Below are 115,343 nucleotides of genomic sequence, written 5' to 3' on the forward strand. Positions count from 1 at the left end.
GTGCCAGCCCGAACCCGAAGGATGGTGCTGGGCGCTTCCGCGCATAGAGCACGTTCTTCAAGGCCCACTGCGCAAGGAACTCGCCAGTGAACTCGTCCAGGGCTCTGATGGGACGTGGCGCCCTTCCCTGCATCCTGTCCTGCCACCGCCCGAGCCAGTCCCCCGCCTGTCCTATCCGGTTGACGCGCTCATGCATAGCGCCGGCCAGGTCCCGCGTCACCGAGTTGGTCGCTGGGACTAGATCCCGCTGCGCGTATTCAGCCCGGACCGGCAATTGCCCGGGGATATAGGCGAGTGGCGTGCCGCTACGACTGTCCACAGGTATCCCCGGTACGGCTTCTTGCTCCTGCGCCCCGTCGCAATTCGGACTGATCCCGTTGGGCGACACAGCACGCCATCGCAGCAGCGGCATCTGCCACCTCCCCCGAGGAACCGCTCGTGAAGCCCTCACCCTGTGGCACGGAGCACTAGCTTCACCGGGAAACGCTTGCCTATGGCCGATTAGCGCCCTCCCATCGGCTGACACGTTGCGAATCAGGTTGGCCTTGAGCGTTCTGCCGAAACCTCCGCGCCCTCGGGCGTCAGGCTGCGAGGCTGCTTGGCACGCTTCGGAATGTGCTGCCCTGTACCGGGGAAGGTCCAAGCCATGAACGGAGCACTGTCAAAGTGGGCGCGTCAGGTGGCCGAAGCTGAGCTGAGTGATCCGCTTCCTCGTCGATGGGCGCACTCGCAAGGCGTCGGCCGGCGCGCGGCCGAACTGGCGGGGGTCCTGGGCGATGACGCGGACCTGCTGGTTTCTGCCGCTGTGCTGCACGATGTGGGCTACGCTCCGCGGCTGGCCGTGACCGGGTTTCATCCGCTGGATGGGGCCCGGTTCCTTCGTGACGTCCATGGTGCGGATGAGCGGTTGGTGCGGTTGGTGGCGAACCACTCGTTGGCGTTGCTGGAGGCTGAGGAGCGCGGGTTGCGGAGCGCGCTGGAGGCCGAGTTTCCGTTGCTCGACGATCACCGGCTCGTGGATGCCTTGGTGTACTGCGACATGACGACGACGCCCGATGGAGAACGCACGTCCGCCGAGGCCCGGCTGACGGAGATCACGGACCGTTACGGCGTGGACAGCGTGGTGGGGCGGTTCATTCGTCGGGCATCGCCGGAGATCCTTGCCGCTGTGGAGCGGGTGGAGACGGCGCTGGCGGCTCAGCCCAGGTAGGGGTACGTGCCGGCGAGGTAGTCGCCGATCTGTTGACGCATGCTGGGGTGGATGTCGTACTGGTCGAGGTCGGTCGGCTGGATGAAGCGGACTCCGTCGGCCTCGTCGTTGATGGTGGGCTCGCCTCCGACGGGGCGGCCGATGTAGGTGTTCTCGTACTGCTGGCGGATTTCGCCGTCGGTGTAGGCGACGATGTGGTTCGGGTTGGTGTAGACGCCCAGGAAACCGGTGATCTCGGCGACGATGCCGGTCTCCTCCAGGCATTCCCGTACCGCGCACTGTCCCGCCGTCTCACCGATGTCCTGAGCGCCACCCGGCAGGGCCCACTGGCCCGTATCGCGGCGCGGGAGTGTCTTTTTCTTTGTGTATGCCCTGGTGTTGACGCTTGTTCTGAGCTGTAGCTGTTGCTACTGGTTCTCGGTGACGCGGTCCCCGTAGAAGCCGGCGAGGGTGTTGATGGCTTCCTTCCAGTTGCGGGTGCGGCCGGTGACGTTGGGGCGGTTGGGCTGGCGGTCGCGGATGACGAGGTAGAGGACTTTGAGGGCGGAGTCGTCGTCGGGGAAGTGTCCGCGTCGGCGGGTGGCCTGGCGGAAGCGGGCGTTGAGGGACTCGATCATTGGTGGTGTAGACGATCTTGCGGATCTCGGGCGGGAAGCGCAGGAACATGACGAAGTGTTCCCAGTTGCGGCGCCAGACTCCGATCAGCGCGGGGTAGCGGTCGCCCCATTCGGCCTCGAATTCGGCGAAGCGGGTTTCGGCTGCATCCGCGTTGGCGGCGGTGTAGACGTGGCGGAGTTCCTTGGCGATCTGCGCCCAGTACTTGGTGGAGGCGTACTTGAGGCTGGCGCGGACCATGTGGACCACGCACAGCTGCACATCGGCCTGCGGCCAGGTGTTCTGGATCGAGTCCGGCAGCCCTTTCAGCCCGTCGCAGCAGGCGATCAGGACGTCTTCGACGCCGCGGTTGCGGAGCTCGGCCAGCCAGGTCTTGGCGCCTTCGCCGCCCTTGCCGACCCACATGCCCAGCACATCCCGCTCGCCTTCGAGGTTGATCCCGACCGCGCGTATACGGGCCGGTTGGCGACCGCGCCGTCTCTGATCTTCACGACGATGGCGTCGATCATGACGACGGCGTAGACGCGGTCCAGCGGCCGGTTGCGCCAAGCCTCCAGTTCCGTACTGACCTGGTGGGTGGCCCGGGAGATGAGGTCGCGGGAGACCTCCATGTCGTAGATCTCGGACAGATGGGCCTGGATCTCCCCGGTCGTGAGCCCCTTGGCGTACAGAGACAGGATCGCCGCGTCGAAGCCCTGGACCCGGCGGGTGTGTTTGGGCACGATCTGCGGCGTGAAGTCGCCGGCCCGGTCCCGTGGCACCTCCAGCTCTACCGGCCCGACGTCGGTGAGGACCGTCTTGCGGGAGGTCCCGTTACGGGAGTTACCCGACCCTGCACCGGCCGAATCTCCCTTCTCGTAGCCGAGATGCTCGCTCATCTCGGCCTCCAGCGCCCCCTCCAGGACCAGCTTCACCAGCCCCTTGAGCAGCCCGTTCTCGCCGACCAGGTTCAGGCCCTCGCTGCGAGCCCGGGCTACCAACTGCGCGGCCAGTTCCCGGTCCAGCTCGGTCAGTCGTGCCAACTCGGCCCCCGTGCGTACGATGTTCGCGCTGTCGCGCGGGCGCTCGTCTTTGATGCCCATCAGTGATCCTTCCCGGCAGAGGCCACACCTCATGCCAGACGGGTCACACCTGGGCATACGCAATCTTTAGGACAGTCCCCGCTGTGGGCGCAAGCCCGGCTTCTGCCCTCAGAAGGTCAATACCCGCCGCGAGACCAAGAACGTGAAGTCACGCGCCGGTCAGCGGCCCATCGGTGTCCCGGGTGAGTTGATGGAGCTACTCCGTTTGCACAAGGAGGAACAGGATCGCGAGCGGAAGCGCGCACGCGATCTGTGGACGGAGAAGGGGTACGTCTTCACCTCGCCGACCGGCGAGCCCCTGAACCCGAACACGGACTTCCATAAGTGGAAGGACCTGCTGAAAGCGGCAGAAGTCCGCGACGGCCGCCTCCACGACGCCCGCCACACCGCGGCGACCGTCCTACTGATCCTCGGCGTCTCTGACGCGGTCGTGGACGGAATCATGGGCTGGGAACCGGGCAAGTCGGCCCGGATGCGCCGCCGCTACCAGCACCTGACCAGCCGCGTCCTCAAGGACACCGCCGACAAGATCGGCGGGCTGCTTTGGCCCCGGGCTGGTGATCCCCCCGCCGCCTGACCCCACTGCTGCAGGTGGGCCATGCGGGCTCCGATCGCCAGCGGTCGGAGCCCGCACTCGGCAAGGTCCGGTGCCCTTGGGCTTGAGCCTCCTATGCCTCTACGGTGAATGCCGCTTCGTATCCGTCACCGATCTTGATGTCCTCGTACACCACGGTCTGACACAGCCGGTTCCATCGGTTGCCCAGTAGAACAGCAAGTCCCATCGGGCAGGCGAGGAAGAGGTGCATGCGCTGAACTCGGCGAGTGGAGCGGCGGAGATGATCGCGGATGCCCACTGCCAAGGCGTTGGCGGCGGTGCTGCCATGGACGGAGCCGTCATTCGCCTTACCGCTCGGCGGGGCGAAGACGATGAGCTTACCGACCGGGAGGTTCTGCTCGAGCAGGTACTCCAGGACGTCGCTGGTGATCTCCGTCGCGACCGCGATGGCGACAGCGATCTCGTCGCCTTGGCCAATCTCGTACTCAGCGACTTCCGGGGCCAAGGGGGTCTCGAACGGGTCGTTGGTGGACCAGAGCTCGCTGCCGGCCCTCCCCCGCTGCAGCGCTGCCAGGTCGGTCCCTGTGACCATGCGGAAGGTGGTACCAACCAGGAAGGCTGGCGCTAGACGGATGCTGCCCGTGACGGAGACGGCGGTCGTACCGGCGGGGAGGCGCCCGGGCGCGGCCTCAATGTCCGCCTGCAGCTGGGCCCAGGTATTCGGCGACAAGGGTCGACGCTTTGTGTACTCGGATTCGCTTTCGAAGCGGTCAACCCAATCAATGGCGTGGTCGGCGTCCGGGGCCATCGGGTCTGGCTTAAGAGTGGCGATCGACAGGACGGCCCGAGCGGGGCCGACCTCCAGGCCCAACTCGGTGACGGCACTCTCGACCATGGCCAGCGTGAGCTCGCGCTGGCCATCGCGGACCATCTTGGCGACCCATCCGGCTCCCGCCTCCAACGCCCGCTGGTCGTTGTGTAGACCCGCGACGGCCATCAACAGCTGCAGATATTCCTGGTACTTGACCATGTTCACTGACAGGTCGAAGTGCAGAACCGACAGCAGGTCGAGGAGCTCGGCCTCGGTTAGAGCTGCTTCCTCGGCCCACCGGGCACGGGCCTTGGCGCGATCCGACTTGTCTCCGCCGACGCCTGCCTTTGGCATCAGAAGCCCGGTGCGGGCATCGCAGACCTTCACCAGATCATCAGCAGGATCGGCCGCCCGGTTGGTGACCAAGTGCAGTTCGACGCTGCCGCCGTCTGCGGTCAACTGCTTCCACGTCCTGGCGATCTTCTTGAGAATCGACGGGCCACCGCTGTTGCTGGGCTTGGTCAGGTATTCCACGTTGACCGGTGTGGCGCTGTCGACCGCGTACTTGACCTGCTTGTAAGTGCTCGGAGGAACATCGCGCAGCATGACGACGTCGTCGAGATTGCCGACGCCGTCAAGCTCGACGCCGACGGCGCGCACAGGGTTATGCGAACGGGCGGCGTTCTCTCGGAGGAGGGTCAGGCATGCCTCCCAGGCGACTAGCCATTGGTAATAGTCACCGGTGGTGCGGACGCTGGTGGGGCCGGGGGCGGGGAGGTGGGCCATCAGCGCTCCTCGGTGAAGATGGGGGTGGGCTCCATCTCCTCGGCAAGGGCGAGGAGGTCCTCGTCCATGACGGGCCGCTCGGGGAAGGCACGGAAGACAGCTGCCGGGACCAGGCGCTGGGTGAGGTCGGAGAAGGTATAGCCGGGGCGGCCCTCAGTAGGGCCGGTGAGCACGACTACCTTGCGGACGGTCTCCGGTCGGATGCCGAGTCCGTCGAGAGCCTGAGTGAGGACTGCGTGGCGTTGCTCGTCGCTGGGGCGGGTGAAGGTGAATGTGGCCGCGGCGCGGCGCATGACGGCCGGGTCGAGGGCGCCGACCCGGTTGGTGCACAGCACGATGACGACCGGGAGCGCGGCGCCGGTCAAGCCGTCGATGCCGGCCAGGAACGCGTCGACGCCGGCGCGATCCTCATGGTGCATCTGTTGGGCCTCGCGGGACTGCACCAGGGCGTCCGCCTCGTCGACGACAAGAAGCTGCACTGCGCGTGCTCCCCCAGAGCCCGACGCCCGCTTGCCCACTGTGTGCATGTGGGTAAAGGCGTCTCCAATGAGCGAGGTCATCTCGCCGACCAAGCCGCTGCCGCGGGTAGCGAGCTTGAGCCGGTATAGGTACACCGGCAGATCGAGCCAGTCGGCGAGGTCGCAGCCGAAGGATTCGGCCAGCGCGGACTTGCCGGAGCCGACGTCGCCTGCGAAAACGAACAGCGGCGCCCGGTCTGCGAACAGAGCGAGAGCGGCGACGTCGCCACCGTGGTACTGCGCGGCCCAAGACCGAAGCCGGCGCGGATCCGCGAGGAGCGCGGCTTCCTTGCGCAGGCGCAGCTTCGTCTCGTCCAGGCCGATCAAGCGGTCGTAGCGGGCGCGTCGGGTGGGCTCGGGCAACTCGATGACGGGGTGGAACAGGTCGTCCTGGCTGGTCACGTGCTCGTTCCTCCTGCTCAAAGGCTTCGGACTAGTAAGCGACGTAGACGTCGCGTGAGACTCCAGTGCCGTTGCGGGCGTAGCCGTGCCCCGTGGTGCCGGTGCCCGCGACGGCACTCGGGGCGGTGCCGGTCGTCCGGGAGATCGGCAGGGCCTCCTTGACCCCGGCCTTCTGGCTGCTGGTCAGGAGCCAGAAGGCAGAGCTGTAGTCCAGGAAGCTATGAAAGGTGTAGCCGGTGAGGTCGACCGCGTCAGGGAAGCTGCCTGGCCGGGAGTCGATGAGCTGGCCGCCGGCCGTGGCCTTATAGCGCAGGCGGAACTTCCAGGCGTTGGTTGCCGTGTCGCGGAAGCCGTAGTCGACGGTGTCGAGATAGCCGTCGCGCAGGAGCAGGGCGACCTCCTCGGCGAACTTCTCGATTCTCTCGAGGGAGGGCTCGCCGTAGAGGTTGTACAGCAGGCGCAGGTCCGCGGCGACTCTGCCTCCGACGTAGCGGGCATCGGTGATCGTGAACGAGCCGGAAGCGGATCTGGAGTACGAGCCGGTCATGGTCACTCTCCCGGGAAGGTGGGGCCGAACAGCTCGCGCCAAAGGTCGAGCGCCTCACTCTTCGTGGTCGCGTAGGCGGCCGTCGTGAGCGTGTCGAGGGTCGTCTTGGCGTGGTTGACCAACCGCTGGCGGTCGAACTCGGTGTAGCCGCGAGCGACGTTATTTTCCGGATTGACCGGGTCCCAGACCTGGATAGGGTCTGTCGTCGCGCTCACCTCGTCGGCCGTGTAGTAGTCGGTGAAGGCGATCGGTGTCTTCAGGCCGGTGCGGACGATGTAGGAGAGGACCTGCTCGATCGCCTGCGGATAGTCGTCAACCTGCAGCGGCTGTCCGTTCCAGCCGACGTCCCAGAGGTGCGCGACCAAGAGTTCAATCAGGAAGGACTTGCAGCGCAGCTGCGGATCGCCCTCCTTGCTCTCCCGGACCCATCCCTTCAGCAGGCGGATAAGCTCCCGGTAGCCGTCGCCGGCCTCCCCCTTGCGCTTTTCGATGAAGCGCAGGTGCAGCGTGACCGAGGTGAGTACCTTGATGCCGCCACTGGTGACCAGGTAGCCCTGGTCGTCCGGCTCGCCGGTGTAGAGCACCGGCACCACGTCGATCTTCAAGCCGGAGCCCCGCATCGTGATACCGACAGCGTGGTCGGAGAGCTTGAAGTCCTCCGCAACCTTCGTCTTGCCATAGACCTCTTTGCAACGCTTCTCCAGCCAGGCTAGTGCCGTCGAGACGTCGATGGCGGGATCGCCGACGCGCAGGTACGCGGCGACATCCGCGTCAGACCCTGTGCCGCGCCTGCGACGGATCGCTGTGTGCTTGGCCGTGCTGCCGGATGCGCGGAGCTTCACGAGGTCGAAGTCTGGGTGGGCTGCGATGTAGTCCTCCAGCCGCTCCCGCAGGTAGTTCACCTGGCGGCGGCGTTCCTTCGCCTCCTCCTTCGGCACGTTCACCTTGTTCTTCGCGTACGCCTTGAGGACCTCGTGGTCGACGTAGCTCTCCCCCGCCATGGCTGTCCGCCCCTTCACCCGAGAAGCCGATCGGTAGGAGAACAGACTTACCACTCACCACCGACAAAGCCGGTCGAAGTTGCGAGGGATGCCTAGGCGCCGGTAGTGGACCGTCTGGCGGGTCCAGGCTGGGCCGCCACACGAACTGCAACCAAAACTGCAACCACCAACGTCGAAGGGCCCCGCAGCAAGCTGCGGGGCCCTTCGACGTATTGCCCGGTGAGAGCAATGGCGGAGGATACGAGATTCGAACTCGTGAGGGGTTGCCCCCAACACGCTTTCCAAGCGTGCGCCCTAGGCCACTAGGCGAATCCTCCGGGGCAAACAATACAAGACGTTGAGGAGTGCTCGCGAACCCGTTCCCCCGGAGACCCTCGGAGATCCATCCGGGGGGTCCCCGAGGATCCGGACAGGTGGACTTCGGGGGGCAGGGATCGGCTAAGGTGGGCGTCAGCCCCTCACGTGGCGCTATCTGACTGAACTCCCCCAGGGCCGGAAGGCAGCAAGGGTAGGTTGGCTCTGGCGGGTGCGTGGGGGGCCCTTGCGTTTCCGGGGGCTTGCCGGGCCGGTGGTGTGCCCGGTGCGGGGCCGGTTGTCAGTCCGCCCCGATAACCTCGTAGGTGTGTCGTCCCTTGCGCTGTACCGCCGCTATCGCCCCGAGTCGTTCGCCGAGGTCATCGGTCAGGAGCATGTCACTGACCCTCTCCAGCAGGCCCTGCGGAACAACCGGGTCAATCACGCGTACCTGTTCAGTGGGCCGCGCGGCTGTGGAAAGACGACCAGCGCACGCATCCTCGCCCGCTGTCTGAACTGCGAGCAGGGGCCGACGCCGACGCCGTGCGGGGAGTGCCAGTCCTGCCAGGACCTGGCGCGCAACGGGCCGGGTTCGATCGATGTGATCGAGATCGACGCCGCATCGCACGGAGGCGTGGACGACGCCCGTGACCTGCGGGAAAAGGCGTTCTTCGGGCCCGCGTCGAGTCGTTACAAGATCTACATCATCGATGAGGCGCACATGGTCACCCCGGCAGGGTTCAACGCCCTGCTGAAGGTGGTCGAGGAGCCGCCGGAGCATCTCAAGTTCATCTTCGCGACCACCGAGCCCGAGAAGGTCATCGGCACGATCCGGTCGCGTACGCACCACTATCCGTTCCGGCTGGTCCCCCCGGGGACGCTGCGCGGATATCTCGCCGAGGTGTGCGGCAAGGAGAACAGCTACGTCGAGGACGGCGTGCTGCCCCTGGTCGTCCGGGCCGGTGCGGGCTCCGTGCGTGACTCGATGTCGGTCATGGACCAGTTGCTGGCCGGAGCCGGCGACGAGGGTGTGACATACGCCATGGCGACCTCGCTCCTCGGATACACGGACGGGTCCCTGCTGGACTCCGTCGTGGACGCCTTCGCGGCAGGGGACGGAGCCGCGGCCTTCGAGGTCGTGGACCGCGTGATCGAGGGAGGGAACGATCCGCGACGCTTCGTCGCCGACCTCCTGGAGCGGCTGCGCGACCTGGTGATCCTGGCCGCCGTGCCGGACGCGGGTGACAAGGGACTCATCGACGCCCCCGCCGATGTGGTCGAGCGGATGCAGGCCCAGGCTTCGGTCTTCGGTGCCGCTGAGCTGAGCCGCGCCGCCGACCTGGTCAACGAGGGGCTCACGGAGATGCGCGGGGCGACCTCCCCCCGGCTCCAGGTGGAGCTGATCTGCGCCCGGGTCCTGCTGCCCGCCGCCTTCGACGACGAGCGTTCGCTCCAGGCCAGGCTGGACCGGCTGGAGCGCGGTGCCTCCTTCGCGACCGCCGGGTCCGGCCCCGCCATGGGGTACGTGCCGGGGCCGGAGGCCCACGCCATGACTCAGGTCGCGCCGCCCGCCGCCGTACAGCCCGCCGGACACCCCGAGGGCGGTCCCGCTGCCGCGCGTGCGGCGGTACGGGGCGAGGCCCCCGCCGCGCCGCCCGTCGCCGCTCCGGCTCCGCAGCCCGCCGCGGCCCAGGCCCAGTCCGCTCCCGCGGCCCCCGTGGCTCCCGAAGCCCCCGCTCAGCAGCCCCCGGCCGAGCCGCCCGCAGGGCAGCGGCCCGGAGCGTGGCCCGGCGCGGGCGGAGCCGATGCGGGACGCCGTCCCGGCGGCTGGCCGACCGCGTCCGTCCCCGGCCGGACCCCGCCCGCGCAGGCCGCGCCCCCGGCCCCGGTCCAGGCCGCGCCCGTGGCAGCCGCGCCCGCGGCTCCCGAGCCGGGCCAGGGCATGGTGCAGGGCGCCGCCCAGGTGCGGAACATGTGGCCGGACATCCTTGAGGCCGTGAAGAACCGTCGCCGGTTCACCTGGATCCTGCTCAGCCAGAACGCCCAGGTCACCGGTTTCGACGGGACCACCCTGCAGATCGGTTTCCTCAACGCGGGTGCCCGCGACAACTTCGCGACCAGCGGCAGCGAGGAGGTGCTGAAGCAGGCACTCGCCGAGCGGTTCAACGCCCAGTGGAAGGTCGAAGCGGTCGTCGACCCCTCGGGCGGCACCGGCCAGCCGCCGCAGTCGGGCGGCGGACGCCCGCCGGGCGGAGGTCCCGCAGTGGCCCCCTACCAGCCCGCGCCCGCGCCGCAGTCGTACGAACCCCCGGCCCCGCAGCAGGGGCACCAGGGGCAGCAGGCGAACCAGCAGGGACAGCAGCCGACGCAGTCCCCGCCCTCCGGCTATGCGCCGCAGTCCCACGGTTCCGGTGGTCCGGGCGCGGAGTCGGCGCCGCAGCCCCAGTACGCTCCCGAGCCGCCGCGTTCCGTGGCGCCGGAGGACGACACTCCGGAGGCCGACGATCCGGATCTCGTCGACTCGGCACTCTCCGGTCACGACCTGATCGTCCGCGAACTGGGCGCCACGGTCGTGGAGGAGTTCATCAACGAGCAGTGAGCCCGCACCGGCCGCGCTGACAGACGAGCCGTGGGCCCGCACCGGCCGCGCTGACACACGAGCCGTGGGCCCGCACGGATCCCGAGCCCGCACGGGCCGCGCGTACGAGGCATGGTTTCGGGCTCCGCGTACGAGGCGTGGGCACCGGCCCCGACCCACGAGCAGCCGTGCGCACGGGCACGTGGCCCCGGGGCTCGGGCGTCGTCCCCCGGGCCTCACCCCGTCCGGCGTACCGGCCCTCAGCCGTGTCCACGGGGCGGAGCCCGTCAAGCCCCCCTGCCCCCGGCGGCTAGGCTGCACCCCGTGAAGGTCCTCGTCATCGGCGGCGGCGCCCGCGAACACGCCCTGTGCCGCTCTCTCTCCCTCGACTCCGACGTCACCGCTCTGTACTGCGCTCCCGGCAACGCCGGCATCGCAGAGGTGGCCGAACTGCACCCGGTCGACGCGCTCGACGGCGATGCCGTCGCGCGCCTCGCCACCGAACTGGGCGCCGAGTTGGTGGTCGTCGGCCCGGAGGCACCGCTTGTCGCCGGAGTCGCCGACTCCGTGCGCGCCGCCGGCATCCCCTGCTTCGGCCCCTCGCGCGAGGCGGCCGAACTGGAGGGGTCCAAGGCGTTCGCCAAGGACGTCATGGCCGGCGCCAACGTCCCGACCGCCCGCAGCTACGTCTGCACCACCCCCGCCGAGATCGACGCGGCCCTCGACGCCTTCGGCGCCCCGTACGTCGTCAAGGACGACGGTCTGGCGGCCGGCAAGGGTGTCGTCGTCACCGACGACGTCGAAGAGGCACGCACCCACGCACTCGCCTGCGAGCGCGTGGTCATCGAGGAGTTCCTCGACGGCCCCGAGGTCAGCCTCTTCGCGATCACCGACGGCACCACCGTGGTGCCGCTCCAGCCCGCCCAGGACTTCAAGCGCGCCCTCGACAACGACGAGGGCCCGAACACCGGCGGCATGGGCGCGTACTCGCCCCTTCCCTGGGCCGACCCGAAGCTGGTCGACGAGGTCATGCAGAGCGTCCTCCAGCCGACCGTGGACGAGCTCCGCCGCCGCGGCACCCCGTTCTCCGGGCTGCTGTACGCGGGCCTCGCGATCACCTCGCGCGGCGTCCGGGTCATCGAGTTCAACGCCCGCTTCGGCGACCCCGAGACCCAGGTCGTCCTGGCCCGGCTGAAGACCCCGCTGGCCGGTGTCCTCCTCGCGTCCGCGAACGGCACCCTGGACCTCGTACCGCCGCTGAAATGGCGCGACGACGCCGCCGTCACCGTGGTCATCGCCTCGCACAACTACCCCGGGACGCCCCGCACCGGCGACCCGATCGACGGTCTCGCGGACGTCGCGGCGCAGGATGCCCCGCACGCGTTCGTCCTGCACGCCGGGACCAGGCAGGACGGCGACACGGTCGTCAGCGCCGGGGGCCGCGTGCTCTCGGTGACCGCGACCGGCAAGGACCTGTCCCAGGCCCGGGACCGTGCCTACACGGCCCTCGGCCGTATCCGCCTGGACGGCTCGCAGCACCGTACGGACATCGCCCTGAAGGCCGCCGGGGCCTGAACCGCCCCGCCCGCGCCACACGGCCGCACCGTGCCCGGCACCTCCACGGAGGTGCCGGGCACGGCTGTGTCCGGATCTCTGCCGTCGTACGCCTCCTGTGCGCCGGGGTGTGCGGCGCGCGTGCCGCCGCATGCAACGGAGAACAGCGAACTCATGAGAACCGGCGCGTCAGCAGCTTTAGCCAAAGCCATTCCATCGGGTGACGACTCCGCCATCCGGATGACGCCACCCGAGGTCCCAACTAGGGTGCGGCGCAAGCGTTCCGGCACTTGGCCCACCGGCATTGCGATGTCAGTGACGGGTGCCACAGTGGGGGAGTGAGCAACACCGTCGCGGGGGCAGAGGGGGTGACATCCGGCCGTGTCCGGTACCGGGTTGGGTGAGGAGCTGGGCGTGCTGGCTGCGCGTGCCCGAGCTCTCGCACTGCTGCGCATCCGCAGCAGAGCGGTGGCCGTGGCGATCCTGCCGGCGGCCGTGGCCGTCGTGCTGCTGGCCGCGGCGCTCCAGGGCCGTATCAGCGGCAGCGTCTGGGACACCGTGCGCTGGACGGTGACGGCCTGCGCGCTCGTCGTGCTCCTGGTCGCCGCCGCCGTCGCCTTCGCGGTCGCCAGGGCGAGGCCGGCGGTCAGTCCCACCGTGGCCGTCACGGAGGAGTCCGCCCCCGACCTCTATCGCCTGGTCAGGGATCTGGCCGAGCGGCTCGACGTGCCGGCTCCGTCCGCCATAGCGCTGACCCCGGACTGCGACAGCTGGCTGGAGGACCGTACGCACCCCTCCGCACAGCAGGCCGCCGCGTCCGCGGCCAAGGGTCTCGTGACCGGCCGGCCGCGCCGGCGGGTGCAGGCCGCCCCTGTCCTCGTCATCGGCTCCCCCTTCCTCTGGTGGATGCGCGTCGCCGAGCTGCGGGCCGTCCTCGCGCCGGTCGTCGCCGGCACGGGCTCCTCCGCGCAGCCGGACATAGCCGCCGCCCGCCGTTTCGTCCGCGGGCTCGACGCCGCCGTCGCCGACGCCGCCGCGCCCGGACAGGGCGCGATACGCGGACTGCCGCTCGCGTTCGTCGGCTGGGTCGCCCGGATCCTGCTGCGCAGCTGCCGTGAGCACGCCGCCGAGATGGAGCGGTGCGTCGCCTCCGCCGCGTCGATGCGGGCCCAGGGCGTGGATTACGGTCTGCGGATCGTCGCCCAGGAACAGGTCGGTCTCGCCTACGCGGGCTGGGACCGGCTGCTGACCCGGGTCGCGCTGCCCGCCTGGCAGATGGGCCGCTGGCCGTCGCGGCTCGACGCGGGCGTCGTCTCCGCCCTGACCGAGCTGTCCCGTAGGGACCGGCTGGCGGACGGCTTCACCTCCCGGCTCGGCGAACGGCCCGCCTGCGACCTTCTCGAAGAGCCCGGCGCGGCCGATGAGGCGGCCTCGCTGCTGGCCGCCCGGCTCTTCCACGGCGGGCCCGCGGAGAACGGCCCCGACTGGTCCCCGGTCGACTGGCAGCAGTATCCGGAAGAGGTCGTCGACCGGAAGTGGCGCGCCGAGGCCGCCCGTCTCCACCGGGTCCTCGACTCCATGGGTGTGCCGCCCACGGCCACGATCGACGCCGCCGACCCGGCGGTCCCCACGCTGGCCCGCGTCATCGGCCACCTCACCGCTTCGCCCGCCGGCGGCGAGGAGCTCGCGGCGGCGATCGGCGCGGCGGTGGCCCGCGAGGAGGCACGGACCCCGCGGCCGACGACCGGCAAGGACTCCGCGAAGAGCGGCACGGGCACCGACCCCGTCGACTTCTGGGGCTCCGACCCGCTCCCGCTCTTCCCGCTCCAGCCGCCCCGCACGGGTACGGAGCTGCTCGCCGACCATGTGGTGGCCATGGTCTGCTGCGCCGCCGTCGACACGGCGGGCGCGGCCCCCGGGCTCGACTGGCTCGACGGACCCGTCCTGCTCGTCGACGGGGAGCGCCGGGCCGACCTGGGCGGCCCCGTCCTCGGCCTGGTCGAGGACGGCGACCCGGAGCCGCTGCGCAGGTGGCTCTCCGAGGTGGGAGTCCGCACGGACAAGCCCGTCCGTCTCGTGTGACCGGCGCCGGGGCGGGGGCCGACTCGACCCCGACCCGGCCGCGCCCACCGCCCGCACGCCGACCGTGACCGCCACTCCCTCACCGGCACTCCCGTCCGCCGTATACGGCAGCGGTCCGCGCCCGCCCCGGAGCGGCCGGGTACGGCGGGGCTCCACGGTCCCAATACCCGGAAGGTCAGGTTCCGTTCACGTCAATTCGCGACGAACGGTGACGGACTGCATGCGTTATGTGATGTGCTGGGGATCGGCGCTGACATCCGGCGCGCCAGAGTTGTCCGGGGGACTCGAGGGAGGGGAGCGGTATGGGAGCGGAGCAGATCCGGCGATGGGAGTCGGGTGCACTCGCGCATGCCGTGAGCGATCCCTTCGGGCAGGGCCCCCTGCCCTGGCTGCGCGGCAGTGAGAACTACTTCGACGACACCGGCCAGGTCGTCCCCTGGTACGCGGACCCCGAACTCGGCCGCGGCGGCACCGGTGGCGGTACGCGTACCGCCGACGACGTGCACCGGCAGATCAAGGGCTTCGTCTCGCCCGGTGCCGCGGCTCCCGGCGAGGCGATCGACTTCCACATCACCGTGGACCCGCCGCAGCAGTTCTCCGTCGACGTCTACCGGATCGGTCATTACGGAGGCGACGGCGCCGCCAAGATCACCACGAGCCCCCGGCTCTCCGGCATCGTCCAGCCCGCCCCGCTGGCCGCGGACCGCACGGTCTCCTGCCACCACTGGTGGCTCTCCTGGCGGCTGCAGATTCCCACGTACTGGTCCGTCGGCGCGTACGTGGCCGTCCTCACGACCGCCGACGGCTACCGCTCCCACATCCCCTTCACGGTCCGCGACGACCACCCGGCCGATCTGCTCCTCCTGCTCCCGGACATCACGTGGCAGGCGTACAACCTCTATCCGGAGGACGGCCGCACCGGCGCCAGCCTCTACCACGCCTGGGACGAACAGGGACGGCTGCTCGGCGAGGAGGACGCCGCCGCCACCATCTCCTTCGACCGTCCGTACGCGGGCGCGGGACTGCCCCTCCACGTCGGGCACGCCTACGACTTCATCCGCTGGGCCGAGCGGTACGGCTACGACCTGGCCTACGCCGACGCCCGCGATCTGCACGCGGGCCGCGTCGACCCCAGCCGCTACCGGGGCCTGGTCTTCCCCGGCCACGACGAGTACTGGTCGGTGCCGATGCGCCGTACCGCCGAGCGCGCCCGCGACACCGGCACCTCGCTCGTCTTCCTCTCCGCCAACACCATGTATTGGCAGGTCGGGCTCTCCCCGTCCGCCTCCGGTGTCCCGGACCGTCTGCTCACCTGCCGCAAGCGCAGGGGGCCGGGAAAGCCGGCCCTGTGGCGCGAGGTCGACCGCGCCGAACAGCAGCTCCTCGGCATCCAGTACGCGGGACGGGTCCCCGAACCCCACCCGCTGGTCGTGCGGAACGCGGAGCACTGGCTCTGGGACGCGAGCGGCGCCACCGACGGCGACGAGATCGACGGGCTGGTGGCGGGCGAGGCCGACCGCTACTTCCCGCGCACCACGCTCCCCGAGCACGAGAACCGCATCCTGCTCGCCCACTCGCCGTACCGGGACAGCGACGGGGTCACGCGTCACCAGGAAACGTCCCTGTACCGCGCGCCGTCCGGCGCCCTCGTCTTCGCCTCCGGCACCTTCGCCTGGTCCCCGGCCCTGGACCGCCCCGGCCATGTGGACGCCCGCATCCAGCGCGCCACGGCCAACCTCCTCGACCGCATCTGCAAGCGCGACTGAACCCGTAAGCCCCGCCGCGCCGCCCTGGCACAGGCCCTCGCCGACTTCCGCAGCGCCCCGCACCGACTCCCGCGCAGGCCCCCGGACGCGCTGGGAGGCCCCGCTCCCCGCGCCCCCGCCCCCATACGGGACAATCGGACAACTCCTGGATCAACCTACGCGGAGGCAGCGTGTCCGGTTTCGTAGAAAAGCCCGAGCCCGTGCAGGTTCCGGGTCTCACCCACCTGCACACCGGCAAGGTGCGCGACCTGTACCGGAACGAGGCGGGCGACCTCGTCATGGTCGCCAGCGACCGTATGTCCGCGTACGACTGGGTCCTGCCCACCGAGATCCCGGACAAGGGCCGTGTCCTCACCCAGCTGTCGCTGTGGTGGTTCGACCAGCTCGCCGATCTCGTACCGAACCACGTCCTGTCCACGGAGCTCCCCGCCGGAGCCCCCGCGGACTGGGTCGGCCGGACGCTGATCTGCAGGTCCCTGAAGATGGCGCCCGTCGAGTGCGTCGCACGCGGCTATCTGACCGGCTCGGGACTCGTCGAGTACGAGGCGTCCCGCACGGTCTGCGGCATCAGCCTCCCCGAGGGCCTCGTCGACGGTTCCGAGCTCCCGGGCCCGATCTTCACGCCCGCCACCAAGGCGGCCGTCGGGGACCACGACGAGAACGTGAGTTACGAGGAAGTGGTCCGGGAGGTCGGCGCGCAGACGGCCGCCCAGCTGCGGAGCACGACCCTCGACGTGTACGGCCGGGCCCGCGACATCGCGCGTGAGCGCGGGATCATCCTCGCCGACACGAAGTTCGAGTTCGGCTTCGCCGCCAACAGCGAGGGCGAGGACGAGCTGATCATCGGGGACGAGGTGCTGACCCCCGACTCCTCGCGCTTCTGGCCCGCCGCGACGTGGCAGCCCGGCAGGGCCCAGCCCTCGTACGACAAGCAGTTCGTGCGCGACTGGCTGACCTCGCCGGCCTCCGGCTGGGACCGCAAGAGCGAGCAGCCGCCTCCGGCCCTGCCCCAGCAGATCGTTGACGCCACCCGCGCCAAGTACATCGACGCCTACGAGCTGCTGACCGGCACCAACTGGTCCTAAGCCGTGTCCGCGAAGTCCCGTCCGGCGACGGGACTTCGCGGACACTCCCTGGCGTCACGTCAGATACGAAGAAGGCCCCGGTCACGAGGACCGGGGCCTTCTTGCGTGGAGCGAACGACGAGGTTCGAACTCGCGACCTCAACCTTGGCAAGGTTGCGCTCTACCAGCTGAGCTACGTTCGCATTGCGCCGAAGCGCGATGCCTACTATACCCACTCCCGATGCCCGGTGAGACGCACGGCCGAATGACGAGGCACCGCCTCCCCGCGGGGCCGCCGCAGCCCTTCCTCGCCCCGCTCCGGACGCGATCTTCGTGACCGGCCCCCCGTCCGCCTGCCGTTGGCGTTCCTCCCGCGTCGCGGCTCCTCGCGGCGAGCTCCTCCGAAGATCCGGAGCAGTGCCCAACTCTTCGTTCGAGGGAGGGAGTTGCCGGTCAGGCGCGTGGAGGGCCGGGTCCGCCCGCCGGATGCCCGCCGCCTCGCGGAGTCGATCACCCCATCTGCTCCCCTCGCGGCGAAGTGATCCGGGCGACCGGCCCGGCCGGGTGCTCAGGGCCGCCGTCGCTGTGGCGACCCTCACACCCCGGCGCATCCGGCCCGGCAGAGCGGCCACCGCCGCGAGCGAAGGACGGCAAGGGAAGGAGAGAGAGGGGGTACGGCGAGGGGGAACAGGCGAGAGAAGAAAGGCAGCGAAGGGAATGGCAGGGAAAGGCCGAGGTGGGGATACGACAAAGGCCCTGATCGATATCGATCAGGGCCTTTGATCAAGAGCGGACGACCAGGTTCGAACTGGCGACCTCAACCTTGGCAAGGTTGCGCTCTACCAACTGAGCTACGTCCGCATTGCTACCACTCGGCTTTCACCGGTGGAGCGCTCACCACTCTACCTGATCCACTAAGTGGTCAGACAGTGTGATGCAGAGCGGGTGACAGGAATTGCACACTGCGCCTTCCCCCTGGAAGGGGGATGTTCTACTACTGAACTACACCCGCACGCGGCTCGGGATCCGGCCTTTCGGCCTCGCCCCTCGGCGTGCTCCAGACTCTAGCCGACCTGCAGGGGTGTCGCGCAAGTCGGCTCCCCGTCGGTGTCGCGAGGAGAGTCCGGAGCGGGTGCCGTGAGAGGGCTTCCGCGGCGGCGTCTCTCAACTGGCGGCGTGGAACGCCTCGTAGACCTTCTTGGGGATGCGGCCCCGGGCCGGCACCTCCATCCGGTGCGACCGGGCCCAGGCGCGGACCGCCGCCGGATCGGGGGCGAGCGACGTGTGGTGGTACGAGACGGGAGCCTTGCCGTGCTTGCCGGCATTTGTCTGCTTCCGCCCCGCTGCCATGTACGGCGCCAGCGTCTTGCGCAGTTTCTTTGCGTTGGCGGGATTGAGGTCGATCTCGTACGACTTCCCGTCCAGGGCGAAGGTGACCGTTTCCGCCGCTGTTCCCCCGTCGATGTCGTCGGAGAGCGTAACCACTACGCGCTGAGCCACGGATATCGGTCCTTTCCTACGGCATCGCCGCGTCTGACATGCGGTGATGCCGGCCTTCCGGCCGTTAGGCGGATGCGGATCGACTGGTGTCGACTGTTCCGGGGGTGATGCCACTTTCCCCTGGTAATCATTTGTACAGCGACGGGCACCGCATTGTGAAGCCCAGGCAATTGCTTCAGCGTGTCCGCATGCAATCCGGTGAGGATTATTTTTCCAGGACTTTCCCCGCATGTTGTCGTGGTCGATATCTCGGCGTGATCTGCGCCGTCCGATATCTACCCGCGTAGAATTTCTGGCCAGGTACGCTGAGTGGACCCGCGGGGGTCTGGGGAACCCCCCGGAGACACAGCCGCACCACACCACCGGGAGTGCCAGTGGCACGCGTCGTAGTCGACGTCATGCTCAAGCCGGAGATCCTCGACCCGCAGGGACAGGCTGTGCAGCGCGCACTGCCCCGTCTCGGCTTCGAAGGAATCGCGGACGTACGTCAGGGAAAGCGTTTCGAGCTCGAGGTCGAGGGGCCGGTCGACGCCGCAGCCCTCGCCCGCATTAACGAGATGGCCGAGACCTTCCTCGCCAACACCGTCATCGAGGACTTCGTCGTGAAGGTGGAGGAGGAGAAGTGACCGCTCGTATCGGCGTCGTCACTTTTCCCGGCACCCTCGACGACCGGGACAGCCTGCGGGCCGTCCGGATCGCGGGCGCCGAACCCGTATCCCTCTGGCACCGCGACAAGGACCTGCATCAGGTCGACGCCGTGGTCCTGGCGGGGGGTTTCTCCTACGGCGACTATCTGCGGGCCGGAGCCATCTCCCGTTTCTCGCCGGTGATGGAGACCATCATCGAGCAGGCGAAGGCGGGGATGCCGGTCCTCGGTATCTGCAACGGCTTCCAGATCCTCACCGAGGCGCATCTGCTGCCCGGCGCCATGCTGCGCAACAACCACCTCCACTTCATCTGCCGTGACCAGAAGCTGAAGGTGGAGAACGCGGAGACCGCGTGGACCGCGGACTACTCCGCGGGCCAGGAGATCTCCGTACCTCTGAAGAACGTGGACGGCCGGTACACCGCCGACGAGCGCACGCTCGACGAGCTGGAGGCCGAGGGCCGCGTCGCGTTCCGCTATCTGGACGTGAACCCGAACGGTTCGCTGCGCGACATCGCCGGCATCACCAATGCCGCGGGCAACGTCGTCGGTCTGATGCCGCACCCGGAGCACGCCGTTGAGCCGCTGATCGGAACCGGTCGCACCGACGGTCTCGGATTCTTCACCTCGATCATCAAGAAGCTGGTCAACGCATGAGCCTGGATACGGTCAAGCACGCGGCCGAGACCCCGGACGCCGAACAGCCCTGGAAGGAGCTCGGCCTCAAGGAGGACGAGTACGCCCGGATCCGCGAGATCCTGGACCGCCGTCCCACCGGTGCCGAGCTCGCCATGTACTCCGTGATGTGGTCCGAGCACTGCTCCTACAAGAGCAGCAAGGTCCACCTCAAGCAGTTCGGCGAGAAGGTCCCCGAGAACGACGCGATGCTCGTCGGCATCGGCGAGAACGCCGGTGTGGTCGACGTCGGCCAGGGGTACGCGGTCACCTTCAAGGTCGAGTCGCACAACCACCCCTCGTACATCGAGCCCTACCAGGGCGCGGCCACCGGCGTCGGCGGCATCGTCCGCGACATCCTCGCCATGGGTGCCCGCCCGGTCGCGGTCGTCGACCCGCTGCGCTTCGGTGCGGCCGACCACCCCGACACCCGGCGGGTCCTGCCGGGCATCGTCGCGGGCATCGGCGGCTACGGGAACTGTCTGGGCCTGCCGAACATCGGCGGCGAGGTCGTCTTCGACGCCTGCTACCAGGGCAACCCGCTCGTCAACGCCGGCTGCATCGGCGTGATGAAGCACGAGGACATCCACCTCGCCCAGGCTTCCGGGCCCGGCAACAAGGTGATCCTGTACGGCGCCCGCACCGGCGGCGACGGCATCGGCGGCGTCTCCGTGCTGGCTTCGGAGACCTTCGACGACACCAAGCCCACCAAGCGCCCCGCCGTCCAGGTCGGCGACCCGTTCCAGGAGAAGCTCCTCATCGAGTGCACCCTGGAGATCTTCAAGGAGAAGCTCGTCGCGGGCATCCAGGACCTCGGCGGCGCCGGGCTCTCCTGCGCCACGAGCGAGCTGGCCTCCGCGGGCTCCGGCGGTATGCGCGTCGAGCTGGACACGGTTCCGCTGCGCGACTCCTCCCTCTCGCCCGAGGAAATCCTCATGAGCGAGTCGCAGGAGCGCATGTGTGCGATCGTCGAGCCGCAGCACGTCGACCGCTTCATGGAGATCTGCGAGAAGTGGGACGTCATCGCCACCGTCATCGGTGAGGTGACCGAGGGTTCGCAGCTGGAGATCTTCTGGCACGGCGAGCAGATCGTGGACGTTCCGCCGCGGTCGGTGGCCCACGAGGGCCCGACGTACCACCGCCCGTTCGCCCGTCCGTCGTGGCAGGACGCGCTGCAGGCGGACGACGCCGGCAAGCTGGCTCGTCCGGCAAACGGCGCGGAGCTGCGGGAGCAGGTCCTCAAGCTGGTCGGCTCCCCGAACCAGGCATCCAAGTCCTGGATCACGGACCAGTACGACCGGTTCGTGCAGGGCAACACCGTGCTCGCGATGCCCGAGGACGCGGGCATGGTCCGGATCGACGAGAAGTCGAACCTGGGCGTGGCCATGGCGACCGACGGCAACGGCCGGTACGCGAAGCTCGACCCGTACACGGGTGCGCAGCTCGCGCTGGCGGAGTCGTACCGCAATGTTGCCGCGTCCGGCGCCAAGCCGCTCGCGATCTCGGACTGCCTGAACTTCGGTTCGCCCGAGGATCCGGACGTCATGTGGCAGTTCGCCGAGGCCACCCGTGGTCTCGCGGACGGCTGCCTGGAGCTCGGCACCCCGGTCACCGGCGGCAACGTGTCGCTGTACAACCAGACCGGTGAGACGGCGATCCACCCGACGCCGGTCGTGGCCGTGCTCGGTGTGATCGACGACGTCACGCGGCGTACGCCGGTCGCCTTCGCGGAAGAGGGCCAGCTCCTCTACCTGCTGGGCGACACGCACGAGGAGTTCGGTGGCTCGGCCTGGTCCGAGGTCATCCACCAGCACCTCGGCGGCATGCCGCCCAAGGTCGACCTGGGCCGCGAGAAGCTGCTCGGCGAGATCCTGATCTCGGCGTCCCGCGACGGCATGATCGACGCGGCGCACGACCTCTCGGACGGCGGCCTGATCCAGGCGGTCACCGAGTCCTGCCTGCGCGGTGGGAAGGGTGCACGGCTCGTCGTGCCGGACGGCCTCGACGCGTTCACCTTCCTCTTCTCCGAGTCGGCCGGGCGCGCGATCGTCTCGATCCCGCGCAGCGAGGAGCTCCGCTTCAACGACATGTGCGGTGCACGGGGCCTGCCCGTGACCCGGATCGGTGTCGTGGACGGCGAGGAGATCGAGGTCCAGGGCGAGTTCAGCATTCCGCTGAGCGAGCTGCGTACGGCGCACGAGGGGACCCTGGAGGGTCTGTTCGCCTGAGTTCCGCCTGTACCGAAGCCCCTGTCCGGTCGACCGGACAGGGGCTTCGGTGTTCCCCCCGGTACCTGTTGATGATTATTACGTAATTACGTAAGGTGCGTGTCGTGGAGCTTGAGGAGCGGGTCGCCGAGCTGGAACGCCGACTGGCGGTGCTGGAGCAGGCGACGGACAGCGGCGGGACGCCGAGTCTGGGCGACGGCGACTTCTGGGCGCTGGCCGGGCTGAAGGACCAGCTCGGCCGGCTCGACGGCGCCGCCGACGGCGGGGTGCTGTTCACGGGCTCCGTACGGCTGCCGGCCGGTGAGCAGTACGAGTGGCAGTACGGCGCACTCACCGCAGGGCTCCTGGGTTCGGACGAGGACCGCCCCGACTGGGCGGACGCCGCCGAACCACTGGCCGCGCTCGGCCATCCGGTACGGCTGCGGCTGCTCCGGGAGATCCTCGGCGGCCGGCGTACCGCTGCCGAGCTGGCCGAGCTGGACGAGACAGGCACGACCGGTCAGATCTACCACCACCTGCGCCTGCTGACCGGCGCGGGCTGGCTGCACACCACGGGACGCGGGCGCTACGAGGTACCGGCGGCCCGGGTGGTGCCGCTGCTGGTGGTCCTCACGGCCGCCCGGCCCTGACCGGCACCCACACCACACCTGATGAGGGGAAGCGTCATGTCCGTTCGTAAAGCCGTCATGATCCTCTACCGCTGCTGCTGGATCGTCTTCGTCGCACTGGTGCTCGTGAGCGTCCTCGCGGATCCGCTCGTCCCCTACGGGCTGACGTTCGTGCCCGCGGGCCTGGCGATCGTCATCGGTCTCACCGTGGGCCGCCGCAGCCGTACGGACCTGGCGAAGGCGGGGCCGCCGGTGGAGGTCGGTCCGCCGGTGACGGGCCGCTGGACCGCGCTCAACAGCCCGGCGGACAAGGTGCCCAGCCACGGCACGCACGGCTACGGACAGACGTACGCGATCGACATCGTCGCCGAACCGGAGGGTGACGGCGTCCCCGTACGCCCGCCGTTCCGGTGGCTGTGGCCCGTCGTCCGCCGCAACGAGGACTTCCCCGCGTTCGGCGCCCCGCTGCTCGCGGTGGCGGACGGCACAGTCGTGCACGCGAGCGACGGGCAGCGCGACCACCTCAGCCGGAACTCCGGCCCGGCGCTCGCCTATCTGATGCTGGTCGAGGCGTCCGTACGCGACATGGCCGGCGCGGGCAGGATCGTCGGCAACCACATCGTGCTCGACCTCGGCGACGGTACGTACGCCGTGTACGCCCATCTCCGGCGCGGCTCGCTCCAGGTGAGGGCGGGGGACACCGTACGGGAGGGACAGCTGCTCGCCCGGTGCGGGAATTCGGGCAACTCCACCGAACCGCATGTGCACTTCCAGCTGATGGACCACCCGGACCTCGATGTGGGCCGCGGGGTTCCCTTCACCTGGCGGGGGCTTGGCATCCCGGCCAACGGCGAGGCGTTCGTCGCCGACGAGGCTGTCAGCAGCGGCTGATAGCTTGGCGACCGTTACACGTTGTGATGTTCGGGGGGACGACGGTGGACGAGCGAGGAACTGCGCAACAGGACGGCGCCGCAAGGGAATGGCCCGACCGCGGGCCCTGGGGGAACACCTTCAACAAACTGCTGTGCGTGCTCGCCGTCGCCGGCATCGGGCTCAGTGTCTGGGCCTTCGCCCTGGAGCTCATCGACCTGCGCGACCGGTCCGAGAGCCGTGAGCGCATCACAGCGGCGTGCGCCGGCCTCATCGACCCCGACCCCGTCCTCGGGCTCAACGGCGGCGGTGTCAACAAGGTCAAGCTCTCCGACGAACACGAGGCCGACACCGAAGAGCGGTCCAGCGGCTGTTTCGTCTACCGGGTCGGCGATCCGGGGACGACGTACGGGCACTTCTCGCTGGCCCTCGTCCGGCACGCGGTGGACCCGGACGCCGTGGAGACCGAAGAGGACGAGACCGAGATCGACGAGGAGTCCGACCGGCCCTTCCGCTCCCCGTACACGGACGACGAGCCGACCGTCGTGGTGCGCCACGCGCTCCCTCACCCGCTCGGAGACGGCCGGCTGGGCGACTACGACGAATACAAGGTGACGGCCCGGGCGTTGTGCGAGAAGGGGGGCGCGGTCTCCTCCATAGAGGCGACCGCCGTCGCCCAGTACGACGAGCCCGTCACGTCCGAGGACCGCCGCACGCTCGCCGGCCTGGCGCGTCAGGCGGCGGACCGGGCTGCCGGGCGGACGGGGTGCAAGGCGGAACTCCCGGAGCTTCCCGCCACGCTGGCCGAGCCGAAGCTGGAGCTCGGCGCCCCGGCGAGCACGGGCGGAACCTGCGCCTGGTACCGGCGCTTCCTGACCACGGAGGGCCGGGGACAGCTTCCCGACCGGGCGCTGGCCGCTCCTGCGGGCAGGGCCAGCGACCATGACGCCTGCGTGCTGGCGGTCGGGGAGAAGGAGACCCGAAGGATCTTCCCGGGTTACGCGAAGAGCGCGGACCACCCGCAGAACCTTCAGGACGTGCTGAAGTACTCCCCCTGGTGGGTGAAGACCGAGACGTACGTCGGCGACGGGACGCGAGGGCTCCTGAGCAACGAGACTCTCGGGCCGGCCGAGCTTGCCCCGGGCACCGCGGGCACGGACTCCAGCGGCATCTGGTGGGCGTCCTCCGTCTGCGGGGGCCGGCCCGCCGTGCACGTGATGTGGGTGGCCTACCCGTACGACCGAATAGTCGCCGACCGGCTGGAAGCACTGTTCCGGGCATACGTCGACGACGCGGCCGAACGCCGTGGCTGCACCGGCGTCACCTTCCCCGAGAAGGCGGACTTCGCCCGCAGTTGAGCGAAGGGCCTGATCCGAACGACAGGCCCAGGGGCGACCAGCCGGCGTTGTCGGAGGTGCCGGTTAGTCTCGCTCCATGCCACCGGCCAAGAAGCGCATGCGCGCGTACGACTACTCCAGGACCCTGACCGCGGTCCTGGGCCAGTTCGGCCACGTGCGGGAAGCCGTCCGCAGTCTCGCGCCCGAACAGCTGGCCCTGCCTGCCCGGTTGGGCGAGTGGACCGTACGGGACCTTGCCGCGCACATGACGATGGCCCTCGGGCGGGTCAGCGACAGCCTGGAGCTGCCCGAACCGGCCGGCGGACCGAAGCCCGAACTCACCCTGCTGGAGTGGCCGCTCTCCACGGCCGGGCGGGCCGGCGGGATCGCCGACGCCACCCGGGCCCTGGCCGAGGAATGGCCCGACCTCGACGCGCTGTACGAAGTGACCGCCACCAGGTTCGGGGAGCTCGTGCCCGCCGCGGCCGGCGACCGGCTGGTGACGACCCGGGCGGGCACCATGCGGCTGGGCGACTTCCTGGTCACCCGTACCGTCGAGCTCGTCGTGCACACGGACGACCTCCACCGGGCGACCGGCCTCGACATCCCGTACGACCGTCAGGCGCTCGCCGCGTGCACGCGGCTGCTCGCCGACGCACTCGCCGACAAGGCGCCCGGCGGGTCCGTCGAGGTGCGCGTCCCGCCCTTCGCGGTCGTCCAGTGCATCGGTGGCCCCAAGCACACCCGCGGTACCCCGCCCAATGTCGTGGAGACGGATCCGCTCACCTGGATCCGGCTCGCCACCGGCCGTACCCGGTGGGCGCGGGCGCTCGACGATGCGCAGGTCGGCGCCAGTGGTGAGCGGGCCGACCTGTCCCCTCTGCTCCCGCTGATGGGCTGAGGGGAACCGGATCGGCTACTCGATCCGTCCCATGGCCATGCACAAACAACGTATGGCTGTCAGCGTCCTGGCCCTCCTCACCCTTGCCGCCTGCGGTACGGAGTCGGGCTCCGGAGCAGGATCCGGCTCGGGGAACGGCGACGGCAGCGGCACTGTGCGGACCGACCTGCCCGTCACCGACGTCCGTTGGAGCGTCGAGTCCCTGACGGTCGGCGGGAAGAGGTCCACCGCACCGGCCGGTGCCCATGTCGAGATCGACCCCAAGGGCCGGGCGACCGGAAACCTCGGCTGCAACCACTACACCGCCGATGCCCGCATCGACGGCGACACCGTGACCCTCGGGCCCGGCACCACCACCGAGATGGCGTGCGAGAAGGACGTGCAGGACTTCGAGAACGCCCTGTCCCGCGCGCTCAGCGGCCCGCTCGACGCCGCCGTGGTCAACAAGACCCTCACCCTGACGACGGCCGACGGGGACACGATCACCCTCACGTCCCAGCCCCCGGCCCCGCTCACCGGCACCACCTGGACGGTCACCACCCTGACCGAGGGCGAGACCGCGACCTCCCTGTCCGCCGACACCCGGGACAAGGCGCCCCGCCTCACCTTCGGCAAGGACGGCACGGTGGAGGGCAACCTCGGCTGCAACAGCTTCCACGGCAAGGCGACGGTGGCCGGCTCGTCGATCAGCTTCGGACCGCTCGCCTCCACCCGGAAGATGTGCGCGCAGGCCGAGATGGACGTCGAGCGGTCGATGCTCGCCGTCCTCCGGGGGAAGACGGCGTACGCGATCGATCACCACGCCCTGTCCCTCACCGCGGAGAACGGCAAGGGACTCGGCGCCTCCGCTCCCGGGACGGAGAAGTAGGTCCTGTGGGCCCGGCGCTCACGCACCGCCCGTCGGATACGGCAGCAGTCCCGCGTTCGTCCGCTCCCAGGACGCCCGCAGCTCGGCCAGCAGCTCCGGCTCGGCCTTGGCCCGGTTCGCCTGTTCCCGCTGGTCGTCGACCAGCTTGAACAGCTGGTCGGTGCCTGCCTTCCCCCGGTAGTACTTCCAGTCACCGCGTCGCAGCGCCCGCTCCCCGCGCACCCGCCAGAACAGGTCCCGCTCCGCGGGCTCCTCGTCCCGCAGCAGGTATCCGGCGAGGCTGGTGCCGTCCAGGGGGTAGGCGGGGTCCGGCCTGGCCCCGCCGAGCTCCAGGAGCGTCGCGGTCCAGTCGGGCGAGAACACCGGCAGGTCGCTGACCTGGTGCGCGTCGATCCGGGCCGGCCAGCGCAGTACGGCCGGGACCCGGATGCCGCCCTCCTGGAGCGAGCCCTTGTTGCCGGAGAGGGGCCAGTTGTACGAGAACCGCTCACCCCCGTTGTCGCTGGCGAAGAAGACCAGGGTGTCCTCCGCCTGACCGGACCGGTCGAGGGCCTTCAGGACCTCGCCGACCGAGCGGTCCAGGTCCTCGACCATCTCCTTGTACTTCTGGAGCGAGCCGCCGTCGGCGTGCCACAGCGCGCTTCCGTCGCCCGCCTTGATGCGCCGCACGATCTCGGCGCTCTCCTCGGTGTCCCCGTCCGCGATCCACGGCCAGTGCGGGGTGGTGAAGTTCAGATTGAGCAGCCACGGCTTGTCGTGGTCGCGCTGGACGTACTCGCTCGCGCGCTCGGTCAGGATGCGGGTGTAGTAGCGCAGGTCCTTGTACTCGGCGTCGCCCTCGTACAGGTCGTACTCGCCGCCGAGCCCGAGCTTGGAGTAGTACTCCAGCGCCCCGCCGAAGTTCCCGAAGAACTCGTCCCAGCCGGACTTCGTGGGGCTGTAGTCAGGCAGATACCCGCAGTGCCACTTGCCGATCAGCGCGGTGGAGTAGCCCGCACCGCGCAGCAGTGAGGCGAGCGTCGGGTGCGTGGGCTCCAGCCCCACCGACCGGTCCGCGATGGGCTCGGCGAGCCCGCCCTTCGTCCGTCCCGGGTAGCGCCCGGTGTAGAGGCTGAACCGGGTGGGGGAGCAGGTCGCGGAACCGGAGTACGCGTCCGTGAACCGCACCCCCTGCCGACCGAGCCGGTCCAGGTTCGGCGTGCGGATGTCGGGGGAGCCGTACGAGGAGAGATCGGCCCAGCCCAGGTCGTCGCCGAGGATGAAGAGGATGTTCGGCCGCCGCGCGTGCCTGCCGCGAGCCGCCCGGAACGGCTGCTCCCGCGGTGTGGCCACCGGGGTGGCTGCGGCGGCCTCGGCGGCCGGGAGGCCGATGGCGGCGGTGGCGGCGGTGGCACCGACCGCCGTGCCGAAGGCGCGCCGGGTCAGGGAGGGGGACGAACCCTCGGGGGAACTGGTGTTCGACTGATCTGCAGGCATGAGGACTCCTGTCAGGGCCGCGCGGGCGGCGGATGACGGCAGGGCGGAGGGACCCGTCAGGTACCGGACGCGCACGACGGGGCGCACGGACCGGGGGCGGGTGGCATGGGAGAGAAATGCGGGAAGAGCGGAGAGCGCGGGACGAGAAAGGCGCGCGGTGCGGGAACGCGGCGCATACTCACGCGGCCTTGTGGCCGGGTGGCGCGCGGAAAGCTAGACGCAGCGACAGATGGCGCTCGCGACACGTCCCAGATCGACGTGGCGGCGCTCCACGAGCGTGACCGAGTGATCACCGAGGGGCTGCATGGCCCAGGAGCCTGCCAAGCGACCATGCGCCTGTCAATGCCGGTCTCGAACCCCGGACAGTGGACCCGTTCACGCCCCATGGATCCCCGGACCTCCGGATGCGCGGTCCGCCGGACTGCCGCCGACCGGAGCCGCCTTCAGGATCTCCGGAATCCGCCTCCGCCCGTCGCTCCCGAGCGCTTCCCGGCCGTCCCGCAGTGTGAGGCTCGCCACGAAACGAGCGTTCGGCCAGTGGCTCCTGTCGTCGGCCCCCGGATCACCGAGTGCCACGACAACGGCTCCCGAGCTCCGTACGGCCCATGGCTCGAACCGAGCGGTAACCCGCCGCCAATCCGGGCGCCTGCCGCCCAAAGCGCTCAGACGGCCCCACCGGTCGCTCGCCCGTGATCACTCGGAGTGATCGTCCGGGGGTACGCGGAGGGCTCACCCGGAACGGTGTTCGCGCACGCCCGCAGTGCCCCGACAACCCCTGCGCGGCAGGCACCGAATTCGGACCGGTGGTCGATCTCGCCTACACTCGGTGGTGTGCCTCGTGGTGATGGACGACTCAACCACGACCTGCTCCCCGGAGAGAAAGGCCCCCAGGACGCTTGCGGCGTCTTCGGTGTCTGGGCTCCGGGCGAAGAGGTCGCCAAGCTCACCTATTTCGGACTGTATGCCCTGCAGCACCGTGGACAGGAGTCCGCGGGCATCGCAGTGAGCAACGGGTCCCAGATCCTGGTCTTCAAGGACATGGGACTGGTCTCGCAGGTCTTCGACGAAACGTCTCTGGGATCGCTCCAGGGCCATATCGCGGTCGGTCATGCCCGCTACTCCACCACCGGTGCCTCGGTGTGGGAGAACGCGCAGCCGACGTTCCGTGCCACCGCGCACGGCTCGATCGCCCTGGGTCACAACGGCAACCTGGTCAATACGGCCCAGCTCGCCGAGATGGTCGCCGACCTCCCCCGCAGGGACGGTCGCGCCACCCAGGTCGCCGCGACCAACGACACCGATCTCGTGACCGCGCTGCTCGCCGGCCAGACCGATGACGACGACAAGCCGCTCACCATCGAGGAAGCCGCCACCAAGGTGCTTCCCGAGGTGAAGGGCGCCTTCTCGCTCGTCTTCATGGACGAGCACACGCTGTACGCCGCCCGCGACCCGCAGGGCATCCGCCCGCTGGTCCTCGGGCGTCTGGAGCGTGGCTGGGTGGTGGCCTCCGAGTCCGCCGCCCTGGACATCTGCGGCGCGAGCTACGTCCGTGAGGTCGAGCCGGGCGAGCTGATCGCCATCGACGAGAACGGCCTGCGCACCTCCCGCTTCGCGGAAGCGAAGCCCAAGGGCTGTGTCTTCGAGTACGTCTACCTGGCCCGCCCCGACACCGACATCGCCGGGCGGAACGTCTACCTCTCCCGTGTGGAGATGGGCCGGAAGCTGGCCGCCGAGGCTCCCGTCGAGGCGGATCTGGTCATAGCGACTCCGGAATCCGGCACTCCCGCCGCGATCGGATACGCCGAAGCCAGCGGAATCCCGTTCGGCGCCGGACTCGTCAAGAACGCGTACGTCGGCCGGACCTTCATCCAGCCGTCGCAGACCATCCGCCAGCTGGGCATCCGGCTGAAGCTGAACCCGCTCAAGGAAGTCATCAAGGGCAAGCGCCTGGTGGTCGTCGACGACTCGATCGTCCGCGGCAACACCCAGCGCGCACTGGTCCGGATGCTCCGCGAGGCCGGTGCGGCCGAGATCCACATCCGGATCTCCTCCCCGCCGGTCAAGTGGCCCTGCTTCTTCGGCATCGACTTCGCGACCCGCGCCGAGCTGATCGCCAACGGCATGACGGTCGACGAGATCGCCACCTCGATGGGTGCCGACTCGCTCTCGTACATCTCGCTCGACGCGATGGTCGAGGCGACGACGATCGCCAAGCCGAACCTCTGCCGCGCCTGCTTCGACGGTGAATACCCGATGGAGCTCCCGGACCCGGAGCTGCTCGGTAAGCAGCTGCTGGAGACCGAGCTGGCGGCCGGCCCTGCCGCGACCGCGGCGGCCGACGCGCTGCGTCGTCCGTGATCCGGAACGACCGGCGCTTTCCCCACCAGCCCCGTATTTCCACACGAAAGATCCCAGGCAATGTCTGAGACAACAGGTGCTTCCTACGCGGCAGCGGGCGTCGACATCGAAGCCGGTGACCGTGCCGTCGAGCTGATGAAGGAGTGGGTGAAGAAGACGAAGCGCCCCGAGGTCCTGGGTGGCATCGGCGGATTCGCCGGCCTCTTCGACGCCTCGGCGCTCAAGCGTTACGAGCGTCCGCTGCTCGCTTCCGCCACCGACGGCGTCGGCACGAAGGTCGACCTCGCCCGTCAGATGGGCGTGTACGACACCATCGGCCACGACCTCGTCGGCATGGTCGTCGACGACCTCGTCGTCTGTGGCGCCGAACCGCTCTTCATGACCGACTACATCTGCGTCGGCAAGGTGCATCCCGAGCGTGTCGCGGCCATCGTGAAGGGCATCGCCGAAGGCTGTGTCCTCGCGGGCTGCGCCCTGGTCGGCGGCGAGACCGCCGAGCACCCGGGCCTCCTGGGTCCCGACGACTTCGATGTGGCGGGCGCGGGCACGGGCGTGGTCGAGGCCGAGCACCTGCTCGGACCGGACCGTATCCGTAAGGGTGACGCGGTCATCGCGATGGCGTCCTCCGGTCTTCACTCCAACGGGTACTCGCTGGTCCGGCACGTGGTCTTCGACCGCGCAGGCTGGTCGCTGGACCGCCAGGTCGAGGAGTTCGGCCGGACGCTCGGCGAGGAGCTCCTGGAGCCCACCAAGATCTACTCGCTGGACTGCCTGGCGCTGACCCGCACGACCCAGGTGCACGCCTTCAGCCACGTCACCGGCGGCGGTCTGGCGAACAACCTGGCCCGGGTCGTCCCGGACGCGCTGCACGCCTCCGTGGACCGCTCCACGTGGACGCCCGGCGCGGTCTTCGACCTGGTCGGCAAGGCCGGACAGGTCGAGCGGCTGGAGCTCGAGAAGACGCTCAACATGGGTGTCGGCATGATCGCGATCGTCCCCGCGGACTCCGTGGACGCGGCGCTGACGACACTGGCCGACCGGGGCGTCGAGTCCTGGGTCGCCGGTGAGATCACCGACCGTGGCGCACACGCGACGGGCGCCGAGCTCGTGGGCGAGTACGCGAAGTAGACAGCAGTCGGGGCGGGTCACCGGGATCGTCCGGTGACCGCCTCGCCCCCGGCGCCGGACGGGCCGAAAGACGCCTACCGTCGCCGGGCAGGTTCGATCGCCCCGGTCCGGGGCAGCACAAAACCCGGTCCGGGCAGGCCCGGACCGGGTTTCTGTGTCAGCGCGAGGTCAAGCGCCGCGACGTTGCGACGAAGGGCCGGACTGATCGTCCTCGTCCTCGTCGTCGTCGTTGTAACGATCCGCGTACTGTGCGTACGGGTCATCTTCCTCGTCGTCGTCCTCGAACGGCTCAGCGTTCGGTGGTTGACTCGAAGGCGATGCGCCCAGCTCATTGGCCAGACGCGACAGGTCAGTCCCGCCGCTGCTGTACTTCAGCTGGCGGGCGACCTTGGTCTGCTTGGCCTTTGCCCGGCCGCGCCCCATGGCTCGACCCCCTCGGTGACGGGGCTCGACGGCCCCAGAGTCTTGACACGCGTTCATGTTTCAGGACGGACTCCCGGCTGAGAGACCGCGCCTGTAGGGCTTTAACGGTACCTGCTTCCGCGGCCATACGGTACGCCGCCCGCATGACGCGCGCCGGAAGAGGACCTGCGAGGAGCCCCGTCCCCGCTGGTCAACTGCGATTTTAACCTCTTCTTGGCGGCCGACCCGCCGACCGGCGTGAGTCTTGTCTCGCCGGTCGGCGGGCCGCGTCCGGTGACGGGACCCGAAGATCCCGTCACCGGTCAGTGACGACGCGCTTCGGCCATCCGCTGTTCGGCGATCCGGTCGGCCGCCGCAGCCGGCGGAATTCCGTCCGCCTTCGCACGTGCGAATATGGCCAGCGTGGTGTCGAAGATCTTCGTGGACTTCGCCTTGCACCGGTCGAAGTCGAACCCGTGGAGCTCGTCGGCGACCTGGATCACGCCACCGGCGTTCACCACGTAGTCGGGTGCGTACAGGATCGCGCGGTCGGCCAGGTCCTTCTCCACACCCGGGTGCGCGAGCTGGTTGTTGGCCGCGCCGCACACCACCTTCGCGGTGAGCACCGGCACGGTGTCGTCGTCGAGGGCTCCGCCGAGCGCGCACGGGGCGTAGATGTCCAGGCCCTCGGTACGGATCAGTGCGTCGGTGTCGGCGGCCACCGTGACCTCGGGGTGCAGGTCGGTGATCCGGCGTACCGACTCCTCCCGTACGTCCGTGATGACGACCACGGCGCCGTCCGCGAGCAGGTGCTCGACGAGGTGGTGGCCGACCTTGCCGACGCCGGCGACACCGACCTTCCGGCCGCGCAGGGTCGGGTCGCCCCACAGGTGCTGTGCGGAGGCCCGCATGCCCTGGAAGACGCCGAAGGCGGTGAGGACGGAGGAGTCGCCCGCGCCACCGTTCTCGGGGGAGCGTCCGGTGGTCCAGCGGCACTCGCGCGCCACCACGTCCATGTCGGCGACGTACGTGCCGACGTCGCAGGCGGTCACGTAGCGACCGCCGAGCGAGGCGACGAACCGGCCGTAGGCCAGCAGCAGTTCCTCGGTCTTGATCGTGTCCGGGTCGCCGATGATGACGGCCTTGCCGCCACCGTGGTCGAGGCCGGCCATGGCGTTCTTGTACGACATGCCGCGCGCCAGGTTCAGCGCGTCCGCGACGGCCTCCTCCTCGGAGGCGTACGGATAGAAGCGGGTGCCGCCGAGGGCCGGGCCCAGGGCGGTGGAGTGGATGGCGATGACGGCCTTGAGGCCGCTGGCACGGTCCTGGCAGAGCACGACTTGTTCGTGGCCCCCCTGATCCGAGTGGAACAGGGTGTGCAGGACGCCGTCGGTCACATCGGTCACTGTGGTGACTCCCAAGTACGAAGCGGCGGAAAGGCCCTCCTGAAGGTGGGGAGGGCCCCGGGCCGACCGGCACGGTCGGTCCGACTGGGCAAGAGCGTAAGTCCTCCGCGTACGCGGATCCGTGCCGGTGCCCCGGATCACCCCCTGGCGGAGTACGGGCGTGACACGATTCGGCGCATGTCGGTGGTGTCTTCAGTGCTCGTCCCTTACTCGTCCTACCTGCGGGTGTACGAGCCGCTCGCCGCCTTTCCCGGGCCCGAACGCGCCCACTGGGCCCGGTACGCGGAGCGCTCCGCCTTCCCCACCGCCCAGGACGAACTGCGTCGTTCACTGGCCGACCTGGCGGCCACCCCGCCGGTGGGGGTGCCCGCGCACGAGAGCGCGGACGCGTTCGTCGCGGAGGTGGACGGGGTGGTGTGTGTCTGCCCGTGGCGGACCCGGCTGCGCGGATGGCTCGCTCTGGAGGAACTGGAGGGGATGTTTCCGGCCACCGTCCTCGACGCGGTGCTGCCGCCGGTGGTTCGGGGGCAGGCGCTCACGGACCACGAGCGGTGGCGCGAGCGGAATCCGGATGCCCGGCCGTGGATCCGCACGGCGGTATGGCAGGTTCCGGTGCGCTGGTTCGTGCTCTTCGACGACGAGGAGCGGGAGTACGAGGAGGCGGACGGCGAGGGCCGGCCGCCGGTGCTGCGCTACCGGACCCCGATGGTGCAGGCGCGGCGCCGGCTGGCGCGGGCGCTCAGGACCCTGCGGGAGACGGTCGACGAAGGGCCGCTGACCGAGGGCCTGGTGGATGTGGGCCGCTGGCTGGAGGAGTTCCACCCGCGCGCGCTGGTCGAGCTCGACTACGGCGGGCTGGTCCACGCGCTGTCGGGGGAGCAGCTCGCCGGGGACCGCTCGGCCGCGGACGTGATCGAGGGCATCGCAGCGCTGCGGGCCGGGGACCGCGAGGGGGCGAGCGTGGCGTACGCGCGTCTCGCCGAGCGCTGGCGGGCGGTACGGGACCGTCAGTTCGCCAACTGACACCAAACCTGGCCAGGCCGGGCAATGGGTGCAGAGGCGCATCAACCGGCGCAGAGGTGTGCGAGCCGGAGTGTATCTACGCTTTTTGGAGCGACGCGCGGCGCGTTTCTGTGAGTTGACGAAGCGTGAAAATGCTTCCTGTGTGACCCGTGTGACGAGTGAGGCGGAAGAGTACGCCGTCGGACCCAGGACCTACGTCCCGAACCGGGCCTTTGCCTCAAGCGTGACGGATAGCACTAACGGCGCCCTTGCGCCCATCCCCACTCCTCGTGCCAAAATAGGACAAGGAGTCCGGGGAGGACTCCTTCCGTCTAACTATGGGCGGAAAGCTCGGTATTGCGCTCTATGGGGGGTCTGGTGACTCCTGATCGCTCTGTGACTGATCGTCACTGTGACGTGACTGTCCGCTATGGCATGGTCCATCGGCTTCCGTCGCTGATGAACACCTGGGAGGGCAATTCCATCGGTTTGGCCGACGCGGCTGGACGGATGGTGTAGTTGTAGTGCCGAGGACAAGCCGTTCGTCCTATAACCGACTCGGCCCGCGTCCGCCATTTCGGGCAACGCGGGTCAAGGTGCAGAATTTAGAGGAAAGAACCGAGAAGGTTCGGTTCTCCCGAGGAGGCCGCTCATGACCGCTCGCACCCCTGATGCCGAGCCGCTGCTGACCCCGGCTGAGGTTGCCACGATGTTCCGCGTGGACCCGAAGACGGTCACCCGTTGGGCCAAGGCAGGCAAGCTCACGTCCATCCGCACGCTCGGTGGACATCGCCGGTACCGCGAGGCAGAGGTCCGCGCACTGCTTGCGGGTATTCCGCAGCAGCGCAGCGAGGCCTGACACACCCCTGTCGCCGCGCCATAACTGGGCACTGTCGGGTCCCCCAACCCCCGTTGCCCACCCATAGCTCCACATGACGGACGCCTGCCCCAACGGGCGTCATACCTATGCAATACGGGTACGTCACCCGATCGCGCTGGACTCCGCCGGGTCCAGCGCGATTTTTTTGTGCCCGAACGGCCCGGGGGCGGGGCTGTGTGCGAGCCCCTGCGCGGGTCTGTTCGCCGACCGTGTGTGGTCCTGTCCGGGGCCGTGTGCGGGCCTCTCAGGGCTTCCTCGCCGGCCCCGGCGGAATGGCTGCGGGGCCTCCTGGGGAGGGGTGCAATTGCACATATTAAATTCGCCAGTTGTAAGAAGGGGGTAAAGCCACCCCTTCCAAAAACTCATTCGGTGACTCCCGTCACACTGGCTGAGGCTTGCCAACTCCCAGCCTGCCACTGCCGGGAAGCGGACGGCCCGGCCATTGGTCATGACGTGGCGGGACTTTCGTCCTCGCTCTCCTCCGCGGCCCTGTGCGGCTCCGACGGCTCGTCGGGTGCCGACATGCCGCCTTCGGGCGCTTCGGGGCCCTCAGAGGGGCGGGAAGGGCTCAGGAGGGTCTCGGGTGCCCAGGGTGCCGTCGTGGGCTCCAGGGCGAGGCGGAGGAGCCGGTGGCAGATCGGGCAGTGCCGGGTGAGGTGCCGGTAGCCGGACGCCGCCGCCAGGTGGGCGCGCAGCAGCGCGCGGGTTTCGTGCCGTGCCGCGGACGCAGACATACGTGCCACCTCCCGGTGGACCCGCGCGGCCCCTCGCCGAGGGAAACAGGGGCAGCCTCTGCTTACGGGGTACCCGTGGCAGATGCCGCAGTCAAGACGCACGAAAGCCCGGATCAGGAGATCCGGGCTTTCGTTTCTTGCGGTCCTGACGGGATTTGAACCCGCGGCCTCCACCTTGACAGGGTGGCGAGCACTCCAAACTGCTCCACAGGACCAGGTTTTCGCTGCCTGCCTTGCGGCCTGCTGCGAAACGAGACTGTACAGGAGGTCGGAGGGTGCGGTCGAACTCACCCAGGGTGGCGGCCCCGTTACGGGTCCACCGCGCCTCCGGCGGGCCCGCACGGCCCGCCGGATCAGGGGGCCGCCGCGTCGATCGCCTTGACGATCCGCTTGTCCGAGACGGGCTGCGCCGTGCCCAGGGCGTGGGCGAAGTAGCTCACCCGCAGCTCCTCGATCATCCAGCGGATGTCCAGCACCTCCTGGGGCACCGGCCGTCCCTGCGGCAGCTGCTCCAGCAGCCAGGCGTACTCGTCCTGCATCTCGTGGACCTTCGCCATGCGTGTGGTGTCGCGCTGGACCGCCGTCGGCATCTGCTGGAGCCTGCGGTCCGCCGCCACGAGGTAGCGCATCAGGTCGGGCAGCCGGCGCAGACCGGTCGCCGTGACGAAGCCCGGCGGCATGAGCACGGCGAGCTGGTCCCGTACGTCCGTGACGTTGTTGACCAGCGTCAGGCTGTTGGTGGACTTCAGGCGCCGCTCGCACGCCTGCCAGGCCGCCAGGATCTGCTGCACCTGCCCGATGGTGCGGACGGTCAGGTCCACGAGATCGGCGCGCACCTTGTCGTACAGCTTCCGGAACGACTCCTCGTCCCAGGCCGGGCCGCCGTGCGCGGCGATCAGCCGGTCGGCCGCGGCCGTGGCGCAGTCCTCGAACAGCGCCTGGACGGAGCCGTGCGGGTTCCGTGACAGGGCCAGCTTCTGCTGGTTGGTGAGCTTGTCCGAGGCGAACTTGGCGGGGTTCACCGGGATGTTGAGCAGGATCAGCCTGCGGGTGCCGCGCCACATCGCCTGCTGCTGCTCGGCCTCGGTGTCGAAGAGCCGTACGGCGACGGTTTCGCCCTGGTCGACGAGGGCCGGGAACGCCTTGACCGGCTGGCCGGCCCGGCGCGTCTCGAAGACGCGGTTCAGCGAGCCGATCGTCCAGCCGGTGAGGCCCGAACGCTCGATGGACTCCCCCGAGGGCCCCGCGGTGGCCGCGGCGGCCTTGGAGAGGGCCTGGCGGGCCTTGGGGCGCAGCTGGAGCTTCAGGGCCTCCAGATCCTTGTCCTCGGCCACCGTGCGGCGCCGCTCGTCGACGATCCGGAAGGTGATCTTCAGATGGTCCGGGATCCGGGTCAGGTCGAAGTCGTCGGCCTTCACCGGGACGCCGACCATCCGCTGGAGCTCACGGGCCAGGGTGAACGGCAGCGGCTCCTGCAGCGGGACGGCCCGGTCCAGGAACTTGCCCGCGTAGTCCGGAGCGGGGACGTAGTGCCGGCGGATCGGCTTGGGCAGCGAGCGGATCAGTTCCGTGACCACGTCCTGGCGCAGGCCCGGGATCTGCCAGTCGAAGCCCTCCGAGGTGACCTGGTTGAGCACCTGGAGCGGGACGTGGACGGTCACGCCGTCGGCGTCCGCACCGGGCTCGAACTGGTACGTCACACGGAACTTCAGCTTCCCCTGCCGCCAGGAGTCCGGGTAGTCGTCCTTGGTGACGGCCCCGGCCTTCTCGTTGATGAGCATCGAGCGCTCGAAGTCGAGCGCGTCCGGCTCGTCGCGGCGCTTGTGCTTCCACCAGGAGTCGAAGTGCGCCCCGGAGACCACGTGCTCGGGAATCCGCTGGTCGTAGAAGTCGAAGAGCGTCTCGTCGTCCACGAGGATGTCGCGGCGCCGGGCGCGGTGCTCCAACTCCTCGACCTCGCCGAGGAGTTTGCGGTTGTCGTGGAAGAACTGGTGGTGCGTACGCCAGTCCCCCTCGACCAGTGCGCTCCGGATGAACAGATCGCGTGAGGCTTCTTGGTCGATACGGCCGAAATTGATCTTGCGCTGGGCGACGATGGGCACCCCGTACAGCGTGACCCGCTCGTACGCCATGACCGCGGCCTGGTCCTTCTCCCAGTGCGGTTCGCTGTAGGTGCGCTTCAGCAGATGCTCCGCGAGCGGTTCGATCCACTCCGGCTCGACCTTGGCGTTGACCCGCGCCCACAGCCGGGACGTCTCGACCAGCTCGGCCGACATCACGAAGCGGGGCTGCTTCTTGAACAGCGCCGAACCCGGGAAGATCGCGAACTTGGCGTTGCGCGCGCCGACGTACTCGTTCTTCTCGGTGTCCTTCAGCCCGATGTGCGACAGCAGGCCCGCCAGCAGCGAGGTGTGCACCGACTGCTCCGGCGCGTCCTCCTCGTTCAGCTGGATGCCCATCTGCTTGGCCACCGTGCGGAGCTGGGCGTAGATGTCCTGCCACTCGCGGATGCGCAGGAAGTTCAGATACTCCTGCTTGCACATCCTGCGGAAGCTGGAGGAGCCGCGCTCCTTCTGCTGTTCGCGGACGTAGCGCCACAGATTCAGGAACGCCAGGAAGTCCGAGGTCTCGTCCTTGAACCGGGCGTGCTGCTGGTCGGCCTGCGTCTGCTTCTCCGAGGGCCGCTCGCGCGGGTCCTGGATGGAGAGCGCGGCGGCGATCACCATGACCTCGCGCGCGCAGCCGTTGCGCTCGGCCTCGATGACCATGCGGGCCAGGCGGGGGTCGACGGGCAGCTGCGAGAGCTTCCGGCCCAACGGGGTCAGCCGCTGCCCCCTCTTCCCCTCCTGGGGAGCCTTCTCGCCCAGATCCAGGGCGCCGAGCTCCTGCAGCAGCTGCACACCGTCACGGATGTTGCGGTGGTCCGGCGGGTCGATGAACGGGAACTTCTCGATGTCGCCGAGGCCGGCCGCGGTCATCTGGAGGATGACGGAGGCCAGGTTCGTCCGGAGGATCTCCGGATCGGTGAACTCCGGACGGGTCAGGAAGTCGTCCTCGGAGTACAGCCGGATGCAGATGCCGTCCGACGTACGGCCGCAGCGGCCCTTGCGCTGGTTGGCGCTGGCCTGCGAGATCCGCTCGATCGGCAGCCGCTGGACCTTGGTGCGGTGGCTGTAGCGGGAGATACGGGCGTTGCCCGGGTCGATCACGTACTTGATGCCCGGGACCGTCAGCGAGGTCTCGGCGACGTTCGTCGCGAGAACGATCCTGCGGCCCGTATGGCGCTGGAACACGCGGTGCTGCTCGGCGTGCGAGAGACGGGCGTAGAGGGGGAGCACCTCGGTGTGTCTGAGATTGCGCTTGTTCAGCGCGTCCGCGGTGTCGCGGATCTCCCGCTCGCCGGAGAGGAAGACGAGGACGTCCCCGGGTGCTTCCGAGCCGAGCTCGTCGACGGCGTCGCAGATCGCGGTGATCTGGTCGCGGTCGGAGTCCTCGCCCTCTTCTTCGAGGAGCGGCCGGTAGCGGACCTCGACGGGATACGTACGTCCCGAGACCTCGACGATCGGCGCCTCGCCGAAGTGCCGGGCGAAGCGTTCCGGGTCGATGGTCGCCGAGGTGATGACGACCTTCAGGTCCGGGCGCTTGGGCAGCAGCCTGGCCAGATAGCCGAGCAGGAAGTCGATGTTCAGCGACCGCTCGTGCGCCTCGTCGATGATGATCGTGTCGTACGCCAGCAGCTCGCGGTCCGTCTGGATCTCGGCGAGCAGGATGCCGTCCGTCATCAGCTTCACGAAGGTCGCGTCGGGGTTCACCTGATCGGTGAATCGGACCTTCCAGCCGACGGCCTCGCCGAGCGGCGTGTCCAGCTCCTCGGCGACGCGCTCCGCGACCGTGCGGGCCGCGATCCGGCGGGGCTGGGTGTGCCCGATCATGCCCCGGACGCCGCGTCCCAGCTCCATACAGATCTTGGGGATCTGCGTGGTCTTCCCGGAACCGGTCTCACCGGCGACGATCACGACCTGGTGGTCGCGTATCGCCTCCAGGATCTCGTCCTTCTTCTGGCTGACGGGCAGCTGCTCCGGGTACGACAGAGCAGGCATCCGGGCGGCACGCCCCGCGAGCCGCCCGGCCGCCTTTCCGGCCTCGGCCGCGATCTCGTCCAGCACGGACTGTCGGGCCTCGGGCTTACGGATGCGGCGCGCACCCTCGAGGCGCCGGCCGAGCCGGTTCGCGTCGCGGAGTGAGAGCTGTCCGAGCTGTGACTGGAGATCGGCAAAGGAAGTAGACATACGGGTCCCAGGATCGCACCCGGGGTCGAGGAGTGGCGAACGCATTTCGCGCGGTCTCCGTCACTCCCTCGGTGACTGCGGGGTGGGGCGGCATCACACCACGTACCATTTCGGGCAACTGATCACCCGTACCCCTTTCCGAGAGGCCGGTCCCGTGTCCCGTACGCAGTGGTGCTGCCTGATGGCGGTGCTCACGGTCGTACTGGGCCTCTTCTGTGGACCGGCCACCGCGTCCGTCACCCCGGAGAGCGCCGGTCACCCGGTCGTGGCCGCCGACAGCGGTCGGGGCGTGCCGGGCTGCGGCAGGGACGGCGGCCACGACGGCACCGAGCCCGGTGCGCCCGTCAGGGGCCGCGCCGCGCACGACCAGGCGCCCGGCCTCGCCGAGTGGGGCCTCCCCGCGGCCACCGGCGCGGGACCCGCGGAACCCCTCGTACGGGTCGCGGTGACCGGCCCGGAACCCGCCACGCCCACCCCCATAGAACTCTCCGTGCTGAGGGTGTAGCCGGAGCCGGTCCGCCGGCAGCCGTTCCCCTTCACCCTCATCTCTTCTCGCACCCACCGCACGGAGTGACGCATGCCCACGCCCTCGTCCACCCGACCGTCGTCCTCGTCGAAGAAGCCGCTGATGTACGGCGCGGTCGTCGTCCTCGCCGCCGGGCTCCTCGGCTACGCCTCCTACCGCGCCACCGGACCGGACGGCTCCGGCTCCGCCCCCTCCTCGTCGGTCGCCGAGGTGAGCGCCGACCCGTCGGCCGGCGTCTACGAGGAACTGGCCGGGCTCGCCCGCCGCGACGCGGGCGACAAGCTGGCGACGGGCCGGACCGACGCACCCGTCGTCCTCATCGAGTACGCCGACTTCAAGTGCGGCTACTGCGGCAAGTTCGCCCGGGACACCGAGCCCGTCCTGATCGAGAAGTACGTGCGGGACGGCACCCTGCGCATCGAGTGGCGCAACTTCCCGATCTTCGGCGAGGAGTCCGAGGCCGCCGCCCGCGCCGCCTGGGCCGCGGGGCAGCAGGACCGTTTCTGGGAGTTCCACCGCGCCGCGTACGCCGAGGACGCCAAGGAGAAGGGCTTCGGCAAGGACCGCCTGAAGGAGCTCGCCCGGCAGGCCGGGGTGAAGGACCTCGACCGGTTCGTCCGCGACGCGAACGGCACCGCCGCGGCGTCCGCGGTCCGCGCCGACCAGGAGCAGGGATACGGGATCGGCGCCACGTCCACCCCGTCGTTCCTCGTCAACGGCCGTCCCATCGCGGGAGCCCAGCCGATGGAGACCTTCACGCAGGCCATCGAGGCGGCGGCGGAGGCGGCGACGGCCAAGGACACCAAGGACGCCAAGGACCCCGTGAAGTGACGGCCGACATCGGTTACTTCGCGGCGTTCCTGGGCGGGCTGCTGGCGCTGGTCAGCCCGTGCAGCGCCCTGCTCCTCCCGGCCTTCTTCGCGTACTCCATCGACTCCGCCTCACGGCTGCTGGCCCGCACCGGCATCTTCTACGCCGGGCTGGCCACCACCCTCGTCCCCCTCGGCGCCGCGGGCTCGTACGCCGGACGGCTCTTCTACGGCCACCGGGACGCACTGGTCCTCGGGGCGGGCTGGCTGATCATCGGGCTCGGCGTCGCGCAGATCGTGGGCCTGGGCTTCGCCTCGCGACGGATCGCCGCCCTCGGCGGACGCATCCGTCCGACGACCGCGTTCTCGGTCTACGCCCTGGGGGCGGTCTACGGGCTGGCCGGCTTCTGTGCCGGTCCGATCCTCGGCAGTGTCCTGACCGTGGCGGCGGTCAGCGGCAGCCCGGTCTACGGCGGGCTGCTGCTCGCCGTGTACGCGCTGGGCATGGCTGTTCCGCTGTTCCTGCTCGCCCTGCTCTGGGAACGCTACGAGCTCGGCCGCCGGGCGTGGCTCAGGGGCCGCGCGATCCGCGTCGGCCGCTTCGAACTGCACAGCACCACCCTGCTGTCGGGGCTGTTCTTCATCGGCCTCGGCGCGCTCTTCCTCGCGTACGACGGGACGACCGCGCTGCCCGGACTGCTGAACGTGGACGACTCGTTCGCCGTGGAGCAGTGGGCCCAGCGCTTCGGCGAGCACGTGCCGGACGCGGTGCTGCTGGGGGCCGTGGTGGCGACGGTGGCGCTGGTGCTCGCGGTACGGGCGTGGCGCCGTGCGGTCCAGCAGAAGCAGGAGTCCCAGGAGGGAGCCTGACACGACGAAGGCCCCGTCCATCGGACGGGGCCTTCGGGTGGTGGCTGGGGCCGGGATCGAACCGGCGACCTATCGCTTTTCAGGCGATCGCTCGTACCAACTGAGCTACCCAGCCACGCAGCTCTTACGGGCTGCAGCGGTCCTGACGGGATTTGAACCCGCGGCCTCCACCTTGACAGGGTGGCGAGCACTCCAAACTGCTCCACAGGACCAAGCAATGTGCGAGACAAGTCTCGCACACGGTAAAGCGTGCCCCCAACGGGATTCGAACCCGTGCTACCGCCTTGAAAGGGCGGCGTCCTGGGCCACTAGACGATGAGGGCTAAGGGCCCGCCGGTTTGCTTTCCAGCGCGTCGGGGACGTGAGAAGCATATGGGATCCGCGGGCGAACGCCAAAACGGTTTAGCCGGAGGGTGTGGGAGCCGTCGGGGAGGGGGAGCGGCCGGCCTGGTTCTCCTCCGGAAGACGGCGGCTGACCTCGGCCGTCGTGAGGCCGAGACCGCCCAGCGTGATCTCGTCCCACGCCTGGAGGCGGCGGGTCGAACGGTCCAGGTAGAGCACCGAGGCACGCACCTTCTCGGGCTTCTCGTTCTGCACGGCGCGCAGGCCCCCGCCGCCCGTGGAGCCCTCGATCTTGAGCCGCGTTCCGAACTTCAGCACCTGGTTCTCCCGGTGGTGCACATGACCGGCCAGGACGAGGGGAACGGTGCCGTCCGCCTCCCTTGCGGCATTCGGGTCATGGGCCACCGCGATGTCGACCGGAGTGCCGGCCCGCTTCTGGTCGCGCAGTGCGGAGGCCAGCCGGAGCCCCGCCATCCGTTCGGCCGCCTTCCCCTGGGCGGGGATCGAGCGGTCCGGGGTGAACTGCGGGTCCCCGGTGCCCGCCACCCGCAGTCCCCCGATGTCCAGGGCGCTGCCCTCGTCCAGGACGTGCGCGTTGCGCAGGCCCTTCAGATACGTCTGGGTGACCTTCGAGTCGTGGTTGCCGCGGACCCAGACGTAGGGCGCGCCGAGGTCGCTGATCGGGTCCAGGAAGCCGTTCTCGGCGGCGGTGCCGTGGTCCATGGTGTCGCCGGAGTCGATGATCACGTCGATCTCGTACTGCTCGACGAGTGAGCCGATGATGTGCCAGGCCGCCGGGTTGAGATGGATGTCGGAGACGTGCAGGACGCGGATCGTGGCCGGGTCGGGGCGGTAGACGGGCAGCGTGGAGGTGGCGTCGTACAGCTTGGTGACGTTGGTGACCAGGCGGGCCAGTTCCTGCTGGTAGACGTCGAACTCGGTGACGATCGAGCGCGCGTCGCCGACGAGCGAGGGGGCGCTGGAGAGCAGCCCGGAGAACTTCGGCTCCAGTACCGACTTGGGATTCCAGGTGGCGTACGCGGTGACGCCGGACGCGGCCAGGAGCGCCAGCGCCAGACCGCCCGCCGCGAGGGCTCGGCGCGGGCGGCGGTAGACGGCGAGGCCGAGCGCGGTGGCGCCGGAGACCACCGCCACGCAGGACCTGACGGCCAGATCGCGGGTGCCGGAGACGACGTCGTCCGTGACCTCGTCCTGGAGACCGGAGAGCCGTTCGGGGTGTTTGACCAGGGCCTGGGAGCGCACGGGGTCGAGCCGGTCGACGTCCACGTCGAGCCGGATCGGGGCGATGTGGGAGTCCAGCTCCAGGGCACCGAGCGGCGACACGTTGATCTTCGTGCCGCCGCTGAGGGACGGGCGCAGGGTCATGTCGGTGTCCATGGGCCCCACCGGCGTACGGACGCTTCCGACGATCAGCAGCCCCAGCCAGGCCCCCAGCACGACCACGGCGACGAGGCCGAGCGCGCGCGTGACGGGGTGCGGGGTGGCATCGAGTGTGCGGACGGGGGCTGCGGGGCGGAGGCGGTGCCGGAGACGGTCGACTGCGGCGCGGAACGGGTCGCGGGCCATTGAGCCCGTATGCCCTGGTTCAGGTCAGGACATGCGGGCGGGGGGAACAGTTGGTGCGGGCGGGGCACGCGGTGCGGGCCGGTCATACGTGACAATGGCGGGGTGCTGGAGATGACGCGCGAGGAGTTCGAAGAGCTGGTGAGCCAGGCTCTTGACCGGATCCCGCCGGAGCTGACGCGGCTGATGGACAACGTCGCGGTGTTCGTCGAGGACGAACCGGACCCCGGTGACCCCGAGCTGCTGGGGCTCTACGAGGGCACGCCGCTCACCGATCGCGGTGAGTGGTACGCCGGGGTGCTGCCGGACCGGATCACCATCTACCGCGGGCCGACGCTGCGGATGTGCGAGTCGCGCGAGGACGTCGTCGCGGAGACCGAGATCACCGTGGTCCACGAGATCGCCCATCACTTCGGCATCGACGACGAGCGGCTGCACGCCCTGGGCTACGGGTGAGCGCAGCCCGTCCCGAGCGGGAACCCGACCGCCGTGAAGCCGGGCTGCCGGCCGTCGACCCGGACGTCGATCTGGCCGACCCCGCGCAGCGGGCGGAGACGGCCGGGCGCGCGAAGTGGAAGGTGCTCGGCGTCATCGCGGCGGGCGGGGCGCTGGGCGCCGTCGCGCGCTACGCGGCCCTGCTGCACTGGCCGGCCACCGAGCACTCCTTCCCGTGGGCGGTCTTCGTCGTCAACGTGTCGGGCTGCGCCCTGATCGGCGTCCTGATGGTGCTGGTGGCCGAGCGGGGTGCGGTGACCCGTCCGCTGGTGCGGCCGTTCCTCGGGGTCGGGGTGCTCGGCGGGTTCACGACGTTCTCGACCTACGCGGCCGACGTGTCGAAGCTGCTGGTGCGCCAGGAGGTGCTGACCGCCATGGCCTACGCGGCGGGCACCGTCGTGGCGGCGCTCGGAGCGGTCGGGGGCGCGAGCGTCCTCACGCGGAGGCTGCTCGACGGGCGCGGGCGGCACGCATGACCTGGCTGCTGGTGGTGATCGGTGGCGCTGTCGGTGCGCCGCTGCGCTATCTGACGGACCGCGCGGTGCAGGCGCGTCACGGTGCCGGGCTTCCGTACGTCTTCCCGTGGGGGACCTTCACCGCCAACGCGGCGGGCAGCCTGCTGCTCGGCGTACTGACCGGCGCGGCGGTGTCCGAACCCGTGTACGCCCTGGTGGGCACCGGGCTGTGCGGGGCGCTGACGACGTATTCGACGTTCTCGTACGAGACCCTGCGGCTCGCCGAATGCGGCCGGGGGTTCCTCGCGGCGGCCAACGTGGTGGCGTCCCTGCTGGTGGGCCTCGGCGCGGTCTTCCTGGGCGCGGAACTCGCGGGCGGGTTCGCGGGGTAGCTCCCCTCGCGGGCGTGTCCCCGGTGGGGGTGTGGGAGTTGGGCACGTCGCCCCCTCCTTCCCCGCACCGCTTTCACGCCCCGGAGGTGCCACCCGTGCGCCAGTTGTCCGCCCCTGTCCGATGGGCAGCCGTCACCGCGCTGACGATCGTCGCGTCCACCGGCTGCATGAGCGTCGGCGACGACGGCGAGAAACCGGCGCCCTCCCGGTCGGCCGACCCGAAGGGGGCGTCGGCCGAACCGAACGGCGTCACGGTGCCGGGTTCCGGCCGGGCCGGTTACGGCGGCAGCCGCGCCGAGGCGCAGTCCGACCGCGAGACCGGCGCGAAGCCCGACCCGAGCGCGTCGGGCGCCACGCCGTCGACCGCCCCCGGCGGGGCGCAGCCGACGTCCGGGCCGGGTGCGCCGTTGCCGAGCGCGGGCGGCGGGCCACCGGCCCCGCAGCCCTCGGCTCCGGGGCCGGGCGAACCGCCGGCTCCGCCCGTCACTCCCGGGCCGCCGGAACCGACCCCGCCGGCGCCCGATCCCGAGCCGGAACCGACCCCGCCGGCCGAGCCCTCCCAGCCGCCCTCCGCCTCGCCCGCCGCGCAGCTCCGGAACCAGGCGATGGGCGCCCCGGAACGCCCTGAGACGCAGCGCACACCGGAGGCATCGCCGCAGGTGGGACCGGCGTGAGAGCGGGTGAGGGGGCGCGGATGAGGGGTGTTGTGGGCAGACGGTTTGCGCTAAGTGGGTAAGGGTGCGTATGGTTATAGATCGTTTGATCCCATTGCCCGGCGCCGACACAGAAGAGCGCCGTGTGGCGCGTACTCTCCCTTGCCGTGGCTGGACCGCATTGAGGCGGTCGAAATTGCGAATCACGGAGTTACGGGCGCGTGCCGAGACTCCGGAAGGTTTCGCATTTCGCATGTCAATTTCCAGTTCTGACCACACCGTCATGCCCGAGAACGTCGACAACGACGAGCTCATCACCCTCGACTCCATCGAGAGCGTCGAGGACAACGAGCTCGCGGAGCTCGCCGAGGCCGTCGTGGCCGAGGCCGACACCACCGCAGTCGTCGCCGCCGACCCCGAGGTCGTGAAGGTCGTCGAGACCCCCGCAGCCGAGGTCGTCGAGACCGCCGTCGTCGAGACCCCCGCCGTCGAGGTGGCCGAGGCCGCCGCCGACGAGAGCGTCGAGGCCGATGACGCCGAGCCGACCCTCACCTTCGGTTCCCTCGGTCTGCCCGAGGGCATCGTCCGCAAGCTCGCCCAGAACGGTGTCACCGCGCCCTTCCCGATCCAGGCCGCGACCATCCCGGACGCCCTGGCCGGCAAGGACATCCTCGGCCGCGGCCGTACCGGCTCCGGCAAGACCCTCTCCTTCGGTCTCCCGACCCTGGCCACGCTGGCCGGCGGTACCACCGAGAAGAAGAAGCCCCGCGCGATCATCCTGACGCCGACGCGTGAGCTCGCGATGCAGGTCGCGGACGCGCTTCAGCCGTACGGCGACGTACTCGGCCTGAAGATGAAGGTCGTCTGCGGCGGTACGTCGATGAGCAACCAGATCTACGCGCTGGAGCGCGGTGTCGACGTCCTCGTCGCCACCCCGGGCCGACTGCGCGACATCATCAACCGCGGTGCCTGCTCCCTGGCGAACGTCCAGGTGGCCGTTCTCGACGAGGCCGACCAGATGTCGGACCTGGGCTTCCTGCCCGAGGTCACCGAGCTGCTCGACCAGATCCCCGGTGGCGGCCAGCGCATGCTCTTCTCCGCCACCATGGAGAACGAGATCGGCACGCTGGTCAAGCGCTACCTGAGCAACCCGGTCACCCACGAGGTGGACAGCGCCCAGGGCAACGTCTCGACCATGTCGCACCACGTCCTCGTCGTGAAGCCGAAGGACAAGGCGCCGGTCACGGCCGCGATCGCCGCCCGCAAGGGCCGCACGATCATCTTCGTCCGCACCCAGCTGGGCGCCGACCGTATCGCCGAGCAGCTCATCGAGTCCGGCGTGAAGGCGGACGCGCTGCACGGCGGCATGACGCAGGGTGCCCGTACCCGCGTGCTCGAGGACTTCAAGAAGGGTTACGTCAACGCGCTCGTCGCGACCGACGTCGCCGCTCGCGGTATCCACGTCGACGGCATCGACCTGGTCCTGAACGTGGACCCGGCCGGCGACCACAAGGACTACCTGCACCGTTCGGGCCGTACCGCGCGTGCCGGCAAGTCCGGTGTCGTCGTCTCGCTGGCGCTTCCGCACCAGCGCCGCCAGATCTTCCGCCTCATGGAGGACGCGGGCGTCGACGCCTCGCGTCACATCGTGCAGGGCGCGGGCGTCTTCGAGCCCGAGGTCGCCGAGATCACCGGTGCCCGTTCGCTGACCGAGGTCCAGGCCGACTCCGCGAACAACGCCGCCAAGCAGGCCGAGCGCGAGGTCGCCGACCTGACGAAGCAGCTGGAGCGCATCCAGCGCCGCGCCGGCGAGCTGCGCGAGGAGGCCGACCGCCTCGTCGCCCGCGCCGCACGCGAGCGTGGAGACGACCCCGAGGAGGCAGTGGCCGCGGCCGCCGCCGAGGCGGAGGCCGCGATCGAGGCCGCCGCGGCAGCCGTTCCGGAGCCGCAGCCGGCCGTGCGCGAGGAGCGTCGCGACGACCGCGGCAACTTCGAGCGTCGTGACAACCGCGGCGGCGACCGTGGTGGGTACCGCGGTGGCAACGACCGCAACGACCGCGGCGGCGACCGTGGTGGCCGTTCCTTCGAGCGTCGTGACGACCGTGGTGGCCGTCCGTCCTTCAACCGGGACAACGACCGTCCGTCGTTCAACCGTGACCGTCGTGACGAGCGCCCCTCGGGCGGCTTCCGCTCCGGCGGTGCCGGTGGCGGCGACCGTGGTGGCCGTCCGTCCTTCAACCGGGACAACGACCGTCCGTCGTTCAACCGCGACCGTCGTGACGAGCGTCCGTCGGGCGGCTTCCGCTCCGGCGGCGGCGACCGTCGTGACGACCGTGGTGGCCGTCCGTCCTTCAACCGGGACAACGACCGCCCGTCCTTCAACCGCGACAACGACCGCCCGTCGTTCAACCGCGACCGTCGTGACGAGCGTCCGTCCGGTGGCTTCCGCTCCGGTGGCAGCGACCGCCCGTTCAACCGCGACCGTCGTGACGACCGTCCCTCGGGCGGCTTCCGCTCCGGTGGCGCCAGCGAGCGTCCGACCGGTCGCCGCGACGACCACCGCGGTGGCACCGGCACCGGTACGAGCACCGGCTCGTTCGGCCGCCGCGACGACAAGCCGCGCTGGAAGCGCAACGGCTGATCGCCTTCCCGGCGTAAGCCTGTGACCTGCTGAAGCGGGCCCGTTCTTCACGAACGGGCCCGCTTTCGTATGCCCCGGCGTCAGGTCCGGAGAGCGACCGGGGCCGGCCGGTGGCCCCTTTCCCCGCCCCCGGATTGAACGGGTTCGAAAATGCCTTCCGGGGAGGGTGGGGCCAGCGGTACTATCCGGCGTACGCGCAGGGGGTGCGGCCCGGGGGGGTCGGTTCACTCGGTTCTCGAGTCCGCGGCGCTCAGCGCCGCTCTCTTCCTGTGACGTCCTACTCCCGGGGAGGGACTCACGTGGCTCGCTCTGTGCGCGGCCGTACCGCTCTGACGTCTTTGGCCGTTCTCGCCGCCACCGTGGGTGTGTTGCCCGGTGCGCAGGCGGCTCCTGTGGCCGCCGGAGCCGCCGTCGCCGATCCCGTACCGACGACCGGTCGGGGTATCGAGCTCTCCGGCGGGCTGCTCCACACGGTGGAGCAGTCGCCGAGCGACAGGCCGTACATCACTCAACGGCGGGTCGCGGCCGACGCGTCGGCGGTCGGCGGACCGGAGTACATGAACTACGTCGGTGAGTACGCCGACGGGGCCCACCTCAAGGCGGTGCCGTGCGACGCGGGTTCCTGCGTCCGCATCACGGGCGCGGGCAACGGCCGCTACGGCGTCGTGTTCGTCGACGGATCCGGCACCGAGAGCCTCCAGGTCTGGTTCACCAAGAACTCGCTCCACTCCGACGACGTCAGCGCGAGCTCCGTGGTGCCGGTGGACCTGACCGGTTCGTACTACGTCATGAACGCCGGTTCGCCCGGCACCCAGTACGTCGACGGCCGGCTCAACTACCGCAGCAACGACGTCCGGATGACCCGGGCGGTCGCCGCTGCGAGCATCTGGGGCACCCGGCTGTGGACCGCGAGTTCGACGGCCGGTGCGCTGACCGTGCTCGACATCGAGCAGAAGAAGGTCGTCGAGACGGTCGCCACGGGCGCGCCCTGCGTGATCAAGGAAGTGCGGGCGGTCGGCCGCTGGGTCTACTGGAACTGCGGCCCGGCCGGTGCGGCCGGGGTCTGGGACCGTACGGCGAAGAAGTCGCTCGCGGTTCCGTCCGGACCGGCACTGGTCGGTGACGGCTATCTCGTCCGGCACGACCGGACCGCCGGGAAGCTGATGCTCACCGACTTCCACACGGGCGCGGTCGCGGCCCCCCGCGCGGTCGCCGACCTGCCCGCGGGGAACACCGCCGACCAGCGCGGACTCACCTGGGCGGTCGACAAGTTCGGCGGGGACATCGCGTACCTCGACGCCGCCCACGCGGCCCACGTCGTGCCGAGCGGGGTGCCCACCCAGCCGCTGGAGAAGATCTCGGCGGACCAGGACGACACCTACCTCGACCTCAAGGACACCAGCGGCGGGCAGGTCTGGTCGAGCGCCTGGCAGCTCAGCAAGCCCGCGACGTGGACCTTCACCGTGAAGGACGGGTACGGGCGGACGGTCAGGACCATGAAGGGCGGCGGCGGTACCGAGGCCGACCTCGTCTGGGACGGACGCACCGACACGGGCGAGTACACCTACAGCGGTCCGCACACCTGGAGCCTCTCCGCGACCGCGAGCGAGGGCTCCGGCGCGTACAACGTCACGGGCACGATCGGTGTCTCGGGTGGCCGCCAGGGCTTCCACGACCAGGCGTACCACAGCTACGGGGACCTGATCACGTTCAACTCGAAGGGCACGCTGACCCAGCAGTTCGGGCAGCGGAACGGGGTGTTCTCCGGGAAGTCCTCCGGTGCGGGCTGGCCGGCCGGCAGTGTCGCCATCCCGTTCGCGGACACGGGCAGCGACCGCTGCGCCGAGCTGCTGGTGCGGATGCCGACCGGGGAGCTGCGCCGCTACTCGGGCCGCTGCGGCGGGGCGTACACCCCGTCGAGCAGCCATGCCTCGCTGGGCACGGGCTGGCAGCAGTACGACGTACTGACGTCGACCGGAGACCTGAACGGAGACGCCAGGCCCGATCTGGTCAGCCGTCAGAAGTCCACCGGTGACGTCTACTTCCACGCCGGAGCGGCGGGCGGGAAGTTCGCCGCCCGGGTGAAGATCGGCAGCGCCCTGGGAAAGTACGCGCGGATGACGGGCGTCGGGGACATCACCGGTGACGGCAAGGCCGACCTGCTCGCCCACGACCGCAACGGCGGACTGTGGCGCTACGACGGCCTGGGCACCGGCCGGTTCGCGGGCCGGGCGCTGGTCGCCTCGGACTGGGGCCGTTCGTACAACGTCGTGGTGGGGGTCGGCGACATCACCGGGGACGGCAGGCCGGACCTGGTCGAGCGGGACACGAGCGGCCGGCTCTTCCGCAACAACGGCAACGGCAAGGGCGCCTTCAGCAGCCGTACGCAGATCGGGACCGGCTGGCACGTCTACAAGGGGATCTTCTGATGACGCCGAAGGGCGTACGCGGACGTGGCGACGGTCCGTCCGCCGAGCGGCCGGGAGGCGCGGGCGCCCGTCGTGGGCGCCGGCTGCTCCTCCTCGCCGTCGCGGGCGCGGTGCTGGCCTCCGGGCTGCTCTCCACCGGGTCGCCGAAGGCCGAGGCGGCGGAGCCCGTCGTGCCGTCCTGGGTGATCCCGCTGTACTACGAGGACGTCGCGAGCGGTATCCATCGGGCGTGCACCGGAATCGTGCTGTCCAGGACGAAGACGCTCGCGACCCCGGACTGCGTCACCGGGATGGACGAGTCGGACTTCGACTGGGACTACGACCTGAGAACGGGCCAGCTGAGCGGCGGCGGCAACATGACCGCCTACCACAGCCATCCTCAGTACAGCGCTACGAGCCGCCGGGCCGCTCTCACCGTCACCACCCGCCGGACCGTCGACAGCAGCGGCAAGCCAGCCCTGGCCTCGGCGGCCGACGCGGCGCTGTGGGCGCCCGGGGCGAAGGCGGTCTTCCACTCCTGGTCCGGTCTCGACCTCGACTCCGCGCCCCGCGTACGCCACAGCGAACAGGTCGTCGTGACGTCGTGGTCGCAGTGCTCCTCTCTCCTCGGCCGCTTCGTGCCCCGGGAGACGCTGTGCACGGTGCCCGCTCCCGGGGCTCCGCCGGTCGCCGACGAGGACCGCTGCTTCGGTGACGCGGGCGGCGCGCTGGTGGCGGGCGGCAAGCTCATCGCCGTTTCGGCGACCCGGGCGACCGGCTGCGCGTCGGGCGGGGTGCGGCTCTACACCCGTATCGCCTCCTACCGGCAGCTCGTCGACGAGTGGACCAGGGACACCGACAGCGACTACCGCTTCCCCGGCAGCGTGCTGGCCACGGAGTCGAACGGCCTCGTCGACGTCTGTACGACGACGTCGGACCGCAAGCTCTGGGGCTGCTACACGGACAGCACGGGTGCGTTCGACGGCTTCGGCTACGCGTCCTACCTCCAGGCCGGCGACATGAACGGCGACGGATTCGGTGACCTGCTGGCCCGTACGTCCGGCGGCACCCTGTACCGCGTACCGAGTACGGAGATGGAGCCGGCCGACTTCAAGCACCGGGTGAGCCTGGGCACGGGGTGGAACGCCTACAACCCGCTGGTCGCCGTGCGCGACTTCTCCGGCGACGGGCGCAACGACGTCGTCGGCCGGGACAAGGCGGGCGTGTTGTGGCTTTTCCGCGGCACCAGCGACGGCAAGCTCGCCGCGCGTACCCGGATCAGCAGCGGCTGGAACCAGTACACGGCTCTGACGGGCCGTGGCGACCTCACCGGCGACGGCCGCTCCGACCTGGTCGCCCGCGACAAGGCGGGCGTGCTGTGGATGTACCCCGGCGACGCGCGGCGCCAGTACCCGGTCCGTACGAGGATCGGGAGCGGCTGGAACCAGTTCAACGCCATCGTGGCCAGCGGCGACATGGACCACGACGGCCGCCAGGACATCCTGGCGCGCACGCCGGCCGGGGCGGTGTACCTCTACAACGCCGACCACAACGGCGGGTTCAAGGCTCCGAGGAAGCTGGCGTCGACACGCTGGCAGAAGTACGTCCGGATCAGCTGACGGCCCGGAACCGGCTTCACAAACGCACGAACCCGCCCGAGGAGTCCGTCCGCCCGTCCCGCGCCCGCGCGGCGACCGGGCGCGACGGGCCCGGTCACCGATACCGGATCGGCTGCCGGGCCCGGGCGGGCTATGCTCGGGGGAGATCCGCGAGGGCCGTTAGCTCAATTGGTCAGAGCAGCGGACTTTTAATCCGTTGGTTGTGGGTTCGAGTCCCACACGGCCTACGCGATGCAGGGAGGGGAAGTCCCCTCTGACCTGCTACGCAGCGCCTGATTCGGCTTCGGTCGAGTCGGGCGCTGCCTCGTTTTCGGGCGCTTGCGTGAGCGGACGTGCCTTCGAAGGGTGCAGCGAGCTGGGGCCAGGAGGACGGATGGCCCTCCTGGCGTGGCCTCAGCTCCGGCAGCCGCACCCCGACATCCCTGGGACTTCCGTAACGGTCAGGGTGGGGTCGGTCGAGGAAGCCATGTCCGGAGCTGCGGGTTTCGGCGAAGGGCCGCGCACCGGCGACACTCGCGGGGCCGGTCCACAGGACGGCGAGTCCGCCGCTGGCCGCAGTAGAGCCAAAAGAATCCGTCGACCCACTCGGTGCCGTCGTCCGTGGACGCTGGTACGGGAAGCCCGCACCGGGCGAACTCGGTGCTTCGGGGGATCACCCCGTGCTGTAAGGCGACTTCCGGCAGCATGACTTGTCCAGCTTCGTGTTCAACGGCCCTGAACCGTCGAGGAAGTGTTCTCCTGCTTCGCGGAGTCGGAGAACAGCAAGGTGGGCTCGGCGACGATGTCGCGGTCGGCCTCGCTCTTGTAGATCTCGTCGGCACTGCCGAACCGGGCCTCGGAGTGGTCGAGTTCCAGGAGGGCGGCGGCCTGCTGTACCGGCGTCTCGTCGGGCCCATCGATCTCCAGGAACGTGGGGAGGTCGGGCCATGTGTCGACGTTGAAGGCGACCTCGCCCAGGCGTCGCTCCTCGCGGTAGTTCTCCTGGTAGTGGACCTCGGTGAGGCCGGGGGATCGTCAAAGCAAAAGCCCCTACCTCCACGGCTCGTGTCGGTGGGCGCCCTTGGTCACAGCCCGCAGGAGCCCTGGTCCAGGTGGAAGTATCGGGCGTTGGCCCAGCGGCACAGTCGGATACCGACGATGACGCCGACGATTGTGACCAGGGCAGGCAGGTATCCGCTGGCGACCTGGATGATCGGGATTGCAGGGCACCCACCCGAGATCGCCCAGCCCGTACCGAACAACAACGCGCCGGGGATCACGCCCCTGTGGATGCGCCCTGGGGTGCGGCGGACCTGCAGCAGAGCGAATGCGCACACGATGATCACCACGGCGCCGGCGAAGGAGAGGAGCATGCGCAGGTCCTGGAAGGTGAACATGCGGTTCAGTTCGGCGTAGTCGCCGAAGCCGATGTTGGTGACGGTGTAGCCGAGGGCCAGTCCTGTGATGGTGCTGGCCAGCAGGATCGCGCCGCGGGTACGCATCAGATCACCTTCCACAGGAGGAACGACACCGCGATGGCGGTGCCGAAGAACACGGCGGTCGCGACGATGCTGACCGGGCTCAGCCTGCCGCAGCCGCTGAGTCCGTGGCCGGAGCTGCACCCGCCGGCCAGTCGAGTGCCAAAGCCGACCAGTACGCCTCCCACGAACAGCAGGGCGATCATGGTGGTCGGATTGTCGGTGACCAGGTTCCGAAAACCTGGGCCCATATCGAAGCGGAGCTGGAACCGCCCGGAAGTGACCGCGGCGATCAGTCCGCCGAGGAAGATCGATATCAGCAGGGCAGCCTGGGTGACCAGCGGGGCCGGGCGCAGGCTCGTGGCCGCGGGGCTCTCGCTCGCCGCTGGTTCGGTATCCGCTTCGAGTGGCTGTGCATTCCCGTACGGAACCTGTGGCAGGGTGGACGGGCTGGTGCTAGTGCCGAAGTGCTCCACCGTAGCTGCGGCGAGCGCCTCAGCGAGAGCTTGATCGTCGGTGAACTCCTCGTCCATCTCCTCGAGTCGGCGTTCGCGGCGCCAGTGCAACACGCGATCCCACGCGGAGGACACCCCGAAAGACCGATCGGTGATGAGGGTGTAGTTGATGGTGACCAGAGCGAGCCCGATAGCGCCCGCCCACCAGGGCCAGTAGGTACTCACGCGGGTCCTCTCATCCAATCGGCCAATCGAGCCAACCAGCCGCGCTTCGAGCTGGGAGCTCGTCGAGCGCGGCTGTTCGAAGGCTGGGGAATCCGTGGGGGCGATGACGGTTGGTGATGCCAGACAGGTGCTGGCGGAGATGTCGCCCCGAAGTGGCCAGTGGCCCCCGGTGACCATGGATCGGGTCGTGGTGGCGGGGCCTGCCGGGTTACCTCCCCCGGGTTGGCGGCGCCGGCCCGGTCCGCCTCGGTGACGTCTTCGAGGTGTCGCGCGCGGGCTCCGTTGGGCAGCAAGCTGATCGGCACGCGCTCGCCGGTGAGTGACACCTGGTAGCGCGCACAGCCGAGCCACTGATCGTCGCTGTCGCAGTAGTATTCGCGCCAACCTCGCAAGCTCGCCCTAAGTAGGGGGAATAGGGGGCATCCTGCGGCGTGTGAGCAACTCACGTTGCTCCCTCCTGATCGGCGCACACCACCCGTTCGGGGAGAGTGGTTGCCGTACTCGATTCTTGCCCTCGCCGCGCTCGGTCGACGATCTGCAAAAGCGACGCGGTGACGGGCAGTGACAATAAGGCTCTGTGCCTCGATTCCGCGACCGGGCGTTATGCAATCACTGTTTCGATGCCCCGAGCAAATTCAGGGTATTTTTCAATCGGAACACTTGGCACTACGTCGCGAGATGTTCTGCGCGACGGATATGTAGCGTCTATCCTTCATGTCCGGATATTTACAACTGGCAATGAGGTTCACTTGGATCACCATTCGCCCCCGTGGTCGCGGCCCGTGCCGATACGAGTCAGGTTTGCGGAGAGGGTGAAAATGCTGGAGCCCCTTGTAATAGTGGTGTGAATATCGTGGATCGCAAATGAAGAGCTAATGGGGAAGAATTATGTGCCAGCGTGCTGTCTGCCGGTCGTGCCGGAAGATGACCTATGAGGGCTGCGGGAGACATGTGGACCAGGTGCTCATGGGCGTACCGGCGGCTCAGCGGTGCATGTGTGAGTCTGCGGAGTGCAGGGGTGCGCGAGCAGCGGGGGCGACGACTCGATCGGAATCGATGCCGGTCCGACAGGGCGGGTCGCCGCGACACGCACAGGTCCCTCGGCGCCAGAAGAGTTCGCCAAGCCGATCGAGGGGTGGCTGGTGCTCCCGGCTCATCAATTGGGCAAAAAGCCCGGCATGAGGCGATCGGTCGATTGTGCGTTCTTCGGACTCTTTGGGTCGAAGGCGTTGGTTATTGCAGCCGTCCCGAACAGTGGCCCTCTCTGCTCCGAAGGAGTGTCTTGATCGATGGCCTCATCTACTTTCTGCGGGCCCGCTGTGCCGAAGAACGCCAGAGCGTGATGGTGCTTCGGATGCTGAACTGCCAGTTGGTCGTCGCCGACGTGAATTCCAGGCAGGCCGTCGTTGACGCCCGCGAGAGGGCAACTGTCCTGGCCGCCGGTGCCACACGACGGTCGCGGAAATGACCGCGACAGGTATAACCCCTCGCAGGGATAAGCAGGTGTACAGCAGTGGGCCGACGTGCGCCGGGCAGAAGGATGAGCATGACCAGCAGAGGCGAGCCTGCTGGTCAGCCAGGCTTTTTGCGTGAGCGATGCGTGAGTGGACGGTACGGCACGAGCCGTCACGGGCCGGCCGAACCGCGCATTGCCACGCACATGGTCTGACCAGGCGGTTCCGGACACCGAGGCAGCGCCCGGAACCACCCAGCACGCCTCGACCCGGACTCTTAATCCGTTGGTTGTGGGTTCGAGTCCCACACGGCCTACGCGTGACGGGGAGGGGTTTCGGCTCCTGCCCGCGGTGAAGTGCCCCGCCCGGTTCCGACCGGGCGGGGCACTTCCGCGTGTGCGGGACCTCAGTCGAGGCCCTCGGCCCTGAGGTCGTAGACCAGCAGGAGCGTCCGGTAGGAGTCGTCCGGCACGTCCCCGCAGGCCTTGGGCCGGTTGCTGAGCGTCGAATTGTTGTCCAGGGCCCTCTCGCACGCGGCTCGCACCTGCGCTTCGGACTGGGTGCAGGCGGTGAGAGCCGCGAGCAGGAGCGCCGCTCCGAGCGCGGCGACGGTGGTCGTACGGGTACGCATGGTCTCCCCGGGTGCGGTGCGTGACAAGGGAGACATTGTCGGGCAACGGGGGCTTTCCGGTGCGGCAGTTGGGCCGCAGTGCACCCGGATGGGTCACCGCTGACGGGGCGTGCTGACCGTCACGCGGTCGGTTCGATGTTCTGGTTGGCGTGGAACAGGTTGTCGGGGTCGTACGCCTTCTTGACCGTGCCGAGCCTGTCGAAGTGGTCGCGGTAGGTGGACTTGACGCGCTCCGGGCTCTCGCCCGCGCCGATGAAGTTCACGTACGCGCCGCCCATGGAGTGCGGGTGCAGTTCGTCCCAGTAGTCGACGGCCCACTGGGTGACCGCCCCGGCGTTGGCCGGGTCGGGGTCGATGCCGGCGATGACGCCCGACCAGACGGCGTCCCGGAAGGCCCACGCCGTGTCGTCCTGGCCGACCCTGCCCGCAGCCGCGTCGACGGGGTAGAGGTGCATCGTCGACAGGTTGGTGGGGAGGCTCTCCGCGTATCGGGCGTGCACGTCGATGGCGTCGTCGGAGATCTGGTCGAAGAAGTCCCCGCGCCAGTACCACTGGAGGCCCTTGGGGATCAGTTCGTCGAACAGGGTCTGGAGCGCCGGATAGGGCATCGGCGAGGTGAAGTGGAAGGCGGGCGGGCCCGCCTCGTCGACGACGGACAGGGTGTCGGCCACCGCGCCCGGGTCGCCCGTGTAGCACCACACGACCCCGCACATCTTCTGGCCGTGGATCTCCTCGGGGAACGGCGGGCCGGGCGGGACCACCAGCGACGCGAAGAAGCCGTACACGTCCTCGGGTGCCTTGGGCAGGAACTCGCGGTACCAGCGCAGCACTTCACCGATCATGTCCAGCGGCCACACCGTGATTCCCATCCCCACGGTGTCCACCGGATGCAGCCGGAAGTCGAACGAGGTGACGACGCCGAAGTTCCCGCCGCCGCCGCGCAGCGCCCAGAACAGGTCCGCGTTCTCGTCCTCGCTCGCCGTGACGAAGCTGCCGTCCGCCAGGACCACGTCGGCGGAGGCCAGATTGTCCACCGTCAGGCCGTACTTACGGGTGAGGTAGCCGTGTCCGCCGCCGAGGGTGAGGCCCCCGACACCGGTCGTCGACATGATGCCCGCGGGTGTCGCCAGACCGAATCCGTGCGCGGCGTGGTCGAGGTCGCCGAGCTGCGAGCCACCGGCGACGCGGGCCGTCCTCGCGACCGGGTCGACCCGTACCCCGCGCATCGGCGAGAGGTCGATCGTGACGCCGTCGTCCACGAGGCACAGACCGGCACCGCTGTGCCCGCCGCCCCGTACGGCGAGTTCGAGTCCGTTGTCACGGACGAAGTTGACCGCGGCCATGACGTCGGCCGCGTCCATACAGCGCACGACCGCCGCAGGCCGCTTGTCGATCATGGCGTTGTAGAGGGTGCGGGCCTCCGTGTAGTCCTGGTCCTGGGGGCCGATGACCGGGCCGCGCAGTGCGGCCTTCATCGCCTCGAATGTGGTGCCGTCCATAGCCGTCTCCTCGCCGACGCGCGGACCGCGAAGCACCCGGCCGTTTCCCCCTGCCGTCGGATCGGCAGCGCTCTTCGCGCCGATGCCTCGGCACCCCCGATAGCCACAGTGCGGACCGGCACCGCATGGCTGTTCCTTCCAGCCTCCCGCCGGTCGGAACCTCGCGCAATCCGACCGCCGGAGCGTGCGCGGGGTGCCACGCACCGTGTGCCGGAAGGCCGAAGTCCGGGCATCGGCGCACCATGAAGTCATGGATGGGGACGGACACCTCGACAGCATCAGCACCCCTGGCCGCCTCGCCGGACCGACCGAGGGAATCAGTCCGGAGGAGCTCGCGCTCGCGGCCCGCAACCACGGTCTCCCGCTGGAGGCCCTGCGGTACGAGGTCACGCCGCCCGGTCTGCACTACGTGCTCGTCCACTACGACATCCCCTCGGCCCGGGCCGAGGACTGGCGGCTCTCGGTCGGCGGCCTGGTCAGGAAGCCGCTGACGTTGGGCCTGGCGGATCTGCGGTCGTTCCCGGCCGTCACCCACCGCGTGACGATGGAGTGCGCGGGCAACGGCCGGGCCGGGCTCGTCCCACGGCCGGTGAGCCAGCCGTGGCTGGCCGAGGCGGTCGGCACGGCCGAGTGGACCGGTGTGCCCCTGCGGCTGCTGCTCGCCGAGGCGGGGGTGGAGCCGGAGGCCGTCGAGGCCGTCTTCACCGGCGCGGACCACGGGGTCGAGCGCGGCGTCGAGCAGGACTACCGGCGGAGTCTGACCCTGGACGTGGCCGAGGGGACCGACCCGGAGGTACTGGTGGCGTACGCCATGAACGGGGCGCCGCTGCCGCCGCAGCACGGCTGCCCGCTGCGCCTGGTGGTGCCCGGCTGGTACGGCATGGCGTCCGTGAAGTGGCTGCGCGAGATCACGCTCACGGCCACCCCGTTCACCGGATTCCAGCAGACGGAGGCCTATCGCTACCGGCAGGAGGCCGAGGAACCCGGCGAACCGGTCACCCGGATCGCCCCCCGCGCGCTCATGATCCCGCCGGGGTTCCCGGACTTCATGTCGCGAACCCGTGTCGTACGCCCCGGAACCGTGCTGCTGGAGGGCCGTGCCTGGTCGGGCCGGGCCCCCGTCGTAGGAGTCGAGGTGAGCACGGACGACTGCCGCACCTGGCACGACGCGGTACTCACGGAGGGCCAGGGGCCCGCGCCGCACGCCTGGGCATGGCGGGGCTGGCAGGCGCGGTGGACGGCCACCCCCGGCCCTCACGTGCTCGGTGTCCGTACCACTGACGCCTCCGGCTCCACCCAGCCCCTCGCCCCGCGCTGGAACCGCGGCGGATTCGGCAGCAATCACGTCCAGCGGATCTCCGTCCTCTGCACCCCGGAAACCGGCTGATCGCCGGCCGCGGCGGAAACGTGGTCATGAGCCCGTCCCGAATGCCGTAGAGTTGGTCTCACGACGCGGGGTGGAGCAGCTCGGTAGCTCGCTGGGCTCATAACCCAGAGGTCGCAGGTTCAAATCCTGTCCCCGCTACTGAAGGACCGGGCCCGGCACGCGCACAGCGTGCCGGGCCCGAGTCGTTTTCCGGGTCCTGCAGGCCGCGACGGCCCGCTCGATCCTTGGCGCGGCGTGTCGATCCCGCCCGCGCTCTCGGACGGTGCGCGACCGGCCTCCCTGGCCGCGGTTCGCGTGCGCTCCCCCCTTTGGCCGATGAGGAGTCGCCGCACGGCGCGGCTCCGGTCAGCCTGGGTGGGGCGCGGTACCGTCCGCAACCGTAGGCGGACCGGGGGCAGGAGAACACAGGTGGGGAAGCGGGACATGTGGCGGCGCGGAGCTCCCGAGGGAGTCCGTGCACGTCGGCTCGTCCGCATGCTGCCCGCGCTGATGATCGCGGGCGGAGCGCTCTTCGACCTCACGACCCCGCCCACCTTCACCCCCGTCCCCCTCTTCGTGGCGGCTCCTCTGATCGCCGCGCCGTTCTTCTCGCGGGCCAGCACGATCCGGACGGGTGTCGCCGCGGTCCTCGTCATGGGGCTGCTGGACGTGTACAGCCGCACGCTCAGCCAGGTCGAGCCGGTCATCGAACTGGTCACCGTGTCCACCGCCGGGCTGCTCGCCCTGTTCATCAACGGCGTCGTCCGGCGGAGCAACGAGCAGTTGGCCTCGGCGCGGGTCATCGCGGAGACCGCCATGCGTGCGGTGCTGCCGACGCCGTCTGACCGCATCGGCGGACTCCATGTGGCGGCGCGTTACGAGGCGGCCCAGGCGGACGAGTTCGTCGGTGGCGACCTCTTCGCCGTCGCGGACACCCCGTTCGGGGTGCGTCTGGTGGTCGGGGACGTGCGGGGCAAGGGTCTCGAAGCGGTCGGGGCGGTGGCGGTGGTCATCGGGGCGTTCCGGGAGGCCGCCGAGCAGGAGCGTTCGCTGGAGGGGGTGGCGCAGCGCCTGGAGCGGGCGTTGGCCCGGGAGGGCACGGGGCGCGGCGGACTCGACGCCATGGAGGGGTTCATCACCGCGGCGTTGGCCGAGATCCCGTCCGGCGCCGGACTCGTCCGGATCGTCAACAGGGGGCACCCCGAGCCGATCCTGCTGCACGCGGACGGACGGCTGGACGTCCTGACGTCGACCTCGCCCGCGCTGCCGCTCGGGATGGACCTGGGTGTGTGGCCGGACCGGGCGGACGAGTGGAGGCTGCCCGCGGGGACGACGCTGCTGATGTTCACCGACGGTCTCTCCGAGGCGCGGGACGCGGCCGGGGCCTTCTACGACCCGGCGGCCCGGCTGCGCGGGCGGATCTTCCCCGGCCCGGAGGAACTGCTCTCGGCGCTCACCGACGACGTACGCCTGCACACGGGCGGGCGGTCCACGGACGACATGGCGCTGCTGGCGGTCGGTCGGCCGGCGGAAGGGCAGCCCGAGCGACGGAGGACCGTGAAGATCGTGGGCCGGCGCAGTGGCGGGGGAGCGGAATGAGCCACCGGCTGACGGGTCGTCGGCGGGACCGCGTGGCCGCTGCTCCGGTACGGGACAACCGTCCGTAACCGAAGGGTGCCGCTCCGCATAACATTTGACGCACTGTCAGAAACGAAGTGGTGCGTGGAGGGTGTTCAACTCGCCCGATTCCACCCGGTTGTATCCCGGTAAGTCCAGGCCAAAGTCACGAACGATCACTCGGAACAGCTTGGAATAGGACCCGTCTGTCTATTAACGTTCGATAACGCAGCGCGGTCGTCCCAGTCGTCGCAAGAGGCGGCACCGTGCGCGAGCGCCGAATTCCGCAAGGGAACCGGGGAACCACCTACATGGGGTGAATCGGGTCACCTGTGTCTCGCGAGAGGCAGAGCGACCCGTAGGAGACCTTCCTGCTCCGAACCCGTCAGCTAACCCGGTAGGCGAGAAGGAAGGAAAGGAGTGCGCCCACGTGGCGTCCAACAAGCCTGCCCCCGAGGCCCCGTCACCCTTCGCCACCGATACTCTCGGCGGCCAGGACAGGACCTGGGAGGAATGGAATCCCACCGAGGAGTCCATCCGGCCCGTTCGCGGCAGGCACCGCGTAGCCAAGCAGCGCGGTCTCGCTCGTAGCTCCACCGTCCTCGGGGTCGGCGTCATCGCGGCCGTCGGTGCGGGTGGCATGGCCACCGCCCAGGGCAAGCCGCCGGTCTCCATCTCTCTTCCCGATTCCATCGCGGACAATCTGCCCGACGCCAAGTCGTTCCCCGGCGTGGGCTCCCTGATGTCCGACGACTCCGACGCGAACGACGCCACCACGGCCGCGTCGTCCTCCCCGCTCACCACCGCCGGCATCACCACCGCCGAGGCCGAGCAGGGCACGACGGACGCCGGCGAGGCACTGCGCAGCCGGATCCTCCAGCAGGCCGAGCAGCAGCAGGCCAGCGCCGACGCCGAGGCCAGGGCCGCCGAGGAGAAGGCGGCAGCCGAGAAGGCCGCCGCCGAGGCCAAGGCCCAGCAGGACGCGGCCGAGGCCAAGGCCGCCGCCGAGAAGAAGGCGGCCGAAGAGGCAGCCGCGCGCAAGGCGGAGGCCGAGCGCCTCGCCAAGCTGGCCGCCAGCTTCGCCCTGCCGCTCTCCTCGTACACGATCACCTCGACCTACGGTCAGGCCGGCAGCATGTGGTCCTCCGGCTACCACACCGGCCTCGACTTCGCGGCGCAGGCGGGCGCACCGATCAAGGCCGTGCACGGCGGGACCGTCACGTCGGCCGGCTGGAACACCGCGTACGGCTACCACACCGTCATCGAGCTCGACGACGGCACCGAGGTCACGTACAGCCACCAGTCCTCGATGAACGTCTCCGCGGGCCAGCAGGTCAACACCGGCGACGTCATCGGCCGTGTCGGCGCGACCGGCAACGCGTACGGTGCGCACCTCCACCTGGAGGTCCACACCGCGGGCGGCTCGGACATCGACCCGATGAGCTGGCTGCGCAGCAAGGGCCTCACGGTCTGATACCTCGCGTCCCGTTCACCGGACGCACCCGAACCCCGGCAGCCCTGACGCTCACCCCCCGACGTCAGGGCTGCCGGTCTTTCGTTTCCCGGGCATCGGCGTACCGGAACCGGAATAGCGCGCTTCGTGGGCGGGGTTGCACCACTCATGACCTCTCTGCGCACGCTCGGCTCCTCCGACCTCCAGGTCTTCCCCCTCGCACTCGGCGGCAACGTCTTCGGCTGGACGGCCGACGAGATACAGTCCTTCGCCGTCCTGGATGCCTATGCCGCGGCGGGCGGCAACTTCATCGACACCGCCGACTCCTACTCCGCCTGGGCACCGGGCAACGAGGGCGGCGAGTCGGAGACCGTCGTCGGCAAGTGGCTCGCCTCGCGCGGCAACCGCTCCGACATCGTCGTCGCCACGAAGGTCGGCGCCCACCCCTCGTACAAGGGGCTCTCCGCCGCCACGATCAAGGGCGCGGCCGAGGAATCGCTGCGCCGGCTCGGCACCGACCACATCGACCTCTACTACACGCACTTCGACGACGAGTCCGTCCCGGTCGAGGAGATCGTCACCGCCCTCGACCAGCTGGTGAAGGAAGGCAAGGTGCGCGAGATCGCGGCTTCCAACATCAGCCCGGAGCGGCTGCGGGCCTCCCTGGACTTCTCCGAGAGCGAGGGACTGGCCCGGTACGTCGCGCTGCAGCCGCACTACAACCTCGTCTCGCGCGACACCTACGAGGGCGCGCTCCAGGACACGGCCGCCGAGGCCGGTCTCGCCTCCGTCCCGTACTTCGCCCTCGCCTCGGGCTTCCTGACCGGCAAGTACCGGGCAGGGGCCGCGGTCGAGAGCGCCCGCGCAGAGAAGGCCGGCCAGCACTTGGAGACGGAGCGCGGCCGCAAGGTGCTCGCCGCACTCGACAAGGTCGCGACGGAGCACGGCGCCGAGATCGCCACCGTCGCCCTGGCCTGGCTGGCCGCCCGTCCGACCGTGGTGGCGCCGATCGCGTCGGCCCGTACGGTCGAGCAGGTGCCCGCGCTGGTCGCCGTCGCCGGACTCCGGCTGTCCGAGCAGGAGCTGACGGCGCTGACGGAGGCGTCCGCCTGACGCGGTCAGTGCGCCCGACGGCGATGTGAGTCGTAGGGGCGCTGCCGGTACGGGAACCCGGCGCCCGGCGGTGCCGGGTTCGGGTACGGGCCCTGGGCCGGGCCGAGGTAGGGGTTGTAGCCGCCGTACCACTGGTGCGGGGCCGGGAACGGTACCGCCGGACGGGGCTGCCTGATCCGGCCCGTCGCATGCGCCGCGTACGTCAGGGCCGGTCCCGCCACGTCCCTGCGCTGCCAGAGGTGGTGCAGCAGCTCCTGCTCCCGTACGGCGAAGTCCGGGCCCACCGCACCGCGGCGGGCCCTTCGTCGCAGCACGGCCAGCGAGGTCGCGAACGACTCGTACTCGGCCACCGACCGGGCTGCGGCCCTGCCGCCGGCCCGGTCCTGACGGCTGTTCCAGTGGCGGGCCACGTCCCGGGCCATACCGCGGGCCCGCATCGAGGAGAGCGCCGCCGGTTCGGCGGGCGAGAGCCAGCCCGCCGCCGCGTACGCGGGCAGCTCGGCTGCGAGGGTCCGCAGCTCCTTCTGGCGCGACCAGATCGCCAGCCAGGTCACCAGGGCGAACGCCGGGACCATGAACGCCCCGTACACGGCGAAGAATCCGTACGTGCCGAAGGTCGACGAGCCGTTCCACAGGGCGTGCATGCCCATGGCGAGGACCAGCCCCAGCAGCGGCACCGCGATCCGGCGGACCCGGTGGCGCCGCGCGCTGAGCGCGGCGATCCCGAAGCCGATGCCGGTGAGCACGGTGAACAGGGGATGGGCGAACGGCGACATCACGACCCGGACGAAGAACGTCCCGGCCGTCACCGCGCCGAGGCCCGTGCTGCCCAACTGCTGGTCCTCGCCGAAGGCGTTGCCCAGATAGAGGATGTTCTCGGTGAACGCGAAGCCGGTGGCGGTGAAACCGGCGACCACGATGCCGTCGACGACGCCGCTGAACTCCCGTCTCCGGAAGAGGAAGATCAGCAGAACCGCGGCGGCCTTCGCGCTCTCCTCGACGACCGGCGCTATCACCGTGGCGCCCAGGGTGTCGGCGCTCGACGGGTCCGCGGTCGCCGTGGCTATCCAACGGGCCGCGAACGTGTTCGCGGTGATCGCCACGAGCGCGGCGGCGCACGCACCCCAGGCGAAGGAGAACAGCAGATTCCGCCAGGGACCCGGTTCGACCCGGTCCAGCCAGCGGAAGGCCGCCATCAGCAGCGGTACGGGCAGCAGAGCGAGCCCGAGCCCGACGAGGAAGCCCTCCGTACCGGTCTGTTCGCGGACGAGGGACAGGATGAGCAGCCCGCAGAGCGCGAGGACGGATATCACCGCACCGGCGCGGAACGCCTTGCTGCGCCACACCAGGCCGACGCGGCGCGGCCGGTAACGCCACCGGCCACGCTCCGGCACGGCGCCCAGGATCTCGCCGAGCCGTTGCTCCTCGAGAACCGGGACGGCCGGCTGCGGTTGCTGGTGCTGCGCGGACCATTCGGACACCCGATGACCCTAACGAGGAGGACTGACACCTGACCATGGTGCGAGGGGCAGGTGGCCGAGACCGGTGGTGGACGGCCGGGGGCCCAGGGGGTTCGCAGGTCCCGGTGGGTCCCAGGTCCCGGTGTGTGTCAGACGCGGGCGAAGAGCAGGTCGTGCACGACGTGTCCCTTGTCCAGGCCCTGGCCCTCGAACCGGGTCAGGGGCCGGAACGCGGGCCGTGGCGCGTAACCGCCGTCCGCCTGGGTGTTCGCGAAGAGGGGATGCGCGGTGAGCACCTCCAGCATCTGCTCCGCGTACGGCTCCCAGTCGGTCGCGCAGTGGACCACGGCGCCCGGGTTCATCCGCCCTGCCACCAGGTCGAGGAACTCCGGCTGGATCAGCCGCCGCTTGTGGTGGCGGGCCTTGGGCCAGGGGTCGGGGAAGTACACCCGCAGGCCGTCGAGCGCCTCGGGCGCCAGCATCTCGCGCAGCAGGATGATCGCGTCGCCGTTGGCGACCCGGACGTTGGTCAGACCCGCCCGGTCCGCGAGGGCGAGCAGATTGCCCTGGCCGGGGGTGTGCACGTCGACGGCGAGAATGCCGGTGCCCGGGTCGTCGGCCGCCATCTGCGCGGTGGCCTCACCCATCCCGAAGCCGATCTCCAGGATCACGGGCAGCCCGTCGAAGAGCTCGGGCAGATCGAGGACGCGCAGCCCGTCGATGTCCAGGCCCCACTTCGGCCACAGCCGCTGGAGGGCGTCCTCCTGGCCTGCGGTGACCCGGCTGCGGCGGGGCTGGAAACTGCGGATCCGGCGCTCGTGGTGCGAGCCGGCGGGATCTGCGGCCGGCCCGCCGGGGAAGCGGGGCTCCTGGCGCAGCCGGCGCATCCGCTCGAAGGAGGCGGCACGCAGGGCAGCCGCGTCGTCCGTGGCGCCGGGCGTCTCGGGGGTGGGGTTCAGGGACTCAGACACAATGCCCCGATTCTACGGCGGGTGGCTTCCACCCCGTGGCACGAGCCCGCAGCAGGGCCCGCCGCGCCACCTCCCTCCCGATGGGCAGCGAGGCCGTGGCGGCGGGCGAGGGCGCGTTCAGCACGTGCACGGTGTGCGGTGCCTCACGGATCAGGAAGTCGTCGACCAGCGTGCCGTCCCGCAGCACCGCCTGGGCCCTGACCCCCGCGGGGGACGGCCGCAGATCGTCCTCCGTCACCTCGGGCAGCAGCCGCTGGACGGCCTGGGTGAACGCACGCTTCGACAGGGACCGGTGCAGCTCCCCGGCCCCGTACCGCCAGTGGCGCCGGGCGATGTGCCAGGACCCCGGCCAGCTCAGGGTGGCCGCGAGCTCACGCGGGCGCACGACCGGCCAGCTGTATCCCTCGCGGGCCAGTGCGGGTACGGCGTTCGGTCCGACGTGTACGGAACCGTCGAAGCCCCGGGTCAGATGCACCCCGAGGAAGGGGAACGCGGGGTCCGGCACCGGATAGACCAGGCCGCGCACCAGCCGTTCCCGGGCGAGCTCGTAGTACTCCCCCCGGAAGGGGACGATCCGCACGCCCGGCTCGTCGCCCGCGAGCCGCGCGACCCGGTCGCTGTGCAGACCGGCGCAGTTGACCAGCACCCTGGCCCGGACCACCTGGCCGTCCGCCGTCCGCACCGCCACACCCCAGGGGCGGCGGTCGATCGCGGTGACCTCGGCCCCGTAACGGATCTGTCCGCCCGCCTCGCTCACCTCCGTGGCGAAGCGGGCCGCGACGGCGCCGAAGTCGCACACGCCCGTCGTGCCGACCCGGATCGCCGCGAGGCCCCGGACATGGGGCTCGTACTCCGCGATCTGCGCCGGTCCCAGCTCCCGGACCGGCAGGCCGTGCTCACGGCCACGCTGCACCAGGCCGTGCAGCCGGGGGAGCTCGGAGCGCTCGGTCGCGACGATCAGCTTGCCGGTCACGGCATGGGCGATGCCGTGCTCCGCGCAGAAGTCGACCAGCTCGGCGCCGCCCCGCACCGCGAAGCGGGCCTTGAGCGAACCCGGGCGGTAGTAGATACCGCTGTGGATCACTCCGCTGTTGCGCCCCGTCTGATGGCGGGCCGGCCCCCACTCCTTCTCCAGGACCGTGACCCGGGTGCCCGGAGCGGTACGCGTGATCGCATACGCCGTCGACAGACCGACGATCCCGCCGCCGATCACCAGCACCTCGCAGTCGTACGCCGCGTGCGTCGTCATCACGCCACCTCCCACCCCGATAGTGCACTGACCCACTGACAACGGGCTCAAACCAGGGATGGGCAGGGCGTGGCGCACACCTTCCGCGGGTGTGCCGCCCCGCCGGGTGGGCGTACCGGGGCGTATCCGTGTCTTGCGGACAGTGTGCGCGGGCGCGGACCGCACGGCGGGCGTGGACATGCAGTGGGCGTGGACATGCCGCCGCGGGTGCCGGTGCCCCAGCGGGTGCCGGGACGACCGCTGCGGCGGGACGTCGGTTCCGTCGGTACGCGGGTTACGCGGGTTACGCCGGAGCCACCAGGAGCGGCCGGGCCCGCTCCCGCAGCTCGGCGACCCGCGGCTCGTCCCCGTACGGCTCCAGCCGGTGCAGCAGGTCCCGTACGTACTCCGTGGTGCGTGCCGAGGAGATCCGCCCCGCCACCTCCACCGCACGCGTCCCCGCCGCGCACGCCGCGTCGAGGTTGCCCGACTCCAGCTCGGCGACCGCCGACACGACGAGGCGCAGGCCGTGCGAGCGGACGAACTCCTCCGTCGGTTTGGACAGCGCCTGCTCGGTGAAGCGCCGCACCTGCCGGGGCGCCTTCAGGTCGCGGTAGCACTCGGCGGCGTCGGCCGCGAACCTGTCGTACGAGTAGAAGCCCAGCCACGGCGGGTCGGCGTCGCCGGTCCGTGAGCGTTCCAGCCAGCTCTCGGCGGCCTTGAGCGCGGCTCCGGCGGCGGGTGCGTCGCCCGCCTTCGCGTGGGCGCGTGCCTCCACGAGCCGGAAGAAGCTCATGGTGCGGGCGGTGGCGAGGCCGCGGTTGCGCTCGACGGCGGCCTGCGCGAGGTCCACGCCCTCGTCGGCGAAGCCGCGGTAGGTCGCCTGGAGGGACATCGAGGCCAGCACATAGCCACCGAGCGGGACGTCGGCGGCGGCGCGTGCCAGGCGCAGTGCCTGGATGTAGTAGCGCTGCGCGGCCTCCTGCTGGCCGGTGTCGAACGCCATCCACCCGGCGAGCCTGGTCAGTTCGGCCGACGCACCGAACAGCGCGCGGCCCACCTCGTCGCTGTACGAACCGAGGAGCAGGGGTGCGGCGTCGACGCGTAAGCACTCCGGGACCATCGAGGAACGCCAGTCCCCGCCGCCGTACTTGGAGTCCCAGCGGCGTGCGTCCTGGGCCGCCTCCCGGAGCTTGGTCACATCGCTGTGGCCGACCCGCAGGGGCGAGGCGTCGAAGACCGAGTCCGGTCCGGGCTGCACCGGCACGGCGGCGTGCGCTCCGTGCGCTCCGGGCGCGCCCTGCGATCCCGGTGCTCCGAGGATCGCGGCCTCCGCGGCCGTGGAGTCCCGTGCCACCGAGGAGTCGGCGGGCGTTATCAGCCAGCGGGACGCGGGTGTCGCGTACGCGCTGACGGAGAACGATCCGGCCAGGGACTGCCAGATCCCGCCGCCGCCCCGCCGTCCGGCCAGATCCAGCCGGTACAGATCGGTCGCCGAGCGCACCGCCTCGGCCACGTCCCTGGGAAAGGCCAGGCCGACTTCGGGCGCCGGGTCGGCATCCGCGAGCCCGATCTCGTGGAGCGGGACCGGGCGGCCGAGTTTGGCGCCGATCGCCGCAGCGATGAGATGGGGCGCGGCGCCCTGGGGCACCATGCCCTTGGAGACCCACCGGGCCACCGAGGTCTTGTCGTACCGAAGTGTCAGACCGCGCTGCGCTCCGAGGTCGTTGACCCGCCGGGCGAGCCCGGCGTTACTGATTCCCGCGAGGGCGAGAACCGTGCCGAGCTTCTCGTTCGGCCCGCGTTGCTCCCTGGACATGCGCCACCCCTCGACACACAGACGGCCGCCGCGTCACCGGTGAGGCGCGCGGCATTCGTACCGTGTCCTCCCCAGGGACGAACCCCGGCACTCCGGCCGCACACGCATTTGGCCGAGCCCCGAGGAATATGCCTCCCTGCCGAGAACGTCAGTAAACACAGCGTAGTTCGCCGGATCCCTACCGTTAAGGGGCAGACGTCCGTATGGCGAGAATGTTGTCCGCCGGCGGCGGCGGGCCGCGTGCCGCGGGACCGCGGCCGGGACGCCGCCGGGGGGCGCGCGACGTCCTCGCAACGGGTGTCCGGGGGAGGCCGCGGCGGCGGGCCGGGGCGCAGGGGACGTGCTCCTGGTGTGTGGCCGTGCGCCCGGCCGTGCGCTCTCGTCCGGCCGGGGTGCAAGCGCTTCGATGGTGCTGCGTGGGTCGGCCCGCTGCACTGGACTCAGTGGGCTGGGGGATACCGCCGCCCCATTCCCCGCGGGCGGCGGACCGGTCCGGGAGGTGACGCACACCTCCCGGACTGTGTGTTCGCGCGGGATACGGGCGCGCGGTGAGCCGGGGTGCCCGCCCGCCGTCGTGTGCGCCCGCCTCGTCGTCGCGATGCGTCGCAAAAGGGGCACACGCCGTGGCGAAGCGCTCCGAGATTGGCTGAATGACGCCTATCGGGTCGTGCCGGTGCGGGCGGTCGAGTGGTGGCCGGATTCCGACCACTCGTTCCAGGGGGCCGACACGCTGCCGATTCTTCCGCTGTACGCCGCAACGCCCGGAAGACTAGGTTCCGTTGGTGGCCTCCGCAGGGAGGGGCTGTCGGGCCTTTGCCAGGGGCGCATGCAGTTACGGCGTGCGCTGCCCGTACCCCCTCCGGTGGGCCGTTGTCGTGGCAGCATGTCCCGCAGTGGGCGTTCCTCTGTTCAGGTACGCCGGTTTGTCCACAGCCTGTGGAGGCGGCGATGCGTTGGTTGGTGGGGTGGAGCAGTATCGCCGCGAGCTTCGGCACCGTCGGCGCGGTGGGCGGGGGCGACGAGGGGCGCACGGTTCACCCCGTGGGCTCCCAACTCCTCTGGGGAGACCCCGATCCGCTGTGGGCCGTCGGGGACTGGCGTCCCGACGAGATCCGAGTCGTCACCGTCGCGACGCCCCAGGGCGCCCCCACCGTCCGGATCGCAGTCCTCGGCTGCTGCGGAGCCACCGACGAGCAACTGCGCGTCGGTCTGCTCGCCGCCCGCGGAGGAGCGCTGCGCCACCTCACGGCCTGGCCCGGCAGCTACACGGCCGTCGTCCAGATAGGCCGCCGCATCACCGTCGCCGGAGACCTGGCGGGTGCCCGGCCGGTGTTCCACACCCCCTGGGCGAACGGCACGGCGTACGCCACCGCTGCCCTCCCGCTCGCCGACCTCATCGAAGCCCAGCTGGACATCGGTCATCTGGCCGCGCTGCTCGCCTGCCCGGACACCCCGGAGGCGCTGGGCAACGGCACGCCGTACGTGGGCGTGAAGCGCATCCCGCCCGGCCACGCGCTCATCCTGCGCGAGGGCTCCCGCGAGGTCACCGGGTACGAGGCGGTGGCCTCCCTCGCCGTGGCGGCCCCCCAGACCGACCCGGTGCGAGCCGTCGAGGGAGTGCGGGACGCGCTGGTCGAAGCCGTACGCGCGCGACTCATGGCGCCGCGCCACGCCCCGGAGGCGCTGCCGGTCGACCCCGGGCCCGTGCCCGGCATGGGGCCCGCCGAGCGGCGCGCCGCGCGCGGTGCGCCGGTGCCCGGCATCGGCGCCGACCTGTCCGGAGGCAGCGCGTCCGGCACGCTCGCACTGCTGGCCGCCGGACTGCCGGGGCTGCCGGGCACCCTCCTCGGCCACGGCACCGGAGCGGGGGAGCGACTGCTCGCCGTCACCTTCAACGACCTCACCGCACGCGGCCACGAGGCCGAACTCGAACGGGCCCGTCTCATCGCCGCCAACCCCAGGCTGCACCACGTGGTCGTCGCCGCGGGCGAGGAGGCCCTGCCCTACGCGGAGTTGGACGGCCCGCTCACCGATGAACCCGGCCCGTCCCTCGTCGTCTCCGCCCGCCACCGCAGCCGCCTCGCCGCGGGCAGCGCCGACCACTTCGTCGGGCACGGCGCACGCCAAGTGCTCGACGCCCATCCGGCTCGCCTCGCCGACCTCCTGATGGACCGGCGCAGACGCCACCTGCTGAAGCCCGTCGCCGCGCTCGCGAAGGCCGAAGGCCCCTCCGCGCACTCCCTGTTCGTACCGCTGTCCGTCTACCGGGCCGCACGTCGCCTCGCCCGTACGTCGTACCGCACCGGGCTCGAAGCGGCGGCCGACCGGCTGCCGGACGCCAACAGGTTCGCCCCCGACCTCGACACCCCCGCGGACGCTTCGCTCTCCGCCCTCGCCTGGTCGAGACCGGGGCCCGCGGCCCGCTGGCTGACGGGGGAGGCACTGGCTGAAGTATCGGTTCGTCTCCAGGAGGCGGCGGTCCGTCCGACCTCCGTACAGCGCCCGGGCGAGGCCCGCGCACGCGCCGCCCTCGCCCGGCACGCCAACGATCACCGCATCCTGGAACAGGCGGCCGAGATCCGCAGCCAGCGCCTGCACGCCCCGTTCCTGGACAACCAGGTCGTACGAGCAGCCCGGGCCCTTCCCGAGTCGCTCCGGGTCCAACCGGGGGCGCGCGCCGCGATCCTGCGCAGGGTCCTGGCGGGCGCGGGAATCCAGGACCTGCCGCCGGGCTGGGGCGCCCCGTCCCAGGCCACCTCGACCGCGGCCACCCGCGTCGGACTGCGGACCGCGCTCCCCGAACTGATCGCTCTGTTCGACGCCCCGCTCCTGGCCGACGCGGGCCTCGTCGAGGCGCGCGTCGTACGCAAGGCACTCCGGGCCGCGTCCGAGGGCGAGCCGCTCCCGCTGGACGGGCTGGCCGAGCTGGCCTCCACGGAGCTCTGGCTCCGACGCCTTCTCGCCCGGCGGGGCACCTGCTGGACGGGCACGGCGGCTCCGCGCCGACGCGCGGTCGCGGGCGGCGTGGTCCCGGCCAGGCGAACACTTCAGTCGTAGCGGAGGCCCGGCGCGCGGACACCACCCCAGGCCGTGTCCGCAAGGGGCGCGTCCTTCCGTCGGACACTCCCCTGGGTCGGGCCGTAAGGCCGCGTCCTGCCGTCGGACACCCCTAGGCGCAACTGATGCGCGACTCCGCCCAGTCGGCCAGCGCCACCGCGCCGAACGGCTCCGCCGCTTCCACGACGAGGCGGATCCTCTCCTGGCCGGCGATGCCGACCCCCACCGGGACCGCCGGATCGCCGCCGCGCATCACCGGCGACTGCCACAGCCGCGCCCCGGCCCCGTCGAACACGGAGAAGCGCACCGCGCCGAGGCCCATCGTCAGATCGTCGACGCCGACCATCGCCTCGTACCGGGTGCACTGACGGTTCAGCTGGATGATGACCGAGGAGTTGGCGTGCACGGTCACCCCGTGCGCGTACTGCGTGGCGCCGATCGAGAGGCCCGAACGCTGCCAGACCCAGCTGCTCTGCCCGATCACCACCTCCGGCTCGGTGTGGTCCCCGAACGCCGAGTACCTCAACTCGCTGACCTGGTACACCTCCGGCGCCGGAGCGGGCGGGGGCGGCGGTGTGGGCGTCGGCGGCTTCGGCGTGGGCTCGGGGGCCGGCGGAGGCGGGGGCGGCGTGGGCTTCGGGCTCGGCGCAGGACTCGGCGGGGGAGTCGGGCTGGGCGTCGGCTTCGGCGTGGGCTTCGGCTCGGGGGCCGGCGCGAGCGCGGGCGGGGCCGGAGGCTTCGGCTCAGGAGGAGGTTCGGGGCTCGGGACGACCGGCGCCACCACCGGGGGTTTGGCCACCGGCTTCGGTTCCGGCTTCGGCTGGTCGTCCCCGACCAGGGCCCACACCAGCCCGGCAGCAGCCGCCACGGCCACCGCCGCGGCGATCCCGGCCTTCGCCGGCGCACCGAGGCCCTCGGAAGCCGCCGCGCCACCGGCCGATGCCCCGGACGAGCCGCCGCCCGTGGCCGCCGCGGCGGCACCGGCACCGGTCGCACCGGCCACGCCTCCCGCGACGATGCCCGCAGCCTTGAGCGAATAGCCGGCGGCGAACCAACCGATGACCGCGACGGGCAGCAGGGCCGGAATCCCGGCGTTGACATGGGTCAGCTCGCCTGCGGCGATCCGGCACTTCGCGCACTCGTCCAGGTGCTTGCGCAGTCCGCGTTCCGCACGCATACGGAGGCCGCCCCGGGCGTACGCACCGAGTCGGTCGGCGTACTGGGCGCAGTCGCCGCCCGTCGTCAGGGCCTGGCTCACATGCGCCTGCAGGTACGCCTGCTTGAGCCCTTCGCGGGCCCTGCTCGCCAGTACGGCCGTGGCGTTGGCGGTCAGCCCGAACAGCGGGGCGATCTCGCTCGGCGACTCCTCCTCCACCGTGGTGTGCCAGAGCACCGCCTGCCAGCGCTCGGGCAGACTGCGGAACGCCTGCATGGCCATCGACTGCTCGGCCTCGTGCATCGCCAGCACATCGGCGCCGAGTTCGAGGGTGTCGTCGTCCGAGAGCTCGGAGGTACGCGTCGACTGGGCGGCGAAGACCGCGAAGTCGTCGACCAGTTGCTCCCGCTTGGCGCTCTTCGTCCAGGCGGCGCCCACATGCCGTACGGCGGTCATGAGGTAGGCCCGGACGGCTTCCTCGGGTCCCTTGCCGCCGCGTACCGCCTGCAGCGTGCGCGCGAACACCTCGGCCGTCAGATCGTCGGCCGTGTGCGCGTCGCGGCAGCAGCTGCGCGCATAACGGCGCACGGCACCCGAGTGGCGCCGGAACAGCTCGTCGTACGCCTGGTCGTCACCGGTCCGCATGGCCTGGATCAGCTGGGCGTCGGACACCACGTCGTCCGTGGCGGCACTGCCGCCCTCGCGCTGTGGCGGCACCGCGTACGCGGAAGCGTCCTCGTCCGGACCGTCCGCCGATGGGGCGCCGTCCGGGGAGTCGTCGACGGGAGCAGGCCAGGGGCCGGGCAGGACGGTGCCGCCTTCGGCGTCACCGGCCGAACGCCCCGGTCCGGCCTGACTCGGCACCTGTCCGCCGGTCTCCGTGCCCCCACCCACGGCAGCGACGCCGTCGAGTGGTACTTCCTGCTGCCCGTCACCGCTCATCGCGGAAGCCCCCGTATGCGCCTTCGGACCCGAACCGGGCAAGAGTGCCACAGAGTGCAATCGCCACGGACTGTTGGCCCCGGCAACCACTCATCCGAGGTGGTTTTCCCGCATGCGGGCACGAGAGATCACCCGTCCGGGGAGGATGCAACCCTCCCCCCGCGTCGCACAGTTGACGAACACGACCGTACCGGTGTCCGCCCGTCGAGGGGCGGACACCGGACACATCAGACGGTCCGGGACCGCAGCCCCTCCAGCAGGATGTCGAGCAGCCGTGCCGATGCCGCGGCCTGCTGCGCCGCATCGGGCAGTGCGGGCGCCGCCGTGGCGATGACCAGCAGCACATCGGCCACGGTCACATCCCCGCGAAGCTCTCCCGACTCCCGCGCCCGGTCGACGAGCCGGCCCACGACCTCCAGCAACTCGGCCGCACCCGCGTCCTCGTCGTCGAGAGCCTCCTCGACGGCGGGGCGCTGGGAGACCACCCGGAGATCGGGCTGGCCCACGCCCTGCCGCTGCTGCGGAACGCGCGTCGCCTCAAGGACGCCTTCCGGCGCCGGGTCGGCAACGGCACCCGTGCCCGGCTCCCGCACCGACACGGTCGTCTCGTCCCCCTCGACACCGACCCGCAGCACCTGCGGCGGCAGCAGCCGGCCCGCACCCGACGCCACGGACGTCCGCAGGAAACAGGAGAGGGCCGACCACGGCTCCTCCTCCTGTCCGAGCGCCGCCCGCGCCTGGTCGGTCAGCCGGGAGGTCTCCTCCTCGGCTATCCGCCGGACCAGCACGTCCTTGCTCGGGAACCGTCGGTACACCGTGCCGACACCGACTCTGGCGCGACGCGCCACGTCCTCCATCGGAGCCCCGTACCCCAGCTCGCCGAACACCTCACGCGCGGCCCGCAGTACATGTTCCAGATTGCGCTGTGCGTCCACGCGGAGCGGTGCCTGACGGGCGCCGGTCCCAGCCGCCCCTGCGGTCGCGACCGCTCCCACCGCGCTCAGCCGTCCATGGCCCTCGGACGAGGACGAGACAGCAGCCTGCCAATGCGAATCCTGAATGTGCATGACTTCCCCCGGTTATGACGTCTCCCCCCGGAGACTTCCCCGCCGTATCCGCCGAGGAGTGGATCATCACCCGCACCCGACACCCCGACGGGTTACGAACATAGTTGAGCCCGGGTCAATTCAGAAGGGGGTAGTTCCGTACGGAGCGCCCCCCGATCGGAGCAAGGACCGGTTGGTTACTGATTCCACCCCTGCCCACCACCCCTCCCGCAACGTCTGACCTGCGCAGGTCCCGCATCCTGCGGCGCACGGGTGCCACCCGCCCACCCCTGACCTCCAGTCACACAATTTGCCGGGCCTGTGGACAAACACCTGACTCCGTTGCGTCATGGGATGGTGATGGCTCCAGATTCCCCGGGGACGACCCCCGGCACCCGGCCAGGTGTGCGCATTCTCGTAGTCGGTGGCGGCTACGTCGGGATGTACACAGCGCTGCGTCTCCAGCGGAAGCTGAAGCAGAGACTGAAGAGCGGCGATGCCGAGATTGTGGTGATCACTCCCGAGCCCTACATGACGTACCAGCCCTTCCTCCCCGAAGCGGCTGCCGGCTCGATCTCACCCCGGCACGTGGTCGTACCGCTGCGCCGGGTCCTGAAGCACTGCACGATCGTCATCGGCGAGGCCGAGCACATCGACCACGCCAAACGGACCGCGACCGTCACCACCCTCGCCTCGGGCGAGGACGGCACCGGCGCACTCGAGATCGCGTACGACGAAATCGTCATGGCGCCCGGATCGGTCTCGCGCACCCTCCCGATCCCCGGACTCGCCGACTTCGGCATCGGCTTCAAGACCGTCGAAGAGGCCATCGGCCTGCGCAACCACGTCATCGAGCAGATGGACATCGCCTCCGCCACGCGCGATCCCGCCATCCGCGACGCCGCGCTCACCTTCGTCTTCGTCGGCGGCGGCTACGCGGGCGTCGAGGCACTCGCCGAGCTCGAGGACATGGCCCGGTACACCTCGCGGTACTACCACAACATCAAGGCCACGGACCTGAAATGGATTCTGGTCGAGGCGTCCGACCGCATCCTGCCCGAGGTCGGTGACGCGATGGGCAAGTACGCCATCCGCGAGCTGCGCGGCCGCAACATCGACGTACGCCTCGACACCCGTCTGGACTCGTGCGAGGACCGGGTCGCCGTACTCAGCGACGGCTCCCGCTTCCCGACCCGCACGCTCGTGTGGACCGCGGGCGTCAAACCCGCGCCGCTCCTCGCCGCCACCGACCTGCCCCTCACCGACCGCGGACGGATCCGCTGCGCGGCCACGCTCGCCGTCGACGGCGCCCCGCACGCGTGGGCGGCCGGCGACGCCGCGGCCGTTCCGGACCTGACCGCCGCCGAACCGGGCAGGGAAACCGCCCCGAACGCCCAGCACGCGGTCCGCCAGGCCGCGGTCCTCGCGGAGAACGTCCTCGCCACGCTCGAAGGACGGCCGCTCAAGGAATACCGGCACTCCTACGCGGGCTCCGTCGCCTCGCTCGGTCTCCACAAAGGCGTCGCGCACGTCTACGGTCGCAAGCTCAAGGGCTACCCGGCCTGGCTCATGCACCGCGTCTACCACCTGAGCCGGGTCCCCACGTTCAACCGGAAGGCGCGCGTCCTTGCCGAATGGACCCTGGCCGGACTCTTCAAGCGAGAGATCGTCTCCCTCGGTTCGCTGGAACACCCGCGCGCCGAGTTCTCCCTCGCCGCAGGCGGCCCCGGACGCAACGCAAGCCCCGGAAAACCGGCGGCGCCCCCGAAGGACGGCGACCCGCCGAAGACCGCAGACTGACCCCTCCGACCAGGACCCGGGCGACATTCCGACGGCTTACGTTCAGCCCCGGGATCCCCGGCCGTCGGACGGCCGACCGACGGCTGGACGACGACTGTCAGTGCGGACCGTCACACTGGACGTGTGACCATAGGTGGGCCCACATCTGCACAGAGTGACCCGCCGGCAGTGACCAACAGTGACCAGCAGCGGCGCCCCACCCGCACGACGAGGCCCGGCTGCGCCTTCCCGGGGTCCGCCCCCCGGTGCCCCGCCCCGGCAGAGGAACCGGGCACGGACCCGGAAGAAGAACCGGAAGAAGAACCGGCAGCAGAAGCAGCCCGCCCGAGCGGACCAGACCGACACACGAGGCCAGAAATTCCGTGAACTTCACGCGTTGGAGCGCCCGCCTTCCCGGCACACAGCGACGAGCCGCCGCGCGGGACGACCGCAGTTCCGTCCCGGCTGCCCGCGCCGAGTACGCCCGGCCGGAGACCGTGACCGTCCTGCCGGACGGCGACGACGAAGCCCCCGCCGACGCGCCCGTACCGGGGCCGGGCCTGGAGGACCTCTCGGCCCGCGAGATCCTCGGTCAGCTCCCCGCCCCGGTCGCCCTGCTGCACGGCCCGGACCACCGCATCACCTACGTGAACGACGCGTACGAGACGGCGTTCGGCCCCCGCACCGCCGGCGTACCGGCGGCCGAGGCCATGCCCGAGCTCGTCGAGCTGAGCCTGCTGCCGCTCCTGGACCAGGTGCTGCGCAGCGGCACACCCCGCACGGTCAAGTCCCGCAAGGTCCTCGGCGGCGGCTCGTACACCGTGACGTGCACCCCCGTGGCCGCCTCCGACAAGGAGAGCGAAGGCGGCGTGCTCGTGTACGCCACCGACGTCACCGACCACGCGGACGCGGCCGAGCGGCTCCGCACCAGCGAACGGCGCCACCGCGAAACGGCCGTCACCCTCCAGCGCTCCCTGCTCCCGCAGGAGCTGGAGCAGCCCGACGACCTGCGGATCGCCGCCACCTACCAGCCGGGCGGCACGGACGCGGCGGTCGGCGGCGACTGGTACGACGTCATCACCCTCGGCGCGGGGCGCACGGCCCTCGTCATCGGGGACGTGATGGGACGCGGCGTGCGCGCCGCGGCGGTCATGGGCCAGCTCCGCACCGCGGTCCGCGCCTACGCCCGTCTCGACCTGCCGCCCCACGAGGTGCTCCAGCTCCTCGACGGCCTCGCCGCCGAGATCGACGCCAGCCAGATCGCCACCTGCGTCTACGCGGTCCACGATCCGAACGAGGGCCGGCTGGTCTATTCCTCGGCCGGCCACCTCCCGATCCTCGTCTGCGACGAGAACGGAGTCATCCACCGCGCCGAGGACCCGACCGGCCCCCCGCTCGGCACCGGCGGCTGGATCCACACCTCCGGCACGATCGCCCTGCCCCCGGGCTCCACCGCCGTCCTCTACACGGACGGTCTGGTCGAACGGCGCAGCGAGGACATCGACGAAGGCGTGGCGGCGCTGGAGCGCGCGCTCTCCGGCGCCAAGGGATCACCGCAGGTCGTCTGCGACCGTCTCATCCGCTCCCTCGGCGTGACCGCCGAACACGATGACGACGTGGCCGTGCTGGTCGTCCAGCACCCGGCGCGTACGGGGACGAACGCGGAGCTGTTCCACAACGCCTCGCTCGATCTGCTCGGCGGCATCGAGGCCGCCCCGCGCGCCCGCGCCTTCGCCACGGGAGTGCTCACGTCCTGGCGCTTCCCCGTGGAGCTGTGCGACCTGGGTGTCCTCGCGGCGAGCGAGCTCGTCGCGAACTCCCTCCAGCACGGCACTCCGCCGATGCGGCTCGGTCTGCGGCGCACGGACCGCCGCCTGATCATCGAGGTGACGGACGGCGACGACCACCTGCCGCGCCGACGCCGCGCCGAACCGGCGGACGAGGCGGGACGCGGCATCTCGATCGTCGCGACGATCGCCTCGTCCTGGGGTAGCCGTCGTACGCCGGGCGGCGGCAAAGCGGTGTGGTGCGAGTTCGCGCTGCCTCAGTGAGCGGCGGCGGGCGCGGCGGCCGGTTCGGCCGCCGGCAGTGACACGGCCACCACCCTCGACGGCACGGCCGCGAGCGAAGGCTGGTCCTGTACGGGGGTGAGCCGGCGGCCCAGCCGCAGTGCCAGCACGGTGATGCCCAGCGAGAACAGCACGAACGTCACGATGTACGGCCCGTGCAGCGTCGCCCCCATGGGCCCGCCCACGGCAGGTCCGACCGCCAGTGCCAACTGCTTGCACAGCGCGAAGGCCGAGTTGTACTGACCGACCATCGACTCCGGCGCCAGATCGGCGACCAGCGGGGCCACGGTCGGCGACAGCATCGACTCGCCGAGCCCGAACAGCGCGTACGTCGAGATCATCGCGGCCGTCGCCATGGTCTGGCTGCCGTGCCCGAGACCCGCGTACCCCGCCACGATCCAGGCGAACGCCCAGATCACACCGACCCAGGCGATGACCCGGGTGCGACGGCGGTGCTCCACCAGCCGGAGCACGACGAACTGCGCGACGACGATGACGGCGGTGTTGGCGGCCAGCGCGATACCGAGGGTCGAGGGCTTGATCCCGGCAGCCTCGGTGCCGTAGGCCGCGAGCCCGGACTCGAACTGTCCGTAGCAGGCGAAGAAGAGCACGAAGCCCAGCACGCACAGCTGCACCATGGCCCGGTGCGAGAGCAGCGTCCGCAGCCCGGCCTTGGGGGCCGTGCCGTCGGTGGGCCTGGCGTCGGGGAAGGAGGGGGTACGCGGCATGCGCACGGTCCCCGCCACGACGCCGAGCACGACGAACATCACCGCTTCGATCAGGAACAGCATGGTGAAGCTCGACGGGCTGCTCGTGTCGACGATCAGTCCGCCGAAGAGCCCACCGATCCCGAGGCCCAGGTTCTGCAGGAAGAACTGCATGGCGAAGGCGCGCGTACGGGTGGCGGCGCTGGAGCACCACACCAGCATCGTGGCGAGCGCCGGCTGCATCACCGCGGTACCCGCGCCGAGCACGGCGGCCGAGAGCACGGCGGTCGTCACATTGCTGGACACCCCGAGCGCGGCAGCGCCCACGGCGGCCACGGCGGCGGCGAGGACCAGCACGGGCATCGGCCCGCGCCGGTCGATGGCCCGCCCGGTGAACGGCAGGACGGCCAGAGCTGCCATGGCGAAGACAGCCAGCACGACACCCGCCGTACCGGCACCAAGATCCCGCACCTGCGCCACGTAGACGTACAGATACGGAACGGTGAACCCGAGTCCGAACGCGCTCAGCGCGCTCCCCACCTGGATCCGCCGCAGCGCTGCGCCCATCTCCCTGGTCACGCTCACCTACCTCAAGATCTCGAAGACTTCAGACAACATCGAACTACACAGACCCGAAGACTTTAACACTAAAGTTAGAGGGTTAACAATTCACCTTGAAGGACTTCGAGGGTGAGGTGGGGCGTGCCATACTGCCCGCCATGTCTGACACCACCGAGCCCGGCCCGCAGGAGCCGAGCCTCGACGAGCAGATCGCGGCCTATCAGCGCGAATTCCGGGACCTCGACCCTCAGGTCGAACAGGTCGTCTCGGCCCTGGGCCGCCTCAATCGCCGGATGAACGTCGCGTACGGAAGACAGCTCGCCGCCCTCGGCATCAGCAATGCCGAGTGGGAGGTCCTCAAGACCCTCGTCCTGGCCGGCGCTCCGTACCGACTGGGCCCGGGCGAACTCGCCAAGCGCCTCGGCCTCACCCCGGCTGCGATGACCCACCGCATCGACCGCATGGCGGGCGAGGGTCTGGTCACCCGGGACCGGGACGAGAACAACCGGGTGCGGGTCATCGTCGAACTGACCGACGAGGGTCGTACGAAGTGGCTGGAGGCGATGCGCATGGCAACCGCCTTCGAGGAAGACCTGGTCCAGGACCTTTCCGACGAGGAGCGCGGCGGTCTGGGCGACATGCTGATCCGCCTCCTGCGCCGCGTGGAGCACGCGCAGCCGGACGCCGGCGGCCGTCTCACCGACCTGGACTGAGGCGCCCTCGGGAGGGGTTGACACGCCCCTCCCCGATCCGTAAGGTTCTTCGAGTTGTCACGGGGCCGGAACGGTTCTGCGACAGCCGATCCCGCCGCGAACGCGGCAACCAAACTCAGCACGATCTCCCACCGGGGAGAATTTCGGCATGCCGAAATTCATTTCGATGACTCGATTATGAGTCGCCGGGAGAATCCGCTAGAGTTTGAGACGTCGGAACGGCCCAACAGCCGGAAAGACAAAACCCGCTGACTGGGAGTCAGGCCCGAAAGGATCTGATAGAGTCGGACTCGCCGGAAAGGGAAACGCGAAAGCGAAGAACTGGAAAGCGAAACCCGCTTCGACCGGGAATCGGACACGAAAGAGTCTGATAGAGTCGGAAACGCAAGAACGAAGGGAAGCGCCCGGAGGGCCCCGGTGAAACGGGACCGAAGGAAGCGTCCGTTCCTTGAGAACTCAACAGCGTGCCAAAAGTCAACGCCAAATATGTTGATACCCCGGCCTGCTTCGGCAGGTTGGTGGTTCCTTTGAAAAGTCCTGTTCGGCCTTAACGGTCCGGGCAGGCAACACTAGCGAGGACGCAGTGAACGATCGGTCATATTCCGACTCGGTCGTTCCGCTCTTTTATGGTGCTCTCCCGATTACGGGAAAACATTCATGGAGAGTTTGATCCTGGCTCAGGACGAACGCTGGCGGCGTGCTTAACACATGCAAGTCGAACGATGAAGCCCTTCGGGGTGGATTAGTGGCGAACGGGTGAGTAACACGTGGGCAATCTGCCCTTCACTCTGGGACAAGCCCTGGAAACGGGGTCTAATACCGGATAACACTCCTGCCTGCATGGGCGGGGGTTAAAAGCTCCGGCGGTGAAGGATGAGCCCGCGGCCTATCAGCTTGTTGGTGGGGTAATGGCCTACCAAGGCGACGACGGGTAGCCGGCCTGAGAGGGCGACCGGCCACACTGGGACTGAGACACGGCCCAGACTCCTACGGGAGGCAGCAGTGGGGAATATTGCACAATGGGCGAAAGCCTGATGCAGCGACGCCGCGTGAGGGATGACGGCCTTCGGGTTGTAAACCTCTTTCAGCAGGGAAGAAGCGCAAGTGACGGTACCTGCAGAAGAAGCACCGGCTAACTACGTGCCAGCAGCCGCGGTAATACGTAGGGTGCGAGCGTTGTCCGGAATTATTGGGCGTAAAGAGCTCGTAGGCGGCTTGTCACGTCGGATGTGAAAGCTCGGGGCTTAACCCCGAGTCTGCATTCGATACGGGCTAGCTAGAGTGTGGTAGGGGAGATCGGAATTCCTGGTGTAGCGGTGAAATGCGCAGATATCAGGAGGAACACCGGTGGCGAAGGCGGATCTCTGGGCCATTACTGACGCTGAGGAGCGAAAGCGTGGGGAGCGAACAGGATTAGATACCCTGGTAGTCCACGCCGTAAACGTTGGGAACTAGGTGTTGGCGACATTCCACGTCGTCGGTGCCGCAGCTAACGCATTAAGTTCCCCGCCTGGGGAGTACGGCCGCAAGGCTAAAACTCAAAGGAATTGACGGGGGCCCGCACAAGCAGCGGAGCATGTGGCTTAATTCGACGCAACGCGAAGAACCTTACCAAGGCTTGACATATACCGGAAAGCATCAGAGATGGTGCCCCCCTTGTGGTCGGTATACAGGTGGTGCATGGCTGTCGTCAGCTCGTGTCGTGAGATGTTGGGTTAAGTCCCGCAACGAGCGCAACCCTTGTTCTGTGTTGCCAGCATGCCCTTCGGGGTGATGGGGACTCACAGGAGACTGCCGGGGTCAACTCGGAGGAAGGTGGGGACGACGTCAAGTCATCATGCCCCTTATGTCTTGGGCTGCACACGTGCTACAATGGCCGGTACAATGAGCTGCGATGCCGCGAGGCGGAGCGAATCTCAAAAAGCCGGTCTCAGTTCGGATTGGGGTCTGCAACTCGACCCCATGAAGTCGGAGTTGCTAGTAATCGCAGATCAGCATTGCTGCGGTGAATACGTTCCCGGGCCTTGTACACACCGCCCGTCACGTCACGAAAGTCGGTAACACCCGAAGCCGGTGGCCCAACCCCTTGTGGGAGGGAGCTGTCGAAGGTGGGACTGGCGATTGGGACGAAGTCGTAACAAGGTAGCCGTACCGGAAGGTGCGGCTGGATCACCTCCTTTCTAAGGAGCATCTAGATTCTCTTCGGGGAATCCAGAGACCATTTCGTCGGCAAATGTTCGACGGTGGTTGCTCATGGGTGGAACGTTGACTATTCGGCACGACAGGTTGTTTCTTCGAGTACTGCTTCGGCGTGGAAAGAAGAAATGGATCGGTCGGGTCGGGCACGCTGTTGGGTATCTGAAGGTACGGCCGTAAGGTCGCCTTCTGCTGCCGGCCCCAGTGAACTCGCCTGTAAGGGTGGGGTGATGGGTGGCTGGTCGTTGTTTGAGAACTGCACAGTGGACGCGAGCATCTGTGGCCAAGTTTTTAAGGGCGCACGGTGGATGCCTTGGCACCAGGAACCGATGAAGGACGTGGGAGGCCACGATAGTCCCCGGGGAGCTGTCAACCAAGCTTTGATCCGGGGGTTTCCGAATGGGGAAACCCGGCAGTCGTCATGGGCTGTCACCCACTGCTGAACACATAGGCAGTGTGGAGGGAACGCGGGGAAGTGAAACATCTCAGTACCCGCAGGAAGAGAAAACAACCGTGATTCCGGGAGTAGTGGCGAGCGAAACTGGATGAGGCCAAACCGTATGCGTGTGATACCCGGCAGGGGTTGCGCATGCGGGGTTGTGGGATCTCTTTTTCATAGTCTGCCGACTGTGAGACGAGTCAGAAACCGTTGGTGTAGGCGAAGGACATGCGAAAGGTCCGGCGTAGAGGGTAAGACCCCCGTAGCTGAAACATCAACGGCTCGTTTAAGAGACACCCAAGTAGCACGGGGCCCGAGAAATCCCGTGTGAATCTGGCGGGACCACCCGCTAAGCCTAAATATTCCCTGGTGACCGATAGCGGATAGTACCGTGAGGGAATGGTGAAAAGTACCGCGGGAGCGGAGTGAAATAGTACCTGAAACCGTGTGCCTACAAGCCGTGGGAGCGTCGCTGTTGTTCTTCGGAACAGCAGTCGTGACTGCGTGCCTTTTGAAGAATGAGCCTGCGAGTTAGCGGTGTGTAGCGAGGTTAACCCGTGTGGGGAAGCCGTAGCGAAAGCGAGTCCGAATAGGGCGATTGAGTTGCACGCTCTAGACCCGAAGCGGAGTGATCTAGCCATGGGCAGGTTGAAGCGGAGGTAAGACTTCGTGGAGGACCGAACCCACCAGGGTTGAAAACCTGGGGGATGACCTGTGGTTAGGGGTGAAAGGCCAATCAAACTCCGTGATAGCTGGTTCTCCCCGAAATGCATTTAGGTGCAGCGTCGTGTGTTTCTTGCCGGAGGTAGAGCACTGGATAGGCGATGGGCCCTACCGGGTTACTGACCTTAGCCAAACTCCGAATGCCGGTAAGTGAGAGCACGGCAGTGAGACTGTGGGGGATAAGCTCCATGGTCGAGAGGGAAACAGCCCAGAGCATCGACTAAGGCCCCTAAGCGTACGCTAAGTGGGAAAGGATGTGGAGTCGCAGAGACAACCAGGAGGTTGGCTTAGAAGCAGCCACCCTTGAAAGAGTGCGTAATAGCTCACTGGTCAAGTGATTCCGCGCCGACAATGTAGCGGGGCTCAAGCGTACCGCCGAAGTCGTGTCATTCATACACATATCCCCAACGGGAGTATGGATGGGTAGGGGAGCGTCGTGTGCCGGGTGAAGCAGCCGCGGAAGCGAGTTGTGGACGGTTCACGAGTGAGAATGCAGGCATGAGTAGCGATACACACGTGAGAAACGTGTGCGCCGATTGACTAAGGGTTCCTGGGTCAAGCTGATCTGCCCAGGGTAAGTCGGGACCTAAGGCGAGGCCGACAGGCGTAGTCGATGGACAACCGGTTGATATTCCGGTACCCGCTTTGAAACGCCCAGTACTGAATCAGGCGATGCTAAGTCCGTGAAGCCGGCCCGATCTCTTCGGAGTTGAGGGTAGTGGTGGAGCCGATGAACCAGACTTGTAGTAGGTAAGCGATGGGGTGACGCAGGAAGGTAGTCCAACCCGGGCGGTGGTAGTTCCCGGGGTAAGGGTGTAGGCCGTGTGATAGGCAAATCCGTCACACATTAAGGCTGAGACCTGATGCCGAGCCGATTGTGGTGAAGTGGATGATCCTATGCTGTCGAGAAAAGCCTCTAGCGAGTTTCATGGCGGCCCGTACCCTAAACCGACTCAGGTGGTCAGGTAGAGAATACCGAGGCGTTCGGGTGAACTATGGTTAAGGAACTCGGCAAAATGCCCCCGTAACTTCGGGAGAAGGGGGGCCATCACTGGTGATCCGATTTACTCGGTGAGCTGGGGGTGGCCGCAGAGACCAGCGAGAAGCGACTGTTTACTAAAAACACAGGTCCGTGCGAAGCCGTAAGGCGATGTATACGGACTGACGCCTGCCCGGTGCTGGAACGTTAAGGGGACCGGTTAGTGCACTTTCGGGTGTGCGAAGCTGAGAACTTAAGCGCCAGTAAACGGCGGTGGTAACTATAACCATCCTAAGGTAGCGAAATTCCTTGTCGGGTAAGTTCCGACCTGCACGAATGGCGTAACGACTTCTCGACTGTCTCAACCATAGGCCCGGTGAAATTGCACTACGAGTAAAGATGCTCGTTTCGCGCAGCAGGACGGAAAGACCCCGGGACCTTTACTATAGTTTGATATTGGTGTTCGGTTCGGCTTGTGTAGGATAGGTGGGAGACTTTGAAGCGGCCACGCCAGTGGTTGTGGAGTCGTCGTTGAAATACCACTCTGGTCGTGCTGGATGTCTAACCTGGGTCCGTGATCCGGATCAGGGACAGTGTCTGATGGGTAGTTTAACTGGGGCGGTTGCCTCCTAAAGAGTAACGGAGGCGCCCAAAGGTTCCCTCAGCCTGGTTGGCAATCAGGTGTTGAGTGTAAGTGCACAAGGGAGCTTGACTGTGAGACCGACGGGTCGAGCAGGGACGAAAGTCGGGACTAGTGATCCGGCAGTGGCTTGTGGAAGCGCTGTCGCTCAACGGATAAAAGGTACCCCGGGGATAACAGGCTGATCTTCCCCAAGAGTCCATATCGACGGGATGGTTTGGCACCTCGATGTCGGCTCGTCGCATCCTGGGGCTGGAGTCGGTCCCAAGGGTTGGGCTGTTCGCCCATTAAAGCGGTACGCGAGCTGGGTTTAGAACGTCGTGAGACAGTTCGGTCCCTATCCGCTGTGCGCGTAGGAATATTGAGAAGGGCTGTCCCTAGTACGAGAGGACCGGGACGGACGAACCTCTGGTGTGCCAGTTGTCCTGCCAAGGGCATGGCTGGTTGGCTACGTTCGGAAAGGATAACCGCTGAAAGCATCTAAGCGGGAAGCCTGCTTCGAGATGAGTATTCCCACCCCCTTTGAGGGGTTAAGGCTCCCAGTAGACGACTGGGTTGATAGGCCAGATGTGGAAGCCCGGTAACGGGTGGAGCTGACTGGTACTAATAGGCCGAGGGCTTGTCCTCAGTTGCTCGCGTCCACTGTGTTAGTTCTGAAATAACGAACAGCTGTGTTTTTGCCAGCGTTCAAATTTCATAGTGTTTCGGTGGTCATTGCGTTAGGGAAACGCCCGGTTACATTCCGAACCCGGAAGCTAAGCCTTTCAGCGCCGATGGTACTGCAGGGGGGACCCTGTGGGAGAGTAGGACGCCGCCGAACAATTATTCCGGGAAAGCCCCGCACCTTCAGGTGCGGGGCTTTTCTGCGTTCTGGGTCCGCGTGGTGATGCGCCCGCCGCATGTCCGCAGGAAATGTTGTTTGCGCTGATCAGGGGTGCGGTGCAGGATCTTCCAATGGACTATGCGATTCGAGCAGTACGCGCCGAGGACTGGCCGGCGGCGAGGGAACTCCGCCTTGCTGCCCTTCAGGACCCCATGGCGCCCTTTGCCTTCCTCGAGACGTACGAGGACGCGGCGGCCCAGCCCGACTCGTTCTGGGTGGGGCGGACGGCCGATGCGGCCGAGGGCGTCGTGGTGCGGCAGTTCATCGCCGAGCGGCCCGACGGCGGGCTCGCGGGCACCGTGACGGTGCTGGTGGAGCGGCCGGACGGCGACACCCGGTTCGGAGCAGCCGCCGAGGTCGACCAGACGCACGTGGTGGGGGTCTTCGTGCACGCGCAGGACCGCGGGAGCGGCCTGGCCGACGAGCTGTTCCGTACCGCGATCGACTGGTCCTGGTCGCTGGCCGAGCCGCGCATCGAGCGCGTGCGGCTCTATGTGCACGAGGGCAATCCGCGGGCTGCGGCTGCCTACCGCAGGATCGGGTTCGTCCCCTCGGGGCAGACCGTGCCCGTGCCGGACGGCTCGGGGGCCCGTGAACTGGAGTACGTGATCGAGCGGGCCGAGCCGTAACCGGCGCGCGTGGCCGTCGGGGGTGTGTCCGGTCAGCGGGTGCGCGGGCTCGGGGCCTCAAGGGGACTGCGCCAGCGGGCGCGGCCCTGTTCCTGTGAGCGGAGCAGGACCAGTGAGGGCAGGCCCTGGTCCTGACCGGTCGACAGCAGCTCCGGAAGCTGGGGGAGCGGAGCGACGGCTGCGACGTCGTCGAGGACGAGTGTCATTGGTGGGTCGAGCCGACCGTCGGTTGACCGTGCGGCCATGCGGCGGCCGTGCTCGACCACGTATGAGGACAGTGCAGTGAGCAGGGGCATTGCACCGGGGCGGGTGCGGGGATCCTCGATGGGTTCACCGACCACATAGAGCGTTCCCCCTTCACCCGTAAATGATTCCAGTGCGAGCGAATCGGCCCGGTTGGGTGTGCACGCCTCGCGGATGTGGACCGAGGACAGTGCGGTGAAGGCCCGTACCGTCAGTTCCTGGGCCAGTTCGCGGCGTTCGGGATAGGCGGTGAGCGCGGACTCCAGCAGGCCGGCGATTCCGGAGGCGGCCTTGGGGTGCGTACGGAGGAGGCGTACGGCTTCGTGGGCGTTGCCGCCGAGGGCCCAGCGGTGGACCTGGCGGAAGGGGCGGCCGTCGACGGCGGCGGCGTGCAGCCAGCACTTGAGGAGCGTTTCCGCGGTGTCCGCCGTGGCCGCGTCCAGGCGTGCCTGTGGTCGGACCGGGGCGAGGAGAGCGGTGGCGCGGGTGGTGGCCACGTCGGGCTCCTCGCAGCCGGCCGTGGGGGACCAGTGGAGGCGGGCCGGGGTGTCGCAGAGGTGGCCGGGGTCGTAGACGAGGACCGGGCCGAGCTTGCCGCGGGCGTCCTTCGTCTCGGCCCAGAGCGTGGGGTCGGAGGTCACCACGAGGACGGGGCCCGCCGCGTCCTGGATGGCCTGGACGGCCGTGGGGCGGCGGGTGGCCGCGGGCCCGTAAAGGAGGAGCGGGGCGCGGGGGGAGGGGACGAGCGCGGCCGGGGCGGCAGGGGTGGTGGGAGCGCTGGGTTCCGGGGTCGGGTCGGGGGCGGCTTCGATGAACGTGGGGGCCGGGGTGGGGTGTGAGGCCGGCTGTTCCCGTACCGGTGTCGGCTGCTCCCGTACCGGGGTCCGGGTGGGGATGTCCCGGGCGTCGGTCCGGTCGTGCAGGTCGTCGCGGCGGGTCGCCCGTACGACGCGCCAGCGGGCCGCCGCCCCCAGGACGAACACGGTCAGCACCACGAGCACCATCAGCTCGCCGATGAACAGGCCCCAGAACAGCCCGTAGCCCGAGAGGTCGGACGCCGGGGTTTCGGGCCAGGCGCCCGGGAGGTTCTGCGGATCCGTCGCCAGTGCGCGCAGGGCCAGGGGCGTCCGGGTGAACGTGACGCCCTGCGGCCAGGAGCCGTGGGCGAACAGGCCGGCGAGTCCGGTGGCGGTCCAGCCCAGGACCGTGAGGCCGAACAGGAGGGCCAGGAGGCCGACCAGCAGCCCGTCCGGGAGGCCGCCGGTGCCGCGTTCCTCTCTGTTCGACGCGTTCCCCGCCATGTCAGGCCACCGTGGACTCGGACGACTCGTTCATCCGCTGTTGGTGCTCCATCCGCGCCGCCCGTTGCTCCGCCTCCAGCTCGGCGGCTCGTACGTCCTCGGGGAGCAGGTCGTTCGCGGAGCCCTCGGTCATCGCGCGGTCCGTGAAGACGAGGGGGCGTTCGGCCTCGGTGATGAGGTGTTTGACCACCTGCACGTTGCCGTTGACGTCCCAGACCGCGATGCCCGGGGTGAGGGTCGGGATGATCTCGACCGCCCACCTGGGCAGGCCGATCACCTTCCCGGTCGCTCTCGCCTCGTCGGCCTTCTGGGCGTAGATCGTGCGGGTCGAGGCCATCTTGAGGATGGCCGCCGCTTCCCGGGCCGCGGCCCCGTCGACCACGTCACTGAGGTGGTGGACGACGGCGACGAAGGACAGGCCGAGACGTCGGCCGAACTTCAGCAGGCGCTGGAAGAGCTGGGCGACGAACGGGGAGTTGATGATGTGCCAGGCTTCCTCGACCAGGAAGATGCGCTTCTTCCGGTCGGGCCTGATCCAGGTGTGTTCCAGCCACACGCCGACGATCGCCATCAGGATCGGCATCGCGATCGAGTTGCGGTCGATGTGCGAGAGGTCGAAGACGATCAGCGGTGCGTCGAGGTCGATGCCGACCGTCGTCGGACCGTCGAACATGCCGCGCAGGTCGCCGTCGACGAGGCGGTCGAGGACGAGGGCGACATCCAGGCCCCAGGCCCGTACGTCGTCTATGTCGACGTTCATCGCCTCGGCGGACTCGGCCTTCGGGTGGCGCAGTTGCTCCACGATGTCCATGAGGACCGGCTGCCGGTCGGTGATCGTCTCGTTCACGAACGCGTGCGCGACCTTCAGCGCGAAGCCGGAGCGTTCGTCGAGGCCGTGGCCCATCGCGACTTCGATGATCGTCCGGAGCAGGGCGAGCTGGCCCGTCGTGGTGATCGCCGGGTCGAGCGGGTTGAGCCGGATGCCGCCGTTGAGGGCGGCGGTCGGGTCGAGCCGGATGGGGGTTATGCCCAGCTCCTGGGCGATGAGGTTCCACTCGCCGACCCCGTCCTCGCCCTGGGCGTCCAGGACGACGACCTGGCGGTCGCGGAAGCGGAGCTGGCGGAGCACGTACGTCTTCTCCAGCGCGGACTTGCCGTTGCCGGACTCGCCGAGCACCAGCCAGTGCGGGGCGGGCAGCTGCTGTCCGTACAGCTGGAAGGGGTCGTAGATGTAGCCCTTGCCGGAGTAGACCTCGCGGCCGATGATCACCCCGGAGTCGCCGAGGCCGGGGGCGGCGGTCGGCAGATAGACGGCCTGGGCCTGGCCCGTCGACGTACGGACGGGCAGCCGGGTCGTCTCGACCTTCCCGAAGAGGAAGGCGGTAAAGGCGTCCGACAACGCGGACAGCGGATCTCGCATGGCGTGAATGACCTCCCTCTCGGTCTCGCGGAACTCGGGTTCTTGTCGGGCGTCTCGGTCAGCGGCGGATGCCGGTGGCGAACGGCAGGGTGTTCACGAAGGCGCGGTGGTGCTCGCGGTCGCACCACTCCAGCTTCAGATAGGACTTGCCGGCCGAGGCCCGGATCGTCCGCTTGTCGCGGGCGAGGGCCTCGGGTGAACGGGACGACACGGTGATGTACCCCACCAGGTTCACTCCGGCCGCGCCGCTGGCCAGATCTTCACCCCGCTGGTCGAGTCGTCCGTGGGCCGCGATGTCGCGCGGGTCGACGGTGCGGTTCATCTTGGCCTGGCGGCTCGCTTCGGCCTCGTCGTTCGTCTTCTCCGTCAGCATGCGCTCGATGGCGACCTCGGTGGGTTCGAGGTCCATGCAGACCGCGACCGTACGGATGACGTCCGGGGTGTGCACGAGCAGCGGGGCGAGGAAGTTGACGCCGACGGGCGTCATCGGCCATTCCTTCACCCAGGCGGTCGCGTGGCACCAGGGGGCGCGGGTGGTGGACTCGCGCGTCTTGGCCTGGAGGAACGTCGGCTCGACGGCGTCCAGTTCGGCCGGCCAGGCGTTGCGCTTCGTCATGGCCTGGATGTGGTCGATGGGGTGGTCGGGGTCGTACATGGAGTGCACGAGGGAGGCCAGGCGGCTCTGGCCGAGCGGCTGGCGTACCCGGATGTCGGCTTCGGCGAGGCGGGCGCAGATGTCGGTGAGCTCGCGCGCCATGACGACGGCGAGACCGGAGTCGCGGTCGAGTTTGCGACCGCCGTGCGGGCGCGCCGCACGGGCCATGGCGTTGGCCTCGGCGGCCAGCTCGCGGCTGTAGTGCATGCACGCGACGAGGTAGGCGCGGTGCTGCTCGCTGGAGGTGGAGACCATCGACTGGAGCTGGTCGTAGGACTCCTGGAGCCAGCCGGGGGACGTCTTGTCGCCGCGCTGGGCGACGTCCTTGGCGTGGGCGTCGGGGTCGGCGGGCAGGGTGCGGGCGAGCATCTGGAGCCGGGTCACGAAGCCGTCGCCGTTGGCCACGTGCTTGAGGAGGGTGCCGAACCGGTCGACCAGGGCCTCCTGGTCCTCGCTGTCGCGCAGGCCGACGCCGGGGCCCTCGATCTCGATGGCGGCGGTGACCGTACGCCGGTCGGCGTGCAGGAGTACGGCGATCTCGTCGGGGCCGAAGGGGGCCGCGAGCCAGCTGATCCGGCCGATGCCGGGGGGCGGGCCGATCTCGACCTCACGGCCGTCGGCGCTGACGCCGGCCTCCATGGCGGTGGAACGGTACGCGGTGCCGCGGCGCAGGGACCTCTTGAAGCTGCGGTTGATCTCGAACCACTTGTAGAAGGTCCGGTGCTTGTACGGGACGTACACGATGGCGAGGGCCAGCAACGGGAAGCCCATGAGGAGCACGATCCGCAGGGACAGGACGGGGACGATGAGCCCGCTCATCATGCCGAGGAACGCGCCGCCGATGATCAGGGCGATCTCGCCGGTCTCGCGGTTCTTGCCGACGATGGCATTGGGCCGGGCGCGCCCGATGAGATACGTACGGCGGGGCGCGATGGTGTGGGACTGAGTCGTCAACGCCCTCCACCTCCTGTGCTGTTGTTACCTGTGCTGCCTGAACCGCCGCCCCGTGCGGAGCGGCTGCTGTGGGGGGTTCCGGAGGTGGGACCGGAACCGCTGCGGGGGGCGGGCGCCGCGGCGGATCCGCCGGACGCGCCGCTGCCGCCGGTGCCGCGGGAGCTGTGTGCGGCGACTCCGCCGCTGGCCGGGTTGGCGGAGCGGGCACCGCCGCCTCCGCCTCCGCCGTTCTGGTCGTTCCGGCCGCTGTGGGTCTTGATGCCCTGGGAGACGAGGGCGGCGGGGGAACTGATCAGGGCGGCGGCCTGGGAGCCGTCGGTGGCCTGCTTGCGGTTGGTACGGGCGCCCTGGATCTCGTCGCCGAAGCCGGGGACGAAGCGGTAGATCATGGCGGAGGCGAAGATCGCCAGCAGGATGATGGAGAGGCCGGACACGACGGCGGAGAAGGCGTCCGGGCCTTCGTCCTGGGAGAGTGCGCCGGCGAGGCCCAGCACGATGACGATGACCGGCTTGACCATGATCACCGCGATCATGATGCCCGCCCAGCGGCGGACGTGGCCCCACATGTTCTTGTCGACGAGCCCGGCGTAGACGACGACTCCGAGGAGTGCGCCGACGTAGAGCAGGGCGGCCCGGATCACGAGCTCCAGCCAGAGGACTCCGGCGGCGAGGATCGACACGAGCGAGACGACGATCAGCATGATCGGTCCGCCGCCGATGTCCTCGCCCTTTTCGAGGGCCTTGGCGAACGATCCGAAGAAGACGTCCGTCTGGCTGCCGCTCGCGGAGGAGATGACCTCGGTGACTCCGTCGGTGGCGGAGACGATCGTGTAGAGGATGAGCGGCGTGAAGGCGGAGGCGAGGACGGTCAGCCAGAGGAAGCCGACCGCTTCGGAGATCGCGGTGGTCAGCGGTACGCCGCGGATGGCGCGCTTGGCCACGGCGAGCAGCCACAGGACGAGGGTCAGGACGGTGGAGGCCGCGAAGACGACTGCGTACTGCTGGAGGAACGTGGTGTTGGTGAAGTCGACGTTCGCCGTGCTCTTCACGGCCTCGCTGAGCTTGCCGACGATCCAGGAGGCGGCGTCGGCGCAGCCGCGGGCGAGGGAGGAGAGGGGGTCCAGGGCGTCGTCTGTGGTGGTGGGGGCGCGGCGGGCGGAGCCGCCGGCGTCGTCGCCGTTCTCGCAGTAGTCCCTGGCGGGGCCGACGATGAGATCACAGTTGTCCTTGGCCGACGGCGTCGGCGTCGGCGACGGGGCAGCGGCAGCGCGAGTCACCAGGAGCACCATCGCTGCCTGAGTGCTGGCGAGGACCGTACCGATTGTGAGTACGCGCCGTGTGTTAGCGGGCATACGTGAACCCTCCGTACTCCTCGACTGCCCTGGCGATCTCGTCAGCGTTGGAAGCCGTGCGGTCGGTGTTGACCGGAGCCGGTCCCTCCTTCTGAGCGAAGCTGTCGACCTTCCAGTCCTCACCCGCCCACTGGAGCTTCAGCGTCATGGTGAACCAGTCGTTGCTCACCGGATTGGTGGAACTGACGCCCGCCGTGCCGAACACGCCGGTGCACCAGACCTCGACGGTGGCGGAGGTGGTCGAGTACGCGGTCACCTTGGTGCCGACTGGAGCGGTTCTTGAGACGTAGGTCATGCCCTCGGCCGCGTTGCCGTTCTCGTCGAGCCCGACCTTTTCGAGGAATTCGCTGCTGTATGCCTCATTGAATTTGGCCTCCAGCTCACCAACCCGTTGTGCGACGAAGATCTGGCGCACGATCTCGCCCCTTCGGTCGGGCTTGAGGATCTCCGCAGATACCAACGCCACCGCATAGTTCGCCGCCGCGCTCTGCGCCCCCTGCTCGTCGTGGGCGAAGCCCGAGGCGATGGTGCCGTTCTTGCCCTGGACCGGCTTGGTGCCCGTGGGGGCCGTGGGGCCGGAGCCCGTGGTGCCCGGCTTCTTCGCGCCGCCGGACGCCTCCTCGTTGCCGCCTCCGCCGCGGTTCGCGAACGCGATGGCGGCGATCAGCAGGACGACCACGCCGACCACCATGACGAGCGAGCGGGAGTTGCGGGCGGGGCGGCGGCCGTGGTCGCCGCCCTCGCCGTCGGGGAGGCGGGTGCGGGTCTGGCGTGTGCCGCCCAGCGTGCTGTACGGGTCGTCGCCGCGACCGCCCGAATCGCCGCCGTAGCCGTGATCGTCGCCCTGGCTCATGCCGCGTAAGCCCCCTCAGCCGTCTGCAGTGCCGCGTAGTACGACGGTAGCTGTGCTGGTTGCCGCGCGTGCGCGGTGTGGTGACTGGACATCAGGGAGACGCAACCTCAGCCGGTGGGCACGACGGATGGATGGTGTGAGGTGGGCGGGGACGGCCCGGGGTGCAGCGGATGGCGTCGGGTCAGACGGCCATGCCGTACACAATCGTGAAGAGGGTGCCGAGCGATCCGATGATGAAGACGCCCGTCAGCCCGGCCACGATCAGGCCCTTGCCCTGTTCGGCACTGAAGGTGTCGCGCAGGGCCGTCGCGCCGATGCGCTGTTTGGCGGCGCCCCAGATGGCGATGCCGAGACAGAGCAGGATGGCTACCGCCATCACCACCTCGATCATGATGCGTGCCTCGTTGCCGAGGGTCCCGAACGGCCCCCAGTTCGGGGCGATTCCGCCGATGATGGTGGTGATGTCGCCCTTTTCAGCTGCCAGGATCATGTAAGTCACCGCCCCTGTTGGGTAGTTCGCCGCCCGTACCGTCCGGCACGGGTCGCCTTCTATCTTCGCTGATGAAACCGCGCCCGTACGACGCCTTCCCGTGTCTCTTTACCCGGATCTCGCACGTTTGACCGGGACGACCACCCTGACCTGCGGCTCGTTCCGGCATCTGCGTGCATATGCATGGTTACTCTGTGTATCACGGGGTGTGACCACGAGCAACGACGATGGCCTTGGGTTCCTGATGCGGTTGCAGCGTTCGCTGTGGGCGTGGGGTTCGTACGCGCCGTTCGAGAGCCGTTGTCGCGCCGGTGGACTTCCGTCGACGTGTCGTCAGGGCCCGCTGTGGGAAGGGGGCGTGGCGCGGCACCCGGTCTCGGGGCGCTGGTGGCGAGGGCCGGCGAAGGCGTTGCCGGGCTCGCCGTCGCCCGGGCCGGTCATGAGGCGAGCAGGTCCAGTTCGTCCGCGGAGAGCTTGAGCGCGCCCGCGGCCACGTTGTCGGCCAGATGGTCCGGGTTGCCGGTGCCGGGGATGGCCAGAACATGCGGTCCGCGGTGCAGGGTCCACGCGATGCGGATCTGCGCGGGCGTCACCCCGTGGGCGCGGGCAACGGCCTGCACCTGTTCGCTCTCCGTGCCCGCGACCGTGCCTCCTTCGCGTCCGGCGCCCGCGATCGCGTAGAACGGGACGAAGGCGATGCCCTCCTCGCCGCACCTGCGCAGGAACGCGTCCTGCTCGGGCCGCGCGCCGATGCCGTACTGGTTCTGCACGCACACGACCGGCGCGATGGCCTGGGCCTCGGTGAGGTGCTCGGGGGTGATGTTGGAGAGGCCGAGGTGGCGGATGAGGCCCGCTTCGCGCAGTCGGGCCAGGGCCCCGAAGCGCTCGGCGATCGAGTCGGTGCCGACGATGCGCAGGTTCACGACGTCGAGGTGGTCGCGGCCGAGCTGGCGGAGGTTCTCCTCCACCTGACCGCGCAGCTGCTCCGGGGTCGCGTGGTCGATCCATTCGCCCGAGGGGTCCCGGCCGGGGCCGACCTTGGTGACGATGACGAGGTCGTCCGGGTAGGGGCCGAGCGCGCGGTTGATCAGCTCGTTGGCCGAACGCAGCGGGGAGAAGTAGAAGGCGGCCGTGTCGATGTGGTTCACACCGAGTTCGATGGCGCGGCGCAGCACGCCGATCGCGCGCTCACGGTCGCTCGACGCGGCGTCGGCCCTGAGCGCCGCGCCGTTCTGCGTGAGGCGCATGGCGCCGAATCCGATGCGGTTGACCGGCAGGTCGCCCAGTATCCAGGTGCCGGCGTCCGCTGCGTTGATCGTTTTCGATGAGGTCATCAGCGGATTGTGACAGGTGGGAGGCGGACGGCACCGCTGGTTTCCGGGCCGGGCCGGCAGCTCCCGGTGGGGACTGCCGGCCCGGTCGGTCGCACGCGGGTCAGACCACGTCGACGTAGTCGGCCGAGGTCGTCGCGGGGCCCGTGGTCGACGTACCGCCGAAGGCCCAGCGCCAGTAGCCGTCCGCGGAGGCGGTGACGGTGGTCTTGAGCGCCCCCGTGGAGCCGGCCGTCACCGTCTTGACGGTGGAGTAGACCGAGGTGCCCTTCTTGCGGAACTGGAGCTTGACCGACTGGTTTCCGTAGCCGGTGTACGCGTGCTTCACCCAGTCCGCGCGCTTGAGGCTGCCGGTCACGGTGAGGGTCTTGCCCTTGGCCACCGGTTCCGGGGAGGCGTTGACCGTGGCTTTCGCCCAGCGCTTGACCTGGACGCCGCCGGAGAGGGTGGCGTACTCCTCGGCCTTGAGCCCGCCGTTGGAGGTGAAGAGACGTGCCGACACGCCGATCTTCCACGTCGTGGCGTCGCCGTTCGAATCGAGGTCGTAGCGCGGGTCGATCCAGATCTCGCCCTCGCAGCGAGCGACCCGAGCGCTCTCGTCGTAACACGTGTACGAGCCCATGTAGAGGCCGCCGCTGTTGGCTCCCTTGGCGGCCGTGGTGCCGTGGTACAGGAACGGTTCTGCTTGCCAGTCGAAGGGATCGGCTGTGCTGTAGCCCGAGGGCAGAGCGACTCGGAAGGTGACGGGAGGGGCCTTCTCGTCCGAGGTTCCCACCACGACGGGCTTTCCTCCGTTGATCACCACCGATGACACGGTGATGCCGGTGTCCGCGGCCTGCGCCGTCGGGGCGCTGAACACCGAGAGAGCCAGGGCTCCCACGATGGCGGCTGCGGTGCCGGTTCTGCTGCCTGCCTTCAATGCACACCTCTTACTGCGTACGGGGATGCGAAACCACGCGCCGCGCCCGGAGACGGAGCCCGGGTGCCGACGGGCGGGGCGGCAGGTTATCAGCGGCATGGGCATGACGTACGAGGAGGACGGTCAGGGTGCCGCAGGGCGGGACGCGACACGTTCGACGACGAGGTCGGCGACGCGGGAGGGCGGTATGCCGGTGGTGTCGACGACCTCGGCCGCCGCGCGGAGCCAGGGCAGGGCGTCGGTGTACGCGGCGAGGTGATCCAGGCGCCACTGCCGGGCGTTGGCGCTCTCGGGTGCGGTGTCGGTCTCGATGCGGTGGACGAGCGTGTCGTGGTCGGTGTGCAGGAGGAAGTGGTGGACGGGGATGCCGGCGTCGGCGAGTCCGGTGCTCAGCTCCCGCCAGTACGGCTCCATCAGGACGGTCTGGGGGACGACCAGGGTGCCACCCACGTAGTCGAGAAGCTGACGGGCCGTCTCCACGACCAGACCGCGCCAGGGCGGCCAGTCCTGGAAGTCGCGGGGTGGCGTGCCGAGTGCGTGCCAGAGCATCTCGCCGACCTTCTCGGAGTCGAAGAGCCGGGAGTCGGGGACGCGGGCGGTGAGCTCCTCGGCTGTGGTCGTCTTGCCTGCGCCGAAGGTGCCGTTCAGCCAGATGATCATGCCCGTCACGGTACGGGGGCCTCCATCGATCGGGTGATTCGGCCCGTCTCGGCGCGCTGTCGACGACGCCCGGGATTCGGGGGCGCGGGCAGGGTCGGGGCGCTCGCGACGCGGTGTGGGTGTGGCATGTCGCGCACGGCCGAACTGGGACAGTGCCGCTCCACGATCAAGGAGCGGGGTGAGCGGGGTGAGCGGGGTGAGCGGGGTGAGCGGTGTGGCCGTGGTGGGAGAGCCGTTGGGGCGGGAGAGGCTCAGTGATCTGGCGGGTCCGGGGAGTGGTGGAGCGGACAGCCGGACGCTGAAGCACAGCGGTGGGCCGTGGACGCGGGCGGCGGGGGGCGCGGAGGCGATGCGGACGCACCTGGCGCCGGTCAGGTCCGAGCTCGAGGCGGCGCACGAGGGGCTGTTGGCGGGGGCCGGTGATCTGACGGCGCTGGCGGAACTGGGTGCCGTACGCGCGTCCTGGGAGCGGCGGATCGCGACCGCGCAGGGCGAGTGCGCAAGCCTTGCCGGACGGCTGCGGGCCGTGGCGCGTGCGCAGGGGGAGACGAACGAGGCCGTGCGGTCCTCCTTCGCGCCGGTCCAGGTGCCGGCACCGGGCGGCGGAGCGCGATGAGCGGATCGGCGCTGACGTGGGCGAAGTTACGGGACCTGAAGTGCGCGGAGCTGGAGGGGGCGGCCGACGGCTGGGGCAGGGCGAGCAACCGGGCCGACGCGGCTCGGGACCGGATCGAGCAGCAGCTGCTGAACGGGTTGCGCGAGACGCAGCAGGGCGAGGCGGCCGATGCGGCGGTGGGGCGGCTGCGCCAGTTGAGCCAGAACTTCCAGTACGTCTATACGGAGTGCGGCCTGCTGCGTACGACGCTGAACAGCCTGGCTCACGAGATGAGGGCCCAGCAGCGGGCGTTGGCCGATGCGCTGGACGACGCGGCAGCGCTGAAGTTCACGGTGCACGCGGACGGGTCGGTGACGTATCCGGCGGCGGGCGAAGGACTGGCCGACGGGAAGCCCTTGGTGGGCGGGACGGCGTCCGGGGGTGGGGTGCCGGGGCTGGTGGCGCCGTCCGGGCTGGTCGCGCCGAACCCGAACACCGCGAAGGCGCAGGACATCGCGGACCGGGTGGTGAAGGCCGTACGGACGGCGGCCGAGATCGACTGGCGGTACGCGAGGATCCTGCGGAGGCTCAGGGCGGAGGAGGGCCTGAAGGTCCCGGACTCGACGTGGACCGACGCGGCGGGGGACGTGGCCGCAGTGCGGGGTGCGGCGCGCGGGTACCTGAAGGACCGCATCCCGCTGGACGCGTCTCCGGCCGAACGCGGGGCGTGGTGGGCCGGTCTGACGCAGGAACAGCGGGAGGAGTTCCTCGCGGTGTACCCGGACCAGATCGGAAACCTGGACGGGATCCCGGCCCTCGTACGAGACACGGCCAACCGCGACAACCTCCAGCTGCTGATCGGGAAGCTGGAGGGGCGGGACGACGAGGAGTCGGTGACGAAGCTGGCGGGGTTGCGGGAGATTGACCGGCAGTTGCAGGCGGTTCCCAAGGCGGGGCAGCCGCCGATGTATCTGCTGGGGATCGGGGATGAGGGGAACGGTCGGGCGATTGTTGCCTATGGGAATCCGGATACGTCGAGGAATGTTTCTGCGTATGTTCCGGGGCTAAATACGTCGCTAGATGCAGGGTTTGCAGAAGGGGATCTTAAGCGTGCCCGTGACACAGCTGTGGCAACCCGTGAAATCGATCCATCGAGTGCGGCGATTGTTTGGCTTGGTTACGACGCTCCGCAGGCCCCCGATGGTCTGGATAGCCTGGCTGTAGCGGGTGATGAACGAGCAGAGACGGGTGGACGTTCCTTCAACGAGTTCGTGGATGGTTTGGCGACGACCAATCAAAATGAGGATCCGCATATGACGGCAATTGGCCATTCGTACGGGTCGCGGACTGTGGGTGCAGCTACGCAGCATGGAGCTGGTGTACCAGGGCTGGACGACATTGTGCTGGTTGGTAGCCCTGGGGTAGGCGTGGATCGCGCTGAGGACCTTGGGGTGGGTAGAGAACATGTATTTGTCGGGGCGGCAGAGAACGATGTGGTGACCAAGGTGCCATCCAAATTGCAAGGAAACCTTACTGCCGCTATGGGGCCGGTCGGGTATGTAGTTGGAGGGTTGGCGGATCGTGGGGATGACGACCGGTGGTTTGGTAAGGATCCGGCGAGTGAGGCTTTTGGGGCTAGGCGCTTCCGTGTGGATGACGGGCCGCCGGTTTTTGGTGCGCATGGCTTGTCGAGTGACGCGCACTCTCAGTACTTCGATCCGGAAAAGGATGTCACTTCGGCAGACAGCATCGCTCTGATTGCCGCAGGTAAAGCGCATAGGGTCAAGGTGGAGGAGCCCCGTTGAAGAATCGGTATCGGGTCGCGTTGTTTGCTTTGGTGTGGAGCGTCACGGCGACTGGTTGCGTGAGCGAGGAGAGGGACGAGATGGATATGCAGGGGGCGGCTGAGCGTTCTGATGCGATTCTCGATGCCGTGCTGAATGAACTTCATCCGGCGGTGCAGTGGACGCATGGGGCAACTACGACTGGAATTTGTGATGTATCACGCCGGCGTGCAGTTATGACTGTAATTTCTCCCGAGCGGCGGGGAAGTTTCCTAGGTCTCGTAGATCGCTTCTGGCGGAAGAGTGACTACCGGATGGAAGCAATTAACAATGACGAAGAATTTCCGGCTATCTATGCCCAGACCGGGGAGGGGTTCGTCGTAAGCCTGCGCTTCGGCGGCGAGGGTCAAGCGTTCTTCAGGGTCGACAGCCCCTGCGTTGAGAAGTCCGACGTCGCCGACTCCACCACCAAGCCCACCGCCCCCACCTACGAGGGCATGGAGAACATCCCCCGCCCCCACCTCCGCTCCGACTTCTGGTCAGCCGGAGCCCCCTGACCCCGCATCACCCCCCCCGCACCCCCCGCACGCGCCCCCTCCACCCGTACACACCAGCGAATCGGCCCATGAACGGCGCCCGGATGGGGGATGGTTGAGGGGTGCGGAAATACTGGGTGGTCGTCGGCGGTGGGATCGGGCTGTGTCTGTGCTTCGTGGCGCTGCTCGTCGTCGGTACGTACTCCGCCGCTGCCGGGCTCGCCGGGGGCGGTGGTGGTGGGGCCGTCGGGCTGGCCAAGGGGGCCGTTCCGGCGCGGTACCAGCCGTTGGTGCAGAAGTGGGGCAACCTCTGCGCCGCCATCAACCCCGCCCTCCTGGCCGCGCAGTTGTACCAGGAGAGCGGATGGAACCCGAGGGCTCAGAGTCACGCCGCCGCTCAGGGCATCGCGCAGTTCATCCCCGGGACCTGGGCCTCGCACGGGATCGACGGGGACAACGACGGGGACCGGGACGTATGGGACCCGGCCGACGCCATTCCGTCCGCCGCCTCGTACGACTGCGAGCTCGCCGGGTACGTGAAGAAGGTGCCGGGTGATCCGACCAACAACATGCTGGCGGCCTACAACGCCGGTGCCTACCGGGTGATCCGGTCGGGCGGGGTGCCCGCGATCTCGGAGACGCAGAACTACGTCAAGATCATCCGGTCCCTGGAGAAGAGCTTCGCCGAGCCCGTCGGCCGCGTCGAGCCCTCGCGGCAGGCGGCCGGAGCCATCTACTTCGCGCAGAAGAAGCTCGGCACGCCCTATCTCTGGGGTGGCAACGGAACGGCCGAGCAGGGCGGGCGGTTCGACTGTTCCGGGCTGACCCAGGCCGCGTACCGGACCGTCGACATCGAGCTGCCCCGTGTCGCCAACGATCAGTACAACGCCGGGCCGCATCCCTCCCGGGACGAACTGCTTCCCGGGGACCTCGTGTTCTTCTCCGACGACCTGACCAACTCCAGGACCATCCGTCACGTGGGGCTCTATGTCGGCGGCGGGTACATGATCAACGCTCCGTACACCGGGGCCGTGATCCGGTTCGACAAGATCGACACCCCCGACTACTTCGGTGCGACGAGGGTCACGAAGGACGGCGCGGCGGCGCTCCCGACTGACCTCCCGCAGGCCTGACGCGCACACGGCGCACACACGACGCGCACCTGACGGGCAGTCGCCGTGGCCGGAACTCTCTGTGAAGCCTGGGCCCTGAGCTGCGACGATGAGTCTCTCTTCGATAACGTCATGGTGATCATTCGGTGGAGGTCGGAACGTACGCAGCTGACAGACCGTTCCCTGGACTGGGACAGCATGCGCACTGACCATGCGGCGCTGCCCGGGACACGCGGTATCGCACCGAATACGGGGGTCGACCAAAGCGGCGCACGCCTGTGTGCGCCGCAGCAGCAGACAAGGCAAGGGGCCGCGGCAGATGGCTGGACTCGCACTCGATGGGTCGAACCCCGACGTCAGCCTGCTCTACGACATCAACGGGCTGGCGAAGTCCTCGCCGGCCTGGTTCGACCGGGTCATGGAGTTCGTCGGTGAGTACGGGATCATGCTCGGCATGGTCCTGGTGGCTCTGTGGTGCTGGTGGAGTGTTCGCCGGCGCGGGACCCCCGAGGACTCCGTCGCGGCTGTCGCGGGAATCGTCTGGGCACCGCTGGCGGCCGGGATCGCCCTGCTCATCAACATCCCGATCCGCGGATTCGTGGAGCGGCCACGCCCCTTCAACGACCACGACGGACTCGAGGTCCTCGTGGCGGGCAAGACCGACTTCTCGTTCGTGAGCGACCACGCCACCATGGCGATGGCGATCGCCGTCGGGCTCTTCGTGGCCAACCGGAAGTTCGGGTTCGCCGCTCTCGCCCTCGCGCTCGTCGAAGGGCTCTGCCGGGTGTACATGGGCGTGCACTACCCGACCGACGTGATCGGCGGGTTCGCTCTCGGTACGGCGGTGGCCCTGCTCCTCGCGCCGCTCGCCATGGCCCTGCTGACCCCGCTCGTGACGGCGGTGTCGCGGTCCGGCCGGGTCGGCCGCCTCGTACGTTCCAGCAGGCCGGTCGCCGTGTCGGCCGACGACCGGGGCAGGGCGCTCGGGATTCCCGAGCCGCGGCCCGGGTCGGGCGGCGGTGGTGCGGGAGAGAAGGACCTCGCCGCCTGACGGGCGGCGGGGCTCCGCGGGGCCCAGGGGTCAGAGGGACTGGGGGTAGGTGAAGAGCCGGGTCGGGTCGTACTGCTGTTTCAGGCGGGCGAGCCGCTCGGCGGCCGGGCCGTAGTACGCCTGCCGCCAGTCGGTCAGGCGGGGGTCGGCGTAGTTCTGGTACGCGGCTCCGGACGCGTACCGGCGCAGCTCCGCGTGGGTTGTTTTGAGCCAGCCTTGTTGGGACGTTCCGGAGGTCCCCGGCTGCCAGGCACCTATGTACTGGGCGAGCACCCGTGAGCGGCGGTGGACGAACGCCGTCGCCCGCGGGTCGATCCGGTTGACCGCCCCGCCGAGCGCGGTGAGCGCGATGGACCCTTCGCCGCCGCCCTGGTCGGCGGGAATCCGCGTGAACGCCTCCGCCCGGTCGATCAGCACCCGCAGGCCCGCCGCGGAGAGCGGCTTGTCGAAGAAGTCGGAGGCCGCGGCGTAGCTCTCGCGCCGGAGCGCCCCTCCTTCGCTGCGGCCCGGGGTCGTGCCCGGCAGGTGGCACTGCTCCTCCGTGAGGCCCGAGCAGCCCGCGTACACGAGCATCGCCTCCAGGAGGCTCTGCCGGCGCAGGGATACGGAGGAGGCCGAGGCGCCGATCCTGTCGGCGAGCCGGTCGACGGCGTTCTGCAGGTCCCCGTACGTACCGAGCGAGAACGCGGCGATCGAGAGTGTCGGTGTCCCGCCGCCCGGTCCCGCGTCGAGGTGTACGGAGGACCAGATCTCGTCGGGCTGTTCCGGGCCCCATGCCTGCCAGGCGGCGAGGACGGCCTGGGCGCGGGACCACGGGTAGGAGAGGAAGCCGCTGACGGTCGGGGGAGCCGGCCGGGTGCGGAAGCGGAGTTCGGTGACGACGCCGAAGTTTCCGTTGCCCGCGCCGCGCAGGGCCCAGAAGAGGTCCGTGTGGTGGGTGTCGTCGGCGGTGAGGGTGGTGCCGTCGGCGGTGACCAGCGTGGCGGAGGTGAGGTTGTCGCAGGTCAGGCCGTACGCGCGCGAGGTGACGCCGTGGCCGCCGCCGAGGGTGAGGCCCGATATGCCGACCGTCGGACAGGAGCCGCCCGGGACGGTCCGGCCGTGGCGGGCCAGCCCCCGGTAGACGTCGATCAGCTTGGCGCCCGCTCCGACGGTGCCGTCGGCCTCGACGCGGGCGAGTGAGGAGACGTCGACGACGAGGCGGCCGTTGCCGCTGGACCAGCCCGCGTACGAGTGGCCGCCGCTGCGGATCGCGACCGGGGTACCGGCCTTGCGGGCGAAGGCCAGACACTCGCGGACGTCGTCCTCGTGGCGGACGTACGCGACCGCCGCGGGCTTCAGGGTGTCGAACCGTGTGTTGTAGAGCTGCCTGGCACTCGCGTAGGCGGCGTCGCCGGGGCGTACGAGGAGGCCGTCGAGGCTGCTGCCCAGTGCGGGCCAGTCCGCGGACGAGGGGCCGGGGCGCGGTGAGGCGGGGCGTGCCGGGGTGGGGGCGGGGGACTTGGGGAGGCCGGTGGCCGAGGCGCCGCCGTCGCCGTTCGCCCCGCAGCCGGTGGTGGCCGACAGGGCGGCGACCGCGCCGGCGGCGAGTGCGGTGTGGAGCACGGTACGGCGCTCGGGTGCGGGCCGGGCCTGGGGTATCGGGGGCGTCTGGACCTTCGGGCGGTACAGCCGGTTCATGGGCGGCCTCCGGGTCGGGCCCCCGGCCGATCGGCTGATCAGGCGGTGAGGCCGTGTGGCGAGGGGGTGGCGGCGCGTCGGGAGGGTGGCGCGGTGCCGGGGAGGTGGCGCGTCGTCAGATGGTCCGGGCCTCGGGGGCGGCTCCGGGCGTGGAGAGGTGCTCTTCGGCGTCGGTACGGGCCCGGTCGCGGGACCGGCGTGCGGGTCCCGTCCAGCCGCAGGTGCAGCGGGCCAGACAGAACGAGCCTCGTTCGACCGTCGTGACGCTGTGCGGGGCGACGGCGGTGGGTGCGTCGGCGGGAGTGGCGCCGGGCTGGATCGGGATCATCCGGCCGGCCGTGTGGAGAACCGGGATGCGGGCGTGGTCCAGGGCCTGGGTGGGGGCTTCCTCATGCACGGGTCCACGGTACTGGCGGCGGCCCCCGGACGGTGGGCCGGTGCACCGTCCGATGTGCCGGAGAGGGGCGCCCGCGGACAAGGGCGGGCGCGGGTGGCGTGACGGGGGACCCCGGTGGTCGTTATGCGGGGCGAGTGGGGGACTCGTGCCGGGTTGGTCGTTGGGGGTTGGCAGGCGATGGTGGTGCAGCAGCACAGGTGCGGAGGCGGGGCCCTGGCCGTCTGCGCCCTCGCCGTGGCGGGCGTGATGGCGGTGACCGCCGGGTGCTCCGGCGGGAGCGGCGGTGGCGATGACGGGCGCGGGGACCGGCTACGGGCCGGGGAACCGGGTGCCGGTGGGCCCGCCGAAACGCTTCGGCGGGCGGCGGACGTGCTGGTCGCTGCGGGCAGCGCCGAGACGCGTACGTCGATGGAGACCGCGGCCGGCGGGACGCGGGTGACGATCAGGGGCCAGGGGACGTACGACTTCCGCAGTCAGCTGGGCCGGATCAGGGTGGCCCTGCCGAAGAGCGCCGCCGGGGAGACCGGGCACCGGCCGATCACCGAACTGCTGGCCCCGGGCGCGCTGTACATGAAGAACCGCGGCGCCGGCGTGCCGGACGAGAAGTGGGTGCGGATCGACACGACGGCCCTGGAGGACGGGAACCTCGTCACGGGCGGGGTGACCGATCCGATGGCAGCCGCCGAACTGCTGCGCGGGGCACGTGGGGTGACGTACGCGGGGAAGACGGAGCTCGCCGGGGTGACCGTCCATCACTACCGGGGGACCGCGGATCTCGGGCGGGCGGCGCGGGCGGCGTCGAAGGAGTCGCGGGGTGCCCTGAGCGCGGCGGCGAAAGGGTTCACCACGGACGCGGTGCCGTTCGACGCGTACCTCGACGAGGAGGGGCGGCTGCGCAAGGTGCGTCACCGTTTCCGCTTCGCCTCCGAGGGGCCGGCGGTGGCGGTGGTGTCCACGATGCTGCTGTACGGGTTCGGTGTGCCGGTCACCGTGCGGCTGCCGGAGGGCGCCGACCTCTATACGGGCTTGATCGAACAGGGGCGGGGCGGCACGGGGGACCGGTAGGGAGGGGGTCGGAAATGGTCCGTCCGTGCCATGCGCGGTGAGTGTTCCGCTCCCTACGCTAGGAAGTCGGTGCGCCAGGAGTCGGCGACGGCAGAGAGAGGTGACGCAACGTGGTGACGCTCAGCGCCCCGAACGCTCAGGACTGTTTGGCTCTGGCCGAGATCGAACTCTGCGGTGAGCTCATGATCGCGGCGTCGGCCGCCCGTGAGGAGCGGCTCAGTCCCGACCGTATCGACGAGGTGCTCAACGTCGGGACCGGCGACTGCTAGCCGGCCTCCCCCGGCCGGGAGGCCGCCGGGGGTGACATCCCGCACGTCGCCGGGGTTCGCGTTCCGGCTCAGGTGCGGAGCAGGCGGGCGATCGCCTTCGTGGCTTCCTCGACCTTCGCGTCGATCTCCTCGCCGCCCTTGACGGCGGCATCGGCGACGCAGTGGCGCAGGTGCTCCTCAAGGAGCTGGAGGGCGAAGGACTGGAGGGCCTTGGTGGATGCCGAGACCTGGGTCAGTATGTCGATGCAGTAGACGTCCTCGTCGACCATCCGCTGGAGGCCGCGGACCTGGCCCTCGATCCGGCGCAGTCGCTTGAGGTGCTCGTCCTTCTGGTGGTGGTAGCCGTGGATGCCGCGGTCGTGGTCGGTGACGACGGCGGCCGTACCGGCTTCCGTGCCCGGCTCCGCACCCGCGGAACCAGTGGCCTCAGTGGCCTCGGTGGTGGTCATTGCATCCTCCCGCTTGTCCTGTTGCCCTACCGTCCATATACCCCTGCCGGGTATATGATACCGAATCCAGCCGAAACGTGACCGGGGGTCCGTGCTGATCACTGTGCCCGATGGGCGACACTGAATAACGCCGGTTAGCCGTGGCCGGATGATGCGCCTAGCATCAGCCTGACCGAATCCAAAGCATCCCGAGGACCCCACGTGCGCTTTCGTCTGACCCCCAGGGAGACGAGCTTCTACGACATGTTCTCCGCATCCGCGGACAACATCGTCACGGGCTCGAAGCTCCTGATGGAACTGCTCGGGGCGGATTCTGCCTCCCGAGTCGAGATCGCGGAGCGTATGCGGGCAGCGGAGCACGCGGGGGACGATGCCACCCACGCGATCTTCCACCAGCTCAACTCCTCGTTCATCACGCCCTTCGACCGCGAGGACATCTACAACCTCGCCTCGTCGCTCGACGACATCATGGACTTCATGGAGGAGGCCGTCGACCTGGTCGTGCTGTACCAGGTCGAGGAGCTCCCCAAGGGCGTCGAGCAGCAGATCGAGGTACTGGCCCGCGCGGCGGAACTCACCGCCGAGGCCATGCCGAGCCTGCGGACCATGGAGAACCTCACCGAGTACTGGATCGAGGTCAACCGTCTGGAGAACCAGGCCGACCAGATCCACCGCAAGCTGCTCGCGCAGCTCTTCAATGGCAAGTACGACGCCATGGAGGTGCTGAAGCTCAAGCAGATCGTGGATGTGCTGGAAGAGGCCGCTGACGCGTTCGAGCACGTCGCGAACACCGTGGAGACCATCGCGGTCAAGGAGTCCTGAACCTCGTGGACACCTTTGCGCTGATCGTGACCATCGGTGTCGCGCTCGGCTTCACGTATACGAACGGCTTCCACGACTCGGCGAACGCCATCGCCACCTCGGTCTCCACCCGGGCGCTGACCCCGCGTGCGGCCCTGGCGATGGCCGCGGTGATGAACCTCGCAGGTGCCTTCCTGGGCCAGGGGGTCGCCAAGACCGTCAGCGAAGGGATCATCGCCACGCCCGAGGGGCAGAAGGGGATGGGAATCCTCTTCGCCGCGCTGGTCGGCGCGATCATCTGGAACCTCATCACCTGGTACTACGGTCTGCCGTCCTCGTCCTCGCACGCTCTGTTCGGCGGCATGGTCGGCGCGGCGCTGGCCGGCGGGACGATGGTGCACTGGGACGGCGTCCTCGACAAGATCGTCATCCCGATGTTCCTCTCGCCGATCATCGGCCTGGTCGTGGGCTATCTGGTGATGGTCGCGATCATGTGGATGTTCCGGAAGTCCAACCCCCACAAGGCCAAGCGCGGCTTCCGTATCGCGCAGACGGTCTCGGCGGCGGGCATGGCGCTCGGTCACGGCCTCCAGGACGCCCAGAAGACGATGGGCATCGTCGTGATGGCCCTGGTCATCGCCGGCGTCGAGGGACCCAACGACGAGATTCCGGTCTGGGTGAAGATCTCCTGCGCGCTGATGCTCTCGCTCGGTACGTACGCGGGCGGCTGGCGCATCATGCGTACGCTCGGCCGGAAGATCATCGAGCTGGACCCGCCGCAGGGCTTCGCGGCCGAGACGACCGGTGCGTCGATCATGTTCGGCTCGGCGTTCATCTTCCACGCGCCGATCTCCACGACGCACGTGATCACGTCCGCGATCATGGGTGTGGGCGCCACGAAGCGCGTCAACGCGGTGCGGTGGGGTGTCGCCAAGAACATCATTCTCGGCTGGTTCATCACCATGCCGGCAGCGGCGCTGGTCGCCGCGCTGAGCTACGGGGTCGTCTTCCTGCTCTTCGGGTGACGGGGTGGTGGTACCGGGTTCGCCCGGTGACCACCCCTCCTCGATCGCCGGACCGGTCCGGCAGCAGGCCAGGGAAATGGGTCCGCCCCGCTCTCCGTGAGGAGAGCGGGGCGGACCCTTTGCCGTATGGGTGGCACCGCCATGCAGCACCCACAAGGCGTTCAGGGGGTTATCCGAAGCGGCCGGAGATGTAGTCCTCCGTGGCCTGGACGGACGGGTTGGAGAAGATCCGTTCCGTCTCGTCTATCTCGATGAGGCGGCCGGGCTTGCCCACCGCCGAGAGGTTGAAGAACGCCGTACGGTCCGAGACGCGGGCCGCCTGCTGCATGTTGTGCGTCACGATGACGATCGTGAAGCGCTCCTTCAGCTCGCCGATCAGGTCCTCGATCGCGAGGGTCGAGATCGGGTCGAGCGCCGAGCACGGCTCGTCCATCAGGAGTACCTCCGGCTCGACCGCGATGGCGCGGGCGATGCACAGGCGCTGCTGCTGGCCGCCGGAGAGGCCGGAGCCGGGCTTGTTCAGACGGTCCTTGACCTCGTTCCAGAGGTTCGCACCGCGCAGCGACTTCTCGACCGTGTCGTTCAGCTCGCTCTTGCGGTACTTGCCGTTCAGACGCAGGCCCGCCGCGACGTTGTCGAAGATCGACATGGTCGGGAACGGGTTCGGGCGCTGGAAGACCATGCCGACCGTGCGGCGCACGGTGACGGGGTCGACGCCGGGGCCGTACAGGTTCTCGTCGTCCAGCAGCACCTTGCCCTCGACGCGGCCACCGGGGGTGACCTCGTGCATCCGGTTCAGGGTGCGCAGGAACGTGGACTTGCCGCAGCCGGACGGGCCGATGAAGGCGGTCACGGAGCGGGGCTCCACGGTCATCGAGATGTCCTCGATGGCCTTGTGGCTGCCGTAGTAGGCGGTGAGACCGCCGATGTCGATTCGCTTGGCCATGTGGATCACTGCTTCTTTCGGGAGGTCGCTGTTGGCCGCGTCAGCGACCGGTCTTGGGGGCCTTCCAGCGGGCGATGCCGCGGGCCACCAGATTGAGGAGCATGACGAAGACGATCAGGACCAGTGCAGCGGCCCAGGCGCGGTCGTACGACGCCTCGCTGCCGATCTTGTACTGCTCCCAGATGTAGAAGGGGAGCGACGACTGGGCGCCTTCGAAGGGGTTCGGGTTGATCAGCTGGGCACCGAAGACCAGCAGCATGATCGGCGCGGTCTCACCGGCGATACGGGCGATGGCGAGCATGACGCCCGTCGTGATGCCGCCGATCGCGGTCGGGATGACCACCTTCAGGATGGTCCGCCACTTCGGGATGCCGAGGGCGAGGGACGCCTCGCGGAGCTCGTTCGGTACGAGCTTGAGCATCTCCTCGGTGGAGCGGACCACGACCGGGATCATCAGGATCGTCAGGGCCAGCGAGCCCATCAGGCCGGACGGCTGGAGCCCCGCCATCAGCATGATCGAGAGGATGAAGAGGCCGGCGACGATCGAGGGGATGCCCGTCATCACGTCGACGAAGAAGGTGACGGCCTTGGCCAGTGCGCCCTTGCCGTACTCGACCAGGTACACGGCGGTCAGCAGACCGATCGGGGCGGAGATCACGGTGGCGATGCCGACCTGCTCCAGGGTGCCGATCAGCGCGTGGTACACGCCGCCGCCCGGCTCCGTACCGAGCACTCCGGCCATGGAGTGGGTCAGGAAGTAGCCGTCCAGCACCTTCATGCCGCGGCTCACCGTCGTCCAGATGAGGGAGGCGAGCGGGACGACCGCCAGGAGGAAGCAGACCCAGACGAGGCTGGTGGCGAGACGGTCCTTGGCCTGGCGCTGGTTCTCGACGACCGTCGTCGCGACGTACGAGATGACCACGAACAGCAGGGCGGAGACCAGGCCCCACTGGATGCGGCTCTGCCAGCCGGCCGCCGAGCCGATCCCGATGCCGAGTGCGACCGAGACGACGGCGAAGCCGAGCGGGGCCCAGCGCGGGAGCGACCGGCTGCGCAGCGTGCGCCTGCCCGGGGGCGGCGTGGGCGTCGGGCGGTCCTTGACGCTCATGTGTGTGGTGCTCATGCGTTGGCCCCCGAGTACTCCTTGCGGCGGGCGATGATGAGCCGCGCCGCGCCGTTGACCAGCAGGGTGAGGATGAAGAGGACCAGGCCGGAGGCGATCAGGGCGTCACGCCCGAGCTGGTTGGCCTCGTCGAACTTCGCGGCGATGTTCTGGGCGAACGTGCCGCCGCCCGGGTTGAGCACATGCAGCGAGATGAGGAAGCTCGGCGACAGGACCGTGGCTACGGCCATCGTCTCGCCGAGCGCGCGGCCCAGGCCCAGCATCGACGCGGAGATCACACCGGAGCGGCCGAACGGCAGCACCGAGAGGCGGATGACCTCCCAGCGGGTGGCGCCCAGCGCGAGCGCGGCCTCCTCGTTCATCTTCGGGACCTGGAGGAAGACCTCGCGGCTGACGCTCGTCACGATCGGCAGGATCATGATCGCGAGCAGGATGCCGACGGTGAAGAGCGAGCGGGCGACGCCGACCTCGGTCTTCTCGAAGAGGTACGTCCAGCCGAAGAACTGGTCGAGCCAGAGGTTCAGGCCCTCCAGGTACGGCACGAGGAAGAGGGCGCCCCAGATGCCGTAGATGATGCTGGGCACTGCGGCCAGCAGATCGACGACGTACGCGAGGGGCGCGGCCAGCTTGCGGGGCGCGTAGTGCGAGATGAAGAGGGCGATGCCGACAGCGATCGGAACCGCGATGGCCATCGCGATGATCGAGCTGACGACTGTGCCGAAGAGAAGGACCGCGATGCCGAAGACCGGCGGGTCACCAGCCGGGTTCCAGTCGAAGGTGGTGAGGAAGTTGCCCTCGTTCTCCGAGAGGGCGAGAACGGCGCGGTAGCTCAGGAAGACGGCGATGGACGCCATGAGCACGAGCAGCAGAATGCCTGAACCCTGCGAGAGGCCCAGGAAGATCTTGTCGCCTGCGCGCCCGGTGGACTTGGCGCGCTTTCGTTGGGCCGGCGGGGCCGGTGGTGTGTCTATCGGGGTGATGGAAGCCATGGTCTTTCCGGTCTGTGTGGGGGAGCGAGTGGCTCCCCTGGCGGCGGTGCACCGGATGGGGCTGGTGGCGAACCGGTCCGGAGGGGTGCGCCGGACCGGTCCGCCAGGTGTTGCCGAGTGTTACGAGAGACCGGCGACGGTCTCGCGGACCTTGGCGTTGATCTCGGTCGGGATCGGCGCGTAGCCGGCCTCGGACAGGACCTTCTGGCCCTCGTCGGAAGCGGTGTAGGTCAGGAAGGACTTGACGGTGGGAAGGGTCTCGGCCTTGTTGCCGGTGTCGCAGACGACCTCGTACGTCACCAGGACCAGCGGGTACGCACCCTCGGCCTTGGTGGTGTAGTCGAGGTCGAGCGCCAGGTCCTTGCCGGTGCCCTTGATCTTGGCGGCGCCGATGGCCTTGGAGGCGTTCTCCGAGGTGGCCTTCACCGGGGCGGCACCGCCGGTGTTGATGTCCACGGTGGAGATCGACTGGGAGGAGGCGTACGAGAGCTCGAAGTAACCGATCGCGCCGTCGACCTGCTTCACCTGGGCGGCGACACCGGAGGAACCGGACGCGGCCTGGCCACCGGGGGCCGGCCACTTCTTCTCGGCCTCGTACTTCCAGTCACTCGGCGCCGCGGCACCGAGGTACTTGCCGAGGTTCTGGGTGGTGCCGGAGTCCTCGGAGCGGTGGAACGCCTGGATGGCCTTGTCCGGCAGCTTGACGCCCTCGTTGAGCTTGGCGATCGCCTCGTCGTTCCACTTCTTGATCTTGTTGTCGAAGATCTTGGCGAGCGTGGAGGCGTCCAGCGTGAGGCTGTCGACGCCCTCCAGGTGGAAACCGACGGCGATGGGGCCGCCGACCATCGGGAGGTTGATGCCCTGGCCGGTCTTGCAGATCTTCTTCGAGTCGGTGACCTCTTCGGGCTTCAGCGCCGAGTCGGAACCGGCGAAGCCGACGGTGCCCTGGTTGAAGGCGATGATGCCTTCGCCGGAGGAGGAGGACTTGTAGTTGATCTCCACGCCGGAACAGGCGGCCATGTAGTCCTTGACCCAGAGGTCCATGGCGTTCTTCTGCGCACTGGAGCCGGAGGCGAGGAGCTGGCCCTCGGCGCCGTCACACTTGATGTTCGACGCGGCGCTCGTCTTCTCGCCGCTGCCGCCGGTGGTGCCACCGGTGTTGTCGTCCGAACCGCACGCCGTGAGGACCAGGGCGCCGGAGACGGCGAGGGCACCGAGCGCGGTGGCACGAAGCCGGTTCTTGCGCTGAAGCTTCACTTTCGGGTGTTCCTTCCAGGAGCCGCCGTGGTTGTTTCGTTCTACGACGGCGTGCGATGAGGAATGGTGCTGTGGCTTGGCGCCGCGCACCTTGTACGTCCGAAATTAGGCAGAACAGGTGAAGCGGCCTACGGGGCAGGGTGAACGGAAGGTGAACCGTGTCGGACGGGCTGGTTCTGGGGGGCCCGGATCTGCCCTCAGGCCCCCTGGGCCGGGTCCGTGGGTGCCGTTTTGTCCTCAAGCGCCGGACGGGCTGGGTGGTGGTGCCGCGGTCCGTGGTGGCCGGTTCGGGGTGGTCCGGGGCCCCTCCGGAGTGTCTCCTCGGGCAACGAACGTTCGGCGGAGACGTCTGCGTACCCGGGTATCTGTTCGTCACCCTGCGGGGACCCTCCTGCACGGCCCCGGACCGGCCGGAGCGTCGCTGCGGGCCGTGCCACCGGGGGTGCGGAGACGGGATCGGTGCCGGGTGGCCGGGATGCCGTGCCACCGGGGTGCAGGTGAACGCGAGACACGGGTGGGGCCGTGCAGGAGGGTCCCCGCAGGGGCGGGCGTAGGAGCCGGGTTCGTTCGCTCCGTACCCGGGTGCCACGCCCGTCCCGAGGAGACACTCCGGAGGGGCCCCACCCGACCACCCACCGGTCAGGTGACGACCCGGGCGACCCACCCCGGACACCGCTCAGGCGGACACCCGGGCACCCGCCGGACGCACCGCTCAGACGGTGGACCGGCCGGCCAGGAGCGCGTCCAGTTGGGCGTGGTCGCGGTCGCGGGTCAGGCGGTTGCGGGCCGCCGCGGGGGAGAGCCAGACAACGCGGTCCACCTCGTCGTTCGGGATGAACGAACCGCCCGTCGCCTCCGCAGCCCAGTACGCGACCTCCTTCGGCCGGCCGTTCACCTCGTACCGGGACGTCGGCAGCCGGGCCCCCGGCGCGCAGTGGTGGCCGGTTTCCTCCAGGACCTCGCGCAACGCACCCGCCAGCGCGGACTCGCCGCGCTTCAGCTTGCCCTTGGGGAAGGACCAGTCGTCGTACCGGGGCCGGTGCACCAGGCAGATCTCCAGCCCTCCGTCGTACGGAGAGCTGCGCCACAGCACGCAGCCGGCCGCCAGCACCGGACCGGTCGGCTCGCTCACGGCCCCGTCACGGCCGCCGTGTACGGCCAGGTCTCCCGGAACACGCTGCGCGCCGCCTCCACCTCGTGCCGCTGGTCGGCGTGGAGCACGCCGAGGGCGTACGCCGTCGCCGGGGCGATCCGCGGTGTCCGGGCCGCCGCCGCGGCGGCAGAGGCCGCCTCCGCCGCGTCCCGGTGCAGGTCGAGCGCCTTCCCCGCGCCCGCCAGGACCGGATCGGGCGCGCCCCGCACGACCTCGTCGGCGTACCGGTGGAGCCGGAGGAGCAGACGGGCCTGGTGCCAGGGCGCGTCCTGCGCCTCGTTGTACGGCTCCACCGTCGCGTCGGGCGGCAGGGCCGCCACCGCGCCGAGCAGCCGCTTCTCGGCGCGTTCCGCCGGGCCGCACAGTGTCTCGGCCGCCGGAGCCGCGGCCGAGGCGGCCAGCGGGACGTCGGAGGCGAGGAGTGCGACGGCGTCGGCGACCGCGTGGAAGCGGGAGGAGCCGAGTGCCTGGAGGGCCGCGGAGTGGGCGCGCGTCCGGGCGAGGGTCAGCTGCCGTTCGAGGAGCGCCCCGGCCCGTGCGGCACCGACGCCGAGCGCGGCGCGCTCCTTGTCGGAGGCGGCTTCGGGGCTCGGGTCGGCGGTACGGGCAGCCGGCAGTGAGGTCCCCGACAGTGCGTGCAGCGCTTCGAGGAGGCGGGTCAGCCGGGTGGCGTACGCGTGCTCACGGGCCAGCGTGCC

General features: G+C 69.5%; 87 protein-coding genes, 10 tRNA genes, 3 rRNA genes, 1 other RNA gene, 5 pseudogenes and 1 riboswitch (2 of these 107 cut by a window edge). Of the genes and pseudogenes, 53 read left to right on the forward strand and 53 right to left on the reverse strand.

The window, feature by feature from the left end; translation table 11 throughout:
- Nucleotides 1-412, reverse strand: the start of a protein-coding gene (locus OG230_RS18785) for a hypothetical protein (RefSeq protein WP_328904889.1). The gene continues 1,472 nt to the left of window position 1, outside the view; only the first 412 of its 1,884 coding nucleotides appear in the window; its start codon is at nucleotides 410-412; its stop codon lies beyond the left edge, outside the window.
- Between the two features lie 234 nt (nucleotides 413-646).
- Here OG230_RS18785 and OG230_RS18790 point away from each other — a divergent pair, with 234 nt between their 5' ends.
- A complete protein-coding gene (locus OG230_RS18790; RefSeq protein WP_328904890.1) occupies nucleotides 647-1,210 on the forward strand; it encodes an HD domain-containing protein in 564 nt (187 codons plus the stop codon).
- On the opposite strand, the pseudogene OG230_RS18795 reads toward OG230_RS18790, so the two are convergent.
- Both OG230_RS18795 and OG230_RS18800 read right to left on the reverse strand, forming a co-directional pair.
- A pseudogene (locus OG230_RS18795) lies at nucleotides 1,198-1,554 on the reverse strand (NUDIX hydrolase); the annotation flags it as partial. The gene OG230_RS18790 and the pseudogene OG230_RS18795 overlap by 13 nt on opposite strands.
- A 63-nt stretch (nucleotides 1,555-1,617) precedes the next feature.
- Nucleotides 1,618-2,907, reverse strand: a pseudogene (locus OG230_RS18800) (IS256 family transposase).
- Nucleotides 2,908-2,986: 79 nt separating this feature from the next.
- On the opposite strand from OG230_RS18800, the pseudogene OG230_RS18805 reads away from it, so the two are divergent.
- A pseudogene (locus OG230_RS18805) lies at nucleotides 2,987-3,484 on the forward strand (tyrosine-type recombinase/integrase); the annotation flags it as partial.
- A 91-nt stretch (nucleotides 3,485-3,575) separates the two neighbouring features.
- Here the strand turns inward: OG230_RS18805 and OG230_RS18810 are convergent.
- The 5 genes from OG230_RS18810 to OG230_RS18830 form a co-directional block, all read right to left on the reverse strand.
- Entirely contained in the window at nucleotides 3,576-5,060 is a 1,485-nt protein-coding gene (locus OG230_RS18810) for an SAVED domain-containing protein (protein WP_328904891.1), read from the reverse strand.
- A complete protein-coding gene (locus OG230_RS18815; RefSeq protein WP_328904892.1) occupies nucleotides 5,060-5,980 on the reverse strand; it encodes an AAA family ATPase in 921 nt (306 codons plus the stop codon). The genes OG230_RS18810 and OG230_RS18815 overlap by 1 nt, the downstream gene beginning before the upstream one ends.
- Before the next feature lie 31 nt (nucleotides 5,981-6,011).
- Entirely contained in the window at nucleotides 6,012-6,527 is a 516-nt protein-coding gene (locus OG230_RS18820; protein ID WP_328904893.1) for an HORMA-1 domain-containing protein, read from the reverse strand.
- Nucleotides 6,528-6,529: 2 nt separating this feature from the next.
- A complete protein-coding gene (locus OG230_RS18825; RefSeq protein ID WP_328904894.1) occupies nucleotides 6,530-7,528 on the reverse strand; it encodes a CBASS oligonucleotide cyclase in 999 nt (332 codons plus the stop codon).
- 229 nt (nucleotides 7,529-7,757) lie between these two features.
- Nucleotides 7,758-7,845, reverse strand: a tRNA-Ser gene (locus tag OG230_RS18830).
- A 133-nt stretch (nucleotides 7,846-7,978) separates the two neighbouring features.
- Between OG230_RS18830 and ffs the strand changes: the two genes are divergently transcribed.
- The 6 genes from ffs to OG230_RS18860 all read left to right on the forward strand — a co-directional run bounded on the left by ffs (nucleotide 7,979) and on the right by OG230_RS18860 (nucleotide 16,887).
- Nucleotides 7,979-8,073: signal recognition particle sRNA small type (gene ffs, locus OG230_RS18835), an RNA gene on the forward strand.
- Between the two features lie 77 nt (nucleotides 8,074-8,150).
- Nucleotides 8,151-10,421 carry a DNA polymerase III subunit gamma and tau gene (locus OG230_RS18840; RefSeq protein WP_328904895.1) on the forward strand — a complete coding sequence of 757 codons (2,271 nt, stop codon included), beginning with the start codon at nucleotides 8,151-8,153 and terminating at the stop codon, nucleotides 10,419-10,421.
- Between the two features lie 303 nt (nucleotides 10,422-10,724).
- Nucleotides 10,725-11,975, forward strand: a complete 1,251-nt coding sequence (gene purD / locus OG230_RS18845; RefSeq protein ID WP_328904896.1) for a phosphoribosylamine--glycine ligase — start codon at nucleotides 10,725-10,727, stop codon at nucleotides 11,973-11,975.
- Nucleotides 11,976-12,335: 360 nt separating this feature from the next.
- The gene (locus OG230_RS18850) at nucleotides 12,336-14,036 is read left to right on the forward strand and encodes a hypothetical protein (protein WP_328904897.1); all 1,701 of its coding nucleotides are present in this window, start codon (nucleotides 12,336-12,338) and stop codon (nucleotides 14,034-14,036) included.
- Nucleotides 14,037-14,338: 302 nt separating this feature from the next.
- A complete protein-coding gene (locus tag OG230_RS18855; protein ID WP_328904898.1) occupies nucleotides 14,339-15,802 on the forward strand; it encodes a N,N-dimethylformamidase beta subunit family domain-containing protein in 1,464 nt (487 codons plus the stop codon).
- A 170-nt stretch (nucleotides 15,803-15,972) separates the two neighbouring features.
- The gene (locus OG230_RS18860) at nucleotides 15,973-16,887 is read left to right on the forward strand and encodes a phosphoribosylaminoimidazolesuccinocarboxamide synthase (protein ID WP_328904899.1); all 915 of its coding nucleotides are present in this window, start codon (nucleotides 15,973-15,975) and stop codon (nucleotides 16,885-16,887) included.
- Nucleotides 16,888-16,993: 106 nt separating this feature from the next.
- Here the strand turns inward: OG230_RS18860 and OG230_RS18865 are convergent.
- The 4 genes from OG230_RS18865 to OG230_RS18880 form a co-directional block, all read right to left on the reverse strand.
- A tRNA-Gly gene (locus tag OG230_RS18865) sits at nucleotides 16,994-17,069 on the reverse strand.
- A 585-nt stretch (nucleotides 17,070-17,654) separates the two neighbouring features.
- Nucleotides 17,655-17,727, reverse strand: a tRNA-Gly gene (locus OG230_RS18870).
- Nucleotides 17,728-17,806: 79 nt separating this feature from the next.
- Nucleotides 17,807-17,878: transfer RNA gene (locus tag OG230_RS18875), tRNA-Gly, on the reverse strand.
- Nucleotides 17,879-18,030: 152 nt separating this feature from the next.
- A complete protein-coding gene (locus OG230_RS18880) occupies nucleotides 18,031-18,366 on the reverse strand; it encodes a histone-like nucleoid-structuring protein Lsr2 (RefSeq protein WP_328904900.1) in 336 nt (111 codons plus the stop codon).
- Nucleotides 18,367-18,740: 374 nt separating this feature from the next.
- Here OG230_RS18880 and purS point away from each other — a divergent pair, with 374 nt between their 5' ends.
- From purS to OG230_RS18920, 8 genes are all read left to right on the forward strand, one after another.
- A complete protein-coding gene (gene purS, locus OG230_RS18885) occupies nucleotides 18,741-18,992 on the forward strand; it encodes a phosphoribosylformylglycinamidine synthase subunit PurS (RefSeq protein WP_145798409.1) in 252 nt (83 codons plus the stop codon).
- Nucleotides 18,989-19,669 (forward strand): phosphoribosylformylglycinamidine synthase subunit PurQ, encoded by a 681-nt coding sequence (gene purQ / locus OG230_RS18890; protein ID WP_328904901.1) that lies wholly within the window; start codon nucleotides 18,989-18,991, stop codon nucleotides 19,667-19,669. Before purS ends, purQ begins: the two co-directional genes overlap by 4 nt.
- Nucleotides 19,666-21,915, forward strand: a complete 2,250-nt coding sequence (gene purL / locus OG230_RS18895) for a phosphoribosylformylglycinamidine synthase subunit PurL (RefSeq protein ID WP_328904902.1) — start codon at nucleotides 19,666-19,668, stop codon at nucleotides 21,913-21,915. The genes purQ and purL overlap by 4 nt, the downstream gene beginning before the upstream one ends.
- A 104-nt stretch (nucleotides 21,916-22,019) precedes the next feature.
- Nucleotides 22,020-22,544: an ArsR/SmtB family transcription factor gene (locus OG230_RS18900; RefSeq protein WP_328904903.1), complete on the forward strand. Its 525-nt coding sequence runs from the start codon at nucleotides 22,020-22,022 to the stop codon at nucleotides 22,542-22,544.
- Nucleotides 22,545-22,580: 36 nt separating this feature from the next.
- Complete coding sequence (locus OG230_RS18905) at nucleotides 22,581-23,414, forward strand: M23 family metallopeptidase (RefSeq protein ID WP_328904904.1); 834 nt, start codon at nucleotides 22,581-22,583, stop codon at nucleotides 23,412-23,414.
- A gap of 137 nt (nucleotides 23,415-23,551) precedes the next feature.
- On the forward strand, nucleotides 23,552-24,751 hold the full coding sequence (locus tag OG230_RS18910) for a hypothetical protein (RefSeq protein WP_328904905.1): 1,200 nt from the start codon (nucleotides 23,552-23,554) through the stop codon (nucleotides 24,749-24,751).
- 76 nt (nucleotides 24,752-24,827) lie between these two features.
- Nucleotides 24,828-25,631 carry a maleylpyruvate isomerase family mycothiol-dependent enzyme gene (locus tag OG230_RS18915; protein ID WP_328904906.1) on the forward strand — a complete coding sequence of 268 codons (804 nt, stop codon included), beginning with the start codon at nucleotides 24,828-24,830 and terminating at the stop codon, nucleotides 25,629-25,631.
- A 37-nt stretch (nucleotides 25,632-25,668) separates the two neighbouring features.
- On the forward strand, nucleotides 25,669-26,499 hold the full coding sequence (locus OG230_RS18920; RefSeq protein ID WP_328904907.1) for an META domain-containing protein: 831 nt from the start codon (nucleotides 25,669-25,671) through the stop codon (nucleotides 26,497-26,499).
- An 18-nt stretch (nucleotides 26,500-26,517) separates the two neighbouring features.
- Here the strand turns inward: OG230_RS18920 and OG230_RS18925 are convergent, their stop codons facing one another.
- Both OG230_RS18925 and OG230_RS36405 read right to left on the reverse strand, forming a co-directional pair.
- A complete protein-coding gene (locus tag OG230_RS18925; RefSeq protein ID WP_328904908.1) occupies nucleotides 26,518-27,975 on the reverse strand; it encodes a sulfatase-like hydrolase/transferase in 1,458 nt (485 codons plus the stop codon).
- A gap of 213 nt (nucleotides 27,976-28,188) precedes the next feature.
- On the reverse strand, nucleotides 28,189-28,281 hold the full coding sequence (locus tag OG230_RS36405) for a putative leader peptide (protein ID WP_443051335.1): 93 nt from the start codon (nucleotides 28,279-28,281) through the stop codon (nucleotides 28,189-28,191).
- A 525-nt stretch (nucleotides 28,282-28,806) separates the two neighbouring features.
- Between OG230_RS36405 and purF the strand changes: the two genes are divergently transcribed.
- Nucleotides 28,807-30,333 (forward strand): amidophosphoribosyltransferase, encoded by a 1,527-nt coding sequence (gene purF, locus OG230_RS18930; RefSeq protein ID WP_328904909.1) that lies wholly within the window; start codon nucleotides 28,807-28,809, stop codon nucleotides 30,331-30,333.
- 60 nt (nucleotides 30,334-30,393) lie between these two features.
- Entirely contained in the window at nucleotides 30,394-31,461 is a 1,068-nt protein-coding gene (gene purM, locus OG230_RS18935) for a phosphoribosylformylglycinamidine cyclo-ligase (RefSeq protein WP_328904910.1), read from the forward strand.
- 168 nt (nucleotides 31,462-31,629) lie between these two features.
- Here the strand turns inward: purM and OG230_RS18940 are convergent, their stop codons facing one another.
- Both OG230_RS18940 and OG230_RS18945 read right to left on the reverse strand, forming a co-directional pair.
- Complete coding sequence (locus OG230_RS18940; protein ID WP_328904911.1) at nucleotides 31,630-31,884, reverse strand: DUF3073 domain-containing protein; 255 nt, start codon at nucleotides 31,882-31,884, stop codon at nucleotides 31,630-31,632.
- Nucleotides 31,885-32,186: 302 nt separating this feature from the next.
- On the reverse strand, nucleotides 32,187-33,269 hold the full coding sequence (locus tag OG230_RS18945; RefSeq protein ID WP_328904912.1) for a Leu/Phe/Val dehydrogenase: 1,083 nt from the start codon (nucleotides 33,267-33,269) through the stop codon (nucleotides 32,187-32,189).
- Nucleotides 33,270-33,446: 177 nt separating this feature from the next.
- Here OG230_RS18945 and OG230_RS18950 point away from each other — a divergent pair, with 177 nt between their 5' ends.
- Both OG230_RS18950 and bldC read left to right on the forward strand, forming a co-directional pair.
- Nucleotides 33,447-34,292, forward strand: coding sequence for a hypothetical protein (locus OG230_RS18950; RefSeq protein WP_328904913.1), 846 nt, complete (start codon nucleotides 33,447-33,449; stop codon nucleotides 34,290-34,292).
- Nucleotides 34,293-34,923: 631 nt separating this feature from the next.
- Nucleotides 34,924-35,130, forward strand: coding sequence for a developmental transcriptional regulator BldC (bldC, locus tag OG230_RS18955; protein WP_003949541.1), 207 nt, complete (start codon nucleotides 34,924-34,926; stop codon nucleotides 35,128-35,130).
- A 467-nt stretch (nucleotides 35,131-35,597) separates the two neighbouring features.
- On the opposite strand, the gene OG230_RS18960 is transcribed toward bldC, so the two are convergent.
- The 3 genes from OG230_RS18960 to hrpA form a co-directional block, all read right to left on the reverse strand.
- On the reverse strand, nucleotides 35,598-35,885 hold the full coding sequence (locus OG230_RS18960; RefSeq protein ID WP_328904914.1) for a DUF6274 family protein: 288 nt from the start codon (nucleotides 35,883-35,885) through the stop codon (nucleotides 35,598-35,600).
- A 140-nt stretch (nucleotides 35,886-36,025) separates the two neighbouring features.
- Nucleotides 36,026-36,100, reverse strand: a tRNA-Asp gene (locus tag OG230_RS18965).
- A gap of 138 nt (nucleotides 36,101-36,238) precedes the next feature.
- Complete coding sequence (gene hrpA, locus OG230_RS18970; RefSeq protein WP_328904915.1) at nucleotides 36,239-40,174, reverse strand: ATP-dependent RNA helicase HrpA; 3,936 nt, start codon at nucleotides 40,172-40,174, stop codon at nucleotides 36,239-36,241.
- Between the two features lie 154 nt (nucleotides 40,175-40,328).
- Here hrpA and OG230_RS18975 point away from each other — a divergent pair, with 154 nt between their 5' ends.
- The 3 genes from OG230_RS18975 (at nucleotide 40,329) to OG230_RS18985 (ending at nucleotide 42,379) form a co-directional block, all read left to right on the forward strand.
- On the forward strand, nucleotides 40,329-40,679 hold the full coding sequence (locus OG230_RS18975; protein WP_328904916.1) for a hypothetical protein: 351 nt from the start codon (nucleotides 40,329-40,331) through the stop codon (nucleotides 40,677-40,679).
- A 72-nt stretch (nucleotides 40,680-40,751) separates the two neighbouring features.
- Nucleotides 40,752-41,531, forward strand: coding sequence for a DsbA family protein (locus OG230_RS18980; RefSeq protein WP_328904917.1), 780 nt, complete (start codon nucleotides 40,752-40,754; stop codon nucleotides 41,529-41,531).
- Nucleotides 41,528-42,379 (forward strand): cytochrome c biogenesis CcdA family protein, encoded by an 852-nt coding sequence (locus OG230_RS18985; RefSeq protein WP_328904918.1) that lies wholly within the window; start codon nucleotides 41,528-41,530, stop codon nucleotides 42,377-42,379. The genes OG230_RS18980 and OG230_RS18985 overlap by 4 nt, the downstream gene beginning before the upstream one ends.
- A gap of 38 nt (nucleotides 42,380-42,417) precedes the next feature.
- On the opposite strand, the gene OG230_RS18990 is transcribed toward OG230_RS18985, so the two are convergent.
- The 4 genes from OG230_RS18990 to OG230_RS19005 all read right to left on the reverse strand — a co-directional run bounded on the left by OG230_RS18990 (nucleotide 42,418) and on the right by OG230_RS19005 (nucleotide 44,308).
- Nucleotides 42,418-42,494, reverse strand: a tRNA-Phe gene (locus OG230_RS18990).
- A gap of 22 nt (nucleotides 42,495-42,516) precedes the next feature.
- Nucleotides 42,517-42,591 (reverse strand) — tRNA-Asp (locus tag OG230_RS18995).
- A gap of 38 nt (nucleotides 42,592-42,629) precedes the next feature.
- Nucleotides 42,630-42,702, reverse strand: a tRNA-Glu gene (locus OG230_RS19000).
- A 79-nt stretch (nucleotides 42,703-42,781) separates the two neighbouring features.
- Nucleotides 42,782-44,308, reverse strand: coding sequence for a metallophosphoesterase family protein (locus tag OG230_RS19005; RefSeq protein ID WP_328904919.1), 1,527 nt, complete (start codon nucleotides 44,306-44,308; stop codon nucleotides 42,782-42,784).
- A gap of 102 nt (nucleotides 44,309-44,410) precedes the next feature.
- On the opposite strand from OG230_RS19005, the gene OG230_RS19010 reads away from it, so the two are divergent.
- The 8 genes from OG230_RS19010 to OG230_RS19045 all read left to right on the forward strand — a co-directional run bounded on the left by OG230_RS19010 (nucleotide 44,411) and on the right by OG230_RS19045 (nucleotide 53,195).
- Complete coding sequence (locus OG230_RS19010; RefSeq protein ID WP_328904920.1) at nucleotides 44,411-44,761, forward strand: metallopeptidase family protein; 351 nt, start codon at nucleotides 44,411-44,413, stop codon at nucleotides 44,759-44,761.
- Nucleotides 44,762-44,832: 71 nt separating this feature from the next.
- Nucleotides 44,833-45,276, forward strand: a complete 444-nt coding sequence (locus OG230_RS19015) for a FluC/FEX family fluoride channel (RefSeq protein WP_328911445.1) — start codon at nucleotides 44,833-44,835, stop codon at nucleotides 45,274-45,276.
- A complete protein-coding gene (locus OG230_RS19020; RefSeq protein WP_328904921.1) occupies nucleotides 45,273-45,647 on the forward strand; it encodes a fluoride efflux transporter FluC in 375 nt (124 codons plus the stop codon). The genes OG230_RS19015 and OG230_RS19020 overlap by 4 nt, the downstream gene beginning before the upstream one ends.
- 95 nt (nucleotides 45,648-45,742) lie before the next feature.
- Nucleotides 45,743-46,321 carry a hypothetical protein gene (locus OG230_RS19025; protein ID WP_328904922.1) on the forward strand — a complete coding sequence of 193 codons (579 nt, stop codon included), beginning with the start codon at nucleotides 45,743-45,745 and terminating at the stop codon, nucleotides 46,319-46,321.
- A gap of 262 nt (nucleotides 46,322-46,583) precedes the next feature.
- Complete coding sequence (locus OG230_RS19030) at nucleotides 46,584-48,941, forward strand: DEAD/DEAH box helicase (protein ID WP_443051336.1); 2,358 nt, start codon at nucleotides 46,584-46,586, stop codon at nucleotides 48,939-48,941.
- Nucleotides 48,942-49,240: 299 nt separating this feature from the next.
- Nucleotides 49,241-51,370, forward strand: a complete 2,130-nt coding sequence (locus OG230_RS19035) for an FG-GAP repeat domain-containing protein (RefSeq protein WP_328904924.1) — start codon at nucleotides 49,241-49,243, stop codon at nucleotides 51,368-51,370.
- Nucleotides 51,370-52,968, forward strand: coding sequence for an FG-GAP-like repeat-containing protein (locus OG230_RS19040; protein ID WP_328904925.1), 1,599 nt, complete (start codon nucleotides 51,370-51,372; stop codon nucleotides 52,966-52,968). Before OG230_RS19035 ends, OG230_RS19040 begins: the two co-directional genes overlap by 1 nt.
- Before the next feature lie 153 nt (nucleotides 52,969-53,121).
- Nucleotides 53,122-53,195 (forward strand) — tRNA-Lys (locus OG230_RS19045).
- Nucleotides 53,196-53,673: 478 nt separating this feature from the next.
- On the opposite strand, the pseudogene OG230_RS19050 reads toward OG230_RS19045, so the two are convergent.
- The 5 genes and pseudogenes from OG230_RS19050 to OG230_RS19070 all read right to left on the reverse strand — a co-directional run.
- Nucleotides 53,674-53,982: pseudogene (locus OG230_RS19050) on the reverse strand (adenylyl cyclase); the annotation flags it as partial.
- Nucleotides 53,983-54,032: 50 nt separating this feature from the next.
- Nucleotides 54,033-54,449 carry a YeeE/YedE thiosulfate transporter family protein gene (locus OG230_RS19055; protein WP_328904926.1) on the reverse strand — a complete coding sequence of 139 codons (417 nt, stop codon included), beginning with the start codon at nucleotides 54,447-54,449 and terminating at the stop codon, nucleotides 54,033-54,035.
- Entirely contained in the window at nucleotides 54,449-55,105 is a 657-nt protein-coding gene (locus OG230_RS19060) for a YeeE/YedE family protein (protein WP_328904927.1), read from the reverse strand. Before OG230_RS19060 ends, OG230_RS19055 begins: the two co-directional genes overlap by 1 nt.
- Before the next feature lie 1,860 nt (nucleotides 55,106-56,965).
- Complete coding sequence (locus OG230_RS19065; protein WP_328904928.1) at nucleotides 56,966-57,217, reverse strand: hypothetical protein; 252 nt, start codon at nucleotides 57,215-57,217, stop codon at nucleotides 56,966-56,968.
- 92 nt (nucleotides 57,218-57,309) lie between these two features.
- A complete protein-coding gene (locus OG230_RS19070; protein WP_328904929.1) occupies nucleotides 57,310-58,689 on the reverse strand; it encodes an FAD-binding oxidoreductase in 1,380 nt (459 codons plus the stop codon).
- Between the two features lie 250 nt (nucleotides 58,690-58,939).
- Here OG230_RS19070 and OG230_RS19075 point away from each other — a divergent pair, with 250 nt between their 5' ends.
- From OG230_RS19075 to OG230_RS19095, 5 genes are all read left to right on the forward strand, one after another.
- The gene (locus tag OG230_RS19075) at nucleotides 58,940-60,076 is read left to right on the forward strand and encodes a sulfite oxidase (protein WP_328904930.1); all 1,137 of its coding nucleotides are present in this window, start codon (nucleotides 58,940-58,942) and stop codon (nucleotides 60,074-60,076) included.
- Nucleotides 60,077-60,140: 64 nt separating this feature from the next.
- Nucleotides 60,141-60,214, forward strand: a tRNA-Met gene (locus tag OG230_RS19080).
- Nucleotides 60,215-60,499: 285 nt separating this feature from the next.
- On the forward strand, nucleotides 60,500-61,654 hold the full coding sequence (locus tag OG230_RS19085) for a PP2C family protein-serine/threonine phosphatase (RefSeq protein ID WP_328911446.1): 1,155 nt from the start codon (nucleotides 60,500-60,502) through the stop codon (nucleotides 61,652-61,654).
- A 283-nt stretch (nucleotides 61,655-61,937) separates the two neighbouring features.
- Nucleotides 61,938-62,091, forward strand: a riboswitch (cyclic di-AMP (ydaO/yuaA leader).
- 11 nt (nucleotides 62,092-62,102) lie between these two features.
- Complete coding sequence (locus OG230_RS19090) at nucleotides 62,103-63,146, forward strand: M23 family metallopeptidase (RefSeq protein ID WP_328904931.1); 1,044 nt, start codon at nucleotides 62,103-62,105, stop codon at nucleotides 63,144-63,146.
- 147 nt (nucleotides 63,147-63,293) lie between these two features.
- Nucleotides 63,294-64,238 (forward strand): aldo/keto reductase, encoded by a 945-nt coding sequence (locus OG230_RS19095; protein WP_328904932.1) that lies wholly within the window; start codon nucleotides 63,294-63,296, stop codon nucleotides 64,236-64,238.
- Nucleotides 64,239-64,243: 5 nt separating this feature from the next.
- Here OG230_RS19095 and OG230_RS19100 read toward each other — a convergent pair whose 3' ends face one another.
- The 4 genes from OG230_RS19100 to OG230_RS19115 form a co-directional block, all read right to left on the reverse strand.
- Nucleotides 64,244-65,719: a PrsW family intramembrane metalloprotease gene (locus OG230_RS19100; RefSeq protein ID WP_328904933.1), complete on the reverse strand. Its 1,476-nt coding sequence runs from the start codon at nucleotides 65,717-65,719 to the stop codon at nucleotides 64,244-64,246.
- A 128-nt stretch (nucleotides 65,720-65,847) separates the two neighbouring features.
- Nucleotides 65,848-66,669, reverse strand: a complete 822-nt coding sequence (trmB, locus tag OG230_RS19105) for a tRNA (guanosine(46)-N7)-methyltransferase TrmB (protein ID WP_328904934.1) — start codon at nucleotides 66,667-66,669, stop codon at nucleotides 65,848-65,850.
- Nucleotides 66,662-67,918: an L-2-hydroxyglutarate oxidase gene (gene lhgO / locus OG230_RS19110; protein ID WP_328904935.1), complete on the reverse strand. Its 1,257-nt coding sequence runs from the start codon at nucleotides 67,916-67,918 to the stop codon at nucleotides 66,662-66,664. Before lhgO ends, trmB begins: the two co-directional genes overlap by 8 nt.
- Before the next feature lie 283 nt (nucleotides 67,919-68,201).
- The gene (locus tag OG230_RS19115; RefSeq protein ID WP_328904936.1) at nucleotides 68,202-69,716 is read right to left on the reverse strand and encodes a sporulation protein; all 1,515 of its coding nucleotides are present in this window, start codon (nucleotides 69,714-69,716) and stop codon (nucleotides 68,202-68,204) included.
- Nucleotides 69,717-70,664: 948 nt separating this feature from the next.
- On the opposite strand from OG230_RS19115, the gene OG230_RS19120 reads away from it, so the two are divergent.
- The gene (locus OG230_RS19120; protein WP_328904937.1) at nucleotides 70,665-72,773 is read left to right on the forward strand and encodes an asparagine synthase-related protein; all 2,109 of its coding nucleotides are present in this window, start codon (nucleotides 70,665-70,667) and stop codon (nucleotides 72,771-72,773) included.
- Between the two features lie 112 nt (nucleotides 72,774-72,885).
- Here OG230_RS19120 and OG230_RS19125 read toward each other — a convergent pair whose 3' ends face one another.
- Both OG230_RS19125 and OG230_RS19130 read right to left on the reverse strand, forming a co-directional pair.
- Complete coding sequence (locus OG230_RS19125; RefSeq protein ID WP_328904938.1) at nucleotides 72,886-74,871, reverse strand: sigma-70 family RNA polymerase sigma factor; 1,986 nt, start codon at nucleotides 74,869-74,871, stop codon at nucleotides 72,886-72,888.
- Between the two features lie 227 nt (nucleotides 74,872-75,098).
- Nucleotides 75,099-75,938, reverse strand: a complete 840-nt coding sequence (locus OG230_RS19130; protein ID WP_328904939.1) for a TetR/AcrR family transcriptional regulator — start codon at nucleotides 75,936-75,938, stop codon at nucleotides 75,099-75,101.
- 384 nt (nucleotides 75,939-76,322) lie between these two features.
- On the opposite strand from OG230_RS19130, the gene OG230_RS19135 reads away from it, so the two are divergent.
- On the forward strand, nucleotides 76,323-77,717 hold the full coding sequence (locus OG230_RS19135) for an NAD(P)/FAD-dependent oxidoreductase (RefSeq protein WP_328904940.1): 1,395 nt from the start codon (nucleotides 76,323-76,325) through the stop codon (nucleotides 77,715-77,717).
- 362 nt (nucleotides 77,718-78,079) lie between these two features.
- Nucleotides 78,080-79,747, forward strand: coding sequence for an ATP-binding SpoIIE family protein phosphatase (locus tag OG230_RS19140; RefSeq protein ID WP_328904941.1), 1,668 nt, complete (start codon nucleotides 78,080-78,082; stop codon nucleotides 79,745-79,747).
- Here OG230_RS19140 and OG230_RS19145 read toward each other — a convergent pair.
- A complete protein-coding gene (locus OG230_RS19145; RefSeq protein WP_328911447.1) occupies nucleotides 79,741-81,039 on the reverse strand; it encodes an MFS transporter in 1,299 nt (432 codons plus the stop codon). The two genes, OG230_RS19140 and OG230_RS19145, sit on opposite strands and share 7 nt — an antisense overlap.
- A gap of 152 nt (nucleotides 81,040-81,191) precedes the next feature.
- On the opposite strand from OG230_RS19145, the gene OG230_RS19150 reads away from it, so the two are divergent.
- The 5 genes from OG230_RS19150 to OG230_RS19170 all read left to right on the forward strand — a co-directional run bounded on the left by OG230_RS19150 (nucleotide 81,192) and on the right by OG230_RS19170 (nucleotide 88,235).
- Complete coding sequence (locus tag OG230_RS19150) at nucleotides 81,192-81,746, forward strand: MarR family winged helix-turn-helix transcriptional regulator (protein ID WP_328904942.1); 555 nt, start codon at nucleotides 81,192-81,194, stop codon at nucleotides 81,744-81,746.
- 654 nt (nucleotides 81,747-82,400) lie between these two features.
- Nucleotides 82,401-83,926 (forward strand): 16S ribosomal RNA (locus OG230_RS19155).
- Nucleotides 83,927-84,223: 297 nt separating this feature from the next.
- Nucleotides 84,224-87,350, forward strand: a 23S ribosomal RNA gene (locus OG230_RS19160).
- A 76-nt stretch (nucleotides 87,351-87,426) separates the two neighbouring features.
- Nucleotides 87,427-87,543: ribosomal RNA gene (gene rrf, locus OG230_RS19165) — 5S ribosomal RNA — on the forward strand.
- The 16S, 23S and 5S rRNA genes sit together here, the layout of an rRNA operon.
- 134 nt (nucleotides 87,544-87,677) lie before the next feature.
- Complete coding sequence (locus OG230_RS19170) at nucleotides 87,678-88,235, forward strand: GNAT family N-acetyltransferase (RefSeq protein WP_328904943.1); 558 nt, start codon at nucleotides 87,678-87,680, stop codon at nucleotides 88,233-88,235.
- A 32-nt stretch (nucleotides 88,236-88,267) separates the two neighbouring features.
- Here OG230_RS19170 and OG230_RS19175 read toward each other — a convergent pair whose 3' ends face one another.
- From OG230_RS19175 to OG230_RS19215, 9 genes are all read right to left on the reverse strand, one after another.
- Nucleotides 88,268-89,779 (reverse strand): type IV secretory system conjugative DNA transfer family protein, encoded by a 1,512-nt coding sequence (locus OG230_RS19175; RefSeq protein ID WP_328904944.1) that lies wholly within the window; start codon nucleotides 89,777-89,779, stop codon nucleotides 88,268-88,270.
- A 1-nt stretch (nucleotide 89,780) separates the two neighbouring features.
- The gene (locus tag OG230_RS19180) at nucleotides 89,781-91,199 is read right to left on the reverse strand and encodes an ATP-binding protein (RefSeq protein WP_328904945.1); all 1,419 of its coding nucleotides are present in this window, start codon (nucleotides 91,197-91,199) and stop codon (nucleotides 89,781-89,783) included.
- A gap of 58 nt (nucleotides 91,200-91,257) precedes the next feature.
- Nucleotides 91,258-92,808 (reverse strand): SCO6880 family protein, encoded by a 1,551-nt coding sequence (locus tag OG230_RS19185; protein WP_328904946.1) that lies wholly within the window; start codon nucleotides 92,806-92,808, stop codon nucleotides 91,258-91,260.
- Nucleotides 92,805-94,097: a hypothetical protein gene (locus OG230_RS19190; RefSeq protein WP_443051596.1), complete on the reverse strand. Its 1,293-nt coding sequence runs from the start codon at nucleotides 94,095-94,097 to the stop codon at nucleotides 92,805-92,807. Before OG230_RS19190 ends, OG230_RS19185 begins: the two co-directional genes overlap by 4 nt.
- A 52-nt stretch (nucleotides 94,098-94,149) precedes the next feature.
- Nucleotides 94,150-95,013 carry a hypothetical protein gene (locus OG230_RS19195; protein ID WP_328904948.1) on the reverse strand — a complete coding sequence of 288 codons (864 nt, stop codon included), beginning with the start codon at nucleotides 95,011-95,013 and terminating at the stop codon, nucleotides 94,150-94,152.
- 181 nt (nucleotides 95,014-95,194) lie between these two features.
- Nucleotides 95,195-95,503: a hypothetical protein gene (locus OG230_RS19200; RefSeq protein ID WP_014047394.1), complete on the reverse strand. Its 309-nt coding sequence runs from the start codon at nucleotides 95,501-95,503 to the stop codon at nucleotides 95,195-95,197.
- A 437-nt stretch (nucleotides 95,504-95,940) separates the two neighbouring features.
- Complete coding sequence (locus tag OG230_RS19205) at nucleotides 95,941-96,837, reverse strand: aldo/keto reductase (RefSeq protein WP_328904949.1); 897 nt, start codon at nucleotides 96,835-96,837, stop codon at nucleotides 95,941-95,943.
- 100 nt (nucleotides 96,838-96,937) lie between these two features.
- Nucleotides 96,938-97,753 (reverse strand): hypothetical protein, encoded by an 816-nt coding sequence (locus OG230_RS19210; protein WP_328904950.1) that lies wholly within the window; start codon nucleotides 97,751-97,753, stop codon nucleotides 96,938-96,940.
- Nucleotides 97,754-97,876: 123 nt separating this feature from the next.
- The gene (locus OG230_RS19215) at nucleotides 97,877-98,413 is read right to left on the reverse strand and encodes an AAA family ATPase (RefSeq protein ID WP_328904951.1); all 537 of its coding nucleotides are present in this window, start codon (nucleotides 98,411-98,413) and stop codon (nucleotides 97,877-97,879) included.
- A gap of 178 nt (nucleotides 98,414-98,591) precedes the next feature.
- Here OG230_RS19215 and OG230_RS19220 point away from each other — a divergent pair, with 178 nt between their 5' ends.
- The 5 genes from OG230_RS19220 (at nucleotide 98,592) to OG230_RS19240 (ending at nucleotide 103,491) form a co-directional block, all read left to right on the forward strand.
- Entirely contained in the window at nucleotides 98,592-99,029 is a 438-nt protein-coding gene (locus tag OG230_RS19220) for a hypothetical protein (protein ID WP_328904952.1), read from the forward strand.
- Nucleotides 99,026-100,813 carry an alpha/beta hydrolase gene (locus OG230_RS19225; RefSeq protein ID WP_328904953.1) on the forward strand — a complete coding sequence of 596 codons (1,788 nt, stop codon included), beginning with the start codon at nucleotides 99,026-99,028 and terminating at the stop codon, nucleotides 100,811-100,813. Before OG230_RS19220 ends, OG230_RS19225 begins: the two co-directional genes overlap by 4 nt.
- Nucleotides 100,810-101,349: a hypothetical protein gene (locus OG230_RS19230; RefSeq protein ID WP_443051337.1), complete on the forward strand. Its 540-nt coding sequence runs from the start codon at nucleotides 100,810-100,812 to the stop codon at nucleotides 101,347-101,349. Before OG230_RS19225 ends, OG230_RS19230 begins: the two co-directional genes overlap by 4 nt.
- Before the next feature lie 101 nt (nucleotides 101,350-101,450).
- On the forward strand, nucleotides 101,451-102,461 hold the full coding sequence (locus tag OG230_RS19235; protein ID WP_328904954.1) for a C40 family peptidase: 1,011 nt from the start codon (nucleotides 101,451-101,453) through the stop codon (nucleotides 102,459-102,461).
- A gap of 298 nt (nucleotides 102,462-102,759) precedes the next feature.
- Complete coding sequence (locus OG230_RS19240) at nucleotides 102,760-103,491, forward strand: phosphatase PAP2 family protein (RefSeq protein WP_328904955.1); 732 nt, start codon at nucleotides 102,760-102,762, stop codon at nucleotides 103,489-103,491.
- A gap of 30 nt (nucleotides 103,492-103,521) precedes the next feature.
- Here OG230_RS19240 and OG230_RS19245 read toward each other — a convergent pair whose 3' ends face one another.
- Both OG230_RS19245 and OG230_RS19250 read right to left on the reverse strand, forming a co-directional pair.
- Nucleotides 103,522-105,171, reverse strand: a complete 1,650-nt coding sequence (locus tag OG230_RS19245) for an FAD-binding oxidoreductase (RefSeq protein WP_328904956.1) — start codon at nucleotides 105,169-105,171, stop codon at nucleotides 103,522-103,524.
- 115 nt (nucleotides 105,172-105,286) lie between these two features.
- Entirely contained in the window at nucleotides 105,287-105,499 is a 213-nt protein-coding gene (locus OG230_RS19250) for a hypothetical protein (protein ID WP_328911449.1), read from the reverse strand.
- A gap of 246 nt (nucleotides 105,500-105,745) precedes the next feature.
- Between OG230_RS19250 and OG230_RS19255 the strand changes: the two genes are divergently transcribed.
- Nucleotides 105,746-106,633, forward strand: coding sequence for a hypothetical protein (locus OG230_RS19255; RefSeq protein ID WP_328904957.1), 888 nt, complete (start codon nucleotides 105,746-105,748; stop codon nucleotides 106,631-106,633).
- A gap of 110 nt (nucleotides 106,634-106,743) precedes the next feature.
- Nucleotides 106,744-106,937: pseudogene (locus tag OG230_RS19260) on the forward strand (hypothetical protein).
- Between the two features lie 33 nt (nucleotides 106,938-106,970).
- Here the strand turns inward: OG230_RS19260 and OG230_RS19265 are convergent.
- Nucleotides 106,971-107,351, reverse strand: coding sequence for a metal-sensitive transcriptional regulator (locus OG230_RS19265; protein ID WP_328904959.1), 381 nt, complete (start codon nucleotides 107,349-107,351; stop codon nucleotides 106,971-106,973).
- Nucleotides 107,352-107,552: 201 nt separating this feature from the next.
- Between OG230_RS19265 and OG230_RS19270 the strand changes: the two genes are divergently transcribed.
- Together OG230_RS19270 and OG230_RS19275 are read left to right on the forward strand one after the other, a co-directional pair.
- Entirely contained in the window at nucleotides 107,553-108,173 is a 621-nt protein-coding gene (locus tag OG230_RS19270) for a DUF47 domain-containing protein (protein ID WP_073720505.1), read from the forward strand.
- Between the two features lie 5 nt (nucleotides 108,174-108,178).
- Nucleotides 108,179-109,177 carry an inorganic phosphate transporter gene (locus OG230_RS19275; protein WP_328904960.1) on the forward strand — a complete coding sequence of 333 codons (999 nt, stop codon included), beginning with the start codon at nucleotides 108,179-108,181 and terminating at the stop codon, nucleotides 109,175-109,177.
- 169 nt (nucleotides 109,178-109,346) lie between these two features.
- Here the strand turns inward: OG230_RS19275 and pstB are convergent, their stop codons facing one another.
- The 6 genes from pstB to OG230_RS19305 form a co-directional block, all read right to left on the reverse strand.
- Entirely contained in the window at nucleotides 109,347-110,123 is a 777-nt protein-coding gene (gene pstB, locus OG230_RS19280; protein WP_328904961.1) for a phosphate ABC transporter ATP-binding protein PstB, read from the reverse strand.
- A 40-nt stretch (nucleotides 110,124-110,163) separates the two neighbouring features.
- Nucleotides 110,164-111,246, reverse strand: a complete 1,083-nt coding sequence (gene pstA, locus OG230_RS19285) for a phosphate ABC transporter permease PstA (RefSeq protein WP_328904962.1) — start codon at nucleotides 111,244-111,246, stop codon at nucleotides 110,164-110,166.
- The gene (gene pstC / locus OG230_RS19290) at nucleotides 111,243-112,235 is read right to left on the reverse strand and encodes a phosphate ABC transporter permease subunit PstC (RefSeq protein ID WP_328904963.1); all 993 of its coding nucleotides are present in this window, start codon (nucleotides 112,233-112,235) and stop codon (nucleotides 111,243-111,245) included. The genes pstA and pstC overlap by 4 nt, the downstream gene beginning before the upstream one ends.
- Nucleotides 112,236-112,355: 120 nt before the next feature.
- Nucleotides 112,356-113,492 (reverse strand): phosphate ABC transporter substrate-binding protein PstS, encoded by a 1,137-nt coding sequence (gene pstS, locus OG230_RS19295; protein ID WP_328904964.1) that lies wholly within the window; start codon nucleotides 113,490-113,492, stop codon nucleotides 112,356-112,358.
- A 712-nt stretch (nucleotides 113,493-114,204) separates the two neighbouring features.
- Complete coding sequence (locus OG230_RS19300; RefSeq protein ID WP_328904965.1) at nucleotides 114,205-114,624, reverse strand: NUDIX hydrolase; 420 nt, start codon at nucleotides 114,622-114,624, stop codon at nucleotides 114,205-114,207.
- A protein-coding gene (locus OG230_RS19305; protein ID WP_328904966.1) for a CHAD domain-containing protein crosses the window boundary here: on the reverse strand, nucleotides 114,621-115,343 show its 3' portion. 285 nt of this gene lie beyond the right edge of the window; only the last 723 of its 1,008 coding nucleotides appear in the window; the start codon falls outside the window, past its right edge; it ends in the stop codon at nucleotides 114,621-114,623. The genes OG230_RS19300 and OG230_RS19305 overlap by 4 nt, the downstream gene beginning before the upstream one ends.

Source organism: Streptomyces sp. NBC_00234, from assembly GCF_036195325.1.
Classification (GTDB): domain Bacteria; phylum Actinomycetota; class Actinomycetes; order Streptomycetales; family Streptomycetaceae; genus Streptomyces.

Coding starts and splice junctions, on each gene's coding strand:
- OG230_RS19120 (WP_328904937.1), top strand. CDS start 70,665: ATGCGTTGGTTGGTGGGGTGGAGCAGTATCGCCGCGAGCTTCGGCACC.
- OG230_RS19250 (WP_328911449.1), bottom strand. CDS start 105,499: ATGATCCCGATCCAGCCCGGCGCCACTCCCGCCGACGCACCCACCGCC.
- OG230_RS18825 (WP_328904894.1), bottom strand. CDS start 7,528: ATGGCGGGGGAGAGCTACGTCGACCACGAGGTCCTCAAGGCGTACGCG.
- OG230_RS19055 (WP_328904926.1), bottom strand. CDS start 54,449: ATGCGTACCCGCGGCGCGATCCTGCTGGCCAGCACCATCACAGGACTG.
- OG230_RS19130 (WP_328904939.1), bottom strand. CDS start 75,938: ATGCACATTCAGGATTCGCATTGGCAGGCTGCTGTCTCGTCCTCGTCC.
- OG230_RS19190 (WP_443051596.1), bottom strand. CDS start 94,097: ATGGTGCTCCTGGTGACTCGCGCTGCCGCTGCCCCGTCGCCGACGCCG.
- OG230_RS19020 (WP_328904921.1), top strand. CDS start 45,273: ATGACCTGGCTGCTGGTGGTGATCGGTGGCGCTGTCGGTGCGCCGCTG.
- OG230_RS18855 (WP_328904898.1), top strand. CDS start 14,339: ATGGGAGCGGAGCAGATCCGGCGATGGGAGTCGGGTGCACTCGCGCAT.
- pstC (WP_328904963.1), bottom strand. CDS start 112,235: ATGGCTTCCATCACCCCGATAGACACACCACCGGCCCCGCCGGCCCAA.
- OG230_RS18925 (WP_328904908.1), bottom strand. CDS start 27,975: ATGCCTGCAGATCAGTCGAACACCAGTTCCCCCGAGGGTTCGTCCCCC.
- OG230_RS19195 (WP_328904948.1), bottom strand. CDS start 95,013: ATGAGCCAGGGCGACGATCACGGCTACGGCGGCGATTCGGGCGGTCGC.
- OG230_RS19075 (WP_328904930.1), top strand. CDS start 58,940: ATGGATGGGGACGGACACCTCGACAGCATCAGCACCCCTGGCCGCCTC.
- OG230_RS18790 (WP_328904890.1), top strand. CDS start 647: ATGAACGGAGCACTGTCAAAGTGGGCGCGTCAGGTGGCCGAAGCTGAG.
- bldC (WP_003949541.1), top strand. CDS start 34,924: ATGACCGCTCGCACCCCTGATGCCGAGCCGCTGCTGACCCCGGCTGAG.
- OG230_RS18810 (WP_328904891.1), bottom strand. CDS start 5,060: ATGGCCCACCTCCCCGCCCCCGGCCCCACCAGCGTCCGCACCACCGGT.
- OG230_RS19205 (WP_328904949.1), bottom strand. CDS start 96,837: ATGACCTCATCGAAAACGATCAACGCAGCGGACGCCGGCACCTGGATA.
- OG230_RS18820 (WP_328904893.1), bottom strand. CDS start 6,527: ATGACCGGCTCGTACTCCAGATCCGCTTCCGGCTCGTTCACGATCACC.
- lhgO (WP_328904935.1), bottom strand. CDS start 67,918: ATGACGACGCACGCGGCGTACGACTGCGAGGTGCTGGTGATCGGCGGC.
- OG230_RS19125 (WP_328904938.1), bottom strand. CDS start 74,871: ATGAGCGGTGACGGGCAGCAGGAAGTACCACTCGACGGCGTCGCTGCC.
- OG230_RS19180 (WP_328904945.1), bottom strand. CDS start 91,199: ATGCGAGATCCGCTGTCCGCGTTGTCGGACGCCTTTACCGCCTTCCTC.
- OG230_RS19070 (WP_328904929.1), bottom strand. CDS start 58,689: ATGGACGGCACCACATTCGAGGCGATGAAGGCCGCACTGCGCGGCCCG.
- OG230_RS19225 (WP_328904953.1), top strand. CDS start 99,026: ATGAGCGGATCGGCGCTGACGTGGGCGAAGTTACGGGACCTGAAGTGC.
- OG230_RS19240 (WP_328904955.1), top strand. CDS start 102,760: ATGGCTGGACTCGCACTCGATGGGTCGAACCCCGACGTCAGCCTGCTC.
- OG230_RS19150 (WP_328904942.1), top strand. CDS start 81,192: ATGTCTGACACCACCGAGCCCGGCCCGCAGGAGCCGAGCCTCGACGAG.
- OG230_RS19115 (WP_328904936.1), bottom strand. CDS start 69,716: ATGTCCAGGGAGCAACGCGGGCCGAACGAGAAGCTCGGCACGGTTCTC.
- OG230_RS19145 (WP_328911447.1), bottom strand. CDS start 81,039: ATGGGCGCAGCGCTGCGGCGGATCCAGGTGGGGAGCGCGCTGAGCGCG.
- OG230_RS19265 (WP_328904959.1), bottom strand. CDS start 107,351: ATGACCACCACCGAGGCCACTGAGGCCACTGGTTCCGCGGGTGCGGAG.
- pstA (WP_328904962.1), bottom strand. CDS start 111,246: ATGAGCACCACACACATGAGCGTCAAGGACCGCCCGACGCCCACGCCG.
- OG230_RS18905 (WP_328904904.1), top strand. CDS start 22,581: ATGTCCGTTCGTAAAGCCGTCATGATCCTCTACCGCTGCTGCTGGATC.
- OG230_RS19040 (WP_328904925.1), top strand. CDS start 51,370: ATGACGCCGAAGGGCGTACGCGGACGTGGCGACGGTCCGTCCGCCGAG.
- OG230_RS18960 (WP_328904914.1), bottom strand. CDS start 35,885: ATGTCTGCGTCCGCGGCACGGCACGAAACCCGCGCGCTGCTGCGCGCC.
- OG230_RS19085 (WP_328911446.1), top strand. CDS start 60,500: ATGTGGCGGCGCGGAGCTCCCGAGGGAGTCCGTGCACGTCGGCTCGTC.
- OG230_RS18940 (WP_328904911.1), bottom strand. CDS start 31,884: ATGGGGCGCGGCCGGGCAAAGGCCAAGCAGACCAAGGTCGCCCGCCAG.
- OG230_RS18920 (WP_328904907.1), top strand. CDS start 25,669: ATGCACAAACAACGTATGGCTGTCAGCGTCCTGGCCCTCCTCACCCTT.
- OG230_RS19170 (WP_328904943.1), top strand. CDS start 87,678: ATGGACTATGCGATTCGAGCAGTACGCGCCGAGGACTGGCCGGCGGCG.
- OG230_RS19005 (WP_328904919.1), bottom strand. CDS start 44,308: ATGGCCCGCGACCCGTTCCGCGCCGCAGTCGACCGTCTCCGGCACCGC.
- OG230_RS19030 (WP_443051336.1), top strand. CDS start 46,584: ATGCCCGAGAACGTCGACAACGACGAGCTCATCACCCTCGACTCCATC.
- OG230_RS19175 (WP_328904944.1), bottom strand. CDS start 89,779: ATGGCGGGGAACGCGTCGAACAGAGAGGAACGCGGCACCGGCGGCCTC.
- purM (WP_328904910.1), top strand. CDS start 30,394: ATGTCTGAGACAACAGGTGCTTCCTACGCGGCAGCGGGCGTCGACATC.
- OG230_RS19255 (WP_328904957.1), top strand. CDS start 105,746: ATGGTGGTGCAGCAGCACAGGTGCGGAGGCGGGGCCCTGGCCGTCTGC.
- OG230_RS19245 (WP_328904956.1), bottom strand. CDS start 105,171: ATGAACCGGCTGTACCGCCCGAAGGTCCAGACGCCCCCGATACCCCAG.
- purL (WP_328904902.1), top strand. CDS start 19,666: ATGAGCCTGGATACGGTCAAGCACGCGGCCGAGACCCCGGACGCCGAA.
- OG230_RS18950 (WP_328904913.1), top strand. CDS start 33,447: ATGTCGGTGGTGTCTTCAGTGCTCGTCCCTTACTCGTCCTACCTGCGG.
- hrpA (WP_328904915.1), bottom strand. CDS start 40,174: ATGTCTACTTCCTTTGCCGATCTCCAGTCACAGCTCGGACAGCTCTCA.
- OG230_RS19215 (WP_328904951.1), bottom strand. CDS start 98,413: ATGATCATCTGGCTGAACGGCACCTTCGGCGCAGGCAAGACGACCACA.
- OG230_RS19200 (WP_014047394.1), bottom strand. CDS start 95,503: ATGATCCTGGCAGCTGAAAAGGGCGACATCACCACCATCATCGGCGGA.
- OG230_RS18980 (WP_328904917.1), top strand. CDS start 40,752: ATGCCCACGCCCTCGTCCACCCGACCGTCGTCCTCGTCGAAGAAGCCG.
- OG230_RS18915 (WP_328904906.1), top strand. CDS start 24,828: ATGCCACCGGCCAAGAAGCGCATGCGCGCGTACGACTACTCCAGGACC.
- pstB (WP_328904961.1), bottom strand. CDS start 110,123: ATGGCCAAGCGAATCGACATCGGCGGTCTCACCGCCTACTACGGCAGC.
- OG230_RS36405 (WP_443051335.1), bottom strand. CDS start 28,281: ATGCAGCCCCTCGGTGATCACTCGGTCACGCTCGTGGAGCGCCGCCAC.
- OG230_RS19095 (WP_328904932.1), top strand. CDS start 63,294: ATGACCTCTCTGCGCACGCTCGGCTCCTCCGACCTCCAGGTCTTCCCC.